We start from the raw sequence: 112455 nt of genomic DNA on the forward strand, positions 1-112455 counted from the left end.
AAGGCCGACGAGGTCGAGGCGCTGGTGCCCGCTGCGGAAGCGGCAATGGGCCAGGTCGACATCCTCGTCGCCAATGCCGGCATCACCCGCGACAATCTCTTCGTGCAGCTCCGTGACGAGGATTGGGAGGAGGTCATCAACGTCAATCTGACCGCGACCTTCCGCCTGGCTCGCGCCGCCACCAAATTGATGATGCGCAAGCGCTTCGGCCGCATCATCGCCATCACCTCGGTGGTCGGCGTCACCGGAAATCCCGGGCAGGGCAATTACACGGCGTCGAAAGCGGGCCTGATCGGCATGATCAAGACGCTTGGTGCCGAATACGCCAAGCGCGGCGTCACCGCCAACTGCATCGCGCCGGGCTTCATCAAGACGCCGATGACCGATGCGCTCAACGACAAGCAGCGCGAAACGATTCTGACCAAGGTTCCGGCCGCCCGCCTGGGGACGCCCGAGGATATCGCGGCGGCTGCCGTCTACCTGAGTTCGAACGAAGCAGCCTACGTCACCGGCCAGACCATTCACGTCAACGGCGGCATGGCCATGATCTGAAGCGCTCGTTCCGCACTGCCCACATGGGCTGTGCGGATGCGGCAAACGGCCGTTTCCGGAGAGAAATGAGGCTTATAGTCAAGGCAGTTGAAGTATGATAACCGGACGCTCAACGGATGGGCAAAGAACGCCATTGCAGGTTTTTGAAACCCTGTATATTGGCGATGCGGAGCCTTGGCCGTCGTTCGCCGGGCCCTGTATCGGTTAGGATGGGGCCAAATCAAAGTTCGTAAGCGAAGGCAAGTAACACGACCACGACGGCTCGTATCGTCCCGGGGGGTCGGGTCTACAGGGAACAACACGAGGTTATGCAATGAGTGACATTGGCGAACGGGTTAAGAAGATCGTGGTCGAACACCTTGGTGTTGAACCCGAGAAGGTTGTCGACGCCGCGAGCTTCATCGACGACCTCGGCGCCGACAGTCTGGACACCGTCGAGCTGGTGATGGCGTTCGAAGAAGAATTCGGTTGCGAGATTCCGGACGACGCTGCGGAAACGATTCTCACCGTCGGCGACGCCACGAAGTTTCTCGAGAAGAACGCGAAGAGCTAAGGCTCTTCATTTTCGCGGGGACAACATTGAAACCGGACGGGCCGCTTCCCAGCGGTCAGCCGGTTTCTTGTTATTGGCCGTGAATCTTTCGATGCGGAGTTTTCGGATATGAGGCGGGTTGTCGTCACTGGTCTCGGCATGGTGTCGCCACTCGGCTGCGGCGTCGAGCCAACCTGGAAGCGCATCCTCAACGGCGAGAGCGGTGCGCGCAGGATCGAGAGCTTCGATGTCTCCGATCTTCAGACCAAATACGCCTGCACGGTCGTGCGCGGCGACGGCAGCAACGATACCTTCAATCCCGACAAGTGGATGGAGCCGAAGGACCAGCGCAAGGTCGACGACTTCATCATCTTCGGCATGGCCGCCGCCGGCCAGGCGCTCGACGATGCCAACTGGCATCCCGAGACCGAAGAGGACAAATGCGCGACCGGCACCATGATCGGATCGGGCATCGGCGGCCTCAACGGCATTGCCGAGACCGCGATCCTGCTCAAGGAGCGCGGACCGCGCCGGGTGTCGCCGTTCTTCATTCCGGGCCGCCTGATCAACCTGGCTTCCGGCTACGTCTCGATCGCGCACGGGCTGAAGGGACCGAACCATTCGGTGGTCACGGCCTGCTCGACCGGTGCGCACGCCGTCGGCGATGCCGCCCGCCTGATCGCGCTGGGCGATGCCGACGTGATGGTCGCAGGCGGCGCCGAATCGCCGATCAGCCGCATCGGCATTGCCGGCTTCAACGCCGCGCGCGCGCTGTCGACCGGTTTCAACGAGACACCCGAAAAGGCCTCGCGTCCCTACGACAAGGACCGCGACGGTTTCGTGATGGGCGAGGGCGCCGGCGTCCTCGTGCTGGAAGAGCTCGAGCACGCCCGGCGCCGTGGCGCCAGGATCTACGCCGAGGTGATCGGTTACGGTCTTTCGGGTGATGCCTATCACATTACCTCGCCGTCGCCCGATGGCGATGGCGGCTTCCGCAGCATGTCGGCCGCGCTCAAGCGCGCTGGCCTCACCGCCTCCGATCTCGACTACATCAACGCGCACGGCACCTCGACGCCGCTCGGCGACGAGATCGAGCTCGGTGCCGTCGAACGTCTGCTCGGCAATGCTGCCTCCAAGGTTGCGATGTCCTCGACCAAATCGTCGACGGGCCATCTCCTGGGTGCGGCGGGTGCGATCGAGGCGATTTTCGCCATTCTCGCGATTCGCGATAATGTCGTGCCGCCGACGATCAACCTCGACAATCCGTCGGTGGAGACTGCGATCGATCTCGTGCCGCATACGGCGAAGAAGCGAGAGGTCAACGTCGCCTTGTCGAACTCGTTTGGTTTCGGCGGTACCAATGCGTCGGTGATCGTGCGGCGCCTCGCCAGTTAGTTTAAGTTTGAGACGAATCCACCGTTTTGCCGTATTCGGCGATAGTCATGGAAGTGGGCGCGTGCATTTGGCAGGGCAAGCGATTGTCGGGCCGCGATTGAACCGGCAGGATTCAGGTTGTTTCGATGAGTGAAAGGCCGCCCATTTCGCCCCGGAGTCCGCGGGCAGCGCTCGAGCCCGAGCAGGTCCCGCCGCCGCCGAAGCGATCGGACCGTGCGCGCAATCCCTTCGTGATCGTCGGCAACGCCATCATCACCCTCCTGCTGATCGCCATGCTCGGCGCCGGCGGCGTCTATTATTACGGCCGGCAGGTGCTCGAGGCGCCCGGGCCGCTCAAGGATGACAAGATCGTCAACATCCCCCAGCGTGCGGGCAAGCGCGACATCGCCGAGACGCTGAACCGGGAAGGCGTGACCGACATCAACCCGTGGGTGTTCATCGCCAGCGTTGCCGCGTTGAAGGCGAGCTCGGACCTCAAGCCGGGTGAATATTCGTTCCAGAAGAACGCCTCGCTCCGCGACGTCATCGCCACCATCGTCGAGGGCAAGGTGGTGCAGCACGCCGTCACGATTCCGGAAGGGCTCACCTCCGAGCAGATCGTGGCGCGCCTGTCCGACAACGACATCTTCACCGGCAGCGTGCGCGAGCTGCCGCGCGAGGGCACGTTGCTGCCCGAGACCTACAAATTCCCGCGCGGCACCCCGCGCGAGCAGGTGGTCCAGCGCATGCAGCAGGCGCACAAGCGCGTGCTCGCCGAGATCTGGGAACGCCGCAATCAGGACATTCCGGTCAAGTCGCCGGAGCAGCTGGTGACGCTCGCTTCCATTGTCGAGAAAGAAACCGGCAAGCCCGACGAGCGCAGCCGCGTCGCCGCCGTGTTCGTCAACCGCCTGAAGCAGCGGATCAAGCTGCAGTCCGATCCGACCATCATCTACGGCCTCGTCGGCGGCAAGGGCACGCTGGGCCGGCCGATCAAGCGCAGCGAGATCACGCAGCCATCGCCCTACAACACCTATGTGATCGAGGGCCTGCCGCCGGGCCCGATCTCCAACCCCGGCCGCGCCTCGCTGGAGGCCGCCGCCAATCCGGCCCGCACCCGCGACCTCTATTTCGTCGCCGACGGCACCGGCGGGCACGCCTTCACCGAGACTTACGACGCGCATCAGAAGAACGTCGCCAAGCTCCGCGCCATGGAAAAGCAGATCCAGAATGACACGGTGGAGCCGGCCGAGGATGCGCCGCCGCCCGCCGCCGTCGCGCCCGGAGCCGCCGATACGCCGACGGCGACCACGCCGGCCCGGCCCAACCAACAGAAAAAGCCGCCGGCGGCACGCCCCGCAGCTCCAGCACCGGCGCGGCAGGGCGCGGTGCAACCCTCGCCGCCGGTGGTCCAGCGCTAGGCGCGTTGCAGACCTGCTTGCCGGCTTTGCGGATTCCACTTTCCTGCAAAATAGTCTTAAGATTCGCGTGGCTTGATGCCTCGCGAATCCCGTGTTTCTGGAGAATTTGACCTGATGGCGCTGTCGTCCATGACCGGCTTTGCGAGATGCCACGGCGCAAGCGGGCCGTATACGTTCGAATGGGAATTGAAGTCGGTCAACGCCAAGGGCTTTGACCTCAGGGTGCGGCTGCCGCAGGGGTTTGACGAGCTCGAGGCCCACGCCAAGAAACGCGCCGGCGAGCTGCTGTCGCGCGGCACCGTCTATGCCAATCTCACCGTCAAGCGCGCCAACGCCGCGGCCACCGTTCGCGTCAACGAGGACGTGCTCAACGCCGTGCTCAAGGCCGCCGCCGTCATCGCCGGCAAGGTCGACGCGGTTGCGCCGAGCATCGACGGCCTGCTCGCCATCAAGGGCGTCGTCGAGGTCGCCGAGCCCGAGGGCGACGAGGAGGAGGACAAGGCCGCGCGCGCTGCCGCAGCCGAAGCCTTCGACAAGGCGCTCGCCGATCTCGTCGAGATGCGCAAGCGCGAGGGCACTTCGCTCGGGCAGATCCTGACCCAGCGGGTCGACGAGGTCGAGCAACTCGCGAAGAAAGCCGAAGTCGCACCGGGGCGCAAGCCGGAGGCGATCAAGGCGAGGCTCGCCGAGCAGATCGCGAGCCTGCTCGACACCTCCGACCGTTTCGATTCCGACCGCCTGATGCAGGAGGCGATCCTGATCGCCACCAGAGCCGACATCCGCGAGGAGCTCGACCGCATCGCTTCCCACATCGCGCAGGCGCGCGAGCTGATCGGCAAGGGCGGCCCGATCGGCCGCAAGCTCGACTTCCTGGCGCAGGAGTTTCACCGCGAGGTCAACACCTGCTGCTCGAAGTCGAACGACATCGAGCTGACCAATACGGGCCTCGCCATGAAGAACGTGGTCGAGCAGTTCCGCGAGCAGGTCCAGAATCTGGAGTGATCGATGACGAGCGGCGGTCACGGAACTGACGGTGTCGAGCGGCGCGGATTGATGTTCGTGCTGTCCTCGCCCTCGGGCGCGGGCAAGACGACGCTGTCGCGTCTTTTGATCGACCGGATGTCCGGCCTGAAAATGTCGGTATCCGCGACCACGCGCCCGATGCGGCCGGGCGAGGTCAACGGCAAGGATTATCTGTTCGTCGACAAGCCGCGCTTCGAGGCGATGGTGAAGGGTGACGAGTTGCTGGAATGGGCGACCGTATTCGATAACAGCTACGGCACGCCGCGCAGCCCCGTCGAAGCCGCCCTATCGTCCGGGCAGGACGTGCTGTTCGACATCGACTGGCAGGGCACGCAGCAGCTGCGCGAAAAAGCCCGCGCCGACGTCGTCAGCGTCTTCATCCTGCCGCCCTCGGCGGCGGATCTCGAAAAGCGTCTGCACTCGCGCGCGCAGGATTCCGACGAGGTGATCCGCAAGCGCATGAGCCGCGCCAGCCACGAGATGAGTCACTGGGCCGAGTACGACTACATCGTGATCAACCACGACGTCGACGAGGCCTTTGCCGAGGTGCAGTCGATCCTGAAAGCCGAGCGCCTCAAGCGCGAGCGGCGGATTGGCCTCGTTGGCTTCGTGCGAGGTTTGCAAGGGCAGCTGCAGGGCTAGGCTGCGGCAGCCGCGGCCCTTGCTTCGCCAGCCGTTCCAGCATCGCGGTGATCACGTCGACGTCGACGGCCTCTCCGGCCTGCGCATCTACCGGCGCATCTTCATGGTGATCGACGGCCTTTTCGTCGCCGATGTCCTTGGCCGCGAGCCGCGGGGGCGATGCCTCGATCTCGAACTTTCCGTTGAAGATGTCGGCCTTGTCGAGTTCGGCGGCCTTGTTGCGAATGGACGCGGATTGCGCCGCGATCCTGCCGATCTCCCTGGTGAAGGCTGCGATTTGCGCGGTCTGCGGCGGCCGAACTTCATCGAAGTCGACGGGGCCCTGCTGTGCGCGCGGCGTGACGGCGGGCTCCGCACCGAGCCAGGGTGCGCGGCTTCCGTCCTGGTCCTGAGGCGCCCAATCGTCCCAATGCCCGCGGCGGTCGGCGGCGGCCTGGACGCGTACGCGTCCGCCGGCGAAGCGGTAGATGACGCTGGCGAGGATACCGGCGAGCGCCAGCGCGCCGCCGATCACGAGCAGCAGCATCTGCACCGAGCCGGCCGGCTTGTCGGCGGTGCCGTCTGCCCCGGCCAGCGCCATCGGCGCGGGAGGCTTTGTCGGCTTCGCGCTTGGTGGCGCGGTGGCCGCAACGGGAGCTGGCCGCGGGGCGGGCGCGGCGGAGGCCGGGGAGGTCTCGGGCCAGCGCGCGGTCACGGCCGGCTGCTGCGCGTTGGTCTCGGGCGCGCCGCTTGGTGGTTGCTGGGCGACCGGCTGCGCATTGGTTGCGGCGGGCGCGGGCGCGCTCGTGTTGGGCATGCCAGGTGCGGCACTCGTCTGCGGAGCGATGTATTCGGCGCGCGCGTTCTGCATCGTTTGCGGCGCGGCTGAATCCGCCTCGGGTGCGTCGGTCGTCGCCTGCGCGGTCTGGGAGGATTTGCCGCCTGCGGCGCGCAGATACCAGCATTGCCGCTTGGTGGTGCGGTCGAGACGATAGTACCAGTGTTGCCCCTGCGGCGCGGCACCCTTCGGGGAGGCGAGGCAGTCGGCGGCCGCGTTGGCTGTGCTCGATGGCGCCGGCGCATTCTGCGACACGGCGGCCAGTGGCGCGCCGGCAATGATGCTGCCGACTAGCGCGGATACGAATTTTGCGGTGCGGTTGCCCATCCTGGTCTCCCGGTTACGCATGACGCAACTCTCAACCAGCCCTTTGTCATCAAAGACTTGGGTGGCAATGAGCCGCAAATCCGGAGAGGATGTGGCTTGAATTGGGCTTGCGGCGCGTTCGTTCCGCCGCGAGATCAGGCATTTTCCTGGGCGTTACTGCTTCGCCGAGCTCCAGGTTCCGCCGCAACCATCGGAGCGCCCCCAGGTTCCGGAGCCGCTGCGGGCACCGAGACAGCCGAGCCGGTGAAGGTCACATCGTCGCCTTCACCGACCGTGCAAGCCGCTCGGCTGACGGTTCCAGTGACGGGGCGAAAGGTGCGTGAGAGAGGGGCGGCGCAGACCGGGCGGTGGAGGGCACGAGAGCCGACTTCGGTAGGATGGGTAGAGCGAAGCGAAACCCATCGTGCTCTTGCTTGCGCCGATACAAGATGGGTTTCGCAAGTGCTCTACGCATCTTACGGCTCTTCCTCATCAGCACACACGCCTTCCCATTCTCGCGGCGCATTTCGCCCGAGGCTTGCTGTCGTTCGCGCCCCATGAAGACCAAAGGGCGCAGGGAAGGCCGGGCGCCGGCGGCACCCCAAGTCCGTGCGCGACGAAGATGCACACGGGGTGGACCACAGGTGATGCCGGTCGCCCGGCCTTCCCTGCGCGGCTGGTTTTAACGGTGTCCTTCGTGCTCTCCTCGGGGAGCGATGCACTATTGCCCCCGTCGCCTTGCGGGAATGATCGATGCACGTGCCCGGTCGGACCGCCGCATCACCGCAAGCCTTGACGCACAGACCCCGGGCGTCAGGACCACACGACTTCTCCGTCCGCGGACGATCCCGCCGGAATATCCGGAGGCTTGCGTGTGCTCGCCCCCAGGCATCGACGAAACCGCTGTGACCGCGCCGGGTCGTATCGCGTCGCCTGAGGACTCACGGTTGCCCGCCCTGTCATCAGGCTGATCGCGCCGGCGCTACCGCGTCCACCGCCACCCGGCCCGCATCTCGTGACGATCGCGAAGCGCCCCTTTGGCAGGGCCGGGATGAGGCGCTTATGCCACAAATCCGAAATTCGGGAAAGTGGAATATTTTTGCGCGGTGGGCTTGACCGGGTGTTTTGCCCGACGCCTCTCAAGGAACCGCCGTCAGCTCCGTTTGTCGTGTACATCGCGGAAACGCGCCCCATCACCGCAAATGACCCAAGCGGCCTAGCGGACCAGCGCTCCCTAGTTCCAAACCTTTACCTCTGCGACTGCCCAAGGGAAACCTGAATTTCAAGCCTTGCAGTCACCGACTGTTAGGAAGGCTAAGATAAACCGCAGGATGTGGGAATGGACCCCGGCAAGGCGTCAATCGTGATCGAGCGACTGACAGGGGAGTGTGATGGCTGTCGTCGATCAATGCGATTGCCCCGACAAGACAGGCAGGGCGTCGTCGGGACAATTGGGTACCGATACCTGGATTCAACCCTCAACTGCAGCCATACTCGCTTGGCTGGGATTGCTTGCGATGGAGCTCATCGCAGTCCTGGCGCTGTGCGACTTCAGGCTCTTCTTCACCCTGGACGATGCGTATATTCACCTTGCGGTCGCCGACCAGATCCTGTCCGGCGGATATGGGGTCAACGCCGGGGAATATTCATCGCCTAGCTCATCGATCATCTGGCCATATTGTCTGGCTCTGACGGAAGCGCTTCATCTCGGTGCGTTTGGTCCGTTGTTGATCAATGTTGCAGCCGCAGGTGCGACAATCTTGGCTATCATACGCCTCTTGGAGGCGAATGCCCTGTTCGATGGTGTGGGCGAGCTTCCGTTCGCTTGCGTGATCGCGCTGCTCCTCATCTTCAGTGTCAGCGCCCTCGCGCTGCCCATGACCGGCATGGAGCACAGTATTCACGTCTGGGCCTCAATCGTGACCTTTGCTGGTCTCGTGGCGGCTGCGCGCGGGTTCGCACCAACATCACTCCATTTCCTCGCCCTGGTGCTGCTTCCGCTCATCCGCTTCGAAGGGATCGCATTCGCCGGTGCCGCAATCGCGGCGTTCACGCTGCTGGACCAGCGCCGCTTCGCGGCCGGCGCAGCGCTAGTCATTGTCGTCACTCTATCGGGCTATGCCGTTCTCATGGCCTCGCGTGGCCTGCCGTTGCTGCCGAGCTCCGTCTTGTTGAAGGGCTATCTGACGACTCTTGATCAGCCCGCGAGCGAGCTACCCGCTATCGTCAGAAACATGCTGCGGAGCGTGATGACGTCGTATGGATTGCGGCTCATCGCACTCGGTCTCGCTGTTGCCTGGTGCGCCAGTCTGCTACGCGCCGATCGCAAGGTACTGATCGTTCTTCTGGCCGTTCTTGTTGCCGTCGGAGCCCATCTGGTGTGCGGTCAATACGGTTGGTTCAATCGGTATGAGGTATACATCATGGCTCTCGCGGCAGCCGCGCTGCTGTGGGGCATCGCACAACTCAAGCCACGGCTCTCTGCGCTGCAATGGTCTCGTGTGAAGGTCGGCGTGGTCTTCGGGCTCGGCACCGCGGCGATTCCCTACATGACAGCGGCAGTGGTCTCGCCGCTAGGCGCAAGCGATATCTACGAGCAGCAATACCAGATGGCTCGTTTCGCCCAATCGTTTTACAGAGATGCGGTTGGGGTCAACGATCTCGGCTTGGTTGCATATCGCAATATTAACTATACGCTCGATCTCTGGGGCCTTGGTTCGGAGCAGGTGCGCAAGGCGAGAATGGCGGGAGAGTATGGGCCGGCAGAGATGGCGGCCCTTGCCCACGATCACGACGTCGGTCTCGTCATGATTTACGAGGGCTGGTTCGAGAAAGGCGTGCCATCGAGCTGGACGAAGGTCGCCGTGCTCCAAACAAGAAGCGTAACCTTGTCGCGGCAGAACGTCGATTTCTACCGCACGCCGCTGGCCGATGCGGCGGCGGTTGACGCCGCGCTTCGGGCCTTCAAGGCAACGCTCCCGTCGCGGGACAGGCTGGATATCATCACGCCGTAGCGCGATCTCAGGAGGTGCAAGGCATCGCTAGCGAGATCATCCGCAGGACGGAGTGGCCTGCCGATCAAGCCCGTTCGCCTGAAACTTCTCACCTCCAGCGTCGTTGAACCGTGGCTGAGGACAGGCCATGCCGATCAAGGACCAGATCAAGAATCTCGCCAAGAAGCTCGTGGAGGAGCATCCGGATGCGGCAACGCTGCGGGCGCTGGTGCGGGCCCGGAAGCCGGCAGCCATCCGTTTTCGCGACGATGGCATCGTGCCGAACAATCCGCGTTTTCCGGTGTTGCTCTATCGCGGCGCGGTCAATCTGAAGTCCAGGCGCTATCCCCCTGAGGTCATCATCGACACGCTGTTCGATACAAACGGCTGGGGCCGGTCGTGGCGGGACACCGTGTATGACTTCGTCCATTATCATTCGCGGGTCCACGAAGTGATGGGCGTGGCGCGCGGCACGGCCAGGCTCGAGTGCGGCGGCGTCAAGGGACGCGTCCTCCGCGTGAAAGCCGGAGACGTTCTGGTGCTGCCCGCCGGCACTGGACACCGGCTGATCGAGTCCAGCCGGGACTTTTGCGTCGTCGGAGCGTATCCGCAGGACGGGACGTACGACGAGTGCACCGACACGCGCGAGCGTCCCGATGCCGTCAAGCGCATCGCCAAGGTCCGCAGGCCGAAAACGGATCCCATCCTCGGCCGCGGTGGTCCGCTGCTCACATCATGGCGGACCGCGCGGCCGCGATCGTGACGCGAGGGAGAGCGGTCCGCTCACCCATCCTCTGCGCTCGCCCTCCGCGCTCAGGTCAGATAGTCGGGCGTGAAATCGGCAAGCCTGCGCAATTCTTCAGGCTGCAGCAACTCGATCTCGCTGCCCTCCCATGCGATCAACCCGCGATGCCGTAGTTCCTGAATGGTGCGGTTGACGTGCACGATCGACAGGCCACAGGCATCGGCGACGTGCCGCTGCGTCATCGGCATCTGGAAGCAGGCGTCCTTGACAAGGCCAACGATCTCCAGCCGCGCCGCGAGCTCGCAGATCAGATGCGCGACCTTCGGCAGGGCCGCCTGCGCGCCGAGGCGGGCGATCCATTGCCGCGAGATCGCCGCATCGATCAGCGTCTCGCGCCAGAACGCGCGGGTCAGATGGATCGAGCCGTCGAGCAGCTGGCGGAGCTGGCTGTGTGCGACGTAGCCGACGATGGTTGGGCCGAGGCCGACGAGATCCGCATCCATCGGCGTGACCAGGAGCGTGTGCAGGCAGGGCATGTCGCCGGGAACGTGGAACGCGAGGATCTGGCTGCGGTCGCCGACGATGCGGGCCTGGTAGAGAAAGCCGCTGACGACGAAGACGCAGCGCGAGGCGGCCTCGCCCTGACGCAGCACGATCTCGCCGTCCGCGACCTGGCGTAGCGTGGACGGCAGGCCCGCGATCTGCTGGCGTTCGTCCTCGGACAGGCCTTCGATGGCCTGGAGACGCGCGATGAACTTCGGATGCGGCATGAGTCTCGTGGCGCGCTTCAGCCCTCTCGCGGCGCGTCGATGAAGCGCCGCGAAAGCTTTGCGATGGTCCAGTCGGAGACCTCAGTGCTGCGGAACTCGCGGATGGCGTGGGCGAGTTCCTGATCCGACATCGGATGCGCCGGCTCGCGCAGCGTGCCGTTCTTGAAAGCATCGCTGATGCAGTCGAGGTGTTCGCTGGTATCGGATGCGAACAGGCCGCGGATGCGCTCCAGGATCGTCGTAGGACTCATGAGAAGGGCGGGCTCGGTTGGTGGTCGAGGTGATGGTGTGGGTGCGACCCGAATGATCGCAAACGGATTAGCAACCAGTGCGTCCGTCTCGCGTTCTAGTCCGCTGAACCAGGGCCAGAAGTATCATTTGATAGATCCGGCGCGATTTTTGGTGGTCTCATGGAAAAAGCCCACGACGTGCTGATCCGGAACCTGAGCGAGCACACCGCGCTCACCGGGGAGGATCTCGACGAGATCCGCGCGCTCACCTTCACGCAGCGCGATGTCGCGCCCAACGAGGATTTCATCCGCCAGGGCGAGGAGCCTGAACATTCGGCGCTGGTCGTCTCCGGCATGGTGGCGCGTTACCATCTGCTCGGCAGCGGGGGACGGCAATATCTCGCGTTCCATATCTCCGGTGACCTCCCGGACTCCCAGGGCCTGTTCATCGACCAGATGGACCATGGGCTCTCGGCGCTCGGGCACGCCTCGGTTGCCTTCATCCCGCATCGCGAATTGTTCATAGCCTTCCGGCGCCGTCCCACTTTCGCGCTCTCGGTCTGGCGCGAGACGTTGCTCGATGCCTCGATCTTTCGCGAGGCCATCACCAACAACAGCGCCCGGCCGATGCAGGCGCGCATGGCGCACCTGTTCTGCGAGCTGTTCTACCGCGCCCGCGCCGCCCAGCTCGTCCGCGGCAATCGCTTCCGCCTGCCCATCAGCCTGGTGCAGCTCGGCGAGACGCTCGGCATGGCGATCGCGACCGTGAACCGGACGCTCGCTGACCTCAGGCGGGGCGGCACCATGGATCTGCGCGACGGGGAGCTCATCGTCCTGAAATGGCGCGAGCTGCAGCGGCTCGGCGATTTCAGCCCGGCCTATCTGCATCTGAAACGCCAGTCGCCACCGGAGGGGTGAGGCCGCAAAGATGCTAAAGCATGATCCGGAAAAGTGCGCAGCGGTTTTCCGAAAAGATCATGCTTGAACAACAAGCTAAAGCGGGATGACGATGCATCCTGATCGCATCGCGCTTTAGCCATCGGCAGGTGACGCTCCGCCCAGCACCTCGTCAAAGTGCTTCCTCACCCAATCATTGCAGCAGCAGGCTCTGGCTTCGAGCGCTGTCCCGTCGAGGATCAGGATGGCGCCGCGGCGGGTCGCGAGGATGCGCCTTGCCTTGAACATCTGGATGACGCGGCTGGCATAGCTGCGGGAGACGCCGAGCATGCCGGCGAGCTGCTCGTGGGTGAGGGGGATCTCGGCGCCGCCGATACTCTCCTTCGCGGAGATGATCCACTTGGCGGCGCGCTGCTCGATCGAATGCGCCGCGTTGCAGGCCGCCGTCTGCAGCAGCTGCGCGAATTGGCAGTCGGCGTAGCGCGAAAAGACCTCGTGGAGCGTGGCTGATCGCTGCTGTGCCTGCTCAAGCGCGCGCAGCGGCAGACGGACGAGGCTGCCGCCCAGCTTCACAACGATGCGCGAATAAGCCAGCGAAGGGTTGCGGCCTGCGGCAATGCCCACCGCACCCTCGCGGCCCACCAGCAGGCTTTCGACCTCGCGATCGTCCTCGACCGGCACGGCGAACGACACAAGTGCGGGACCGCAGGGAAAATGCACCGCCGCCACGTCGTCGCCGGCGTGATGCAGAACGTGGCTCGCCGCAAGTTCGACCGGCTGAAGGTGAGGCGCGAGCAGTTCGAAATCCTGGTGGGTGAGCTGCCGGAGCAGATCGTTCGGGGGCCGACCGGTCACAGTTGCGTCTCTGGGCTGGCCGGGAATCGGCGCCAGCCAGAACCCTACGTTTCCATGGCGGAACCGACGGTTCCAAAGTGCACACAAGCGGCCGTTGCATAGTTGAGATGCTGGCGCGTGGGCTTTGCGGACTTCCGGAAAGTTGGGAGCGAGGCTGCATGCGTGCGCTGCCCGGCAGCGTTGATCTGGCGAGGTCTGTTCAGGAGTGAACATAGCGGGCTTGTGGATTGGCGTAGCGTGTGGCGCCGAGCGCCGTACTCCGTGCGCTTTGCCCGAGGACCGCCGGCCTCAATCCGCCAGAACGCCGCTGGGCCGGTGGCCGGAGGGGCGGCGAAGATCATCAGCCGAAGCGTGCTTCGCGATCCCACGAGGATCGGCGCAGCGCCGCGTGCGCGCGATAGGCGTCGATCGCCTTGTTGGCGAGCATCAGCTGCCGGCGTTCGCCGGTTTTGAGCTGACCTTCGATGGCGTCGAGAATGACGTTGGCGCTCTCGTCCGGCGGGCCGAGCTCGCCGCTCTGCTCCAGGCAGCTCCAGGCGATGAAGAATGCGCTTTCGACGGTGCAGCGAATGGACATGCGCTGCCAACGCGGCGGGGCCGCAGGCGTTCCGTCACGCGGGCCCAACTTGGGGCCCGCGCGCGCGGCTCAGTTCTTCAGCACGATGCGGCCGACGACCTTGCCGGCGCGAAGCTCGTCGATCCATTTCTGGACGTCGCCCATCGGCTCCTCGCGCATCGGCGTCGGCTTGATCTTGCCGGCGCGCGCCAAGGCCATCAGCTCCTGCGCCTCGTTGAGCGTTCCGACCATGAAACCCTCGATGGTCATGCGCTTGTAGACCCATTGCACCATCGGCAATGTGAACTGGCCGCCCATCAGGCCGGAGACCACGATCTTGCCGCCGCGCGCGGCGACCGCGACCGCAAAGGCCATCGACTTCTCGTTGCCGGCGAAATCGACGATCTCGTCGAAGCCGCCTTCGGTCTCCTTCAGGATGCGCTTGATCACGTCGGGCTCGGACGGATCATAGGCATTGGCGGCGCCGTTGTTCAGCGCGGTCTCGCGCGCGGCTGGCGACAGGTCGGCGACCGTGATCGGCTGCTTGAACATCGCCTGCGCGAACGACAGGCCCATCATGCCGACGCCGCCGAGACCGATCAGCAGCAGGTTGCGCTGGCGCGGGCGGTCGACCAGGCGCTTGAGCGCGCCATAGGCGGTAACGCCGGAGCACATCAAGGTCGCGGCCTGGTTGACGGGCAGGGGATCGTAGTCGAGCAGATATTTCGCGTCGGGCACCAGCACGTGGGTGGCGAAGCCGCCGTCGATGGAGACGCCGAGGAAGCGCTGCTTGACGCAGAGATTCTCGTCGCCATTGGCGCAGTCGCGGCACTGGCCGCAGCCGATCCAGGGGAAGACGGCCTTCTTCGCGCCAATGAGGCCGGCCGGCACGTCGGGGCCGACTTCGTCGACGACACCTGCGATCTCGTGGCCGAGCGTGAAGGGCAGCGTCATGCCGCGCGTGGTGTCGAGCTTCTTGCCGCCGCCGAGATCGGCATAGCCGTCCTGGATGTGCAGGTCGGAATGGCAGAGGCCGCAGCGCTCGATGCGCACCAGGACTTCGCGTCCTTGCGGCTTGGGCGTGTCGACGATGGTCTCGCACAGCGGCGCATCGAACTTGACCAGGGACTGCCGACGCATCAACGCCATATTTCTTCCTCCGAAATTATCTCATTGTTTGAGCATGATCTCGTTCGGAAAACCGCTTCACACTTTTCCGGATCATGCTTCTTCGGTTCGTATATTGGCCAATTCACGGGCCATGGCAACAAAGCCGGATATCGGAACGGTCTCGGCGCGCCGCGTCGCATCGACGCCGGCGGCGGCGGCGAGCCGCGCGGGATCGACGCCGAGCGATTTCAGGCTCTGCCGCAACATTTTCCGGCGCTGACCGAAGGCGGCGGCGGCGACCTGTTCGAGCAGCCTGCGATCGCAAGGGAGAGGCTCGGCGCGCGGCGTGAGGCGCACGACGGAGGAGGTGACCTTCGGCGGCGGCACGAAGGCGGACGGCGCAATGTCGAACAGGATCTTGGTCTCGCAGCGCCAATTGGCGAGCACGCCGAGCCGGCCATAAGCCTCCTCGTCCTCGCGCGCGACGATGCGCTCACCGACCTCGCGCTGGAACATCAGCACCATCATGTCGTACCAGGGCGGCCAGGGCTCGGTGGTGAGCCAGCCGATCAGGAGCTGGGTCGCGATGTTGTAGGGCAGGTTGGCGACGATCTTCGCGCGTTCGCCATTGAGCAGCGGGCGGGGATCGAAGGTCATGGCATCGCCATGCACGATCTCGAGCCTGTCAGGATAGCGCGCGGAAATATCCTGCAAGGCCGGGATCGCCCGCTCGTCATGCTCGATGGCGATGACGCGCTTCGCGCCGAGCGCAAGCAGCGCGCGTGTCAGCCCGCCCGGGCCGGGGCCGATCTCGACGATCGTGGAATCGTCGAGCGGCGCTGCGGCGCGCGCGATGCGGGCGGTGAGATTGAGGTCGAGCAGGAAATTCTGGCCGAGCGATTTGCGCGCCGACAGCGCGTGCTGGCGAATGACCTCGCGGAGCGGCGGGAGGTCGTCGATCGCGCTCATCGGCTTTGCGAAGCCGCCATGCGGCTGGCCAGCTGAAGCGCCGCGATCAGGCTGGCCGGATTGGCCTTGCCGGTGCCGGCGATGTCGAAGGCGGTGCCGTGATCGGGTGAGGTGCGGATGAAGGGCAGGCCGAGCGTGACGTTGACGGCGTCGTCGAAGGCGACGGTCTTGATCGGGATCAGCGCCTGGTCGTGATACATGCAGATTGCGCAGTCATAGGTGCTGCGCGCGGCCTCGTGGAACATGGTGTCGGCGGGCAGCGGCCCCCTGGGCTCGATGCCGTCGCCACGCAACACCTTAAGCGCCGGGGCGATGATCGTCTGCTCCTCGTGGCCGAGCGAGCCGTCCTCGCCGGCATGCGGATTGAGGCCGGAGACCGCGATACGCGGCTGCGCGATGCCGAAGCGCGATTTCAGCTCGGCTGCGACGATGCGCACGGTCGAGACGATCAGCTCGCTGGTGAGCTCTGCCAGCGCATCGCGGATCGAGACGTGGATGGTCACGGGCACCACGGCAAGCCGGGGCGACCACAGCATCATCACCGGCTGCGGCACGAGGCCGCCTTCCGCGGCAAGCTCGGCGAGGAATTCGGTGTGGCCGGGATGACGGAAGCCTGAGCGGTAGAGCACGCTCTTGGCGATCGGGTTGGTGACGACCGCGCCGGCGCGGCCCTCGCGGACATCGGTGACCGCCTGCCGGATCGAGGCGAGCGCGGCCGGCGCGCTCGATGCGTCGGGCTTGCCGGGCTCGGCGGTCGCGCGCTCGCCGGTGGCGACCACGGGGAGGGCATCAGCGAAGGCCGAAGCGGCCTCGCCGGGGCTCACCGCCGCGGTCCTGACGTCGGCCCCCAGCACGGCGGCGAGCGCCTTGGCGCGCCGGGCGATCAGCGCCTCGTCGCCGAGCAGATAGAAGGCGGGCAGGTTCAGTTCACGGCGCCGGAGCCAGGCTGCGATCGTGATGTCGGGGCCGATGCCGGCGGGCTCTCCCAGGGTCAGGGCAAGGGGAAGGCTATGCGGTTTGGCTGCGCGATTGGCCATCAGCGGTTGCGATATTCGATCATCGCCGCCTTGCGGAGCTCGTCGAGATAGGCCTTCTGGGTCTTCTCGTACTTCTCCTGATACATCTTCTCGCGGACCTCGCGCTTCTTCGGCGTGTCGATCATGGTCGGCTTGCGCGAGCACAGCACCACCATCTCGATGCCGTTCTTGGTCATCTCGGGCGCGGTCAAATGGCCGATCGGGGTGTCGTCGAGCACCTTGCGCAGCGCTTCCGGCAGCTCCGCGGTGGTCTTGGTGACGCTGTCGCGGATGGTGGCGTTCGGCGTCGAGCGGAACAGCGAGTTGGCTTCCTCGCAGCTTCCGACGCGCGCGCGATAGCTCTCGGCTTCCTTCTTGCGTGTTTCCAGGAACGCCGCGGACGAGCCGCGCGGCACGATCAGCACGATCGGCTGCATCTTGTATTCGGTGCCCTCGATCTGGAGCTTGTCGCCGGTCTGGGCCTGCACGGCCTGCGCGACGTCGCGCTCGCCGACCAGCAGCTTCTCCTTGAAGCGGCCGCGCACCAGGCTGGTCCAGACCATCTCGGCCTTCATGCGGCCCTTCAGCGTCTCGGGGCGGACGCCTTTGGATTCGAGCGACTTGGTGAGCTGGTCCGGCGTGATGCGCATGCGCTGCGCCATGCCTTCGTAGGACTGGTTGATGTCGGAGATGCCGGGGTCGACCCCGTACTTCTTGCCCTCCTTCATCTTCACCTTGTCGTCGATCAGCTCGTTGATGACCTCCTGGCGGCTCGGGGTCTTCTGCGTCGTCAGCTGGTCGAGCTTGGAGCGCTGCTCGATGTCGAAATCGGTGATCGGGTCGCCGTTGACCATGACGACGATGTTCTGCGCGCGCGACGGCGAGGGCAGTCCGGTCAGGACCAGTCCGGCAGCGATGGCGAGGAGGAGGCGGAAGACGGGCAATGGGGTCGTCATGATTGTCGCTCGCATGTCAGCCGCGTCGAGCCTGTGATGGGGGCAAGCGCGGCCGGCACTTCAAACCGTTCACTGGAGGCCGGCGGAACTGCTGGTCGTCGACGAGGTCGCCAGCGTGCGCAGGCCGATCTGGAACATGAACGCATGGCTCAGCACGGGCGGCGCAGTGCCCGCCGAGTAGCTATACGAAGTTACGTAGTTCGCCGCCAGCACGAAGCAATCGTCGACATAGCCGGCGCCGAGCACATACTGGTTGATCTTGTTGGCTTCGAGGTCCCACCGCGCCGAGCCCGACACCACCCAGTTGGTCGCGACCTTTATGGAGCCCGAGGTCAGGATGCCCTCGCGGCGGGTCAGATAGCCAAGCTCCGGCTGCGCTGCGTAACTGCCGTACAGTACGCTGACCGCCCAGCGATTGAAGTTGGCGCGGCCTTCCGCCTCGAAGCGCTGCACGTTCCAGGTCTGCTCGTCCATGCGGGAGCGGACGCTGAACGTGTAGGTGCTGTTGGGCGAGTAGCTGGCGCTCGCGACGTAATCGGAACGCGGCTTGTCCAGGCCGGAATTGAGGCCGGTATTGATGGGGTCCTGGACCGCGAAGGAGTTCATGCCGAACAGCTGGTAGGACTGGCCGAACAGGGCCTTGACGGCGCCGCCCTTGTCGAACTGCGTGGTGGACTGCACGCCGACATTGGCGCGGCCGCCGCCCTCGACGCGGTCGTAGCCGGAGAACTTGTCGACGCTGAACAGGTTCGAGGCGTCGAACACCATGCTCTGGGCGTCCTCGTTCGGGAGCTTGCCGGCATAGGTCTCGTTCGGCCGGATGATGATCTGCGCGATCGGCTCGACGGTAGTCGAGCCCCAGGGCTGAACGTTGATGAAGGGGTAGCGGTATTCCAGGCCCACGGTCGGCATCAGGCGGAACGCCTGGGTGTCGCCGATGGGAAGATAGTTCGACACGCCCGGCTGGTTGGAGACCGAGGAGTTGATCGCGTCGGCGCGCAGGCTGGCGAACGGCGTCCAGATCTGGCCGAGCGGATCGGTAAAGGATTTGCGCCACTGCGCCTCGGCCGTGAGGCGGGTGTAGGTGCCGGGGAAGCCGCGCAGCAGGCACTGTGACGGCGTGCGGGCGAGCGGATCGGCCGACGCCGTCGTGCACAGGCTGTTGGTGTTCGCGATCGTGGTGATCGGATCGAACACCGCCTGGTCACGCGACAGGTTCACGAAATTGGTCTTGTAGCTGAACTCGCCGCCGAACACCGGATAGTTGAGCACGTTGGAGTAGTCGATCACCGGATAGACGATCGGCACCTGGCTCTGGTTACCCGAATAGCTCAGCCAGTACATCGTGCGCGCGTCGAAGAAGCTGCGGTTGCCGACGCCGGTCAGATAGAGCTGCGACAGCGCCTCCGTCGGCAGCAGCAGGAACGAGCCGAGCGGATCGCGGTACTGGTAGAGCCGGTAGTCCGAGAAGAAATAGTAGTCGGACATCAGGACGCCGTCCCAACCCCAGACCCATTTGTCGTTCAGCGCGAACTGACCCTTGGTGTCGACGGCGCCGCGGAACTGCTTGTCGCCGGGCTGCCCGGCGAACGCGCCGGGATCGAGCTGGTCGATGCCATAGGCGCGGATCTGGTAGGCGCCGTCGATCAGGCGCTGCCGGAATTCTCCCTGCAGCAGCACGCCTTGCCGCGACAAGAAGCGGGGGTTGATGGTCGCGTCCATGTCGGGCGCGATCGCCCAATAATAGGGAACCTCGACGCCATAACCCGTGTTCGACGTGCCGGAAACATAGCCCGGCATCAGGAAGCCGCTCTTGCGCTTCACGGTCGGGTCGGGCGTCGAGAAATAGGGCATGTAGGCGAGCGGCACACCGAAGAATTCGATCTGCGCCGTCTCGAAATACAGCATCTTCTCCTGCTGGTCGTGGATGATGCGGGCACCCTTGACCTGCCACAGCGGCGGTTTCTTCGGATCGTCCTTACACGGCGCGCAGGCCGTGTAGACGCCGTTCTCGAACACCGTGTAATTGCCGCTGGAGCGGTCGGCGCGGCTCGCGGCCATGCGGGTCTGGTCGGCGGTGTCCACACGCAGCGAATCGACGAAGCCGTCGCGGTAATCGTCGGAGAGATCCATGATCTCGGCATAGGTGATCTTGCCGTCGGCATCCGTCATGCGGATGTTGCCTTCGGCATGCAGCCGCTTGGTCTTCTGGTCGTAGATGACCTTGTCGGCCTCGACGCTGGTGCCGTTGTAGAACAGCTGGACGTTACCGACCGCGGAGACGCGCGAATTGTTGTAGTCGTAGTCGACCTCGGTCGCCTGAACCAGCATCTGGTTGTCGTTGGCGGCTTTCGGCGGCTTCGGACGTGGCGGCAGCGGATTATAGGTGAAGCTCTGGGCCGAGGCGGGGGCCACGGCGGCAACATCGATCAGCGCGCCGAGCGATGCCACGGCAGCGACAGCCATCATGAGCCTGCGAACAGACAAGCCGGACCCGTTCGCGCGCATCACGATGCGGCGCGTCAAACGAGACACGGGTCCTCGATGGACGGCAGTCACTAACCGTCCTCCTGGTACAACAAGGCCAAAAAGCCGGTGAGGCCGCCCACCACTACGGGCAACCACGCCGCAGCGATCGGATGCATCAACTCAGCCTTGCTCAAGTCTTCAGTCACTTTCGACAGAACGTAGAGCAGAAAGCCTGCGCCCACGCCACTCAAAACCATCTTCTGCACGCCGCCCATCCGGAAGAAGCGCAACGACACGGAGGCCGCGAGCATCACCATTGCCGCAAGCAAAAACGGCTGTGCCAGAAGCTTCTGATACTGGAGTCGGTATCCGGCTGTCGCGAAGCCTGAGCTTTCGGATGAGCGGATGTAGCTCGGTAGTTGCCAAAAGGACACAGTCTCGGGGGTGGAAAAGCTGTTGCGGACCTGCGCCTCGGTGAGCGTCGTTGGAATCTCCAAGGTGGCCTGGTCGATCGGCGGGGAGTCCAGCGAGAAGCGGCGAACGGATTTGAACAGCCAATGGCCGGACTCCAATGTCGCCTCGCGCGCCTCGATCCGCTCCTTGAAGTGGCTGTCTGTGTCAAAGCGGAACAGCGTCAGGCCGGTGAGTCGGACGCCCTGCTGCTCGCTGCGCGCGGCGTTGATGATGGTCTGGCCGTCGCTGGTCACCTGATTGAGCCAGAAGCCGGAGGCGTCCTGGATGCCGCCGCCGGGCGCCGAGCCGAACAGCTCGGCTTCCATGCGCTTGGAGAGCTCACGCAGATTCGCCGACATCGGATTGTAGGCGACGGTTGCGATCACCCCGATCAGGAGCGCGCTGCCGAGCGCCGGTGAGATGAACTGCCATGCGGAGATGCCGGCGGCGCGCGCAACCACGAGCTCGAGCCGGCGGGAGAGGGCGAGATAGCAGGTCATGGCGCCGATCAGCATGCAGAACGGCGTCAGCTTCTCCAGCAGTTGCGGCACCCTGAACAGCGAGGTCTCGGCCACCATGAGCGCCGAGGCGGACGCCAGCCCCGAGGTCTTGCGCACCATCTCGATGTAGTCGACCAGCACCAGCAGCAGGAAAATGCCCAAGAACACGCCGAGCGCCGCGACCACGAAGCGGCCGGCGAAATAGCGTCCGAGTGTGTTGGTGAGCATGCTCATGCGGTGGCCGGCCGTCCGAACAGCCGCGCGATGCGCGCGTTCGACCTGTTGATGGCCTCCATGAGGCCAGGGGGCGGCTCGACCACAACGCCGCGGATGATCATCCACAGCCCGATGCCGATGGCGCCCATGACCATCGCATATTGCACCAGCACCGGGCTCGGCGATTTCACCGCCATCACCGAGCAGGCAAAGCCGGCCATGCGCAGGCCGAACACCGCAACGACCGAAGTGCCGATCGAGAAATTACGGCTCTGGCGGGTGGTGCGGGGCGCACCGAGGAAGGCGAAGGTCAGCACGGCAAAGGCGAAGGGATAGATCGGGGCGAGCAGGCTGTCATGCAGGGCCGAGCGGAACTGGCCGGGAATCTGCTTGTAGACGGGGTCGTTATCGGACGGCGCAAGCAGCTCCCAGAGATAGCGCTCGCGGATGCCGAGGGTGACGTCGCGGCCCTGGTTGGAGAACTTCGACATGTCGAAGCCGTAGCGGCCGAAGGCCACCAGCGCGGGATCGCGCTTGCCCGCCTCGAAGCGCTGGAGATTGCCGGTCTCCAGCACCAGGAACGAGCCGGTCTCGTTCTTCACGACCTCGCCGTGCTCGGCGACGATCGAGACGCGCTCGTTCGGATCGCGGCGGTCGTCGATGAAGATGCCGGCAAGGATGCCGCCGGGCTGGCGTTCGCGAATCCGGATCGTGAGGTTCTTGTCGAGCTGGGCGAAGCGGCCGGGCTGCAGGATGTTGGTGAGCACGTCCGCGGTGATCTCGGCATCCCACTGCTTGATCCGCCGCATGCCGTCGGGGGCGAGATAGGCCGCGATGAAGGCAACCAGCAGCGCCACCACGCAGGTGGCGTAGAAGAACGGATAGAACAGCCGGAACGGCGACAGGCCGGCGGCATTCATCACGATGATCTCGGAATCGGTCGCGAGCTTGTTCAGCGTGTGCGAGATCGCGATCATCAGCGCGATCGGCGAGATGATCAGGACCAGGGCCGGCACGACGAGGCTGGTGATGCCCAGGAAAGTGAGGATGGTCTGACCCTGGCTCGTCATCAGGTCGATGCCGCGCAACGCCTGCGTAATCCAGATCACGCCAGTGAGGCTGACCAGGATCAGCGCAAACGACGCCAGCGTCGTGCGGAAGATATACCTATCGATCGACCCCATGCGCTACCGCACGAATCCCACCAAGTCCCCAATGTCGGCCGAAACTCCGCTGTCCAACCAATCCCCGATCAGGGGATCCCCAAGGTTGGCCAGCGCCTCTTCCGCCAGCTCACTCTCTCACTACCATCCCTTTGATCCGTCAACAAAATGGCTGCCCCGTGGCACCCTCAATATATGGTTAATATTTCGCTCGTTGTGACCTTGAGGCCACGGGGGGTGCTTGGCATCTGCCGGGGCGCTGGCCCATAGTGCAGATGGCTCAGTGAATCGCCGTTCATGTCCGGCCCTGGCCAGGGACCGTGAGCAGCAAAAAGACCAAGTTTTTTGAAGGAGTTACCCATGTCCGATGCCATCAAGGTCGGCTTTGTCCCGTTGTCTGCCGCCGCCCGTGGCATCATGGTCATGTTCTGCGACGATAGTCTGAAGGTTGGTCCGGCGACGGCCAAGGCGCTGGGCGGCGCTATCGAACTCGTGAAGCGAGCGGCCGCCGCCGCCGCCTTCAAGGGCAAGAGCGGGGCAGCGCTCGACATCCTGGCGCCGGAAGGGGTCAAGGCCACCCGTCTGCTCGTGATCGGCGCCGGCAAGGCGGCCGGCCTGAAGGCGAACGATTTCCTCAAATTCGGTGGTGTGGCGGCGGGCAAGCTTGCCGCCGGGGCGGCCGCCATGACGATCATGGCGGAACTGCCCAGTGGCGCGATGACGAGCGAGCAGGCGGTCGCGATCGCCTCGGGCCTGCGCCTGCGCGCCTACAAGTTCGACCGCTACAAGACGAAGAAGAAGGACGGCGAGGAGGGCGGCTCGCGCGCCGACATCTCGCTGGCGGTCGGCGATGCCGCTGCCGCGAAGAAGGCGTTTGCCTCGGCCGGCCACGTCGTCGACGGCGTGATCATCGCGCGCGACCTCGTCAACGAGCCGCCGAACGTGCTCTTCCCCGAGGAATTCGCTCGCCGCGCCGGTCAGCTCCGCAAGCTCGGCGTCAAGGTCGAGGTGCTCGACGTCAGGGCGATGCAGAAGCTCGGCATGGGCGCGCTGCTCGGCGTCGGCCAGGGCTCGGCGCGGCCGAGCCGCACCGTGATCATGCGCTGGGACGGCGGCAAGAAGGGCGAGGCGCCCGTGAGCTTCGTCGGCAAGGGCGTCTGCTTCGACACCGGCGGCATCTCGATCAAGCCAGCCGGCAGCATGGAGGACATGAAGGGCGACATGGGAGGCGCGGCCTGCGTCGTCGGCCTGATGCACGCGCTTGCCGCGCGCAAGGCCAAGGTCAATGTGGTCGGCGCCATCGGCCTCGTCGAGAACATGCCCGACGGCAATGCGCAGCGGCCGGGCGACATCGTCACCTCGATGTCGGGCCAGACCATCGAGATCATCAACACCGACGCGGAAGGCCGCCTCGTGCTGGCCGACGTGCTCTGGTACGTCGCCAAGAAGGTGAAGCCGAAATTCATGGTGGATCTGGCGACACTGACCGGCGCGATCGTGGTCGCGCTCGGCACCGAGCATGCCGGCATGTTCTCCAACAATGATGAGCTCGCCGAACGCCTGCTGGCGGCCGGCATCGAGAGCGGCGACAAGGTCTGGCGCATGCCGCTCGGTCCCGAATACGACAAGCTGATCGATTCCCAGTTCGCCGACATGAAGAACACCGGCGGTCGCCACGGCGGCTCGATCACCGCCGCGCAGTTCCTGCAGCGTTTCGTCGATGGCACGCCCTGGGCCCATCTCGACATCGCCGGCACCGCCATGGGCGCGCCGAAGACCGACATCAACCAGAGCTGGGCAAGCGGCTATGGCGTCCGCCTGCTCGACCGTCTCGTCGCCGACCATTACGAGCGCAAATGATCTGAGATGACCGAAGTCCTGTTCTATCATCTGCAAAACATGACGGTGGAGAACGTGTTGCCGCCGCTTCTCGAGAAATCGCTCGAGCGCGGATGGCGCGTCGTGGTGCAGTCGACCTCGGAAGAGCGCGCCGATGCGCTCGACGCGCATTTATGGACCTACCGCGACGATTCCTTCCTGCCGCATGCGACATGGCGCGTGAACGATGCCGCCGATCAGCCGATCGTGCTGGCGATCGAGGAGGGCAATCCCAACGGCGCCCATGTCCGATTCCTGGTCGACAATGCGGCCTTGCCGCAGGACGCGCAGGGTTATGCGCGCATGGTGCTGCTGTTCAACGGCGACGATCCGGATGCACTCGCGCTTGCCCGCAGCGCCTGGACGGATTGCAAGGAGCGGGGATTTGATGTCACCTATTGGCAGGCCGACGACCGGGGCCGGTGGCAGCGTCGGAATTAGGGGTCCTTCGCAATTAATGATAATTTGCACTTTTCGGGCGATGCTGGCTTTTGTCACCTTCGTGCCGCAAAGTGATGTTGGGACAATCGCTTAGGGCTGGTCCTTCACGCGGGGAATTTGGTTTATCGTGCGACATCAAAAGCTTCCCAGGTCGCTTCTTGTTGCTTTGGCTGCCGCGGCTCCGCTGCTCGCCGGCTGCTCGGGCGCGTCCGATCTGCTGTCGAAGGACGCACAATGGTTCAACACGCCGAGCCGGCTGTTCATCAAGAACATCTCGATCGAATCCCCGCCGCTGACCCCCGACAAGCCGGTCGGAGCTGAGGATCTCGTCAGCGCTGACGGCGCCTGTCCCGGCATGGCGCCGCCTCCCGGGCCGGCCGATGCCAACGCATCGACGACGGCTCCGGCGCCGATGGGCGGTACGGTCGCGCTGGGCCATACCGAATGCGACGTGGTGCGCGGCATCGGCGCGCCATCGAACATCAATCTCTCCAATGACGCCGCCGGTCGCCGCGTTGCCGTCGTCACTTGGGCCACGGGACCGCGCGCCGGCATCTACACCTTCACGGCTGGACGTCTGTCGTCAATCGAGGGCAATCCCGATCCGCAGCCAGCGCCGAGGGCGGTGAAGCCGAAGAAGAAGCACGCGTAGGCGGGACCGCCTGCGAGCGTGGCGGACCCGATCGAAAGCCGGGTTCGCGCGCGCCGTCAGAGCACCGGCAAGCGATCGGGCTGGCGAACGCGGAACCGGCTCTTCATCTTGAAGCCGTCGCGCATATTGAGGCCGAGAAGAGCGATGTTCATCGCGCCGGCCAACAATTCGAGAGTCTGTACCGCATAGAACGTGGTGTCGAACTCCGCGGCCTTCGCCTTGAACGCAAGAAACAACGCGGCAGGAATGAGAAGCAGGATGCCGTTGCCGGCGATGAACGGCATGCGCTTGATCTTCGCGCCGATCACGCCACCACGTCGTCCCTTTGCCAGGAAAAATCCTGAGCCTCCCGTCACCGCCAACGCCGGAACCAGCAACAGGAAGCCCCAGGGTATGGCCATTTTCACCGTGGCTATGCTCGCGTGCGACGCAAATAGCTCGGTGAGAGCCGTGGAGAGCCAGAAGGTCGCAATCGTCGTCAGCGCGACCGCGCCCGCGACTGGGTGGATGATCCTGGTCATCGGGGTCCTGCCGTTTCGAAGCGCGCTACGCCACACAGATGCCGGGCACGGCGACCTTTTCGAACAGGTGCGGAGAGGCGACGGCAGATGAGGGATAGGCTGCGATTTTCGATCTGAACTCAGGATGCGTGAATGCAGCCCGGAAGTGGGCCGTCGATTCCCAGACGGCATAGTTCAGATATGTCGGGCTATCGCCGATCGCGCGGTGAAGCTGGGTGGCAATGAAGCCCGGCTGCCGTTTCATGAAGGCTGCATCGTCCTGCCAAACCTGGAGGAAGCTCTGCTCGTCGGTCTTGTCGAGCGTGAACACATTCACCAGCACCGCAGGGCTGGTGTCGATGCCAAGCTGACGTTCGATGGGAAAGTTAGGGTCCAAAGGACGTAGGTGCGCCATGGCAGGCTCCATTCGATATGGCAATATGGTGTCAATGTGGTACTATACACACCTTAGATATTTGACATCATGATGTCAATAACAGTTTATGGTGACGGATGCCGAAATCCTTGCGAACGCCGGCCGGTGATGCGCTGTCGAACCTCGTGCTTGACCTGTTCCGGCTGAATAGCCTGCTCCTGACCGCAGGGGACCGCTTGGTCGCCCGGCTCGGGCTCACGAGCGCTCGCTGGCAGATTCTCGGCGCCATCGTGCACGCGGAGCGCCCCCAGCCGGTGGCTTGGCTTGCCCGCGATCTGGGGGCCAATCGCCAGAACGTGCAGCGGATCGTCAATGACCTGCACGCGGAAGGCCTCGTTGCTTTCGAGGCCAACCCGCATCACCGCCGAGCGCAGCTTGTCGTTCTGACCGACAAGGGACGGCATGCTTTCGATGCCGCCATGGCTTTGCAGGCGCCGTGGGTCAACGGCCTTTCGGAGGGGCTTCCGGTCAAGGACCTGCAAACCGTTCATCGCATTGTCGCGGCCGTGCGGACGAAGCTCGAAAACGAGACAGAGAGCCAGACCTAGCGCAGGGCGAGCGGGCGGAATTGACGGCAGCTCTTCGCGACATGTTCCCGGAACGCCGCTGCGGCCGAACAATTGCTGCACGCTTCTGATGAGCCGCTTTCCTGATGGTCTTGCGGCCAGGAATGCGCTCATATGGAGCCATAAAAATCTGGAGGAGACTATGCGGTTCTCGATTGCCCTCGTATCGGCTCTGCTTCTGCCGCTCGGCGCGGCCGTTGCCCAGGACTATCCGACGAGGCCCATCACCATGCTGGTTCCATTCGCGGCGGGCGGGCCGACCGACACCATCGCGCGCCTGACGGCCGCAGGCATGGGGAAGTCGCTGGGACAGCAAATCGTTGTCGAGAACGCGACCGGCGCCGGCGGCACCATCGGCACGACCCGCGCCGCGCGCGCCCAGCCCGACGGCTACACACTGCTGATCCATCACGTCGGCATCTCGACCGCCGCGACCCTGTACCGCAATCTCAGCTATGACACGAAGACGGCGTTTGCGCCGATCGGCCTCGTGACCAACGCGCCGATGACGATCATTGCGCGTCCGGATTTTCCGGCCAACACGCTCAAGGAGCTGGTCGCCTACGCCCAGCAGCAGGGCGACAAGCTGACCTACGCCAATGCCGGGTTAGGTGCGGCATCGCATCTCTGCGGCATGCTGTTCATGACCGCGATCCAGAAGCAGCTCACCACGGTGCCCTATAAGGGCAACGGCCCGATCATGAACGATCTGCTCGGCAAGCAGATCGATCTCACCTGCGACCAGGCGACCAACACCACCGGGCCGATCACGGCCAAGCAGGTCAAGGCCTATGCGATCACCACCAAGGAGCGGCTGAAGAGTCTGCCCGATCTGCCGACGGCCGATGAGGCGGGCCTCAAGGGGTTCGAGCTCGGCGTCTGGCACGGCCTCTATGCTCCCAAGGGCACTCCGCCCGCGGTCGTGCAGAAGCTGACGGCCGCGCTGCAGACGGCGCTCAAGGATCCGGCGCTGATCGCCCGATTCAACGACATCAACACCGAGCCGGTGCCGCAAGACAAGGCGACGCCCGAGGCGCTCGGCGCGATGCTGACGAGCGAAGTCGACCGCTGGGCTCCGATCATCAAGGCGGCCGGGCAGTTCGCGGACTGAGCGGACAATCCCATGAAGGGTAGCGTGGCCAGCTACTTGATGCAGGGTGATTTATTACCGCTACTGTGCATGGGGTTGTTTTCCCAGATTTGGATTCAGCCCGCAGCCTCGTCGAACTGCGTGCTCGCCTCGAGCCACTGCTCCTCCGCGCGCGCCAGCGCATCGGCGGCATTGGCGCGCGCCTTTGACAGCTGTGCGGCCTGCTTGGGATCGCGCGTAAAAATGTCGGGCAAGGCGAGGGCGGTGTCGATCTTGGTGATGATGTCGCTGACGCGGGCGATCTCGGCTTCGGCTTCGGTGATGCGTTTCTTCAGCGAGCCGCGATTGTCGGGCCGCGCGCGCTGCGGTTTCTCGCTCGCGACACTGCGCTCGCGCGGCGCGGGCTCGGCGTTGCGCGTGGACAGCACCAGGCGGCGATATTCGTCGAGGTCGCCGTCGTAATTGGTGACGGTGCGGTCGGCGACGATCCAAAGCCGGTCTGCGCAGGCCTCGATCAGATAGCGGTCGTGCGAGACCATGATGACGGCGCCGGGGAATTCGTTGATGGCTTCGGCCAGCGCGGCACGGCTGTCGATATCGAGATGGTTGGTCGGCTCGTCCAGGATGATCATGTTGGGGCCGAAGAAGGTCGCAAGGCCCAGCAGCAGCCGCGCCTTCTCGCCGCCGGACAATTTGCCGGCCTTGGTGTCGGCCGCCTTGCCCGAAAAACCGATCGCGCCGGCGCGGGCGCGCACCTTGGCTTCGGGCGCATCGCCCATCAGCTTGCGGACGTGGTCATAGGCCGAGGCGTCCTCGTTCAGCTCGTCGAGCTGATGCTGCGCGAAATAGGCGATCGAGAGCTTGTCCGCGCGCGTCACCTTGCCGGAGAACGGCGCGAGCCTTCCGGCGAGCAGCTTGACCAGCGTCGACTTGCCGTTGCCGTTGGCACCCAGCAGCGCGATGCGATCGTCATTGTCGATGCGCAGCGTGACGCGGCCGAGCACGGGCGCCGCGGGATCGTAGCCGACGGAAGCGTTGTCCACCGCGATGATCGGCGGCGACAGGATCTTCTCCGGCGCCGGAAAGCTGATCTCGCGCACGTCCTCGGTGACCAGCGCCGTGATCGGCTTCAGCCGCTCCAGCATTTTCACGCGAGACTGTGCCTGGCGGGCTTTCGAAGCCTTGGCCTTGAAGCGGTCGACGAAAGCTTGCAGCCGGGCGCGCTCGGCTTCCTGGCGCTTGACCTGCTTGGCATCGAGCAGCTCGCGCGCGGCGCGCTGCTCCTCGAACGAGGAATAGGTGCCCTTGTAGAGCGTGAGCTTGCCGCGCTCCAGATGCAGGATCTGGTCGACCGAGCTTTCGAGGAGGTCGCGGTCGTGGCTGATCACGATCACCGTGCGCGGATAATGCGCGAGATGATCCTCCAGCCACAACGTTCCCTCGAGGTCGAGATAGTTGGTGGGCTCGTCGAGCAGCAACAAATCGGGGGCTGCGAACAGCGTCGCGGCGAGCGCGACGCGCATGCGCCAGCCGCCGGAGAACTCGGCGCAGGGGCGGAGCTGATCGGCGGCGGAGAAGCCGAGGCCGGAGAGGATCGCGGCGGCGCGGCTCGGCGCCGAATGCGCGTCGATGTCGACCAGCCGGGTCTGGATCTCGGCGATCCGGTGCGGGTCGGTCGCGCTCTCGGCTTCGGCGAGCAGCGCGTCACGTTCGAGATCGGCCTTGAGCACGACGGAGATCAGGCTGTCGGGTCCGTTCGGGGCTTCCTGGGCGAGGCTGCCGACGCTCCAGCGCGGCGGCAGGGTCACCGAGCCGTGCTCGGCCGCGAGCTCACCGCGGATCACCTTGAACAGCGTCGACTTGCCGGTGCCGTTGCGTCCGACCAGGCCGACGCGCGATCCCGGCGTGATCTGCACGGAACTCTGGTCAATCAGAAGGCGTCCGGCGAGGCGGAGGGAGAGGTCGGTGATGACAAGCATGCGGCCTTGTCACCGCAAGGCGCGTCGAACGCAACCCGTTTTTCTTAGCCGCTCAATGCGAGTCGCGGTCGCGCTGCCTCAGCTCGTTCATGAGCTGCTCGAGGTGGGTCGGGAGCTGAGGCTCGGGACGCAGGCTCTGCTGAAGCCGTTCGCCCACCGCATCGCAAATCGAGCGGCTGGTCCGCCGATCGATCTGTTCGCTGTCATTGGCAAAAAGGCCAGCCATCGCGCAGGTTCCGTGTGCTCAAAGTAAGGACACGGTACCAAGTCATTGGCCCCCAAAATGGTTTCGCGGTTTTTGGGGGGAATGCCGGCATTCTCGTCAAAATTGTATGAATCCCGCAATATCCGCCCAAAATGCGAAGCCCCGGCGGGGGGGATCGCCGGGGCTTCTCTTGGAAGGCAACCGTGGGGGGCGGTAGCCTTTAAGTCAAGGTGCTGTCGGGCTCAGTAGCAGCGGTTGATCATCCGCCAGCGGGGTCCCCAGGGGGTCGGGACCAGCCGGCGCACATAGCAGCCGCCATAACCGTAGGAGACGGGGGCATAGAAGCGCGGTCCGCCCCAGCCGTGGCCGCGGTGCCAGCCTCCGCCGCCGCCGTGCCAGCCCGGGCCGCCACCGTGCCAGTGGGCGGAAGCCGAGGTCGGCGCCAGCGCGGCACCCAGCGCAACCGCAGCGACAGCGGCAAGCGAAAGTTTCCTCAACATGGTGATCTCCTCAAAACTGCCGGCGCGGGGGCATCCGCGTCGATGGAAAGGCCGCCGAAACGGTCCGCCCTGTGATCGGGCTCGGTTTCGATGGGGCCAACCCTACGCCGGCGAGGCTGAACCGAATCCTGACAGGGGCTTCAGATTGGGTTCATCTGGGTGAAATTGTCGTAATCCAGATTGAAACTGCGGGGTCCGGTCCTGCGGCGAAGCGTCTGTGACGTCATACCGGCGGTCGCTTGCCGGATGGCAAAGGCGCCGATATAAGCCCCGCAACTCGACAACCACCGCTTTTCTTCCAAGGACAAGATTATGGCCATCGAACGCACTTTCTCGATCATCAAACCCGACGCGACCGCGCGTAACCTGACCGGCGCCGTCAACGCCGTGATCGAAAAGGCGGGCCTGCGCATCGTCGCGCAGAAGCGCATCCGCATGACCAAGGAACAGGCCGAGACCTTCTATGCCGTCCACAAGGCGCGGCCGTTCTTCGGCGAGCTCGTCGAGTTCATGACCTCGGGCCCGGTCGTCGTCCAAGTGCTGGAAGCCGAGAACGCCATCGCCAAGTACCGCGACGCGATGGGCGCGACCGATCCGTCCAAGGCCGCCGACGGCACCATCCGCAAGCTCTACGCCAAGTCGATCGGCGAGAATTCCGCACACGGCTCGGATGCGCCGGAGACCGCCGCGATCGAGATCGCGCAGTTCTTCTCGGGCAACGAGATCGTCGGCTGATCAGCCGGCCGTAATTTAGAGACTGGGCGAGGGGACCTATTGTGAGCTGGCTCTGGCAGATCTTCGATCCCGCGACGATCGGGGCATTCTTCACCCAGTTTCGCAACGAGATGGCCGAACCGACCTTCTGGATTGCGGTCGGCAAGATCATCTGGATCAACATCCTTCTGTCCGGCGACAACGCGCTGGTGATCGCGCTGGCGTGCCGCGGCCTCTCGCCGCGACACCGGCTGTGGGGCATGATCTTCGGTGCCGGCGCAGCCGTGATGCTGCGGATCATCTTCACCGGCATCGTCGCGACACTGATGGAGTTGCCCTATCTCAAGCTGATCGGCGGTCTCGCCCTGATCGTGATCGCGGCCAAGCTCCTCGTGCCGGAGCATGACGAGGACGACGACGTCGACGCAGCCTCGCATCTGTGGCAGGCCATCCAGATCGTCGTGGTCGCCGACATCGTCATGTCGCTCGACAACGTCATTGCGGTCGCAGCCGCCGCCAATGGCAGCGTGCCGCTCCTGATCCTCGGCCTTGCCATCAGCGTGCCGCTGATCGTCGCCGGTGCGGCGCTGATCATGGCGCTGCTCGAAAAGCTGCCGGTGCTGGTCTGGGCCGGTGCTGCGCTGCTCGGCTGGATCGCGGGCGAGGTGATGGCGACCGATCCCGGTGTCGCGCCGAAGCTGCACACGCTGTTCGACGGTCCGTTCGGTGCCTCTCTCGACAGCATGCTCGGTGCCTTGCGCATCCCGCCGCAATTCGGCCATGGCGGAGCCGGCGGCGAATATTTCTGCGCCGCGCTCGGCGTCATCGTCGTGCTGGTGGTCGGCACCATCTGGCGCCGCCGCAAGCTGACCGCCGCGGCGCTGGAATCGTCCGAGCGCCACGCCCGGGCGTCGGCGGAGTAGGCCCGCTCAGTCGATCGTGCCGAGTTCCGTCACGGGTATCGTCCAGTAGACCAGCTTGGTTCCGGCGAACGAAACCCGCAGACGGTCGAGCAAGCGGCCGGCATCACTACTCGACAGAACCACTTGCACGACAGCCTGATCGGCGTGGCCCTTCACGCGTTCGGCGGCCGTATGCAAACGGATCTCAGTGCCGTGACCGGCTCCGTGCGATGCCGTGAATCCCGAAACCAGGTCGGTCTGCTCAGCGAGATAGTCGAGCACCTCCTCGCGCAGGAGATGCGGCACAATCAGCGTCAGACAGACCGGCTGCTCAATCATTTGGCCACCTTCGACGATCCGCCATAGCGGCGATACAGGATCGGCAGGAGAATCAGGGTGAGCAGGGTGGAGGACAGCAGTCCTCCAATTACGACGATTGCGAGCGGTCGCTGCACCTCGGATCCCGGGCCGGTGGCGAACAGCAGCGGGATCAAGCCGAGCGCCGTGATGCTCGCGGTCATCAGCACGGGGCGAAGCCTGCGCATGGCGCCTTCGACGACGATGCGATCCTCGGGAAGGCCGTGGGCGCGGAGCTGATTGAAGTAGGAGACCAGCACGACGCCGTTGAGCACAGCGATGCCGAGCAGCGCGATGAATCCGACCGAAGCCGGCACCGACAGGTACTCGCCCGTCACGACCAGGGCGAAGACGCCCCCGATCAGGGCGAAGGGAATGTTGACGAGCACCAGCAGGGCCTGGCGGATGGCACCGAATGTTGTGAAGAGCAGCACGAAGATCAGGCCGATCGCGACGGGGACCACGACGGATAGGCGCGCGGCGGCGCGTTGCTGGTTCTCGAACTGCCCGCCCCAGGTCAGCCGGTAACCGCTGGGCAGCGGGAGTTCGGTCGCGACCTTCTGGCGGGCCGCTTCGACGAAGCCGACCATGTCGCGACCGCGGACGTTGGCGCGCACCACGCTCATGCGGGCGCCGTCCTCGCGGTCGATCTTCACCGGGCCGTCCACGCGCTGGATGCGGGCGACCTGCGACAGCGCGACGTGCCGTCCGGAGGCGAGCGTGAGCGGCAGGCTCGCCAGCAGCGTCGGCGCTTCCCGCGTCGTCTCGCTGCCCCGGATGAGGATCGGCGTGCGGCGTCCGTCCTCGAGCGCGGTCCCGATGGTCCGGCCCTCGATCTGCGTCCGCAGCGAGTTGACGATGGAATCCACCGTCAGGCCGAGGCGGCCGGCCTCCATGCGGTTGACCGCAACCGTGTAGTATTGAGCGCCTTCGTTCAGCGTGGTGTAGACATCCTCGGCACCGTCGATGCTGGACAGGATCGCCGACAGCTTTGCCGCGGTTTCGTTCAGCTTGGCGATGTCGGGGCCGAAGATCTTGACGGCGACGTCACCGCGCACGCCGCTGATCATCTCCTGCACACGCATGTCGATGGGCTGGGTGAAGCTGAGCGAAATGCCGGGGAAGCCGGTGAGGACCTCGCGAAGCTTCTGCAGCAGGGCCTCGCGATTGTCGGTCGCGCGCTCGGCGGCCGGCTTGAGCACGAGGAACGTGTCGGTCTGGTTGGGGCCCATGGGGTCGAGGCCGAGCTCGTCCGACCCGGTTCGCGCGACGATGCCGGCAATATCAGGCACGGCCAGAAGCGCGGTCTGCAGCCTTGCATTCATCGCTAGCGACTCGTCGAGGTTGACGGACGGAAGCGTCTCCACGCTGACGATGACGTCGCCTTCGTCCATGGTCGGCATGAAGGTCTTGCCGAGCTTGGTATAGGCGAAGCCCGCCGCGACGAGGCCGATCAGTGCCACAGTCATCACCTTGCGCTCGTTGTTGAGCGCCCAGGTCAATGCCGGCGCGTAGACCCGTTGGGCCGCGCGTACCAGCAGGGGATCGCGATGCGATGCAGATTTGAGCACGAAGGAGGTCGCGACCGGGATCACTGTGAGCGCCAGAAGCAGCGACCCGCCCAGCGCGAAAATGATGGCCAGCGCGACGGGGATGAACAGCTTCCCCTCCAACCCCTGCAGCGTCAGCAGGGGGACGAACACGATGATGATGATGAGCACGCCCGAGGCGACCGGTTCCAGGACTCCGCAGACCGACCGGTAGATCAGGTGGATCAGCGGAGTGGCCTTGCCCGGCTCGTGCTTGCCGAGGTTCCCGACGATGTTCTCGACCACGACCACCAGCGCGTCGATCAGCATGCCGATCGCGATCGCAAGTCCGCCGAGGCTCATCAGGTTGGCCGACATTCCCACCACGCGCATGACGATCAAGGCGATGACGATGGCAAGCGGCAGGGTGAGAGCGATCACCAGCGAGGCCCGCCAGTTGCCGAGGAAGAGCAGCAGAAGGACGATGACGAGGGCGGTGGCCTCGCCGAGGGCCCGCACCACGGTGCCGACGGCGCGGTTGACCAGGCGGCTGCGGTCATAGAACACGTTGATCGACACGCTCTTCGGCAGCGAGGGTTGCAGTTCCGCGAGCCGGGCACGCACGTCACGGATGAGCTGACCCGCGTTGGCGCCGCGCAAGCCGAGGACCAGTCCCTCGACGGTTTCGCCGCGGCCGTCCGCCGTGACGGCGCCATAGCGGGTCAGCGTCCCGACTTTGACGCTCGCGACGTCGTTGACCAGGATCGGCACGCCCTCGCGGGTGTCGACGACGATCGCCTTGATGTCCTCGATCGAGCGGATGCTGCCTTCGATCCGGACCAGGGCGCTGTCCTCGCCTTGGTTCACCCGCCCGGCGCCGTCGTTGCGGCTGTTGGCTTCGATGGCCCGGCGAAACACATCGTAGGTGATGCCGCGCGCGGCCAGCGCATCGTTGCGCGGCACGATCTCGAAGGCGCGGACATAGCCGCCGAGCGCATTGACGTCCGCAACGCCGGGGACGGTCCGCAAGGCCGGGCGGATCACCCAATCGAGCAGGGTGCGGCGTTCCGCGAGCGACAGCTCGGGACTGTCGATCGTGAACATGAACATCTCGCCGAGAGGGCTCGTGATCGGCGCCAGACCGCCGCTCACCCCGTCGGGGAAATCGCGCGAGATGTTCGACAGCCGCTCCGAGACCTGGTTGCGCGCCCAGTAGATGTCGGTGCCGTCCTCGAAATCGACGGTGATGTCTGCCAGCGCGTATTTCGTGGTCGAACGAAGCACCTTCTTGTTCGGCAATCCGAGCAGTTCGAGCTCGACGGGAACGGTGATGCGCTGCTCGACCTCTTCGGGAGTGAGGCCCGCCGCCTTCATGATGACCTTGACCTGAACCGGCGAAACGTCAGGAAAGGCATCGATCGGTAAGCCGGGCAGGAGGACAGCGCCGGCGCCGATCATCAGCAGCACGCCGAGCATGACGAACAGTCGCTGCGACAGTGCAAACGCAACCAGGCGCCGGAGCATTTACTGCCCCAGTCCGGAGAGGATGCCGCGAAGCGCCGAGATGCCGCCGATCGCGATCTCATCCCGATCCGAGACGGCGCCCGCTACGACCACATGGTCCTGATCTTCCGCAAGCAGCTTGACCGGCACCAGCCGGAAGCCGCCGTCAAAGGCGACGAAGACCGACGTTTGCTCGCCCCGCCGGACCAGCCCACTGTAAGGGATCTCCCAGGCGCTTTCGCCGGTCGAGAGAAATCCGATGCGGGCCGCGGTGGTCTGGCCGGGATGCAGCTCGCCGTCGTTGGGGACTTCCGCGCGAACCAGAATAGTCTGGGTGGCAGGATCGATGGTCTCTGAGACCAACACGACCTTGCCCGGGGTGGAATAGCCCTCGATCTCGACTTTCGCGCCGGTACGGATCGCTCGAATATTGGCGGCAGGGACCGCGATTTCCGCCCATAGCGGCGAGAGCCGCGCCAACTTGACAAGCGGTGCGGATTGTTCGAGCCGCTGCCCTGGTGACACCGCGAGCTCGACCACGGACGCGGCTTGCGGGGCATTGACCGTGAGCGTCCCGCTGATCGCCGCTTGCTGGGCCAGCCGGGAGATTGCATCGTCGGACATCCCGCTCAGATGCAGCATCTGACGCCGTTCGGCGACGACGAGGGCGGCCTGGCGCGCTTCGGCCTGGCTGGCTTCGAGCACGCGTTGCGGCACGGCCTTGCCTTCGAACAGATCCACGTTGCGATTGAGCTGCTGGCTGGCGAGGTGCTCCTGCGCGATCGCGTGCAGATAGTCGCGCTGCTGGGAGACGAAGCTCGGACTCTCCAGCGTGACCAGCGGCTGACCGGCCGTGACGCGGTCACCGCGCCCCACCAGGAGCTTGGCGACCATGCCGGCCACCGGCGCGCTGACGACCCACAATTGCTGCGTCGGGATGACGATCTGGACGGGATAGGGCAGCGTCAGATCGGTCCGGCTCGCGACAGGATGGGTGACGCGGACGCCGAGATTGCGCGCCTGCGCATCGCTGAGCTTCACCTCGTCCTGTGCATTCGGCGCGGAGGGCCAGAGACTCAATACAAGCGCTAGGAGAGCACGGGCAGTCGCGCTCCGAGCGGGGCTCAGACGGAAAATCCCATAGGGCAGTTGCATGGCGGAAGTCGTCCGGAGCGCAGCATTGTATCTCGCTAACGCCGGCGCGACGGTGGTGGGTTGATGTGCATCAAGCGCGCTTGGCCTGCGCAGGATATTTTTGCACGAGGCGCGCCGGAGATGGCATCGATCCGGCTGTGGGCCGAGGTGGGCTCCGGGTGGTTTGCTTATCGCGGGGCGCAACAGCCAAGGCTGTTCTGAACTACGCAGGAGCAAAGTCGTGAAATTGAGCAGACTCTTGTGCACACTGCTGGGCAGTGTCATTGCGGCGCTTGCTCTCGTGCAGCCCGCGCTTTCCCACAGTGGAACGGCGCAGGATCCTTGGAGCCCCGCGCACATTGACATGCTCCCGGACGAAATCCGCGCAGACGTGCAGAAATGGAACGCTACGTGCGGGGGCTCGATAGCGGCCGCCCAACATTTTGCGCTCTATCTGACCGTGCCAGGCGCCGAGTTCGTGGCCCTTCACTTCGACGATTTTCAATGCCGCAGCAGAGCCGTTCTTTGCAATTCCGCGGGATGTCTTCACGAAGTGTATGTCGCGACGGCCGGCCGATACCGCCGCGTGCTCACGGTGCGCACCTATGACATCCGACTATCATCCGTCAACAACCAGGCCTTCGTCGAGCTCCTCGACCGCAACGGAACCAGCCGGAAGCTGCGCTGGAATGGCAGCCGATTCGTCGCGAAGTAGATGTCGGTGCAGATGCCTGTCGCTTGCACCTGTCTCGTTGCGCTTTAGTTTATTGTTAGAGCATGATCTTTTCGGAGAACCGCTACGCACTTTTCCGGATCATGCGCTAGCGCCGCACGATCGAGCCGGCGCGGCTGACCAGGCGGGCGAGTGCGCGGAAGCGGCTGCCGACGCGGTCGGCGACGAGGTCGCCGAGGCGATGCTCGAACACCAGCATCAGCTTGCGGCCCTGGCTGCGGAAATGCGTGGCCGGCAGCACGCCAGGGCGCGCCGCCGAGATCAGATGCGCGACGCGGAACGCAGCGCCCAAGAGGCGCGCGCGCTCGAGCTGCGCCGGCGTCAGCAGCTCCTGCATGGTAACCGGTGGCTGGTTTTCCTCGCTCAGGCCCGCATAGCGATAGAACACCGACAGGCCGACGAAGGCGCGCTCGGTGTGGGTGATCGCGCCGAAATTGCCGTTGACGACGAGGCTCAGAGTCTGCTCGCCGCGGTGATCGGGATGCACGCGCCAGCCGATATCGGACAGCAGGCACGCGGTGTGGCGCAAGCGGCGGTCCTCCTCGGTCTCGCGCAGCTTCACCACGCGCGCGAGGCGGTCGGTCCAGGCGATCAGCTCGTGGGCGTGCTTGGCCGAGCGCGACAGCAGCTGGTTCAGCTCTTCCGCGGCGCAGATCAGGCCGTCCTTGTTGCGTTCCGGTTCCGACAGCTTCTCGTGCAGAAGGCCCTCGCGCACGCCGAAGGTCGAGAACACGATCGTCTTCGGCTTTGCCACCCGGATGATGTGCTCGAGCACCAACGCCGCATAGGTGAGGAGCGGGCGCCGCGCATCGGCGACGATCTCGATGTCGGCGAGCATGTCCGCGGCCGCAAGCCGACGCAGACGGCGCGAAAAGTCGAGCGCTTCAGCCGCGGACAGCGAATAGCCGTGCATCACCTGGAGCGGATAGCCGCTCTGGATGATGTGGATGCGCGCCAGCGCACGCCAGGTGCCGCCGACCGCATAGAAAGTCCGGCCGCGGCCCGCGGTGAGCTGTGGCACCTCGTCGATCGCCTCGCGCACGATGCGGTCGGCGCGCTTGAGCGATTTGTGCGCGAGGTCCTGGAGCGCGAGCCCGCCGAGCGGCAGCGTCACGCCGCTACGCACGCTGTTCCTGCGCACGTCGATCAGTTCGAGCGAGCCGCCGCCGAGATCGCCGACGATGCCGTCGGGATGATGGATGCCGGAGATCACGCCGAGCGCCGACAGCCGCGCCTCGCGCGGACCCGACAGGATCTCGATCTTCACCGCGCAAATGCGCTCGGCCTTCGCGATGAAGTCGGGGCCGTTGGAGGCATCGCGGCAGGCCGCGGTCGCGATCGCGAACACGCGCCCAACCTGCATCACGCGGCACAACGCGCGAAAGCGCCTCAACGAGGTCAGCGCCTTGTCGACGGCGTCGGGCGCGAGCAGGCCGGTGCTCTGCACCTCGCGTCCGAGGCCGCACAGCGTCTTCTCGTTGAAGATCGGAATGAGGCTCCGTGTCAGCCCCTCGTAGACGACGAGACGGACCGAGTTGGAACCAATATCGATGACCGCGACGCTCGAGCCGCGCTTGCGCGGCCGCTTCACGCCGAACATCCCCGATCAGGATTGATGGCGTTCGTTCCGGCGCGTAAGACGACGCGGCGAGGATTCCTTGAGCGACTTTCCACGGCCAGACAGACTCGGATTTGTCATGAAGTAGTTGTGGACGTTGAAAGGCTCTTCGCCCTTCGCGGTCTTCATACGCGTTGAGGACCCGTCCGGCAACAATTGCCAGCTCTGCTCATTGTCCTTGAGATTCGCGACCATGATCTGTTCGAGAACCTGCTGATGCACCGTGGGATTTTGCAGCGGACACAGCACCTCGACGCGGCGGTCGAGGTTGCGCGGCATCATGTCGGCGGAGGAGATATACACAGCCGCTTTGGCGCTCGGCAGACCCTGGCCCATGCCGAAGCAGTAGATTCGGCCGTGTTCCAGGAAGCGTCCGATGATCGACTTGACGCGGATGTTCTCGGACAGGCCGGGAATGCCGGGGCGCAGGCAACAGATACCGCGCACCACGAGCTCGACCTGCACGCCGGCCTGGGAGGCCTCGTAGAGCGCGTCGATGATGTCGGGGTCGACCAGCGCATTCATCTTCATCCAGACCGCGCCGTGGCGGCCGTGGCGCGCATGCGCGGTCTCGCCCTGGATGTGCTCGATGATGCGCTTGCGCAAGGTCAGCGGTGACACCGCCATTTTTTCCAGATCGCTCGGCGCGGCGTAGCCGGTGATGAAATTGAACACGCGCGCGGCATCGCGGCCGATGGTCGGATCGGAGGTGAAGTAGGAGAGGTCGGTGTAGATGCGCGCGGTGACCGGATGATAATTGCCGGTGCCGGTATGGACGTAAGTCGTGAGGCTGCCGCCCTCGCGACGCACCACCATCGAGAGTTTTGCGTGCGTCTTCAGTTCGAGGAAGCCGTAGACAACCTGCACGCCGGCGCGTTCGAGATCGCGTGCCCAGCGGATGTTGGCTTCCTCGTCGAAGCGCGCCTTCAGCTCGATCAACGCGGTGACGGATTTGCCGGCCTCGGCGGCTTCCGCCAGCGCGCGCACGATCGGCGAGTTGTTGGAGGTGCGGTAGAGCGTCTGCTTGATCGCGACGACATCGGGGTCGCGCGTCGCCTGCTGCAGGAACTGCACCACCACGTCGAAGGATTCGTAGGGGTGATGGACCACGAGGTCCTTCTGCCGGATCGCGGCGAAGATGTCGCCGCCATGCTCACGTACGCGCTCGGGATGGCGCGGTACGTAAGGGGTGAATTCGAGGTCGGGCCGGTCGAGGCGCGTGAGTTGCGAGAGCTCGTTCATCGCCTGCACGCCGTCGACCAGGAACACCTCGTCGTCGGCGGCCGACAGCGCGTGCTGCACGAAGCTGCGCAGCTCCTCCGGCATCTTGGCATCGATCTCGAGCCGGATCACCGACCCGCGGCGGCGGCGCTTCAGCGCGGTCTCGAACAGGCGGACGAGGTCTTCGGCCTCTTCCTCGATTTCGAGCTCGGAGTCGCGGATGATGCGGAAGGCGCCTTGGCCGTGCAGATTGTAGCCGGGGAACAGGCGGTTGATGAACAGGGCGGTCGCCTGCTCCAGCGAGATCAGCCGGACCACCTTGCCGTCGGCCGGCAGGCGGATGAAGCGGTCGATCTTGCCGGGCATGCGGATCAACGCGTTCATCTGCTTGCCGTCGGCGGCGCGCGTGAGCTGGAGCGCGATGGTGAAGCCGAGGCTCGGGATGAACGGGAAGGGGTGGGCCGGGTCGATCGCCAGCGGCGTCAGCAGCGGAAACACGTTGCTGAGGAAATAGTCCTCGATCCAGGTCCGTTCCGCCTTGGTGACGTCCTTGCCGTCGACCAGGACGATGCCGACATCGGCCAGAGTGCCGCGCAAATCGCGCCAGATCGCCTGCTGGTCGGAGGCGAGTTCGGAGACGGTGCGGTTGATCAGGGCGAGCTGCTCGGATGGCGTCAGGCCGTCGGGGCTGCGTTCGGCAATGCCCTCGCGCACCTGCGCCTTGATTCCGGCGACGCGAACCATGAAGAACTCGTCGAGGTTATTTGCGGAAATCGACAGGAATCGCACCCGCTCCAGCATGGGATGGCTGGGATTGACCGATTCCTCCAGGACGCGTCGGTTGAAATGCAGCCAGGAAAGCTCGCGGTTGATGAATCGCTCGGGACTCGATGCGATCGCCGGCAGGCTCTCGGGCTCTGGGGCTTTTTCTTTAGTTTCAATAGCTTGCGCAGAGTCCATCAGAAGTCGGTCCATCCAGTTCGCCCCAATTTGCGACTTATGCGCAAAACCGGCCGGAGCATGTGTTAGAGCGATGACGTCTCGATGACATTGATGTTCCGCCGCTTCGCCGCGTCAAGCGGGCTCGCGTAGGCCTTGGGCGCGGCCGCGCGACCGATCAAGCGTCCCGCAGCAGCTCGGCGGCCAGCGCCCGGGTGACCGGGCGGCCAAGTCGCAGGGCTTCGCTGTCGAGCAATTCCACGGCTTGGCGGGCGGCGGCCGAGGACCGCTCCAGGCGCGTGGCGAGGTAGCCGACCACGCTCTCGTCCACGGTGAGCTGGCGGTCGGCGCAGAATTTGACGATCAGGCCGCGGAAGAGCTGGTCGTCGGGCGGCAGCAACGCGACCACCGGAACGGCGCGCAGACGCGAGCGCAGGTCGCGAAGCTCGATCTCCAGCGAGGCCGGCACCTCGCGTCCGGTGAACAGAATGTAGGCGCCATCCTCGCGGGCGAGGTTCATCAGGTGGAAAAGGGCGCGTTCGTCAAATTCCCTGGCCTTGAGATCCTCGACCACCAGCGCACCGGTGGCGAGCGTGCCCGGAACGCCCGCAGCGGTCAGCGCATTGGCCGTGGTGGAGCGGGCGCCGGCCTCCTCGGCCCAGATCGCGGCGAGATGGCTCTTGCCGCTTCCTTCCGGGCCGGCCAGCCACATGATCCGGTTCGGCCATTCCGGCCAGCTGTCGATCAGGCCGAGGCCGGCTGCATTGGCCGGTCCCTCGAGGAAATTGTCCCGGCTGAGGCTCTCCGCATGCGGAAGCGAAAACGCCAATTGTCGGGGGTGAACGCGGCCTGGCACGCTTGCTTTGCTCCATGCCGGCGCGCCGGCGTCATTTGAAGAGATCGGACGTATCGAGCGGGAGTTGGCCTTTTACGGGGCCGCATCCCCTCTCATTTGGCCTCGATCGTACTCATGTGCCGCAGCCATTCGACCAGATAGAGCGACACGGAGGAGAGCGTGAAGACCGTGACGAGGCCCATCAGGATGATATCATAAGGGGCCGGCTTGAAGCCGAAGGCAAGCGCCGCCAGCACGAGCGCCGCGAACGCCACTTGTGCCACCGTATTGAGCTTGGACACTTTCGACGGCTTCATCTCGACGGGCCGGTCGAACAGCCAGGACACGATCACGGCGGCGACGATCATGATGTCGCGCGAGACCACCAGGATCACGATCCAGCGCGGAATTGCGCCCCAGATGCCGAGCGCCATGTAGATCGAGACGAGCAGCGCCTTGTCCGCGAGCGGGTCGAGCAGGGCGCCGAGCTCGCTCGTCATGTTGAAGCGCTTGGCCAGGAAGCCGTCCACGGCGTCGCTGATACCGGCGATCAGGAAGACGGCGAACGCGACCTCCATTTGGCTCGACACGATGGCCCAGACGATGATCGGGACCAGCATGATGCGGCCCAGGGTAATGATGTTCGGAATACTCACGAAAGCGCTTCCCGGCACCCGGTCTGACCTCGAATCCGGCCTCTCGGGAGGCTGAACCGGTTGATATCTCTACATAGTATACGGCGGTGCGCCATGCGAGCCATTGCGCGTCCCCGGAATTCGACGTAACCAGCCGCGAACCCACTGGAAATCGGGCATGACCGACCGCAAAAACGGCCTCACTTACGCCGATTCAGGCGTCGATATCGATGCGGGCAACCGCCTGGTCGACCTGATCAAGCCGATGGTGCGCGCCACCGCACGGCCGGGCGCCGACGCCGAGATCGGCGGTTTCGGCGGCCTATTCGACCTCAAGGCGGCCGGTTTCAAGGATCCGGTCCTCGTGGCGGCGACCGACGGCGTCGGCACCAAGGTCAAGATCGCGATCGAGACCGGCCTGCATGGCGGGATCGGCATCGACCTCGTCGCCATGAGCGTCAACGACCTCGTGGTGCAGGGCGCCGAGCCGCTGTTCTTCCTGGATTATTTCGCTTGCGGCAAGCTCGATCCGGAGGCAACGGCCTCGATCGTCGCGGGCGTCGCGGAGGGCTGCCGCGAATCCGGCTGCGCCCTGATCGGCGGCGAGACCGCCGAGATGCCCGGCCTCTACAAGGACGGCGATTACGACCTCGGCGGGTTTGCCGTCGGTGCCGCGGAGCGAGGGACGTTGCTGCCGCGCAAGGACATCGCGGCCGGCGACGCCGTCATTGGCCTCGCCTCATCGGGGGTGCATTCGAACGGCTTCTCGCTGGTGCGCAAGATCGTGGAACAATCGGGCCTCGGCTTCGAGGCGCCGGCGCCGTTCGCCCCGGTCATGACCCTTGGCGGCGCGCTGCTGACGCCGACGAAGCTCTACGTCAAATCCTGCCTGCGCGCGATCCGCGAGACCGGCGCGGTGAAGGGCCTTGCCCACATCACCGGCGGCGGCTTCACCGACAACATTCCGCGCGTGCTGCCGAGCAACCTCGGCGTCGGCATCGATCTGGCGCGCCTGCCGGTGCTGCCGGTGTTCAAATGGCTGGCGGCGCAGGCCGGCATCGCGGAGCTGGAGATGCTGCGCACCTTCAACTGCGGCATCGGCATGATCGCGATCGTCGAGCCCGACAAGGTCGACGAGGTCGTGCAGGTCTTCACCGACGCCGGCGAGACCGTGGCGCAGCTCGGCACCGTGATCCCGGCCGAGGGCGAGCACCGCGTCGTCTATAACGGCCATCTCGACATGGCGCTGTGATGACCGGCGCTGTGATGAAGCGCCGCGTCGCCATCCTGATCTCCGGCCGCGGCTCCAACATGTCCGCGCTGATCAGGGCCGCCACTGCTGCGGATTTCCCGGCGGAGATCTCGCTCGTCATTTCGAACAAAGCCGATGCGCTCGGGCTCGAGCGGGCCAAGGCGGCCGGCGTGAACACGCTGGTGATCGAGAGCAAGCCGTTCGGCAAGGACCGCGCCGGCTTCGAAAAGGTGCTGCAGGCGGCGCTCGACCAGCATGGGATCGAGCTGATTTGCCTCGGCGGCTTCATGCGCCTGTTCACGGCCGAGTTCACCAGGGCCTGGTACGGGCGGATGCTCAACATCCATCCCTCGCTGCTGCCGTCCTTCCCCGGCCTCGACCCGCACGGCCAGGCCTTGCGCGCCGGCGTCAAGCTATCGGGCGCGACGGTGCACTTCGTCATCCCCGAGACCGATGCCGGTCCGATCGTGATGCAGGGCGCGGTTCCCGTCAGCGATCACGACACGGGGGATACGCTGTCGGAGCGCATCCTCGAAGTCGAGCACCGCATCTATCCCGAAGCGCTGCGGCTGCTCGCGACCGGCAAGGTCCGGATCGAGGGCGATGTGTGCAAGACGGACGGAAGCTCCGCGTCGGAGAATTTTCTGGTTGCGCCGGTGGTGAGCTGAGTCGATCCGGCTTACTCGATATAGTCTGCCGCCTCGCCATTGCGGACATATCCGTAGATGCGAAAACCCGCAGTGGTCTTCTCTCCGACAAACCGGATCCGTTTCAGGATCGCGCGGACACGCTCGCGCTGAGGCGTCGTTTCGACGGACAGTTCAGCCCATTCCATCCAATTCCATCCTGCGCTCATCCAGTGATAGAACCATTCACCATCCCAATGGCTCAGGTTTCCGGTTTCCAGGTTTCGGCAGCGGAATCGAGGTCGACAGGGCGGGGGAAGATCGAGCACGGCCTTCCACAGTTCGCGCCATTTGGCGTCATTAGCGACCGCGTAATATTCCGACGGTTGGATCTTCGGTCTATCGCTCACGGCGCGGCGAACGGATCGAGCGTCGCTACGCCGGTCGATTCAATGTCGGCAATGTTGCGCGTCACCAGTGTCAGGCCGTGGACCTTGGCAGTGGCGGCGAGCAGGCTGTCAATAAGCGGCAGTGGATTGGGAATTCCAAGGAGGGCCCAAGTCTCGGCGATGGTCTCATCGATGGGTAGAACCCGATCAGCGAGTCGGGTTCTCATCTGAGAGAACCATCGGTCGAGGGATTTCGCCTGGAGAGGATCATTTCGCCTTTTCAGCTCGATGCCCCGGCGAATTTCAGCCAGAACTAAGACACTGGTACCGATCTCCCCCGCTGGCGTCTGATTAACCCAACGAATGACATTTGGGTCGGCGCGCTCGCGCTTGCGTATTTCGGAGATGACGTTGGTATCGACCAGAAACCTCACAAGTCAAGCTCTCGCCAGCCGTCGCGCCTTGGCCGATCGAAGACACCGTCGAATGCTTCATCGGGAAGCTCGGAGCCGAAGACGTCGAAGGCTGTCTTGACGCCGGGATTTTGGAGGGCGCTAGCAAGCGTTGATCGAAGTGCTGCGGCTCGCTCCGGTTCGTCGCGCAGGGTTTCGGCCAATGCACGTATGAGGCCCGCGTCTTTCTTAGCAGCTTGGACTTCGACCCTAACCAGACCCCGCGCCGCAGCGCGGCGCCGATGGGTCCGGGTTGCCTTTCGCTGGGACTTTGTTGCCACGTCATGCTCCGCAATTTCCGGTAATATAACCGGAAATTGTCGGAAGGTCCAATGGATAAGCAGGGAGCCCAAAACAAAATCCCCCGGCAGAGCCGGGGGCAACGTCATGGTCTCTCGCGTGTAGCCTTGAGAGAATTCAGGAGACCTTGAGGTTCTCCGCGGATGCCTTGCCGCGGTTCTCCACGAGGTCGTATTCAACCACCTGGTTCTCGTTGAGGGTCGAAAGTCCGGCACGCTCGACGGCGGAGATGTGGACGAACACGTCCTTGTCGCTGCCGTTCGGCTTGATGAACCCATAGCCCTTGGTCGGGTTGAACCATTTGACGGTGCCCTTTTGCGGCATCCTCAGTCTCCTCCACTAGATATAAAAAAGACGCGGCCGCTTTTCGCGTGCCACGCCACAAACGGGCTTCCGGGAGTCTGTTCGAGTCTTGAATCTCAATGTCGCGAAACGCACAGCAGAGCGGCCAATTCCGATTGTGTCCAACATTGCAACATGAAAATCGCCCGTTAGCAAGCTGCGGTTAAATTTCAAGGGCAGACGGATTGTGCCGTTCTCCAATTTCCGACCTGTGGCCGCGGAACCACAATCGAGGGCAATAGCCTCGGTGACCGCGGGCTAAGCGGTTGACCCTCCGTGGCAGTTCGGCACAAATCGCGACATGCGTGCGCCGCGCGTGTTGCATTTTTGCGCGCCGCCATTTGCTTCGGGATTTGTCGTCATGTGCTGCACATCGCAGCCGTCCGGGACACGGCAGACGATCGGGCTGGACCGCGTCCGCAGGGTCGCGGCAGCGATCGCGGCGGCGTTTGCGATCGTCGTGATGATGTCGGCCACGTCGCCGGTCTTCGCGCAAAGCCCGACGCCTACGCCGACCCCGACACCGACACCGACGCCCACGCCGTCACCCACCCCGATCCCGTCCCCGTCGGCCGGCAACGCTGCGCTCGATCTCGGCTCGAACTTCCTGGAGCGGCTCGGCAACCAGGCGTCGAACGGTTTCAACCGGACATTCCGCACCAATCCCGGCGGCGGCGGCGCGTCCGCCAGCACTGAAGATCCGCGCTACCGCACCTGGTTCGAGGGCTACGGCATCTCGGTCCGGACCGATGCGCAAGGCGACTTCGTCGGCGACCGGCGCAAGACGGTTGGCGGCGTCGCCGGCTTCGGCGCGCGCGTGGCCCCGGGCGTCAATCTCGGCTTTTCCGTCGACCAGAGCCATACCGACATCGACGTGCCGCTGGCGCTGCAATCGGCCACGCTCGACCTGACGCAAATCGGCTTCAACGGCTCGGTCGACAAGGGGCCATGGACGTGGGCTTTTGCCGTGGTGCACGGTTTCGGCAAGGTCCGTTCCAGCCGCGACACCGGCCTTGGCCTTGCGACCGCGGGCTATCGCGCCGCGGTCGACGGCGCGCTGACCGAGATCAGCTATCACTGGACCAAGGACCAGATGCGCATCGTGCCCAAAGGCGCACTGGAATATGTGCGCGCCACCAGTGCGGCGTTCCAGGAGGCCGGCGGCCTCGATCCGCTCAAGGTCGGCTCGACGGCGCTCTCACGCGCACGCATCATGATCGGGGCCGAGATCGGCCGCTACTTCATCATCGACCAGAAGATCCTGGACCTGTCCGGCTACGGCAAGTTCGTCGACAATTTCCACCAGGATCTGGGCTCAGTCGAGGTCAGCCTCGGCGCTCAGAACATCGTCGTTCCCGGCATCGGCGAGAGCCGTTACGGCGTGGATGCCGGTGCCTCGGCTTCGCTCAGCTTGACCAGCGTGGCGCGGCTTTATGTCAATTACGACGGCAAGTTCCGCAACGAGCTGACCTCGCACCAGGGCACGGTCGGCTTCGAATATCGCTGGTAGGCGCAGCCTCCTAAAGCGCGATGCGATTAGGATGAATCGCCATCGCGCTTTAGGTTGTTGTTTGAGCATGATCTTTTCGGAAAACCGCTGCGCACTTTTCCGGATCATGCTTTAGGTCGGCGTCGCCGCGACGTATCCCGTCAATCCAAAACCCTCGCGCGCCGCCGTCATCATCGGCACCAGCGCGTTCGGATGGATGAACTCGTCGCGGAAGCAGGGATAGGTCTTGGGATCGAAGATCTTCTTCAGCCAGTCGACCACGATCTTGTGGCGCTCGGAGGTGCGGAATTCCCGGTGATAGGTGAGCCAGAGATCGGCGTGGTGGCTGACGCCGAGATCGACGGCGATCAGCGGCGCGCCGAGCGCGGTCGAGACCGTCGGCAGGAAGCCGATGCCGGCGCCGCGCTCGACTGCATAGAGCACGCCGACCGAGGAATTGGTCTTGATCCCAACGATGCCCTCGAGCGACTTCAGTCCGAGCACGCGCGCGTAGGCGCCGTCGTCGACCTGCGGCGCGCTCTGCTTGATGATGCGGTGGTTCTTCAGGTCGGCTAGGGTCGCCGGCACGCCGTAGAGGTTTTCGTACTCCTTGGAGACGAAGGGATAGATGTGCAGACGGCCTAGCTTGGCGACGATCAGATCCGGATTGGTCGGTGGTTCGAGCTGGATCGCGATGTCCGATTCAAGCCGTGCGACGTCGGCCTGCTCCATCGCGCAGCGCAGATCGACGGTGATCCTGCGGTAGGTCTTCTGGAAGTCGATCAGTCGCGGCAGGATCCAGAAATTGCCCGGGCCTTCCGTCACCGCGACGCGCACGGTGCCTGAGGTGTCGTTCGACGACCGCGCGGCGCGCCGGAAGACGTTGAAGGCATGACGCTCCATATGTGCAACGTCGGCGATCATCGCGGTGCCTTCATCGCTGAGCGTGAGCCCGCTCTGGTCGCGCAGGAACAGCTTGCAGCCGATGCTCTCTTCGAGCCGGTCGACGCGGCGCATCAGCGTGGTCGAGGTGAGCCCGAGCTCCTCGGCGGCATTGCGAAAACTTTTATACTTTGCGCACGCTAAAAACAGTTTCAAATCGTCCCAGGACGCGCCCAGGACTTCTTCACGGTGCTGCGTCATCGCAGCACCCCGGTGCAATAACTGCTGCATACTCCTGATCCCCAGCCGCTAAGCTCGTCGGCGTAGCGGGGCACGAAAGTCTCGAACGATAGAGGCGTGACATGGGTATGGAAAGGGGCTCGTTTGCCGCAAGGCATGATTTCGACGCCTTGCCGCTGAGCCCGGATGTGGATGTCCGCTGCGCGCAATTGTCCGAAATTGCGCCGCTTTCGCAGATGGCGCACCGGCTGGTGCCGGGCGTGCGGATCGGGACAGCCGAGCTTGCGCATTACTTCACGTTCGATCCCCAGAGCATCCTGACGTTCAGCCGGAAGGGCGATCTCGTCGGCGGCATGGCCTTCCTGTTTCTCAATGACCGCGGGCACGATGCGCTGCTGCTCGACGAGATCTGCCTCACCGCGCCCGAGACGCGCTATCTCGCTTCCGCGAACGAAGAGGTCGCTGCCATCTACATCTGGGCGATCGCGGCGACGGGACGCGGTATCGCCGGTCTCGGCAAGGCTGCAGCACATCTACGACAGCTAAGGTTCCGCAGCGCCGATTGCTATGCGCAGCCGTCAACGGTGGCCGGACGCGACATCATGAAGGCGACCGGCTTTGCGCCGGTCCCGAGCTTCCAGCCCGACCTCTGGTGCTACGAGCGGCCCTGGCATCGCCAGCCGCTGCGCATGCCGGGCGCGATCATCCAAGCAAGGAGTTTTGCAGATGCACGGTACTAGGATCCCTGTCGCCCAGCCCTGTTCCCGCGCCATCACCATCCGCCTTGCGCGCGATCCAAGCGATCTCATGCTGGTCACCGCCATTCGCTCGGCGGTCTATCTCGCCGAGCAGGATTGTCCGTTCGAGGAGGAGTTCGACGGCAACGACATGGTCGCGGCCCATTTCATCGGCTTCGTCGGCAACGAGCCCGCAGGCTGCCTGCGGGTGCGCTTCTTCGGCGATTTCGCCAAGGTGGAGCGGCTCGCGGTCCGTCACCAATACCGGCGCTCGCGCGTCTCGTTCAAGCTGGTGCAGGCCAGCGTCGACTATGTGAAGCGCAAGGGCTTTCGCAAGATCTACGGCCAGGCACAGGACAGGCTGGTCGATTTCTGGGCCCATTTCGGCGCCAAGCCGCTCGGCCACAATCGCAAGATCACATTCTCGGATTTTTCCTACACGGAAATGCTGCTGGAGATCGAGCCGGGCCCCGACGCGATCACGCTGGACAGCGATCCCTACGTGATCATCCGCCCCGAAGGCGATTGGGACCGGCCGGGCGTGCTCGACGCCTCGGCGGGGCGGGCGGTGACTTCACCGCTGCGGGATCTCGCGCTCGCCGACCGTTGAAACTGGTGCAGCTCTGCGCAAGACAATGCTGGCTTCCATCCACGATGATCCGCCGATCCTGATTTGCGCGGATCTCCAGGTCGAGTATCTGACCCCTGGGCGCCGCCACGTCGTCCTCGACGGCGACGCCGTCACGACGCGCTGCCTGGAACTGCTGACCTTGTGGCGGGGCAATCTCTGGCCGGTGATGCATCTGAAGCGCATCGCGCAGGCGGCGTGGTTCAATCCGGCATCGAGGCTGACCGATTGGATCGCGGAGACCAAGCCGCGGCCGGGAGAGATGACGTTCGACCATCCGCTGCCGTCGGCCTACAGCTCGTCGCGGTTTGTGGACTACATGTCCAATATCCGGACCGTGCGCTGCATTCTGATCGGTTTTTCCCTGGACGAGACCATCCTGGCCACCGCAGCCGAAGGGTTTCACCGCAGCCATCGCTACCAGGTCGTCGCTGACGCCGTGGCTTGCCGGCAGCCGGGTACGGGCGATTCCGCCGCCTATAAGCATGCGGTAGTGAATGTCATCGGGAATTTTGCTACAATCCAGTCCAGCGCCGAACTGATCAGAACCAGCGGCGCCGTTGCGGTGTAGGCGGCCGCGGCCGGCGGATGGGGTGAGAGATTGTCACGGGGAGACGAGCTCAAGGAGCTGGCGAGCGATCTGTCGCGTGCGGCCGAGAGGGCGCGCGGGCTTGGTTTGCCGACGACGGTCTATCTGCTCTCGATGGCGCTGGTGGAGGTGAGGGAGGCCGCTGCCGGCACTGACGACGGGCATGACGACGACGCGGCATGAGAGATGCTCCACATGTTGCTTCGTCATGAGCGGATTTGTCACGTGCGGCAATGTCACGTGCAGCCTTGTCGCGTGCATTTTTGTGCATCGCTGCTGAGCGCTTGCTGCCGACGAATTGGCGTTGCAAGTTCTGCGCTGTCGCAATAGCCAAGGTACTTGATCATCGAGTGATGACGCCGGCTATGCCTGCGACGTGACGCTTTCAAGGATCTCCGCAAATGTCCATGCTGCCCAATTCGCAAGAGGCCCGGGATGTAGCCTATCAGCTCCATCCCTACACCAACGCGCGCACCCATCAGCAGGCAGGTCCCCTGGTGATCGAGCGCGGCGAGGGTCCTTACGTCTTCGATGCGTCGGGCAAGCGCTATTTCGAGGCGATGGCCGGCCTGTGGAGCGTTGGGCTGGGCTTCAACGAGAAGCGGCTGGTCGAGGCCGCGCACAAGCAGATGCAGGCGCTGCCGTTCTATCACACGTTCTCCGCCAAATCGCACGGGCCCTCGATCGACCTCGCCGAGAAGCTGGTCGCGCTCGCGCCTGTGCCGATGAGCAAGGTGTTCTTCACCAATTCCGGCTCGGAAGCCAACGACACCGTCCTCAAGCTGATCGCCTATCGCTCCAACGCGCTCGGTCAGCCGCAGCGCAAGAAGGTGATCAGCCGGATGCGCGCCTATCACGGCGTCACCATTGCCTCGGCGAGCCTCACCGGCCTGCCGAACAACCACCGCTCGTTCGACCTGCCGCTGCCGAACATCCTGCACACGGGCTCGCCGCATTTCTACAAGGACGGCGCGCCCGGCGAGAGCGAGGAAGCCTTTGCGACGCGCCGGGCCGAGGAGCTCGACGCGCTGATCCAGAAGGAAGGGCCCGATACGATCGCGGCGTTCTTCGGCGAGCCGGTGATGGGCGCGGGCGGCGTCATCGTGCCGCCGGCGACCTATTGGGACAAGATCCAGGCGGTCCTGAACAAGTACGACATCCTGCTGGTCGCCGACGAAGTGATCTGCGGCTTCGGCCGCACCGGCAAGATGTTCGGCTGCGAGACCTACGGCATCAAGCCCGACGTGCTCGTGGTCTCCAAGCAGATCACCTCGAGCTATTTCCCGTTCTCGGCGATCATCATGAACGACCGCATGTTCGAGCCGATCGCGGACGAGAGCAACAAGATCGGCGTGCTCGGCCACGGCTTCACTGCGGGCGGTCATCCGGTCGGTTCGGCGGTTGCGCTGGAAAACCTCAAGATCATCGAGGAGCGCGGCCTGGTCGCACATGCCGCCGAGCTCGGCGCTTACATGCAGGGCAGACTGCGCGAGCTCACCAGCCATCCGCTGGTCGGCGAGGTTCGCGGCGTCGGCATGATCGCGGCGATCGAGCTCGTGCTCGACAAGGGCCGCAAGACCGCAGCGGCGACGCCGGGCGCCGTCGGCGGCATCGCCAGCCGCATGCTCCAGGAGCGCGGCGTGATCTCGCGCAACATGCTGGACGCCATCGCCATCTGCCCGCCGCTGATCGTCACCAAGGCGGACATCGACGGGCTGGTGGACGCGATCTCCGGCGTGTTGAACGACATGAAGGCGGAAGTGGCCAAGCTGACGCCGGCGTAACTGCTGGGCCCAACTCTATCACCGTCACCCCTGCGCAACGGCGTAGCCGTTGTCGCTGGAGGTGCTCGCCTCTTTGGCGAGCCTCGAAGGGCGACGGCCCGGCTGCTACTGCGCGGGCGTTCATCCTTCGTGCGGTGCGTTGCACCGCCCGCCTCGCACCTCAGGATGACGAGCTAACAGTTGATCCGCTCAGCTGAACATTACGCCCGCTGAACCCCGATCACGCGGCCTTTCTCGACCGCCAGTGCCAGCTCGCCGCGCTTGAGCTTCAAGGCAGCGTCGCCGAACAGCTCGCGACGCCAGCCGCGCAGTGCCGGCACGTCGGCTTCGTCGTCGGCCGCGATCTCCTCGAGATCGTCGACGGTCGCGATCACCTTGCTGGCGACCGCATGCTTCTCGGCGGTCATGCGCAGCAACACCTTCAAGAGCTCGACGATGGCGGCGCCGTTGTTGTTGTTGCGCGGCTTCTCCAGCTTCGGGAGCGTCGAAAAATCCCGCGCCAGCCCGCGCTCGACCGCGGCGACGATGTCCGCGCCCCATTTGGATTTCTCAAAACCCTTCGGCACCGAGCGCAGATGGGCGAGCTTTTCCAGAGTGTTCGGCGCGTGGGTCGCGATATCGCTGATGGCCTCGTCGCGCAGCACGCGGCCGCGCGGCACGTCGCGGCTCTGCGCCTCCTGCTCGCGCCAGGCGGCGACCTCCATCAGGACCGCGAGATCCTTCGGCTTGCGCACGCGCGTCTTGAGCCGCTCCCAGGCCCGCTCGGGGTGGAAGTCGTAGGTCCGGGGGGAGGTCAGGACCTCCATCTCGATGGAGACCCATTCGCTGCGGCGGCGCTTCTTGAGGTCGGCATCGAGCGCTGCGAACACGTCGCGCAAATGCGTGACGTCGGACACGGCGTAGTGCATCTGCTCCTTGGTCAGCGGCCGGCGCGACCAGTCGGTGAAGCGGTGGGTCTTGTCCGGGCGGTGGCCGGTGACTTTCTCGACCAGCGCGTCGTAGGCGATGCTGTCGCCGTATCCGAGCACCATCGCAGCAACCTGGGTGTCGAACACCGGATGCGGGATGATGTTGGCCTGGTGCCAGATGATCTCGATGTCCTGACGGGCGGCGTGGAAGACCTTCAGCACGCTCTCATTGGCCATCAGCTCGAAGAACGGCTTGAGGTCGATCCCCTCGGCCAGGGTATCGACGACGACGGCTTCCTCGGCGCTGGCCATCTGCACCACGCATAGCAGCGGGTAGTAGGTGGTCTCGCGCAGGAACTCGGTATCGACGGTAATGACGGGGTGCTTGGCCAGCCGGCTGCAGGCAGCCGCGAGGTCAGCGGTGGTGGTAATCAAATCCATGAACGGCCCATGACACTTGATATCAGCCGTTCTGCCGAAAGCGCTGTGATGTCAAGGGGCTCGATGCGAATTCGAGCCTTGTATTTGAACGGAAATCGCTTTTTCCGACGAAATTCCTATTCGTAGCGGACCCGGTGCGAGGATTTGCGGGCGCAGGGCAACGCCACCACGACCACGCACATGGCGACCAGCGCCAGCCCCAGGAACTCGAAAACCAACAGATCCACGGCGAAATCTCCAGAAACATTGATAGATTTGTCGGGGGTGCGTTGAGGGTCTGTTAATTGCGATGGTTACCGGCGGCCGGGGCGGGCTGGATGGTGGACGGCGGGTTAACGTGGCAGGTGAACGGTGGCTCGACTGTTGAACTGCGCGGCCGCATGTTCGCCTTCTATCTGCCCGAAGGTTGCTCCGACAAAACTGGTACTGGAGCAATTGAACAACCTCGCCCTCTTTGGGACCAAGGATAAACAGTGAAACTGGGCGCCAACAAACCCGGCAACTCGGCTGCTCCCATATGCTGGAGCGATGCATCAGCGTCATCTAATGAATTCGGCGGCGTAGTCGACGATCGCGCCCGACTTGGTCGATCTGCCGCCGTCGAAACCGTCGCCGCGGCTGTGCCGATCAAGGACGAGATGGATGCGCCGGGGCTCGTCGACAGAGTATGTCCCGCCGAGAAAACGCGGCCATCCGCAATGCTCAAGAGTAAACCGGCAATGCCGCGCGTGACCGTGGTGCCCGATTCGGAGCTGCACCGATTACCGAGACCGGTGCAGCTAGGGATTTTAGAAAAGATCGGAATTGTCTCGCTCGGACTTGAAAGCTGCGCCGTCGAGTCCATCAGGCTTTTTCAATCCTGGCCCCAGATTAGGAGGCGATCCGGCTGACCCACCTGAGCCTGATCCACCTCCGTTCACGCACTCGAAAGGCTTCGAGCCGCCGCCTCCACCTGGCCCGCCGCCTCCCGGAGAGCCCGGCATTCCAACTGCACCACTCTTGCCCCCAGTTTGGGATATCTCGATCCTAGGCGTCTTGTTCAGCTCAGCTAGTGGCCCAAGAAAGAAAATCGATCCACCTGCGCCGCCTCTTCCGCTGTCTCCGCCTTTACCTCCCGAACCGCCATCTCCGCCGTTGCCGCCATTTCCAGGTCCAGCAGTGCAATAGCAAACGCCCGGCAGCGGGCAATTTCGATCTCCCGGCGTACCGCGACTGCCCGGGCCTCCCGGTCCCCCGTCTCCGCCTCGACCGCCGGCACCGCCCGCTAGACCTACTGATTCAATTCGGAGGGCCGAGGTAATGGCTGGGTTGGCCGTGTTGATCTCCAAGCTTTGGAAAACGATATAGATCGCGGGAAAGGTATACGCTCCCCCGTTACCTCCGGTAGGACCATTTCCTCCTCGGCCGCCGTTGGCTCCATCGTCGGTCCCAGAAGTCCAGCCTTGCGGACCGGGACGGCTGTCGGACCCTTTTAGGTCCGCAGACGAAAGATGAGGGTTTACGACCAAGCGTGCAAGCTCAGAGAGCTGTGCTGGTGTATTGAGAACAAGCTTCTTGGCCGCTAGCACCACGTAGTTTCCGTCGTTGCTCCGGTCCGGTATACTCCAGGTGAGTACACCCTTAGGATTAAAGACGACTTCGTTGAAGCGAAGGATGGGTTCTGTGACCGATCTATTGCCAGTTACCGTGAGCAAATCTCGGAGCGGGGTTGCTAGCACCTCTGTTACGATCTGCGATGGCATTGCCGCTTTGCCGATCACATAAAATGTTTGGTTGTCTTGCCGCTGCTGGCGAACATCGAAGCCGAATTCTTTCAGAAATTCCGGCAACGCCTTAGTTGTGGGCGCTTGTTGTGCTGCAATCTGATCTTCCGCGCGAGCTGATGTTGCGAAGGCCGCAGCAGCGAGAAAAATGGCGAAGAGCCTAATCACAAAATACCTCCTCTGTTGAAAATGGTCATAGGAGGCCAACAACTTTTGAGCGAGTCAATACCAAAGGTTGTGTGACGTCAAAATTGCACCACGCCAAAGTGTCGCATGTTAGGTCGGCGAAGAAGCAGGCGGAGATGCATAAGCGCGTCCGACGCACCTCACCTCTGAAGACAAGTCCATATAGTCGAAATCAGCATTGCGCGGGTGCTGGTCGAGGGCGAGGCGCCTAGAACAGGCCGCCTATAGAGTTGCTAGGCGCCAGAGTCAGTTGCAACGGTGAGGATTCCTTCGCCTTCGTCAAAGCCAGATCGGCTACCTAGATGCGTATGTTGCCTCGCTGCGATCCAAATCGCTGGCCTGTCCGGAAACCGATCTATTTCAAGTTCTGAAGGCAGAGATAAGGATGTCCGCGAAGGCCGAAATCGATGACCTAACTCGCGACCTCGTCCACAGAACAACAGGGCGAGCCGGCATCCGTTCCAGATGTCGCGCGGCGTTTAGGCGAGTTTGACGCTATCATCGCGTACACCGACGACCTCGCGCACAATAACGGTATCACTGCGGTACTGAGCTAACCTATGCTGACGACGTCATCGCCTGCTGCTGTCCAGCAGATGCTTGGCCGCCACTACACTCTGCGCGGCCGGCATCGTTCGATTGCTAGCGCACAGTCCTTCCGGCGCCCCATATGGCGGAGCGCCGAGGGCCGTTTGCAACCGTTCTTACGGCAGCTTCAGCGACGTCTCTGCATTGTACGGCTTCAGCGTCTCATCCGCGGCCTTCTGCGCGGCGACCAGGGCTTCCTTCGGCTGCTTCTTGCCGTTGAGGACCAGCATCACCTCGTCCTCGAGGTTCTTGCGCACCGGCACGGTCTTGTAGGTCGCGAACCAGGGCTTTGCGACGTCGAGTTGCTCGACTGCAGTCTTGGCGTCGGGGTTCTTGTTGAGGAAGTCGACCATCTCGGGCGTTTTGTAGGCGGCCATGTTCGGCGCGAAATAGCCGGTGGCGCGGCTCCACCAGCCGCTCTTCTCGGGCGAGGTCATCCACTTGATCAGCGTCCATGCAGCCTTCTGCTTGTCGGCCTCGAGGCCGGCCGGAACGATCAGCGAGGCGCCGCCGATCGGCACGGCGTTGCGGACGTTGCGCGGGATGAAGGCGACCTTGTAGGCGAACTTGGCGTTGTCGCGCACGTAAGTGAGCGAGCCCGTCGACAGCATCATCATCGCGGCGTTGCCGGAGATGAAGGAAGTGCTGACGGCAGGGCCAGGCGTGGCGCCGGGGGCGTGGACCTTGTGCTTGTAGACGAGGTCATTCCACCAGCTCAGTGCGCCGAGCATCGAAGGCGTGTCGTAATAGACCTCGCCGCCGAACTCCTCGTTGTAGTAGCGCCCGCCATTGCTCATGGTGAGCGTTTCCATCATCCAGCCGCAATAGTCGTAGGCGCAGGGGATCGCGATGCCCCATTGGGTCACCTTGTCGCCCTCGCGCTTGGTGAGCTTCTTGGCCCAGTCGGTGAGCTCGGCCCAGGTCTGCGGCGGCTTGCTCGGATCGAGGCCGGCTTCCTTGGCCTTGTCGGCGTTGATGTAGAGCAGCGGCGTCGAATTATGGAAGGGCACGCCGTAGACCGAGCGGTTGATCACCGCGTTGCCCTGCAGCGCCGGGAAGAACTGGCCGAGGAACTGCTCCTTGGTGGTGCCGTCGGCCTTGATCAGGGCATCGAGATTGGTGAGCTCGTTCTCGATCTGCATGTCGAGCAGGAAGTTCGCCGACATGATCACGGAGGACGGCGGCTTGCCGGCCTTGATTGCGGCGCGCGTCTTGATCAGCGTGTCGTCATAGGAGCCGGTGTAGACCGCGGTCGCCTTGACGTCCGGATGGGTCTCGTTGAACTCCTTGATCAAGGTGCCCATGTCGCGGGCGAGCTTGCCGTCGACGGGGACGGGGAAAAACAGATCGATCTCGGTCGGGCCTTCGCCGGCGAGCGCCGGAAGGGCGAGGGCACTTGCCATGGAGCCTGCCATGGCAAGGCCGAGCATGAGCCTGCGGGAAAACAGCATCGAAGAATCTCCTATTTGATGCCTGAGGTGACGAAAGAGCTGATGAAACGCTTCTGGAAGATCAGGAAGGTGATGAGCAGCGGGCCGATCACCATCAGCGTGCCGGCGGCGATGGTGCCCCAGGCCTGCGTGCCTTCGGCGGTCTTGGTGAAGACGGAGAGCCCGACCGTGAGCGGCCGCTTGTCCGGCGAGTTGATCACCATCAGCGGCCACAGGAAGTCGTTCCAGTGGCTGGTTACGGAGATGATGGCGAAGGCGGAGAAGCTCGGCATCGACAGCGGCACGTAGATGTGGCGGATGCGCTGGATCAGGCTGGCGCCGTCGATCAGGGCTGCGTCTTCCAGCTCGGTCGGAATCGCCTCGAACGCCTGGCGCATCAGGAAGGTGCCGAAGGCGGAGGCGAAGAACGGCATCATCACGCCGGTGAGCGTGTCGTAGAGGCCGAGTTGCGCCACCAGCGACAGGTTCGGCACGATCAGCAGCACCGGCACCAGCATCAGCTGCATCAGGAACAGATAGAAGATCGGCGTCTTGCCGACGAAGTCGAGGCGCGCAAAGGCAAAGCCCGCCAGCGTGATCGTGACGAACTGCACCAGCAAAATGCCGGCACAGATGATCGTGGTGTTGAGCGTGTAGCGCGGGAAATCGCCGATCTCCCAGGCATCCCTGACATTGTCGAGCGTCGGCTTCAGGCTCGGCATCAGCTCGGCCATGGCATTGATGCCGTCGGAGGCCGGGCGCAGCGTCGCCACGACCATCCACAGGAACGGAATGAGCCAGACGATCGCGAGCAGCACGGTCAGCAGGAAGCCGAGCTTGGGCGTGATCTCGCCCCGTGTGGCGAGCGGGGCGTCCTTGTAGAGGGCGTCGATCAGCTTCATGGCCCGCCCTCGCGGTTGGCCATGGTGCGGAAGGAAAGCGCGGTGAGGCCCATCAGCGCGGCGAGCGTCAGCAGCGTCGCGGCCGAGGCCTTGCCGACGTCGTAATGCTCGACCGCCTGCTGGTAGATGTAGAACAGCACGAGGTTGGTCGAATTGGACGGCCCGCCCTGGGTCATGACGAAGACGTGGTCGACCTGCGTCACCGCGTTGAGCGTGGCGATCACGATGACGAACAGGAAGGTGGGCTTGAGCTCGGGCAAGATGATGTGGCGGAAGCGCATGTAAGGCCCGGCGCCGTCGAGATGCGCGGCCTCCATGACGTCCTCAGGCACGGCCTGAAGGCCGGCGAGGAAGAACAGCATGTAATAGCCGGCGTTCTTCCAGATCGTGATGATCATGATCGCATACAGCGCGATGTCGGGATCGCCGAGCCAGTTCGGCAGCACCGGAAGCAGGCGGCCGATATAGAAGTCGAGCAGGCCGACATTGGGCAGGAAGATGAACATGAACAGCGCCGAGGCCGCGACCATCGGGATCAGCACCGGCAGGAACAGCGCCGCCCGCAGCGCGCTGCTGACGGCGTTGGTGCGCGACAGCGCGAGCGCAAACAGCAGCGCGAGGCCGATGCTCGGGATCGTCGTGCCGATGGCATAGACGAGATTGTTGACGACGGCGCCGGTGAAGGCGGGGTCGGCCAGCACCGCGCTGATATTGTCGAGGCCGACGAAGCGGACCGGCGCCTTCGGCGTGGCGCGCTGGTAGAGCGCATCGATGAACACGCGGCCCATCGCGCCATAGGTGAACAGCGCGAGAAAGACCAGCGAGGGCAGCAATAGGAGATAGGCGGGCAGCGAAGCTTTGAAACGCGTGCCGAGGCGCTTCAGGACGTCCAGGCGCGGCGCTGCCGAGGTCGCGACCGGAAGAGCCGCGGGTTCGGCGAGGCTCATCTCACCGCGCCGGGAAATTGAGCGCATAGTCGCGGCCGTCCGTTCCCACGGGTGGTTCGAAGGGAAAGCGCAGACTGGTGTCGAGGAAGTCGTGGCTGTGCACGACGAGGTTCTCGTCGTCGATCAGCACGACGCCATAGGCGGGCGGCTCGTGGCTTGCGAGGTGCGGCGCGTCAGCGTCGAGCTCGAACCAGACCTGGTGGTTGGTGCCGCGCAAGGTGGAGAACGGGATCTTGCCGTAGCTGCCGAAGATCGGGCGGTGGACGTGGCCGAAGAAGAGGTGACGGATGCGCGCGCGATAGGGCGCGATCACCTCGGCGAACTCCGCGCTCTGTTTCAGCGCGATCTCGTCCATCGCATGGACGCCGATCGGGAAGGGCGGGTGATGCATGAACACGACGAACTGCTGGTCGGCGGGTGCAGCCGCGAGCGTCTTCGCGAGCCAGTCGAAGCGCTTGGCGCACATCTCGCCGGCGTGGCTGGTCTCGTCCAGCGTGTCGAGGAAGACGAACAGGCCATGGTCGGTGGTGCGCGTGCCCTGCACGAAGCCGTTTGAATCGCGCGGCGCGGCCTTCAGCGCGTCGAGGCAGGTGACGCGGCGGTCGTGATTGCCGACCATGGCTATGTAGGGAATCTTCAGCGCGGCCATCGCGTCGGCGAAATTGGCGTAGGATTCAGCCTCGCCCCAATGGGTGAGGTCGCCGGTCACGACAGCGAAGGCGGCGTCGGACTGGTGCGTGTTGATGTCGGCGATCGCCGCATCCAGCCGCGCGCGCGGATCGAGGCCATAGAGCGTCAAGCCGGGGTTCGCCAGATGCGTGTCGGTGAGGTGGATGAATTTGAAGGGCATGGCGCGCTTTGTCGGGACGGTTGGAGGATGGGTGCCTCCGGCAGGACGACCCTGACAGGCGGTTAGAGCGCGTGTGTTTCAGTTTGATGACAGTGGTTCCCGTGTCCACAGCAGCGCGCTGCGCACGGTGGATTAGCCGAAGGGGTAATTCAAAGTTCCGGCTTACCTTGAGTTGCGGTGCTGCGCGGAGCAGAGCTAATCTAAGCGCGCAAACTTGGTTCTTGTCCCGCGGATCTAGCTAACGGTCGATCGCGCGCAGGCGCTTGATCTCGGCGATCAATCTCGGAATGTCCTGTCGCGCGTTGGCGATGAATTCCTGATCGGCGAGCGTCGCGCCAGTGAGGTAGATGTCTTCGCCTCCGGTCTGGACGAAGTCCGATCCGCTTAGTTCATCGCGCTTCTCGATGAACGATTTCCAAGGACCCGCGGTCGCCTGCTCGCAGCGCGCCTTGATCGCTTCGATCTCGTCATCTTTCAGGGCCGAGAGCTGCGTCATCTTGCAATCCAGAACAGGTTTACGTCCCACAAAACGTCCGCAACACCCGCTGGTCCGGCAGCGGCGGATCGGCGTAGGCGGCAAACTCCGGCTGGTCCTCGAACGGCTTGGCCAACACTTGCACCAGCTCCTCGAACGGGGCGTAGTCGTCGTCGTTGACCGCAGCCTGGATCACAGCCTCGACGCGGTGGTTGCGCGGGATGAAGGCCGGATTGACGGCGTGCATCGCGGCTTGCCGCTCGGCTGCGCTCTGCGGCTCCAGCGCGATGCGTGCGCGCCAGCGGCCGGACCACTCGTCGAAGGCTGCGGGCTCCATGAACTGCGCACGCGCATCCGCGCTGTCATCAACGGCGGAATCGCCGAGCTTGCGGAAGGTGAGGGTGAAGTCGGCCTGGTTCTTGGCCATGGCTTCGAGCAGGTCCTGGATCAGGGCGTCGTCGCCTTCACGCCCCGTGAACAGGCCGACCTTTTTGCGCAAGCCGGCTTGATAAGCCGTGCTGAAAATCTCGGAGAAGGCGCCGAGAATGTCCTGGGCTTCGGCCACCGCCTTCTCCTGCTCGTCGGAGAACAACGGCAGCAGGCACTCGGCGAGGCGGGTCAAATTCCACAGCGCGATGCGCGGCTGATTGGCATAGGCATAGCGGCCCATCTCGTCGATCGAGGAGAACACCTGTGCGGGGTTGTAGGCGTCCATGAAGGCGCAGGGGCCGTAGTCGATGGTCTCGCCCGAGATAGAGCTGTTGTCGGTGTTCATCACGCCGTGGATGAAGCCGACCAGCAGCCAGCGCGCGATGAGCTCGGCCTGGCGGGCGACGACGCCGGCGAGCAGTTCGTGATAGGGCCGCTCTGCATCGCGCAGCTCCGGATAGTGCCTGGCGATGACGTGGTCGGCGAGCCGGCGGATCGCCTCGGTGTCACGCCGCACGGCGAAGAACTGGAAGGTGCCGACGCGGATATGGCTGGAGGCGATACGCGTCAGCACCGCGCCCGGCAGCGCGGTCTCGCGGATGACGTGCTCGCCGGTGACGACGGCGGCAAGCGAGCGGGTGGTCGGGATGCCCAGTGCATACATCGCTTCGCTGACGATGTATTCGCGCAAGACCGGTCCGAGTGCGGCGCGGCCGTCGCCGCGGCGGGAGAACGGGGTGGGGCCGCTGCCCTTGAGCTGGATGTCCCGGCGGACGCCGTCTTTGTCGATGACCTCGCCGAGCAGGATGGCGCGGCCGTCGCCGAGCTGCGGGACGAACTGCCCGAACTGGTGGCCGGCATAGGCCATGGCGATCGGATCGGCGCCGTCGGGAACCGTCTTCCCCGCCAGGATCGCCGCGCCTTCCGCCGTCTCCAGCAGGTCAGGATCGAGCCCGAGCTGGACCGCCAGCGGCCGGTTCAGCTTGATCAGCCGGGGGGCGGCGACAGGGGTCGGCGCGACGCGGGCAAAGAAGCTGTCGGGCAGCGCCGAATAGGAGTTCTGGAAGGGGAAATGCACCGTCATGCCCTCAAGATAGGGCTGGAACGGCTGATGGCAAAGGGATGGGCCCAGATCGGGCAAAAATGGGCGCTTCCGGCCCAAAACAGGCCGTTCCCTTGGTTGCCGCCCCCGGCCTCGTCGGGTAAACCCTGCCGCAATCTCGGACCGGCCGTGACAGGCGGTCCGATTCGCTTCCACCGACATCATTTTTGGGACGACCATGCATCGCTACCGGTCACATACATGCGGCGCGCTCCGCGAGAGCAACATCGGCGAGACGGTCCGCCTGTCAGGCTGGGTCCATCGCGTCCGCGACCATGGCGGCGTGCTGTTCATCGACCTGCGCGACCATTACGGCCTGACCCAGTGCGTGGTCGACCCGGACTCGCCGGCGTTCTCGCTGGCCGAAAAGCTGCGCTCGGAATTCGTGGTGCGGATGGACGGCAAGGCCCGCCGCCGCCCCGAAGGCACCGACAATGACGATCTGCCGACCGGCAAGATCGAGATCTATGTCACCGAGATCGAGGTGCTGGGCCCGGCCGGTGATTTGCCGCTGCCTGTGTTCGGCGACCAGGAATATCCTGAAGACATCCGCCTGAAGTACCGCTTCCTCGACCTGCGTCGCGAAAAGCTGCACCAGAACATCATGACGCGCGTCGAGATCATCAAGTCGATGCGCCGGCGCATGGAGGGGCAGGGCTTCTTCGAGTTCAACACCCCGATCCTGACCGCGTCCTCGCCGGAAGGCGCGCGCGACTTCCTGGTGCCCTCGCGCATCCATCCCGGCAAGTTCTACGCGTTGCCGCAGGCGCCGCAGCAGTACAAGCAGCTGCTGATGATGTCGGGCTTCGACCGCTACTTCCAGATCGCGCCGTGCTTCCGCGACGAGGACCCGCGTGCCGACCGTCTGCCGGGCGAGTTCTACCAGCTCGACGTCGAGATGAGCTTTGTGACGCAGGAAGACGTCTTTGCGGCGATGGAGCCCGTGATCACGGGCGTGTTCGAGGAGTTCGCCAAGGGCAAGCCGGTCACCAAAGGCTGGCGCCGGATTCCGTTCGCCGAGGCGCTGCGCAAATACGGCAGCGACAAGCCGGATCTGCGCAATCCCATCGAGATGCAGGACGTCTCCGAGCATTTCCGCGGCTCCGGCTTCAAGGTCTTTGCGCGCATGCTCGAAGACCCCAAGAACCAGGTCTGGGCGATCCCCGCGCCGGGCGGCGGCAGCCGCGCCTTCTGCGATCGCATGAATTCGTGGGCGCAGGGCGAAGGCCAGCCCGGACTCGGCTACATCATGTGGCGCGAGGGCGGCGAGGGGGCAGGTCCCCTTGCGAACAACATCGGTCCCGAGCGCACCGCGGCGATCCGTGCGCAGATCGGCGTGAAGGAAGGCGATGCCGCCTTCTTCGTCGCCGGCGATCCCGACAAGTTCTGGAAGTTCTCAGGGCTCGCCCGCAACAAGGTCGGCGAGGAATTGAACCTCACCGATAAGGAGCGGTTCGAGCTCGCCTGGATCGTCGACTTCCCGATGTACGAGTACAATGAGGACGACAAGAAGGTCGACTTCTCGCACAACCCGTTCTCGATGCCGCAGGGCGGCCTCGATGCGCTGAAGGGCCAGGACCCGCTCACCATCAAGGCGTTCCAGTACGACATCACCTGCAACGGCTACGAGATCGCCTCGGGCGGCATCCGCAACCACGTGCCGGAAGCGATGGTGAAGGCGTTCGAGATCGCAGGCTACGGCGAGCAGGAAGTGGTCGACCGCTTCGGCGGCATGTACCGCGCGTTCCAGTACGGCGCGCCGCCGCACGGCGGCATGGCCGCCGGCGTCGACCGCATCGTGATGCTGCTGTGTGGCACCACGAATCTGCGCGAGATCTCGCTGTTCCCGATGAACCAGCAGGCCATGGACCTCCTGATGGGCGCCCCGTCGGAAGCGACGACCAAGCAGCTTCGCGAGCTGCATGTGCGGGTGAACCTGCCGCAGAAGTGAGTGTGCTTTGCCTCTCCCCGCATGCGGGGAGAGGCCGCCTTGCATCGAAGATGCGAGGCGGGTGAGGGGGACTCTCCGCGAGTCTAACTCTCACCGTGATTGCGGAGGCGGCCCCTTACCCCAACCCTCTCTCCGTAAGAACGGGGCGAGGGAGCGCGCACCGCCGCCGTCACCTACAGCCCCGTCGACGCCTCGATCCTGAACTGCGCCAGCGCGATGATCGGCTCGTTGTCGAGGACGTCCATGAGCTGAAGTACCGGCAGCTTGCCGAGCGGCGTCAGCTTGATGGTCAGCGTCTGGCCTGATGCCTCGACGAAGCCGGCCAGCGCATCGACCGCGGCCTTGGCATCGAGATTTGAGGCGGCGATCTTCTCGCCCTGCGCCCGGATCATCGCAACGAGGGCGCTGCGCGCGGCATCACGGCTGACATTCTGCACGCGCGCAAACTGGGCCACGACAAGATCGACAACGCCGCGATCGCGCAACGACAGCTCGATTGCGCCGGTCTCGACCTGCGCCAACTGGCCCATGGCCTCGAGCGGGTCCGTCGTGGTGAAGAGGTCGCGCGGCACCTTGGCGAGCGCCACGCTTACCTGCGCTTTGGCGAGGTTGCCGAGATCGAGCGTGGCCGGCGCCAGCGCGAATGCGCCTGACGCTTCCGTCCAGGCCGCGCCGAGATCGAGGTCGATCGCGAGCTTGTCCACGCCTGCCACGATCAGCGGCTGCAGCGCCGGATTGGCGGGATCGGTCGGCGTGACCATCTTCACGACCAGACTGGCCTTGCTCGGGATCGATCCCACCAGCTGGCCCCAGTTCAGGCTGATCGTGTCGACGGTGATCGGCTGCCGCGAGTTGTTATGCGGCGCAACCACGCCCTTGATCTCGGCGCCTTCGAGCACGCGGAACAGTCCGAGCATCTGATCGGGCGAGGGCGGTTGCCCGGGATTGGTGAGACCCGAAGCCCAGCGCATCAGGTTCGGCATGCTGAAGGATTTGAGCGCGAAGCGCTCCATCTTGAACTGACCCTGCGGCGAAGGTGCATCGACGCCCTCGATCGCGAATTCGCCCTGCCGGTAGCGGATCGCGTTGATCTTCCCTGTTCCCTGCGGTGTGCCAATCGAGGTCTGGCCGATCTCGGCCTTGCCGATGCGAATAGCGTCGTAGAATCCGGCGACCTTCTCCATCAGCTCGCGCGTTTGCGTCGGCGTTGGCGAGGCCGACTTATCCTGCGGCAGCATGGCAAACATCTCGAACAAATGGAGCTTCGACGGCTGCACGTCGATGTCTTCCATGGCGATGCCGTCGATATCCATACGCAGGCCCAGCGCGGACTTGAGTACAGAAGGGCCGGCGGAGATTTGTCGGTAGACCCGGCGGTAGCTGTCGTCACCGCTCGTCTGCGGATCGAGTGCGGCGAGGATCGGGGTCGAGTCGAAATCATTGACGATCATGCCGGAGATCTCGCCAGTCAGCTTGTCCGCCTTGCCCGGCTGCGTAACGTTGATCGTGAAGGTGGCGCGGTCCATCTTCATTGCATCGACTTTGCCGCGGCCGAGGTTTTGGAGCGCGAGGCCCGAATAGACCACTTCACCGCTGCCGCCGCTGCTGCCGGCGTCGAAACTGATGTTGATGGACGGGATCATCACGGACGTTGCCGTCAGGCTCGCGAACTGGTCGAGCACGAACCGGTACATGTCGCTCAAGGAGCTCGATGCCGGCACGTTTTCAACGCGCAGGGGGCCCGCATAGTCGCGCAGCGTCACCTGCGGGATCTTGTAGGCCACTTTCAGCTTGCCGGGGCCGACTTCATCCAACGCAATCTCGACACCCGAGATGTCGATGCCGTCAGCGGCAAAGCGAGTCTCGCCGATCTGGCGGACGCCCGAGCTCTTGAAGGCGCCGATCTTGACGTGCCCCTGCAACGGGTTGCCGGGATCGATTGCAATGTCCTCGATCGTCAGCGTCCGGCTCGACCGCTCGAAGGCGATCTTGCCGTGGCTGGCTTTGCTGCCGCCGGTGCGAAGCCGCTCGAACGCCGCCTCGACCTCGCTGGTCATCCGATGCTGGACATAGAGGTTGAAGCCGAACCATCCGCCCGCGCCGAGTACGGCTGCCACGATCAGACCGATCAGGATTCGCTTCATTCCCAGCTCCAGTTGCTCGTTTTGCGCCGCGCAACCTGCCATATTCGCGAAACGCCGCGCGGTCCAGGGAAAGCTATGGTTTTCAAATATTTGACCGCGCGCCCTGTTGATGGGCGCGCAATCGGATGTTGCCACCGGGGCGCCCGGCGTGCTTCATCCCGTTTCCATGACCCGGAAATACGGTCCGCTTGGACCGCGGCTTCGGATCGTGCATTTTTGAGGCCGGTAACGCGAGGCGAGACACCGCATGTCGTCCTATTCTGATGATCTCCACCAGGCGGCGCTCGCCTACCATCGTCTGCCGCGCCCTGGGAAGCTCGAGATCCAGGCAAGCAAGCCGCTTGCCAACCAGCGTGACCTCGCGCTGGCCTATTCGCCGGGCGTCGCCGCGGCCTGCACCGAGATCGCCAAGAACCCGGCGGAAGCCGCCACGCTGACCACCCGCGCCAATCTGGTCGCCGTGGTCTCCAACGGTACCGCCGTGCTCGGCCTCGGCAATATCGGACCGCTGGCCTCCAAGCCGGTGATGGAGGGCAAGGCCGTCCTGTTCAAGAAATTCGCCGGCATCGACGTGTTCGACATCGAGATCGCCGCCGACACCATCGACCGCGTGGTCGAGACCGTGGCGGCGCTCGAACCGACCTTCGGCGGCATCAATCTGGAGGACATCCGTGGACCGGAGTGCTTCGAGATCGAGGCGCAGCTCAAGGAGCGCATGAAGATCCCGGTCTTCCATGATGACCAGCACGGCACCGCGATCATCGTCGCCGCCGCCATCACCAACGGGCTCCGGCTGAACGGCAAGAAGCTGTCGGACGTCAAGATCGTCGCCTCCGGCGCAGGGGCCGCGGCCATCGCCACGCTGAACCTGCTGGTCTCGATGGGCGCGCAGCGCAAGAACATCTGGGTCTGCGACATCGACGGCCTCGTGCATGAGGGCCGCAACACCACGATGGACCGCTGGAAGGCGGTCTATGCGCAGAAGACCGACAAGCGCACGCTCGGCGACGTCATCGGCGGCGCCGACATCTTCATCGGTCTCTCGGCGCCGGGCGTGCTCAAGCCCGAGATGGCCAAGGCGATGGCCGACAAGCCGCTGATCATGGCGCTCGCCAACCCGACCCCTGAGATCATGCCGGAGGAAGCGCGCAAGGTACGCCCTGACGCCATGATCTGCACCGGCCGCTCCGACTATCCGAACCAGGTCAACAACGTCCTGTGCTTTCCGTTCATCTTCCGCGGCGCGCTCGATGTCGGCGCCAGCGCCATCAACGAGGAGATGAAGCACGCTGCCGTCGAGGCCATCGCGCAGCTCGCGCGCGAGGCGCCCTCGGATGCGGTCGCGCAGGGTTTTGACACTGGCGAGACGCAGGGGTTCGGCCCGGGCTCGCTGATCCCGAGTCCCTTTGATCCCCGGTTGATTCTACGCATCGCGCCGGCGGTGGCGAAGGCGGCGATGGAGTCGGGCGTGGCGACGCGGCCCATCACCAATTTCGACGAATACACCGCGCTGCTCGAGCGCTTCGCCTTCCGCTCCGGCCTCGTCATGAAGCCGATGTTCGCCAAGGCCAAGACCCAGCCGGTGCGCGTGATCTATGCCGAAGGCGAGGACGAGCGCGTGCTGCGCGCCACGCAGGTGGTGCTGGAGGAGAATTTGGCGCGGCCGATCCTGGTCGGCCGTCCTTCGGTCGTCGAGGCGCGCATCAAGCGCTTCGGTCTTTCGATCCGCGCCGGCAAGGATTTCGACCTGGTCAATCCCGAGGACGATCCGCGCTATCGCTCCTATGTGCAGTCCTATGTCGAGGTCGCCGGTCGCCGCGGCGTGACGCCGGATGCGGCGCGCACGGTGGTGCGCACCAACAACACGGTGATCGCTGCGCTCGCGGTGACGCGCGGGGAGGCGGATGCCATGCTCTGCGGCGTCGAGGGCCGCTACATGAGCCATCTGCGCCATGTCCGCGAGATCGTCGGTTTTTGTCCGGGCATTAGCGACTACGCGGCGCTGGCGCTGCTGATCACCAGCAAGGGCGCCTTCTTCATCGCCGACACGCAGGTTCGCCCCAATCCGAGCGCGGAGGAGCTGGCCGAGATCGCATCGCTCGCCGCGGTCCACGTCCAGCGCTTCAACATCAAGCCGAAGATCGCCTTCGTCTCGCACTCGGATTTCGGCAGCTACGACACCGATTCCTCGCGCAAGATGCGCCGGGCGACCCAGCTGTTGAAGGATAAGCATCCGGAGATCGAGGCCGACGGCGAGATGCAGGGTGACACGGCACTTTCGGCTGCGGCGCGAAAAATGGTGCTGCCGCACTCCAATCTCGAGGGCGAGGCCAACATCCTGATCATGCCGACGCTGGACACCGCCAACGTCGCCTATCAGATGATCAAGTCGCTTGCGGACGCGCTGCCCGTCGGCCCGATCCTGGTCGGCCCGGCGCGCCCGGCGCATATCCTCACCCCCTCGGTGACGGCGCGCGGCATCCTCAACATGACGGCCGTCGCGGTCGTCGAAGCGCAGGAGCGCGCCGCACGGCAGCCGACGTTGTTCACGTAGGCTTCTAGCGTCATCGGCGCTGCCATCTCTTCTCCCCCTGTGGGAGAAGGTGGCGCGAAGCGCCGGATGAGGGGTTGTTTCCGCGCCTCGGGATCTCGCGAGTTTCCGCGCCGATAGATACCCCTCATCCGTCTCGCCGCTTTGCGGCGAGCCACCTTCTCCCACGAGGGGAGAAGGGAAGAGGCCGCAAATCTTGAATTACTTTCAGTTCGCCATTTCCCCGTTTGTAAAGCGGCGCGCGACTCTTCATAATCCTCACGCGTTCCGTGCTTAGCGCTTTGCCAAGAGGCCGATCATGCCAGCGTTCGTGACTTTCGGGCGAATCCTGTTCGCCGTTCTGTTCATCTACACGGGCGCGACCAAGCTCTTTGCCATTCAGGCGACCGCCGACTTCATCGCCACCAAGGTCGTGGTGCCCGACATCGTCGCGCCCTACACCAAGCAGGTGGAGACGGCCACCGCCATGACCACGCCGCAGCTGCTGGCGATCGCCGTCGGCGCGCTCGAGATCATCGCGGGGCTGATGATCGCACTGAATTTCGGCGCGCGGTTCTTCGCGATGCTGCTGATCATCTACGTCGCGGTCGCGACCGTGCTGTTCGACGATTTCTGGAACCAGGCGCCGCCCGACAACGCGAAGATGGTGGTCGACGCGCTGAAGAACCTCTCGATCATCGGCGCCTTGTTCATGATCATGGGATACGGCCGCACCACGCGTCCGGCCGAAGCGGCGTACGGGGACGTCTGAGGGCCTACGTTCGGCGCCAGGGTGTCACGGTCACCTCATGCGCCGCATCGAGCAGATACGGTGTGCCCGGCTTCAGGCCGTGCGACGCCAGCACCTGCTGCGGCGACCGTGCCGGCACGCCGACGAAACAGCCTTCGCCGCCGGGCAGGCGCACATGCGGGGCTTCCGACAGCCAGAACGTATCGTAGCGGCCCATGAACATCTCGAACACGGCTGGGCCGCCGATGATGGCGACCATGCCGGAGGCGACATCGGCAAAGGCACAGGCCTCCTCGAAGCTCGCCTGTTCCGGATTCCACAGCGTCGCGTTCGGCATCTCCGGATCGACGGTGAGCGCCTTGATCTTGCGGGTCAGGATCAGCCGCTTGCGCTTCGGCGAGTTCGGCTGCTGCTCGTGCGAGTGGCGGCCATGCACGGTCAGCGCGGCGCGATCGAGCGCCTGCTCGAAGAACAGCTTGTCGCCGTCGAACTTCAGGCTGTCGGGCATGACGTGGCCGGCGTCGGCGAGCATGCCGTCCGCTGAGACGATGACGTAGCCTTCGATACGGAAAGACAATGGCCGTCTATTCGGAAACGGTCGTCACCACGGAATTGACCGGGCGCTGGCTCACGGTCGGCAGCTTGGCGTCCTTGAGCAGCTCCTGGTCGTATTCGGGCAGCGACGAGGCCGGGAATTTGGCGCGCATCGCCACCACCTTGTAGCCGCCGGCCTTCAGGCGCTTGAGCAGCTCGGGCAGGGCTTCCGCAGTATGCTTCTGGAAGTCGTGCATGAGGATGATGCCCTTGCCCTTGGTGTCGAGCTTCTTCATCACGGTCTCGACCACCTTCTCGGGCTTTGAAGCCTTGAAGTCGAAGGAGTCGATATCGCAGGAGAAGATCGCGGTGTTGCGGTTGCCGAGATAGGTGACCATCTCCGGCGGATGCTGAAGCGCCGGGAAGCGGAAGAACGGCGAGGGCGAGATGCCGCCGAGCGCCCACTTCACCGCGGACAGGCCCTTCTCGATCTCTTCCTTGCGCTGCGCTTCGGTGAGCTTCTTGTTGTTGAGATTGGCGTGCGACCAGGTGTGAGTGCCGACGGTGTGGCCGGCGTTGTAGACCTGCTTCAGGATCTCCGGCTCATAGGTCGCGTGCTTGCCGATCGAGAAGAAGATGCCGGTGGTGCATTCGTCGGCGAGCGCCTTCAGCACGGCGGGCGTGTTCTTCGGCCAGGGGCCATCGTCGAAGGTCAGCACCACCTCCTTGTCGCGCAGGAAGTCGAGGTCCTTAAAGTGCTCGAAGCCGAAGCCGGGACCGCCCGTGGTGTCGATCTCGACGGTGCGGGCGACACCGAGCGCGCCCGGCGTGTTGCAGGCCGCGCGGGCCGGCTGCGGCGCCTGCTTGGGCGGAGGCGGATTGACGAAGCCTGCCGGCGCGGCGGCTGCCGCGGGAGCTGCTGGCGGAGCCGCAGCAGGCGCGGCCGCGGCCGGCGTCGCCGCGGGTGCGGCTTGCGTCGCAGCCGCGGGCTTTGCGGCCGGGGTCTGCGACCATGCTGCGCCGGTCATCGCAACCGACATTGCGCTTGCCAAAATCAGTCCTGCCGCCACACGCATGGTGTTGTCCTCGAGATTGATCCCGTTGTTCCGCCGCGGCTTTTTCGCCGCGAGCAAAACCCATCCTGCCCCAAACGATCCTAGCCTAGATGGTGGGCCATCGCCATTGCAACGGCTGTTTGGCATCCCGCCACAATTGTGCCCAGCCGGATTGGGGCGTCGCGCGTCAACTGTCGGCCAGCGTCCTGGCAATGGCGGTCTTGATCCGCGTGTCAGCGGGTTCGACCGCGGACGGAAAGACCTCGGCGATATAACCGTCGCGGCCGATCAGGTATTTGTGGAAGTTCCAGCGCGGAACTTCCCGCGGCCGCGCGTCGGCGGCCCATTTGTAGAAGGGATGCGCCTTCGCGCCGACGACGTTCGCCTTGGCCGCGACCGGGAAGGTAACACCATATTGGTGGTGCGCGGTCTCCGTGATCTCGCTAGTGCCGCCCGGCTCCTGGCCGCCGAAATCGTTGGAGGGCACGCCGATCACGGTGAGCCCGCGCGCGCGAAACTCGTTCCAGATCTCCTGCAGGCCGGCATATTGCGGCGTGTAGCCACAGAGCGAGGCGGTGTTGACCACCAGCAGTGGCTTGCCGGTGAAAGCGGCAAGGCGGATGTCGTCACCGGACAAAGCGGGGAAGGAGAAGGCATAGGCCGAGATCCGGCTCATGCCGCCATCGGCGAGCGCGCGTGTTGCCGGCGCGAGCATGCCTGCAAGCGCCGCGGTGAGCATGGTTCTGCGATTCATCATGACGGCGTCCCCCGAAATGATCCGGGCCGCATGTTACTCTGCCGGTGCGACCTGCCTCGTCAACACCGCGTTATCGGGGCGCCGTGAAACAGGTCAGTACAGGCGGACGATGAAATCGGTGCCTTCGCCGGTCTCGCCCTGGTTGATGCCCTGGTCCGAGATGATGATCGAGCCGCCTGATGTCAGCATCTCGTTGATCTTCGCCATGGTGTCGGCGGGGATCGAGATGCGGTCGAGGGCCGCGGCCGGGCTGTCCGGCGTGACCACGGGCTTGGCAGGCACAGGCTTGGCGGCGACGGGGATCACCGCAGCGCCACCCTTGCGGCGCGTGAGGCGGCTGTCGTCCTCGCGGGCCGCGGAACGGGCGGAGACCGGCAGCGACACCACCGACCAACGCAGCGCATTGGAATCGGTCTTGTCGAGCTCGGCGGTGAATATGTGCGTGCCGAGCGGACGGTCGCTCGTGGCGATCGTGACCGGGACCTCGAACAGCGGCGCAAAATTCTGCCGCACGTAGAGCTTGGAATCCTTGCGGCTGATGAAGACGGCGATCTGGCCGGCCCGCTTGGGCGCTTCCGGCTTGACGGCCGGCGCCGGTTCGGCAACGCGGCCGTCATCCTTCTTCGCGTCGGGCGAGGCGGCGAGCGCAGCTGCAGTGGCCGGCGCATCGGGTGTCTTCGCGGAGTCCGCGGCTTCCGTCTTGACCGGCTCGGTCTTGATAGCTTCGACCTTGTCGGCAGCCGGCTTGTCGTCGCTAGCCGGCTTGGCGGCTTCCTCCGATTGAGGCTTGGCCGCGTCGGATGCCTCGGCCGTCTTGGTCTTGTCGGCCGGTACGGCGGCTTCCTCGCGGGCTGACGCATTGCCCGTGGTCACATCCGACATCACGACGTGTCCGACGGACGTGCGCAGCTCGAGCACGCTGTCGGCGCTGGCAGTTTTGGTTTCGGCTTTGGTCAGCGCGGCGCCCTTGTCGGCCTTGTCGCCGACATTGGTCTGCGGCTCGAGGCTGGCCGCAGGCTGCGGCGGCACGCGCACGGAGGCGAGCAGGGGATGGGAGAAGCTGTGCGGCGTCATCTCGCCGGGCGCGACGATGACGCGCGCGCCCATCCTGGTCCAGTTCCACATCTTCACCGCGAACGCCATCGGCATCCGGATGCAGCCATGCGAAGCCGGATAGCCCGGCAGCACGCCGGCGTGCATGGCGACACCGGACCAGGTGATCCGCTGCATGTACGGCATCGGCGCGCCGCTATAGATGTTGGAGTGGTGGAATTTGTGCTTCTGGATGACGCTGAACACACCCATCGGCGTCGAATGGCCCTTCATGCCTGTCGACACCGGAGATTCCGCGAACACGCCGTTGGTGTCGTAGACCGTGACCTTCTGCCGGTCGATCGAGACGACGATGACCAGCGGCCCTTGTGGCTTGGTCCCGGCTTCCTTCCCGGCGACAGCTTCCTTCTTGACCGCAGCGCCGCGCTTCTGCGGCTTCTGGCGCGGTATTTCGGGATGCCGGTCGGGCCGGGCGTAATAGGACCCGTCGGAATAATCCGTCCAATAATAATACGCTGCGTCTGCCTGGCTGGTCGCGCCGATCACACCCGCCGCCGTCAAAATGGCGACCTGCCACAGTCGCGCCGGCTTGGCAGAAAAACCCGACCCGTTCACGCTGTTCATCCTCGAATCCATAATCCAAATCAGACGTTAGTCTCGCAGAGGGGATACGCGTTCACCAGCAAGGCGGTTCTGCCATCAGCTACATTTGTCCAAGCCGTAGCAAAAAAGCCTCACGGAGCGGTAAACGGCGGCCGCGCCCGTATGTCCGTCGTCTTCCTGAGCGGCTGCCACATGCCTACATTGTGGCGACTTGTTACCGGAGAACTTCATGTCAACTCGTTTCCTCGGTCTTTCCAGCATCCACTTGAAAGGCTTTGCTTTCTTCCTCCTGGCCCTGGTCGTGCCGGCGGCGTCCGTTTCGGCCGCCGACGAGCCCGATCTGATCTTTCGCCGGTCCACCGTGTTCAAATGGATGAGCCCGAACGACAAGCTTGCGACCTATGGTCTCGACGATCCCGAAGTCGAGGGCGTCGCCTGTCATTTCACCGTGCCGGAAAAGGGCGGCTTCAAGGGCTGGCTGGGCCTTGCCGAGGAGGTCTCGGATATCTCACTGGCGTGCCGCCAGGTCGGCCCGATCAAGTTCAAGAGCAAGATGGAGCAGGGCGACGACATGTTCCGCCAGCGCCGCTCGCTGTTCTTCAAGAAGATGCAGATCGTGCGCGGCTGTGACACCAAGCGCAACGTGCTGGTCTACATGGTCTATTCGGACAGGCTGATCGAGGGCTCGCCGAAGAACTCGACATCGACCGTGCCGATCATGCCGTGGGGACCGGCGGACGCAACTGTCCAGAAGTGCGGCGAGTTCTTCACTCAGTGACGCGCTTGCGTTCACGCAGTGACGCGTCAGCGTTTCACTCAGCGCGACTGGCCCGCGGTTTGACAAGGTGCGAGCCGGTCAGCCGCACGAACGCTTGTGGCGCGGCTTCAAAGCCGCGGCCAGACTGCAACGACATTGCGCCGGCTGCGGCGACGCGATTCGACTGTTGATCTCCGCGGTCCGTCCGTTGGTCCGCCTCGCGCGGCATTGCGCGATCTTGCGCCGCCATAATGGCCATCCCTCAAGTGAACGCGCCCGGTGATCCGGGCGTCCTGGCTTCGATGGCTTGGGTCGCAGCCGATGTGACCTCGGTTCGACCCAGCCCTCGTTTGCCGCTCCATTCAGCAGAAAAACGTAAAATGCGTGTGAAGCAGGTGAGGCGGGAGCATGACGGCGGCAGCGTCCGGTGTGTTCGCGCACTGCAAACGGAACTTGGCAGGCGACTTTGAGCTGCGGCGAGACCTACCTGAAATGATTGGTCTTTTCGGAGAATTGTGTCGTCGTCTCGGGCCGGACGAAACAATTCTCACGCAAGATGAAACCATTTTGCGCTTTTGGCGCATCACGCGCGAAACCGCCCATGGTTATCAGCTTCACAACGACGAACGGCGCACCGCCGGCCACGAATTCGGAGACAAGACCATGCGCGCGCTGAGCTTCATCCTTGCCTTCGGTTTCGTGATCGCCGGCTCTTCGTTCGCGGGCGCGCCGGACGGCAATCTCCCCGGTGTCGGCACCTTCCAGTACAGCGGTTCGCCGATCACCCCCACGACGTCGCAGTCGATCGTGGTTGCCGCGCGCTTCTAATCGATAACAAGAAAATCAGCCGATAAAGGCCATCATGATCGTTCGATTTTGCGCCGCTGCCTTCGTGTCCGTTCTGACGATCGATGCCGCCCAGGCGCAGGTGCGTGCGCCCTCAAGGTTACCGGATCCCCGCACTGAGTTCGTGCGCCAATGCGCGCCGCGGATGCTCGGGCGGTGGGAACATCCCGAGGAAGTCTGCGGCTGCCTGCACGATCACGCCGCAGCCGCCGTCGAGGACCGCGATCTGCGCGAAGCGCTGTTGCGCGGCATCAGCGAGACCGGCGTGCCCACCATCGAGACCGACTGGGTGCCGGCGTCCAAGCAGGGCGAGATCGGCCCGACCTTCACCAAGATCGCCAAGCCGACCTTGCAGTGCATGTTCGATCCGGCCAAGCAGTAACTATTTCGTCTTCGGACCGTAGCGCGGCACGCAGGCGGCGGTGCGCGCGACGCCCTTGTCGGTCATCTTTGTTCCGCGGACTTCCTTGACCTGTCCGGCGGGACAGGTTCCGTCATCCACCTGCACGCGCTGGCCCAGCTTGAGATCGGTAATGTCCTGCTCGCGTCCGACCGTGACGGCGTGCGCCGTCGTCACGAGCGCGGCGGAGATCAGGAGCGAGAGGCAAGCTGCACGGCGGAAAAGCATGGTGAAAGATCCCGGCATTGATACCGCAATGTAAGGACGGGCCCGCGATTCTGATAGTGAACCTTTGTCAGGGCCGCCGGGCCGATCTCTTCCTCGTGCGCAGCGCGGCGCGCGATTCCCGCGCGAGCCGTTCGGCGGAGGCGACGAGCTGTGGAACCGCATGGCCGGAAAATCCCAGCACGAAGCCGGGCAGAGGGCGCGCGCGCGAATAGGTGTCGGCCAATAACCAGCCTTCCGCGCCGGCCGCCTGCTTGGCCCGCGCTGCCACCGACAGGTCGACCGAGGGATCGAACCGGGCGACGAGATGCAGGCCTTGCGATGGCACCGGTACTGATAGCGCGCCATCGGATGCGGCTTCCAGCGTTTCGGCCAGCACGTCGCGGGCCTCGCGATAGAGTTTTCGTACGCGCTTGAGGTTTGCGGCGAACGCGCCCGAGTTGAGCATGTCGGCCACCGCGCCTTCCATCAGCGTGCCGGGGAATCGGTCGAGCGCCGCGCGCGCAGCCGTCACGTCCTCGATCAGGCGTTCGGGCAGGGCGCAATAGCCGATGCGCAGGCCGGGAAACAGCGTCTTGGCGAACGTGCCGAGGTAGATCACGCGCTGGAGGCGATCGATGCCGGCGAGCGACATCAGCGGTGCGCCGTCATAACGAAACTCGCTGTCGTAATCGTCCTCCAGCACGAAAGCGCCGGCCTGCTTGGCCCAGTCAAGAAGCTCGAGCCGCCGCGGCATCGACATCTGCACGCCCAGCGGAAACTGGTGCGACGGCGTGACATAGGCCGCGCGCGCGTTGGGGCCGGCAGAGCGTCCCTTGGCGACCTGCATCCCTTGCTCGTCGACCGGAACAGGCACGGCGCGATAGCCGCAATGCGCGATGGTTTTTCGCGCGGCGGGGTAGCCAGGGTCCTCGCACCAGACCTGGTCGTTCGGCTTCAGGATCGCGCTCAGCACGATGCGCAGCGCATGCAGCGTGCCTGATGTGAGCATGATCTGATCGGGGTCGCAGCGCAGGCCTCGCGCCGACAACAGGTGATCGGCGATTGCCGCGCGCAGCTCGCGGCTGCCGCGGGGGTCGCCATAATGCAAATGCTCAGGCCCGAAGGCGCGCATGCGCCGGCCGACGAAGGCGCGGAAGCGCTGCACCGCGCGCTCGTCAATATGGGTGCAGCCGAGCGCGAACGCGCCTTGCCCCGGCGTTTCGACAATGACCTTCGGCTTGTTCGGCTCGGCCGTGCGCGCAGGAATGCGCGCGGCGACGAACGTTCCGGAGCCGACGGTCGCCTCGGCGAAGCCGTCGGTGATCAGGCGCTCATAGGCGATGACGACAGCGTTGCGCCGAAAGCCGGTCTGCTTGGCCAGCGTGCGCGACGGCGGCAGCGGCTCGCCGGGCTTGACGAGGCCGGAGACGATCATCTCGCACAGCGCCTGGTAGAGCCGGTGCGCGGCGGAGGCGCCTGGCGTGACATGCGGTCCGGTGAGGTCGAGCGGCAGCTCGGCCTTTGTCGGCAAAGAAGGCTTGGCCGGTGCGGGGAGAGAATTGGTCGGAATATTTCGCATGGAATTGGAACTATCGCAGACCAAATGCGCCGCTACAACTGCTTCCAGATTTCTTCCAATCCGAGCAGGAGCGGCCGTGAGCCAGACCGAGACCTCGAATTCCTATCCGACCTCAGTGCGCAACCAGGTGAAGCGCCGGCACGACCGCGGCTTCTACGACCACGCCACGGTTCATCGCATCCTGGATTCCTCGATGCTGTGCCACGTCTCCTACGTGATCGACGGCCAGCCCTATTGCACACCGACGTTCTTCTGGCGCGAGGGCACCAAGCTGTACTGGCACGGATCGAGCGCGAGCCGGATGCTGCGCAGCCAGACCAAAGGCGAGCGCGTGTGTCTCACGGTCGCCCATCTCGACAGCCTCGTGCTGGCGCGCTGTGGCTTCAATCACTCCGCCGATTACCGTGCGGTGATGGCGTTCGGCACCGCCTATCTCGTCACCGACCCCGAGGAGAAAGAGCGTGCGGTGATCGCGATGGTCGACCGCTTCTTTCCGGACCGCACGGCGAGCCTGCGGGCCAGTAATACGCAGGAGATCAAGGCGACGTCTTTCATTGCGATGGAGATCGAGGAAGCCTCGGCCAAGGTCCGCGCCAAGGGTGTTGCTGACGACGACGAGGACTATGCGTTGCCGATCTATGCCGAGCGCATCCCGGTGCGCACCGTGCTCGGCGCGCCGGAGCCATGCCCGCGCCTGCTCGACGGCGTCAGCCGGCCTGCGACGCTGAATGGCTATTCGGAAGGCCGCCTGCTCGAAGATGCATTGCGGGATGCTTATTTTGTGGAGTACCCGAACGGCTGAAATCGGCTAGCTTGCGCGCTCCTTGGGAACCATTGGAATGCCGGGAGTTGCCTGATGAATGCCGAAACGCAGCAGAGGATTCTTGACGCCGTCGATGCCGGCTTCGAGGCCCAGCTCGCCACCACACGCGATTTTGTCGCAATCCCTTCGACCCGCGGGGCGGAGGGGCCGTGCCAGGACATGATCGGCGACCTCCTGCGCGCGCGCGGCTACGAGGTCGACGACTGGCACATCGATGTCGACGACCTCAAGGATCTGCGCGGCTTCGGTCCGATCGAGCATGACTTCTCCAAGGCGCGTTCGGTGGTGGGCACCTACCGTCCGCAAACGAATGGCGGCAAATCGCTGATCCTGCAGGGCCACTGCGACGTGGTGCCCGCCGGCCCCCTGGAACTGTGGGACACGCCGCCGTTCTCGCCCGTCATCAAGGACGGCAAGATGTTCGGCCGCGGAGCCTGCGACATGAAGTCGGGCACCATCGGCGCGCTCTATGCGCTCGATGCGATCAAGGCCGCGGGCTTCAAGCCGACGGCACGGATCCACTTCCAGTCAGTGATCGAGGAGGAGAGCACGGGGGTCGGTGCGCTGTCGACGCTGCAGCGCGGCTATCGCGCGGACGCCTGCTTCATTCCGGAGCCGACCGGCGGCAAGATGGTGCGCTCGCAGGTCGGCGTGATCTGGTTTCGCCTGCGGGTGAAGGGGCACCCGACCCATGTCGCCTTTGCCGGCTCCGGCGCGAACGCGATCATGGCCGCCTATCATTTGATCCAGGCGCTGCAAAAGCTCGAGATCGAGTGGAACGAGCGGGCCAAGGCTGACAGGCACTTCAAGACGCTGAACCATCCCATCAACTTCAACCCCGGCATCATCAAGGGTGGTGATTGGGCCTCCAGCGTGCCGGCCTGGTGCGATGTCGATTGCCGGATCGCGGTGCTGCCGGGCTGGTCGATTGCCGATCACCAGAAGGAGATCACGGCCTGCGTCGCCGCTGCCGCGCGCAACCACCGCTTCCTCGCCAACAATCCGCCGGAGATTGAATGGTCGGGCTTCCTGTCGGAGGGCTATGAGCTGACCGACGCGGCGGCACCGGAAGCCGCGTTCGGCAGGGCGTTCGGCAAAGTCTACGGCGGCACGCCTGAGGATCTGGTCTTCACCGCGCTCACCGACACCCGATTTTATGGCCTCAACCACGGCATCCCCAGCCTGTGCTTTGGCGCCAGCGGCGGCGAGATGCACGGCTTCAACGAATATGTCGAGCTGGAGTCGCTGAAGAAGACCACCAAGGCGATGGCGTTGTTCATCGCGGAATGGTGCGGGGTGGAGAAGGGGTAGTCGTCGCCCCATCGCTGCTTTCGTAGGGTGGGCAAAGGCGCCCTTGCGCCGTGCCCACCAGTTTTCCCCGACATGATAAAGATCGTGGGCACGCTCCGCTTTGCCCACCCTACGGCGTCTCGGCTGGAGCGCGATCTGCCCGAAACACTGACTCTCAAATCCTTTAAGCTTAAAAGAAAGACTAGGCTGCCGGGCCTCCCGGTGGCAGACTGGCGTCCGGTTCGGTGGACGAGTCCGTGGGAGCGACAATGCGCGATTGGGATGATGCCTACGCCAATTCGGCCCATATCCCCGGCTCGGAAAAGATGCCTGGACGATGGGCGGAGCGGGCGGCGGCTTACCGCGCCGGGCTGAAGGACTTTCGCGCCGACATCGCCTATGGGGCCGGCGTGCGTCAGCGCCTCGACCTGATCCTGCCCGACGGCGACAGCAAGGGCCTCGTCGTCTTCGTCCACGGCGGCTACTGGATGCGCTTCGACAAATCGACCTGGACCGATCTCGCCGCAGGCGCCCGCCACCATGGCTGGGCGGTGGCGTTGCCGAGCTACACGCTGACGCCGGCCGCACGGATCTGCGACATCACCGCCGAGATCGCTGCGGCGATCGCCAAGGCGGCCTCGCTCGTCCCCGGGCCGATCCGGCTCGCCGGCCACTCCGCTGGCGGCCATCTCGTCACGCGCATGCTGTGCGACGACAGCCGGCTGGAGCCCGTTGTCTATAACCGCATCGCCGGCACGCTCTCGATCAGCGGCCTGCATGATTTGCGTCCGCTGCTCAAGACGAAGATGAACGAGACGCTGCGCATGACGATGGAGGAGGCGACGCTCGAAAGCGCGGCCCTGCATCTGCCACGCGGGCATTCACCCGTCACCGCCTGGGTCGGCGGCAGCGAGCGGCCGGAATTCATCCGCCAGTCCGATCTGATGGCCAATGTCTGGACCGGCTTCGACGTGCCGACCCGCCTCGTCGTCGATCCCGGACTGAACCATTTTACCGTGATCGACGGACTGAAGGATCCGTCATCGCCGATCACCGCGCGCCTGATCGGGCTCGATTGAGCAAAGCCGGGAAAGATCGATCGAAAGGGCCTGTCCATGACGTCCAGCGATTACGATCCCACGAGAGAAGGCGCCGAGACCGATTTCGCCCGGCGGATGTCGTACGGCGACTACCTGGCGCTGGATGCGATCCTGGGCGCGCAGCATCCGTTGTCGGAAGCGCATGACGAGATGCTGTTCATCATCCAGCATCAGACCACGGAGCTGTGGATGCGCCTGGCCATCCACGAGCTGAGCGCCGCACGCCGTGCCATCGCCGGGGACGAGGTGCAGCCCGCCATGAAGATGCTGGCGCGGATGTCGCGGATCTTCGAGCAGCTCAACAACGCCTGGGACGTTCTGCGCACGATGACGCCGAGCGAGTATACGCGCTTCCGCTCGCAGCTCGGACAGTCCTCCGGTTTCCAGTCGCGCCAATACCGGCTGATCGAATTCCTGCTCGGCAACCGCAACCACGCCATGCTCAAGCCGCACGCGCACGACGTGGAGACGACGAAACTGCTGGAAGCCGAGCTTGCGACCCCAAGCCTCTATGACGAAGTGCTCAGGCTCGCCGACCGCAACGGGCTGAAGATGCCGGCGGCGGTGCTCGCGCGCGATGTTCGCGAGACCCACAGCTTCAACGAAGGCGTACTGCAGGCGTGGCGCGTCGTCTACGAGGCGCCGGAGACGCATTGGATGCTCTACGAGCTCGCCGAGAAGCTGGTCGATTTCGAGGATTACTTCCGCCGCTGGCGCTTCAACCACGTGACGACGGTCGAGCGCGTCATCGGCTTCAAGCGCGGCACTGGCGGCACTGGGGGCGTCAGCTATCTCAAGCGCATGCTGGAGGTCGAGCTATTCCCCGAACTCTGGCGCGTCCGCACCATTCTGTAGGAACGCCCAAAGAAATGTCTATGACCAGATATCGCGTCTATGACGACACCAAAGCGCTGTTCCATCTGCCTGACGGCGTGATCTATCTCGACGGCAATTCGCTCGGCGCGCTGCCGGCGGGCGTGGCCGAGCGCGTCAACCGCGTCATCACGACCGAGTGGGGCAATGAGTTGATCCGGGCCTGGAACACCGCCGGCTGGTACGCCCAGCCGCGCCACGTCGGCGATCGCATCGCGCGGCTGATCGGCGCGGAAGCCGGCTCGGTGATGGTGGGTGATACGTTGTCACTCAAGGTCTATCAGGCCCTTGCCGCCGCGCTCGACATGAACGCGTCCCGCAAGGTCGTCCTGTCCGACACCGGCAATTTCCCGACCGACCTCTACATGGCCGAAGGCCTGATCGCCACGCTCGGGCGCGGCCATCAATTGCGTCTGGTGGCGCCGGAGGAGATCGACGCCGCACTCTCGGAGGAGGTCGCGGTGCTCTACATCACAGAGGTCGATTACCGCACCGGCCGGCGTCACGACATGGCGAAGCTCACCGCAAAGGCGCATGCGCTCGGCATCGTCACGGTCTGGGATCTCGCGCATTCCGCCGGCGCGCTGCCGGTCGATCTTGCCGGCTGCGGCGCCGATTTCGCGGCGGGGTGCACCTACAAATATCTCAACGCCGGCCCAGGCGCGCCAGCGTTCCTCTACGTCGCCCCGCGCCATGCCGACAGCGCGCGCGCCGCGCTGTCGGGTTGGATGGGCCACGCAAAGCCGTTCGCATTCGAGCTTGGCTATGCGGCCGCAGGTGGCGTCGAACGCATGCGCGTCGGGACACCGCCGGTGCTGGCAATGGCGGCGCTGGAGGCCTCGCTCGACATCTGGGATCGCGTCGAAATGGCAGAGGTCCGTGCGCGTTCGTTGGCGCTCGGTGATCGCCTCATTGCGGAGGTCGAACGCCGTTGTCCGCAGCTCAAGCTCGTTACCCCGCTCGCCCATGAGCGCCGCGGCTCGCAAGTTTCCTTCGCCTTCGATGGCGGCTACGCAGCGATGCAAGCCCTGATCGCTCGCGGCGTCATCGGCGACTTCCGCGCGCCTGACATCATGCGGTTCGGGATTACGCCGCTGTACATTGGCGAGAGCGAGATCGTCCGGGCGGCCGCGATCATCGAGGAGGTGATCGCGGGCGAGATCTGGCGGCAGCCGGAATATCAGGTGGTGAATGCGGTGACGTGAAAATCCATGCCGCCTTCTATCACCGTCACCCTGAGGCGCGAGCCTGGCGGCGCGAAGCGTCTCTGGGCGAGCCTCGAAGGGCGACGGCCCGGCTCCATCGGGGCCGTTCATCCTTCGAGGCTCCCCATGGAACGCGTTGCGTCCCATGCCTCGCACCTCAAGATGACGGGGTAGGCAGTTTCGAGTCCTTTCCCCACAACGTCGTCACGATCGCTTCAAGCCCATCCGTAAGTGCGGCCGGTCCAGGCTGGAGGATGATCGGCGACTTGATCTCGACGATGCGGTTGTTGCGGACGGCCGGAATTTCACTCCAACCCTCACGCTGCTTGATGCGGGCCGGCACGACCTTCTTGCCGCACCATGATGCGAGAATGACATCGGGCGCGGTCTTGCATACTGCCTCCGCCGAGACGATGCGATCCTTCGCGGCCTGCCGATGGCGCAGCTCCGCAAACACATCCTCACCACCGGCGATCTCGATCAACTCGGACACCCAGCCGATCCCGGAGATCAGCGGGTCATCCCATTCCTCGAAATAAACTCTCGGCCGCGGCGAGGGGCGGGGTGTCGCGGCAATCGCGGCCAACCGCCGCTCAAAACCTTGCGCAAGTTCCGCTGCGCGTTCCGTCGCGCCGACCAGCGCACCGAGCGTGCGGATCATCGCCAAGATCCCGGCGACGTCGCGCTGGTTGAAGACGTGGACGTCGATGCCTGCGCGGACCAGATCGGCGACGATGCCGGCCTGGAGATCGGAGAAGGCCAGCATGAGGTCCGGTTCCAGCGTCAGAATTTTCGGGATGTCCGCGGAGACAAAGGCTGACACCCGTGGCTTCTCGCGCCGCACCTGCGGCGGACGAACCGCGTAGCCGGAGACGCCGACGATGCGGTCCTGCTCGCCAAGCAGGTAGAGCGTTTCGACCGTCTCTTCGGTCAGACAGACGATGCGGCGGGGCGGGAAGTGGCGCATGGCGTTTCATATGCGCAAATGCGGGGGCGATGTCACGGCCGCCATTACCTCCGACGTCATTGCTTTGCCGCCCGAAGCAATTCACGCTGGGACAACAATCGATTGGGAGGACTTTTGATGACGCCGCTCGAGAAACTTAAAGCGATGAAGATGCCGTTCGCCGAGCTCAAGGGCGTCGAGTTCGTCGAGGCCGGGAAGGACCGCGTGGTGGCGCGGATGATGGTCCGCCCCGATCTCTGCACGCTGCACCACACTATCCATGGCGGCGCGGTGATGGCACTGGCCGATTCCGTCGGTGCGGCCGCGACCGTGATCAATCTGCCTGAAGACGCCAAGGGCACGACCACGCTGGAGAGCAAGACCAATTTCATCGGCGGGGCCAAGGAGGGAACCACGGTGATTGCCACGGCGACCCCAGTCCATCGGGGCCGAAAGACCCAGGTCTGGACCACGCGGCTGGAAACCGAGGATGGCAAGCTAGTGGCGGTGGTGACCCAGACTCAGCTGGTTCTGTAAGACTACGGCGCCTTGAGTTTGTTAACGAATTAGTTGTTCCCGGTGCCGCTAAGTTAGGCAGGTTCCCTCCTTGAAAAGAATGGTGCGATGCACAATATAGGGGGCCTAGGGATTCGAACGCCTCCTCGAGGGACACCAAGAGGAGTTTTGACGTGGTACTTGAAGACACCGTTCGCGCGCCGTCCGTTCCGGGCTATGTGCGGACCTTGAGCCAGCAGGAAGAATTGCCGCTCCTGCGCGATCATCTGCTCAGACTCGATGCCGGAAGCCGGCACGACCGTTTCAACGGCTTTCTCGACGACTCATTTATCGAGCGTTACGCCGCCCGCTGCGCCGAGGACGGCACCGTGATCGTCGCCTATATCGTCGACGGCGTGGTCCGTGGTGCTGCCGAGCTGCATCCGCCGGAAGATGGTTCGCTGCCTGAAGTTGCCTTCAGTGTGGAAGCCTCCGCGCGCCGCCAGGGCGTCGGCACGGTCTTGTTCAGCCGCCTGATCGCTGAAGCGCGCTGGAAAGGCTATAAGAGCCTGCGCATCACCACGGGCGCCGAGAATCACGCCATGCGGGCGCTCGCCAGGAAGTTCGGCGCGCATCTGGCTTTCCGTCACGGCGAATCGACTGGCACTATCGACCTCGCCAAGACGCCTGAGGCCGAACTTGCCGATCTCGCGGCCTCGCCGTTCAGGGCCGGCCGCGCTTTGCTCAGCCTCAACTCGACCTGCTGGAAGATCATCTCCAGCATGTACGACAACCGCGCCGCCTGACCTCAAATAGCGGATTGAATCAAAAAGCGGACCGGCGTGGCCGGTCCGCTTTCGTATTCTGGGGGCGCGAAATGAACGCTCAGGTGCCGGTGCGCTTGTCGTTGCCGAAACGGCGGACGACGCGGCGCTCGACCACCACGGAGCGCTGTGCGCCCTGTTCGCCGGCGATCACGCGGGTGGCGGTGATGCGGCTATTGGTGCGCGCCTGCTTCTTCACTTCGGCCTGCACGACATCGAGCGGCATCCCCATCAAGGCTGCGGCGATCTCGGCCTGCTGCTCATGATCGTCGGTAATGCCGATGGCGGCGAAGATCGCCTCGTCCAGGGTGGGCGGATCGTGGCGGACGCGCCGCGTGCCATATTTGGTATTCCAGTCTGCGCTCATAACGGCCTCGTTTTGATGCCGGGATACCTAGTGCCCCAAATGTTGCATTGCAATATGAAATTGGTATGGCATCTCAGCTATGCACCGGTCGGGGTGTCAGGGCGGTGACGCGACACCGGCATCGGTCTCGATCCGTTGTTGCGGCCAGCGCTTCAGGGCGGCATGCCCGGCCTCGGTGAGCCCGTAGATTCCCCGGTCGGCCCGTTCGAACCAGCCATACACATTGTTAAGCAAGATCTTGCCGGCGTCAGGGCAGCGCTCGCGCAATTCGCGCACGGGCCGCGGCCCGTCGGCGAGCGCTGAGGCGCAGGCCAGAGCCTGCTGCCGATAGGCCGTCATGATCGGGGCGCGCGTGCTGCCGCCGAGCACGGGATCGCCCTGGCGGCGCTGGTGTTCGGCAACGAGGCGCGACCGCACCTTCGGCTCGCGGCGGGGCGCTGCGGTCGGCGGCTTCACCAGCACCTCGACCTGGCCGCGGTCGGTCACGCCGAGCATGCCGAAGCCGAGACGGCGGCAGAGATTGCGATAGCGCGCGTCGCTCTCGCGCCCCTTGCCCCGGATCGACATCTTGGCCGCGATCCAGACCTCGTCGCCGGCCGGCGCGCGGTCGACCGCCTGTAGGATCAGCTCGAGATTGAAGGCGAGCTTGAGCTCGCCGATCACCACCACGGGCGGATCGCCGGCGCTGAGGCCCACGAGATCGCAGCCGCCGATCTCGCCCTTCACGGTGAAGCCGAGCTCTTCGAGGAAGCGTTTGACGGGCAGGTAGAGCGTAGTTTCCAAGGGGACGTCCGGTCGGAGAATCAGTTGCGGGCAGTCTAGAGCGTTCTGGGGTCCGATTGAATCAGAGCTCCCGCGCAGGAGGATTCGAACGCAACGCGTTTACACCCGTCCTCCGACCGGGATCAGCGCGCCGGTGATGCCGCTGGCCGCGTCGCCGGCCAGGAACAGGATGACCTCGGCGAGTTCCCGCGGCGTCACCCATTTGGAGAAATCCGCCTTCGGCATATCGGCGCGGTTGGCGGCGGTGTCGATGATCGACGGCAGCACGGCATTCACCGTGACCTTGCCTTTCCACTCGCTGGCCAGCGACTCGGTAAGCCGATGCACACCCGCTTTCGAGGCCGCGTAGGGCCCCATGCCGGAGCCTGCCTGGAGCGCGCCCATGGCGCCGATATTGACGATGCGGCCGGCCTTGGACGCTGCGAAATGCGGCAGCGCCGCGCGCGAGGTGTTGAGCGCGGTGAGGACATTCAGTGCGTACATGCGCTGCCAGGTCTTGACGTCGCCATCGCCCACGGTTTCGAAGGCGAAGCCGCCGGCGATGTTGATCAGCGCATCGAGCCGGCCGAAATGCTTGGCCGCCGCGTCAACCGCCGTCTTCGCCTGGGCCGCGTCGGAGAGGTCGACGCCGCCGATCTCGATGCTCTCGGGCGTTGCGGGAATCTGCGATGGAGCGTGATCGATGCCGGCCACGCGCGCGCCGCGCGATCGTGCGATCTCCGCAACCACCTTGCCGAGCGCGCCGAGTGCGCCTGTCACGATCAGGATCCTGTCTTGCATCATCACTCTCCGGGCGCTGCGGCCTATGCTTGCAGATAGCGCGCCTGCAGCGCGGCTCGCTCCGCCGTGCCAAGCTTGAGGGCGTCGCGCAGATAGGTTTCGAGATCGCCATATTCACTGCCGATGGCTTCGAATGCAGCGGCAAGGTACGAGGCTTCGACGCTGCCGATGGCGTTGCGTACGTCCTCCGGCAGGTCGAAGGCGGCCGTCGCATCGCGCTTGTAATGCTGGTTGGTGAGCAGGTAGTCCTCGGCGATGATTTCATCGGGTACGCCGAGCGCATGCAGGATCAGCGCGCTGGCAAAGCCGGTGCGGTCCTTGCCCGCCGTGCAATGGATCACCAGCGGCGCGCGATCTTCGAGGAGATGGCCGAACAGGTTGCGAAAGCTGTTCGTGTGGTAGCGAACGTAGTTGCGATAGGATTCGCGCATGAGCTCCAGCGCGACCGGTGCCGTCAGCGTGCCGCTTGCGAGTTCGGTACGCAGCGCAGCCACGACGCTCGGCTCGATCGGCAGCGAATGCACCGTGATCTCGCTGACGACGCAGACGCCGGCCGCGCGCTCCTCAACCCCACGGAAATCGAAAGCGCTTCGCACCCCCAGCGCCCTGACGATCTCGATATCGGCAGCGGTGAGCTGGCCGAGATGGTTGGAGCGGAAGATGTGCCGCCAGCGCGTGGTGCGGCCATCGATGGTCGGGTAGCCGCCGAGATCGCGAAAATTGCTGGCGCCTTGCAAGGCGAGGTGACGGGCAGGGGAATCTGACATGGGATCGGCTTCGGTTATGGTTCCATTGGACGCACGAGGGGCGTCCTTGAAAGCTATTACAGGGGGCGATCATGGGCCGGTACAAGGCCATTCTTTTGACGACCGCCATGCTGGCAGCTGGAATGACCAGTGCGCGACAGACTGAAGCGCAGACGTTCCAGACCTATCGCTGCGCCGATGGTACGCAGTTCATCGTTGCATTTTATGACGCCGACAAGCGGGCCTTTCTCCAGATCGACGGCGAGCCGGTCACGCTCGCCAGGCGGCTGTCGGTCGCCGGAAAACGCTATTCGGGCGCGGGTATCACGCTGACCATCGGCAAGACCGGGGCCACCACGGTCAAGCATCTGAAGCGGCCGGTGACGGCCTGCGCGGTGATCTGAACGGCGTGGTTCATCCGAGAATCAAAAAGGGCCGAAACATCGCTGTTTCGACCCTTTTCGAACGGCCGCCGGGCGCCTGCGAGCGCGCGGCGGTTTCAAACCAACCATAGGCATCAGCGATCCCATTTCGGCTTGGCGTCGTCGACCGCCTCCTGGTGGTACCAGCTGTCGCTGCAGATCGAGACATTCGCCGGAAGCGAAGCGTGATCGGCAGGAAGGCGGGTCTCGCCATAGCGGCGTCCCGCGAGAGCCGCGCGGCCCCCGACCGGGAATTGGTAGATCGTTGCCGATCCGTGACTCAGACCATTGTTCATCATTGCGATTTCTCCTTGGTCGAAGCGCCTTGGCCTCCATGGTGCGCCCGACTCGTTCGATTGTGGTTACTGGAATCCCCATATCGGCCGCGCGTCCCGAATTGCAAAGTGCTGAAAACGAAATCAGTTTCCGCCCAATTTGTAGGCATGTGGCCTACTGCATCCCCTAAGGCATGGTGTCGGTGGCTAACGGCTAGGCCATTCCAAAGGTTGCTAGGCAGGGGCGTGAAGCTTTGCGAAAATTGCTGGACGTTGATGCGCGTTTCATCGGCAACCTCGGGCGCGGGCCGGCCTGCTTCAGAATCGGGCGTTTTTCGCGGGATTTTTGCGGTGCAGCTACACGCAATGGTGCGCCGCTATGACGCACGACGCCGTCGACATCGCGTGGACCCCGGGCAGGGGACAGGCGCGGTGGAGAACCTCCCGCGCTGCGGCCTTTTGGCACGTTAAATGCTTGTAAGGGGCCGGCCGATGATGGCCGGGTACAAAACGTTCGGGGGCCGCCAGGCCCCCAACCTTTCGCATCATCTACAGAGAGGCTCAATGACCAAGTATAAGCTCGAGTACATCTGGCTCGACGGATATACGCCGACTCCGAACCTGCGCGGCAAAACTCAGATCAAGGAATTCGCGTCGTTCCCGACGCTCGAGCAGCTTCCGCTCTGGGGCTTCGATGGCTCCTCCACCCAGCAGGCCGAAGGCCACAGCTCCGATTGCGTGCTGAAGCCGGTCGCCGTCTTCCCGGACGCTGCGCGCACCAACGGCGTGCTCGTGATGTGCGAAGTCATGATGCCCGATGGCAAGACCCCGCACGCCTCCAACAAGCGCGCCACCATTCTCGACGATGCCGGCGCCTGGTTCGGCTTCGAGCAGGAATACTTCTTCTACAAGGACGGCCGTCCGCTCGGCTTCCCGACCTCGGGTTATCCGGCGCCGCAGGGCCCGTACTACACCGGCGTCGGCTTCTCGAACGTCGGCGACGTCGCCCGCAAGATCGTCGAAGAGCATCTCGACCTTTGCCTCGCTGCCGGCATCAACCATGAAGGCATCAACGCGGAAGTCGCCAAGGGCCAGTGGGAATTCCAGATCTTCGGCAAGGGCTCCAAGACCGCCGCTGACCAGATGTGGATGGCCCGCTATCTGATGCTGCGCCTCACCGAGAAGTACGGCATCGACATCGAATTCCACTGCAAGCCGCTCGGCGACACCGACTGGAACGGCTCCGGCATGCACGCCAACTTCTCGACCGAGTACATGCGCACGGTCGGCGGCAAGGAGTATTTCGAGGCCCTGATGGCCGCCTTCGACAAGAACCTGATGGACCACATCGCCGTCTACGGCCCGGACAACGACAAGCGTCTGACCGGCAAGCACGAGACCGCGCCGTGGAACAAGTTCAGCTACGGCGTTGCCGACCGCGGCGCTTCGATCCGCGTGCCGCACTCCTTCGTCAACAACGGCTACAAGGGCTATCTGGAAGACCGTCGTCCGAATTCGCAAGGCGACCCATACCAGATCGCTTCGCAGATCCTGAAGACGATCGCCTCCGTGCCGGCCGACAAGAAGGCCGCAGCCTAAGATCCTCCCGGCCCGGGCTGGGGGGCTGGCCCGGGTTGGCTTTCAATCCGCCGGAGCTGAAAGGCGCCGGCGGATTTTTAGCATCTTGATGACAGCCATTCCCGCGATGCAGCAGGGTTGCGTTGCGTGAAGCCTGTCCATGTCGGCCCAAAGCGAGATAGAGTGCCCACAGGATGCGCGCAGGGCCGGGGACGGCTGGTGTTTGAAGGCTTCTACAAGGTGAAATTTCAGCTCGGCGACGCCGTCGGCCGGAGCGTGATGCATGCCGGCAACGGCAAGATGCTCGGCGGCAATTCGGCCTTCGCCCATATCGGCACCTACGAGAAGACCGACAGCGGCGTCGACGTCGTGATCAGCACCGTCCGCCATAACCCCGATCCGAACTATCGCGCCATGGCGGGCACCGATGATGCGACCTTGCTCGCCAAGGGCTGGGCGGATGGCGATCTCTATCGCTTCAAGGGCGAACTGAAGGAGTTGCCCGGCATTCCCTTCCAGTCGGTGATGACGCCGATCACGGAAGACGAGGTGCCGATCGCCGGCGGCATCGGCGAAGCCGGCATCGCCGACGGCCTCTACTCCATCCATCTGCGGATGCTCGACGGTCTCGATGGCGGCCTCACCGGCGTGATGCTGCTGAACCGGGGCTGCATCCTCGGCGGCGATGCGGCATTCTACTATCTCGGCAGCTACACCGCCGCGAACGGGCGCTGGAAGGGCCAGATTCTCAACCAGGAGCACACGCCGGCCAAGGACGACCCGATCTTCGGCGGCCACGAGGTCGGTATCGGCTTCTCGGGCCGCTACGACGCGGAAGAGGCGGTACTGGAGGCGACCGCGCTTGCCGGCAAGCGCAGCCTGCGCCTGACTGCGGCGCTCAAGCTGATGCATCGCGCCTGATCGCGACGGAAATCGCTCATGAAAAACCTTCGCATGCTCTCGACGCTCGGCCTGATGGGCGCGATGCGCAGCCTGTCGTCCGCGTATGAGGCCGCAACCGGCGTCCGTATCGACGCCGACTTCGCGCCGACCCTCGCTTTGCTGAAGCGCCTGCGCGACGGCGAGGCCGCCGATCTCGTGATCCTCACGCGCGAAGGGCTGGACGAGGTGATCGCGGAGGGCCACGTGCTCGCCGGGAGCGCGGCCGATTTGGCGCGCTCCTATGTCGGCATTGCCGTGCGGGCAGGGCAGGCGCATCCCGATATCGGAAGCGAAGCGGCGCTGCGCAGGACGCTGCTCGCAGCGCGGTCCATCGCCTATTCGCGGCTGGGCGCGAGCGGTGTCTACTTCGCCCAGCTGATCGTGCGGATGGGGATCGCAGCCGAGATCAACGCCAAGGCGACCATCGTCGAGCAGGGGTTTACGGCAGAGCGTCTCGTCAGCGGCGAGGCCGACCTCGCTGTGCAGCAGATCAGCGAGCTGAAGCAGGTTAGCGGCATCGAGGTGGTTGGTCCGATCCCGCACGAGCTGCAGACACCGGCGGTGTTCTCCGCCGGCCGCATGGCAGGGGCGAAGCATGCCGAGGCCGCGGACCGGCTGCTGCGCTATCTGGCATCGCCCGAGGTCGTACCCGTCCTGAGCCAATCGGGACTCGAGCCTTGAATTTGCCGAGGCGGGGACGCAACGTGACGACCATGCGGACTTGTCTCCTTGCCATCGTCCTGATGCTCGCTGCGCCCTTGGCAGCGCGCGCGCAATCGGCCGATCTCGTGTTGTGCGACCGGGTCGCGGCCGATCCCAGCGACCCCGACAAGCCGGCTGACGTGAGGGGCGTCGCGGAGGTCGCTGCCTCCGACGTCGCGACGGCGATCAGGTTCTGCAAGCAGGCCGCGCCGTCCTCGCGCCGTGCGATGTTCGCGCTCGGCCGCGCCTACGCCGCCAACCGGCAGACGGCGGAGGCGATCGCCGCCTGGCGCAAGGCCGCCGACAAGGGATCAAGCGCGGCCATGGTCGAGCTCGGTGTTGCCTATGGCACCGGCTCCGGCATCGCCAAGGACGAGGCGCAGGCGCGAAAACTGTTCGAGAAGGCGGCGCAATCAGGCAATCCCCGCGGCGTCAGCAACCTCGCTGCGCTCGGCGGCGCAGGTGGCGCCGCGCCGGCCGATCCCGCGCAGGCGCGCGCGCTGCTCGGCAAGGCTGCCGAGACCAATGCGGAGGCGCAGTACCAGCTCGGCCTGATGCTCTCCGAAGGCACGGGCGGCGCGAAGGACGACGTCGCGGCGCGTGGGCTGTTCGAGAAGGCGGCGGCGCAAAACCATCCCGGCGCGCTGGAGCGGATGGGGGCCTTCGCGGAAGGCGGCCGCGGCGGCGCAAAGGACAAGGACGCCGCCAAGGCCTATTACGAGCGCGCCACCGCGCTCGGCGACGAGGACGCCAAGAAGGCGCTGGAGCGGCTGCGCTGCCCCTATGCGATCAAGGACAAGCAGGGCAAGCTCGTCACCACGCTGTGCTTCTGAGCAGAGCCGCACGCGACGGAACCTCAACCGCGTGGACGCCGTTGATCTCAAGACACAACGGAGCGCGATCATGATCCGCAAACTGGCATCCGGCGAATACCGCCTCTATTCACGCAAGGTGAATCCGAAGACCGGCAAGCGTCGTAACCTCGGGACCTTCCGGAGCCGCGCGGCCGCCGAGAAACACGAGCGCGAGGTGCAGTATTTCAAGCGTCACTGACGCCTGATGAGCCCAGCGGCAACCAAGAAACGCGAAAACAACCCCATGCACAGTAGCCAAGCCTTTGAAATAACAGATCAATGAAATCGTTCGCTTGCGGATTAAGCGAAATGATGATTGACCCGTCGGGCAAATCGGGGGCATGGTGGCATCGCGGTCGCGGAGGTTCCGCAAGGCCCTGCGCGGAAAAGCCGGATGGCCGAGCGGCGGCGGCAATGCTAGGTAGCCCGCGATTCTTTTCCGATTTTACGGGTTCATTGCGTTGCTGGACGGACTCTACAAGGTTGAATACGGCGTCAACGATGCGTTCGGGCGCAGCATCATGTGCCTGCATGACGGCAAGATGCTGGGCGGCAATTCGGCGTTCGCGCATCTCGGCACCTATGCCGAGCGCGATGGCGAGATCATCGCCGAGGTGATCACCGAACGGCATAACGACGATCCCCATTACAAGCCGCTGATGGGCGCCGACGTCGCCAGGATCGGCGCACGCGGCCGGCTGCACGGCAACCAGATCCGTCTTACGGGCGGCGCGGACACCATGCCGGGCGCCGGCTTCTGGGCCAACCTGACGCGGCTCGATGACGGGGCGCTGCCGCCACGCGGCACGATCGGGCAGGGCGGCATCGCCAACGGGCTTTACGGGATGGGTCTGCGCGCGCTCGACGGCGTCGATGCTGGGCTCTCCGGCGTGATGCTGCTGATCGACGGCCGCATCCTCGGCGGCGATGCGTTCTTCTACTATCTCGGCTCTTACTCTTCGGCAGACGGCCGCTGGAAGGGAGAGATGCTCAACCAGGAGCACACGCCGGCCAAAGGCGAGAACCCCGTGTTCGGCGGCTATGAGGTCGGGATCGGCTTCTCCGGGACCTGCAACGAGGACAGCGGTGAGCTCGAAGGCATCGCACTCGCCGGCAAGCGCAGTCTGCGCCTTGCGGCCTCGCTGAGGCTGATGAGAAGGGCTTAAGGACTAGTGCTCGCAAGGGCGGAGTCCGGTTGCTGCGCTGAAGCAGCCCTCACGCGTCGGCCCGGCGAGCTCAGCAAGTCACCCGGACCGGAAGCTGACCGAGTTCGTGTATGAACCATTTGAATTGTGATCCCGACCAAGGGTCGGAAGAGGGTTCGGGGAACTAGCGAGAGGCTATCCCCGGCCGCTTCCGACGCCCCAGAAGCGATCAGGCGAATGAAGAAAGCTCTGAGCACAAAATGATGAGCAATCGAGCTATGGAGAAGCGCTCAACCTCCAATGTAAGGCAATTCGGAGTTGATGGTCGAAAGACGCTTCTCTTGCTGCTTCTCCTTTTCGCGATCCCCGCGAACGACTGCTCCGCGCAGACACCGCCGCCGCCGTTCGACGAACATGCGTTCGAGCGCGTGCCGCCGACGGTCGTGAAGAGATTGGCGACCCGCTTTTCGCTAGGCGCATTCGCCGGCCGCTTCGAGGAGACGCGGCTCGGCGCGGTTCGCGAAGCCGTGGGCGAAGGGACCATCCAACACCAGGGAGACGCTGGAGGTAGCATCTATTGGCTGTGTTATAGGCGCGCGCAGCATCGATTATGGGTCGTATCCAGCGGAGAGATAGGCGGCCCGGACCATCTCGTCACAGAGATCGTTGAAGAGCACACCGAGAAAGACGCCGAAACCTCGACCGATTGCGCCATCATCCCGGAAAGGTTCGCGCCCCTCGTCTTCGACGGCAAGCTGCATTTAGGCATGTCGCGTTCGGAGGTAGTCACGGCGCTGGGACCGCCGTCGAAGTCGAAAGCTGCTCAGATGGTGTATTCTCACCACGGAAAGCTCGCAGACGGTTTCGATGAGACCGCATGGCTCATTCTCCGATTTCGTGAGGAAAAGCTCGTGTCCATGCGCGGCGGCAAGACCACGACGAATTGAAGTGGCCGCTAGCAGCGTTCATGCTTCACAGCGTGATGCGAGCGAGTCACGCCCGCTCGCGCAGGATCCCCATCACATAACCCAGCTTCACCACCACCTTTCGGCGAAAGCAAGGTCATCATCCACTTTGGCTACGATGCCCCCGAAGCTGCGCCCGAACTGACCCAAGGTGATGGGCAGCCGGGGCCAATAGTTCGACGTTTGCGGATGCGACTGAATCCGCCTGTCGCCTCATGTCGCCTTTGAAGGGTAGATCGGACTTGCCTAGAGCGGTCCAAATCGACGTGATTGGCCCGTGGGCGACCTCAGCCCAGAGCGCGGCGATGTCCGCTTCCCAGAGATGACCTGACCAAGGTCATGCTGACTGCCGAGCGCAGCTTTTGACCCGTTGCGGACTCGGGGAGTTAAGGAGCGGATTTGATCGGCAGCGTTGAAGGGAGCCGATGAACTACCGGCCATGGAAGCCGGCAGGAACCCATTCAATCCGTATTTTGTTGAACAGATAGATCTCGACGCTTTTTGTAAGTCGGTGGAATCCGACAAAATGAGCTCCGTAGACGTCGTTGTTCCCTGCTTCCGGTACGGGCACTTCCTGCGAGAGTGCGTCGAGAGCGTTTTGACGCAATCCGGTCCCGAATTGCGCGTGCTCATCATCGATGATGCGTCGCCCGACAATACTGCGGAAGTTGCGAAAGAGTTGGTTGGCTCCGATCTCCGCGTCAATTACCGCAGGCACACCTCGAATCAAGGTCTCATCGCTACCGCCAACGAAGGCATCGCCTGGGTGAAGGCCAACTACATGCTTTTGTTGTCTGCGGACGATTACCTGCTGCCCGGTGCCCTCAACAGATCGGCGGATCTGATGGACGATCATCCTTCTGTCGCTTTCACCTTCGGAGGCGCGGTTGTCGTGGATCAACGGGGGGAGCGTTCGCGCCATAGAACAGGAGTGGGATCCAGAACCCACGTTTTGTCCGGACTTGATTTCATTGCGCTTAGCGGCGCAAGAAATATCGTGCTGTCACCCACCGTAGTGGTCCGCACGAGCCTGCAGAAAAGAGTAGGCGGGTATTTGGCTGACTTGCCCTACGCCTCTGACATGGAGATGTGGTTACGGCTCGCCGCACATGGCGACGTGGGGGTCATTGCTGCTGATCAAGCTGTGTATCGATCGCACTCGGCCAATATGTCAAGCGAGCCTTCGCGGGAGCTAGACCTGCTCCAACGCAAGGCGGCGATAGATCACTTCCTGAATAGTTGCGCCGCCAGGTTGACGAACGCTGATGATCTTCGTGCCTGGTTGATCCACATGTCGGCTCTTGAAGCGATCGGCTGCGCAAGCGCCGCCTTCAATGAAGGAGCGATGGAAAGCTCAGCACGCCTTTCTAAGCTTGCGGTGAGTATCGATCCGAGCGTTCAACGAACGCGGCGGTGGTGGTTTCTCGCCTGCAAGAAGGCTCTTGGGTTGCGAGGATGGCTGCTGGTGCGGCCTTCAGTTGAGTGGTTTAGGTCAATCTTCCAGATTCAGCGCCGCTGAGGCTGCTAAAGCGATTGGGCCGTCATATTCGCTTTTGACACCAAAGCTGACCTGTCGAGACATCCGCCGCTCTTAGTCAATCGCGACAACCCAATGCACAGGCTGCTGTTAGCTGAGGAGGTACCAAGCACAGCCCGGAAGCGCGGGGTCGCTCTGTCTATAGTCGAGGCGACTAAGACCGAGGAACTCGACACCGCCTTTGCTTCAGCAGCTGCCCAGCGCGCCGATGCAATGATTGTTTTTGGCGACATTCTGACCATTCGCCAAGCCACACGAGTTGTCGGGCTCGCGGCGGAGTACCATTTGCCCGCGATTTACTTCTTCCGACAATTCGCCGATGGCGGATTGGTCGTCTACGGCCCCGATATAGCCGATCTATTCCGCCGTGCAGGCGGCTACGTCGATAAGATCCTCAAGGGCACCAAGCCTGCCGATCTGCCGGTAGAGCAGCCGACCAAGTTCGAGCTAGTCATCAACATGAAAACGGCCAAAGCGCTCGACCTCACTGTGCCGCCCCTCGTTACTCGTTCGTGCCGATGAGGTGATCGAATAGAGATGGTATTTGCTGCGATGCATGAGTCCGATTTTAGCCCGTAGCTGACCTTCACGACGACGCCTGCTTAGGCCGCTTCTGACCCATATCGGACTTACTGGCGTTCTCAATTTGTATATCCGATGGACTAGGCTTACCCGGTAGGGGAACCGATCTTACCTTTTCCAGTTTGGAGTGGTCGGAAACTTTTCGAGGAGCCGCGCCATGGGAGATCGCCGCAAAAGAGTGAAGCAAACCCGCTCCCTTGAAGAACGAATGGCCGAACAGGCCATTAAGCTCAAAGAGCGGGCCAGCCACTTGCCCGCTGGTGCGGAACGTGAGGGCTTGCTTAAGCGAGTCAGGATTGCTGAGACCGGCGCGCATCTAAGCGATTGGTTGACCTCGCCGGGCTTGCAGCCACCCAAGTAAAGGTTTCGGGAAAACCGTCCAATTTGATACTTAGCGGCATTGACAGAGCACGCGGTGTTTCGATGCTCCAAATGATTTTGATAATGTTCGGGGTCGGGACCGTGCTGGTCGGCAGCATAGTCCTCATATTCGAGTGGCGCGCGCTGGTAGGTTATTGGCGCTAACCCGCAAATCTCCCAATGGACGTGAAGTAAGACCGGACAGAGGCCGCCGAGCTAAGCTTGACCTGTGCGCGCGAGGGCGGCAGAGCGCGCAGGCAGAGCGCTTTCATACATTTCCTTTCCAGATCAGCCATCGGTAGACGCCGAACACGTTGATAAGTGTCACCACCACGTTTTGCACCATCAGCGCATATTCCGCCGTTAGATAGCCGACGACGATCCAGATCACCGATGCACCGCTCAGTACGACGAAGGCCCAGCCGGTAATGAGTGGCCGCGCCCGGGCAGCTAGGATCAGCCCGGCGCCGATCGTGCCGACTGTCGCCACCCAACGCAGGATTTCATCCATGACGCGTGTGCTCCCCGAAAGCCGACGTCGGAGCGTCGCTCCGCGATTTGCCTATACGGACGCAGTCACAGGCAGGCCGCCGGAGTGGACCTTTCCGTCTCGTGCGCCGACCACCGTGCGACCCCCGCCCGAGCGACTTGGCCCCACAGTGGCGGCGGAAGGTCAGGGTACCACTGTGGTGATCCCGTGCGGTATCAACTCCGCTGCGCCGAGTTTCCATCAACCGGCGTGCTGGCACATTGCCCCGGGCTGCCGAAATGAAATCTGAGCCAAGGACTTATCTGCGCAACGAGATGATCGAATGAGCGCGACTTCCGCTGTTGGCCCTTAGCTGACCAATCTCGGCATGTTGCGTGATGGCAGCTTCTGACCCAAAACGGGCATTAATTTGCGCTAGCCACCCGCCTGCAAGTCTTTGGTTGCGCTTCGGCTGAACATCCAGTGTAGTTTGCACACCAAGGCCCTAAGGATAGGCCTGCGGGCCGAAACGCCCAAAGGAGCAGCGATGACGAAGATCAACAGAAGATCAGCGCTATCACTGGGTTTTGCAACCGCTGCGGTGCTCGCGGCGGGAACATCAGCCTCCGCACAAACTAAGCCACCACAAGGCGTAAGCATCCAACCTTGGGGTAAACGCGGGTCGATGATCCCGGGCTACAAAACAGTCTCAATGCGCGATGTCGTTTATCAGCCAGGTGCGAAGACTTCCAACCCGTCCATGCCCAATGACATGGTTTGCCACGTACCCGAGGGCGAACTCCGGGTGAAACAAACCGACGGCATGGAATTTGTTGCGAAGAAGGGTGATGTTTGGACTTGCAAGAAAGGCATCGGCGAAGATCTCGAGAATGTCGGCTCAACTGTCGCGATCATGCGCATTATCGACCTGATACCGGCATGATCATCCGCGCTTCCAGAGTCGGGGATTGATATTCGCCGATACGGAGGATTGCGGAAATTTGGGCTGCCCGAAAGATCGTCGCAGCCAGCGCTCGCGGGGCTGCGACGACCGAGCAGTGGCGACTTCCGCTTTGACCCTCAGCGGACCAATCGCAACATGGTGCGCCACGGCAGCTTTTGACCCTCAGCAGACTTCGTGCGCATCGCGCCCAGTTAGGGAACCAATATCGCAATCGATAAACTTCGATCTGCTCGGCAAGCCCTTCTCTAGGACCTAGCCAGCACAAACTAGGGAGCAAAGGATTGTGGCCATGTACTTCCTCACTGCTTGCCTGATGGTGGTCGTCTTGAGTGCCGCAGTGGCGTACCGTCGAGCTGGATCTCTACCACGAAACCTTCAGGGACGGCTCGACCGTCAGCAGCGGCGTGCGGCGATGTGGCCCGCTATGTGCGCAGGAACTTGCGCACTGGGGCTGCTCGGACTTCACCATGTTCGAGGCTGGCAAGAATCCGGTCCCCTCGAAACGGACTATCTCCTCATGCTTCTCCTGCTTATCACCTCTTTCTTTGGTGGTTGGTTTCTTGGCATCATTGGCTGGATTGATTGACCGCCGACAAGCTGCCATGACCTTGGCATCGTCCTGTTGATGTCCGGTTTTGGCCCGTGGCTGACCTCGGTCGCCGTCTGTCGGATGTCGGCAAGCGACCCTAAGCGGACTAAATTTCCGTCAGGTGCTCCGCGGAAATCCGACCACGCCCGTCAGGGCCGCCTTCTCCTGCCTACACACGACGTCACGACTTATTCTGCTTTGCCTCCACATATCGCGCGAAGCTGTCGAGGATCGCCTGCCAACCGCTTTGCTGCTGCTCGACCGAGTGCGTCGGTTCGCTGTCGAAGACGACGCGGACGACAACGGCTTTTGGGCCGGGCACGAACTCGACTTCGGCCTTTCGATCGCCGAACGCGTATTCGATCCGCTTGTGTTCAACGATCTTCGTGTAGGTGCCGGCGAAGTCGAAACCCATGCTGCCGTCCTTGGCTTCCATGCGCGACGAGAAGGCGCCGCCGTCACGCAGGTCAACCGTAGCCCTGGTCGTATGCCAGTCGTCGGAGGCGGCGTTCCACTTCACGATGTCGGCAGGTGTCGTATAGGCACGCCAGACCTGATCGACGGGGGCGGCTACGTTGGTCTCGACGGTAATTCTCATGGGCATTGCTCCAGGTTCGTTTTGACGGCTTGAGGTGATGACATCACTTCACGTGCACGGGTCCATACACGGCCCTTCCGAGCAGTGTCCACCGGAGGACGATCGAGACTGGCCCATGCCGACATGGTGGCGCCGTTGATGCGTAAAAAATACGAAAGGGGAGTCACCAGAACGCCTTTGGGCCATCCGCGACCGATGCCTGAAACGGTAATTGCTCTCGACGGTCGAGGAACGGCCTCCGGCGCAGCTTGTTGGTCCGCCAAGCACCAGGAGGCGTGACTATGGAACGCATCAGCAAGGGCCAGATCCTCCTGCTCGCCGTTTTGGCCATGATCCTGATCTTGACCGGTGTCTGGGCCGTTTCGGTATGGAATGCCAGCAGCGGGGTCGAGATCGGCAGGCACGGCTGGATCGCGCTAGGCCTTGGCACATTTTTCTCCTTGCTGATCGGATGCGGACTGATGGCGCTGATGTTCTTCAGCAGCCGCAGCGGTCACGATGACAGCGCCGATCCCTTCCGGCACAAGCAAGACAAATCGGCCGAGTGATGTTCGAGGCCGCTTCTGGCCGCACGCGGCGCTGGCGGCCTCGGATTGAGCCGAGAGATGATGGACCGAGACGCCGGCAAGCTCTCGCCGATGGACGATGCGCGCGCACCGTCGCCTTGAAATCGCGGCGCGGATGGCCTAGGTCTTTGCCGTGCAGCACGGTGTTGTCCAACGACTTCGTCAACTCGCCAGAACGGCCATGTTCGTGGCGATATGGGCCTTTGTGATTCAGGTGACCCTGATCTCGGTTTCGCAGGTGCAGGCGGCCGTTGGCGCGATGCCTGCACCTTCGGTCACGTTAAGTGGTTCCCTGCATTTTCACGATCAGCTGGCGGGCCATGTGCATTCCCATGGCGGTGACGACGCCGAAGGCCACGTTCATGATGGGCCCGATCACGACGACGAGGGCGCTCCAGGCGTGGTTTGGGACATGTTTGGCACCTCCATCGCCTCACCGCAGTTCATCGACCTGCTCGGTTCCTTTGAAGTGCTCGGCGCTGTCGAACTGCCGGTTGCGCGGGTCATTATCGGGGTAAGTCCCGAGGCACTCATCCGGCCACCAAGTACCTTCAGCATCGCGTGATCCCGGCGGCCCTCGGCCGCCGCCTTTTGCATGTCTGAAGGATCTTTCCATGTTCATGAATCAGCGCTGCCCGAAAGGGCGGCCAACAACTCTTTGGCTGGCTGGTCTTGGCTGGTTGGCAAGCCTGTTCTTTGGTCTATCAGGCGCCTTTGCCCATGAGGGGCACGATCACGGCGATGCTGACAAACCGGCGGCTGTCTCATCAGCCTATCCGAGGGTTGTCGCGCGCTCCGAGCTTTATGAGATCGTCGGCATCGTGAAAGACGGCAAGCTTTCCGTTTTCATTGACGATGCAGTTACGAACGAACCGGTTTCGGATGCTGGCTTGCAAGTCACGATCGGCGATTCCGCCCCAATCGAGGCTCCAAGCAACGGAGAGGGTATCTACACGGCGACGATCCCGAATGGCACACCGCCTGGATCGGTTGATGTCATCTTCTCGGTTAGCGCCAGGAAGGGGAATGATCTGCTGGTCGACTCCTTCATACGGACGCGTGCCGGCGATGCCCGACTCCCGCAACAGAAGCATGAGCGTGGCTGGCTTTTCTCAAGCCGAACTGCCATCGCTGCCTCCGCGCTAGCTGCCTTGGGTCTCGGCCTTCTCTTCGCCTATTGGAGGCGACGTGGCCGCAGCATGGCCGCTTCCATTTCCGCCGCGATGGCAGGGGCTTTCGTCGTTCTGGCTGCCATCATGTTCGGCGAGGGCCGGACGAACCCAACGCCACCGAATCCGCCGGATGCTCCCGCACTGAGCGATGCGCCGCGGCGCCTGCAAGACGGCACCGTCTTCGCGGCCAAGCCGACGCAGCGGTTACTCGATGTACGGACCGCCGCAGCCGAGCCGCAGACGATTCATCCCGCGGTCACGCTGATCGGCCGCGTCATGGCCGACCCCAACCGGAGCAGCATCGTGCAGAGCGTCTACGGGGGCCGCGTCGTTCCGAGCAATGGAGGCATACCTCGCATTGGACAGACCGTTCGCAAGGGCGATCTGCTCATCCAGATCGAGCCGCATCTGCCGGTCGCAGACCGCACGACGATCCTCGAGAAGGTGGGTGAGATCGAACAGTTGATGGCGGTCACGGAAAACAAGCTGCGACGGCTGAGGCCGTTGGCCGAACGCGGCGCGGTACCGCAAGGGCAGGTCAACGACCTCGAAAGTGAATTGGAGGGTCTGCGGGCGCGCCGCGAAACGGTCCGAAATTCCCGCACCGGCTTCGAGGAGCTGCGGGCATCAACCGACGGCATCATCACCTCCGCCAAGGTCGTGCCGGGCCAGGTCATTCAGCCGCAAGACATCCTGTTTCAGATCGCGGACCCAAGGAGCCTTTGGGTCGAGGCATTGGCCTATGACGATATCGGTTTGAAGCAGCCGGAAGCTGCAACGGCGATGGCCCCGAATGGGCAGCAGATTGCGCTGACCTTCGTTGGAACGAGCCGGGCCCTGCGCCAACACGCATCCGTCGTTCAGTTTGCGATGCCCGAGCCGCCAACGGGCCTCAATATCGGTCAGCCGCTCAATGTGATGGTCCAGACCGGCGCACCCGTAACGGGCCTGCTCTTTCCGCGCAATGCCGTCGTTCGGAGCGGTAACGGCGAGAATATCGTCTGGCAGCACTCCGGACCCGAGCGCTTCGAGCCGAAGCCCGTTCGCGTGCTGCCGGTCGACGCGGCCCACGTGATTGTGGCGGTCGGCCTCAACGAGGGCGAACGCATCGTCGTTCGCGGCACCGACCTCATCAACCAGATCCGGTAGACCGCTCATGTTCAAGCTCATCGTGCAAGCAAGTCTGCGCAATCGCCTGTTCGTGCTGGCAGTAGCCGCCGTGCTGGTCGGCTACGGCCTGTTTGTCCTGCCGAGCGTTTCTGTTGACGTCCTGCCGGATATCAATCGCCCGACCGTCAACATTCTGACCGAGGCAGAGGGACTGGCGCCCCAGGAGGTCGAACAGCTGGTGACGTTTCCGATCGAGACGTCGATGAACGGCATGCCCGGCGTGATCCGGGTGCGCTCGGTCTCGGGCGTTGGGCTATCAGTCGTCTATGTCGAATTCGACTGGGGTATCGACGTTTACCGCGCCCGGCAATTCGTCTCGGAGCGGCTGGCGCTGATCCGCGAACAATTGCCCTCTTCGGTCAATCCCCAGATGGGGCCGGTGACGTCGATCATGGGCGAGATCATGCTCATCGCGCTGACGAGCGATGGCACAGCTTCGCCCATGGAAGTGCGCGAGATCGCCGACTTCGTCGTCAGGCCGCAGCTCCTTGCCATTCCCGGTGTCGCCCAGGTGATACCCATCGGCGGCGAGGTCCGGCAATACCGGGTGACGCCGAACGTTGCGACGATGCAGGCGCTCGGCGTCACTCACGACCAAATCGAGCAGGCGGTCGCAAAGTTCGGCACCAACAGCGGCGGCGGCTTTGTTGACCAGCATGGCCGCGAATATTTGATCCGCAATGTCGGACTCACCAGGAAAATCGAGGACCTCGGCAACACCGTCGTTGCCACCCGCGACCGGCAACCGATCCTGCTGAAGCAGGTCTCCGCCGTTGATTTCGCCGCGCGCACCAAGCGGGGCGACGCCGGCTACAATGGCAAGCCCGCCGTCATCGTCAGCGTCATGAAGCAGCCAGCCGCGGATACCGTGGCATTGACGCGCAACATTGAAGCCGTGCTCAGGGACCTGCAACGCACCATGCGCAGTGGGATTAACGTCACCAACGTGCAATTCCGCCAGGCCACCTTCATCGAGACATCGATAAGCAACGTTGAGCGCGTTCTGGTCGAGGCCGCCATCGTGGTCGCCATGGTCCTGTTCGTCTTCCTGATGAACGGACGCGCCGCGCTCGTTTCGCTGACGGCTATTCCAATCTCGATCCTCGTGACGATCCTGGTGTTCCGCGCCTTCGGGCTCACGATCAACACGATGACGCTGGGTGGCCTTGCCATCGCCATCGGCGAACTGGTCGACGATGCCGTGGTGGATGTTGAAAACATCCTGCGGCGCTTGCGGGAGAACGCCGCGTCGAGCACGCCGCGTCATGTTCTGGACGTGATCTCCGGGGCGAGCCAGGAGGTTCGTTCCAGCATCGTCTATGCAACGATGATCATCGTTCTCGTCTTTGTGCCGCTATTCGCCCTGCCGGGCATCGAAGGACGGCTGTTCACGCCGCTTGGTGTGGCCTATGTGGTCTCGATCCTCGCTTCGCTGCTGACGTCGATCACGGTGACGCCGGTTCTGTCCTACTATCTGCTTTCGGGGCGGACCCATTCAGGCGACCGCGAAAGCCTTGTTGTCACCAGGCTGAAGCAGGCCAATCGGCTGGTGCTCGGATGGGCTTTCGAGCGGCCGGGTCTCGTGCTGAGCTCAGTCGCGGCGGCGGTCGTCGTGGCAGGCTACGCCGCGAGCCAGATGCCCCGCAGTTTTCTTCCCCCCTTCAATGAAGGGACGCTGGTGCTGTCGCTGCAATTCAATCCGGGAATCTCGCTCGCGGAGTCGAACCGTCTTGGACTCCTGGCTGAGCAGTTGCTCGCAAAGGTGCCCGAGGTGAAATCGGTCGGGCGCCGCACCGGCCGCGCGGAGCTCGATGAGCACGCCGAAGGCGTGCACTACAGCGAGATCGATGTCGATCTCGTTTCGTCCGGCCGGCAGAAGGTGGACATTTATGCGAGCATCCGAGAGGCCCTGTCCGCGCTGCCGGCGGCGGTCACCATCGGACAGCCGATCAGCCACCGCCTGGATCATCTCCAGTCGGGTATTCGTGCCCAGATCGTGCTCAAGATCTTTGGACAGGACATCGAGATGTTGCGCCGCCTGTCCGAAACCGTGCGGCAACGTCTATCGGCGATCCCCGGTCTGGTCGATCTCCAGGTCGAAAAGCAGGTGCTCATTCCGCAGGTGCGGGTTCAGGTCGACCATGCTCGCGCCGCACTTCATGGCCTGACGCCGGCCGCGATCATCCAGGCACTCGACACGCTTTCCAATGGCCGGAAGGTCTCCCAGATCGTCGACGGTAACCGCCGCTTCGACGTCGTCATGCGCCTGTCGGAGCAAGACCGTTCGACAACCGGGCTGCAAAACCTGCTCATTCCGACGGGCCTGGAATTCGTTCCGCTGAGCGCTTTAGCTGAAGTCGTCGAGACAGATGGACCGAACCAGATTCAGCGGGAGGGAACCCAGCGCAGGATCGTCGTCTACGGCAATGGGGACGGGCGCCGCGACATCGCCGATATCGCTGCCGACATCCAGAAGGCGGTTCGGGAGCTCGATTTTCCGCAAGGCTACACCACCAACCTCGAAGGTGCCTTTCAAGCCCAGCAGCAGGCCTCGTGGCGCATCGGCATTCTGTCGCTGGCATCCCTGACCCTGATCTTCATCGTCCTCTACAGTCGTTACCGATCAACCGCTCTGTCGCTGATCATCATGGGCGGCATACCGCTCGCCCTGATCGGCAGCGTTGCGGCGCTGAAGATCTCCGGCCAACCCTTGTCGGTTGCGTCGATGATCGGCTTCATCACGCTTGCCGGCATTTCGGCGCGTAATGGGATCCTGAAGATCTCGCACTACATCAATCTCGCCATTCATGAGGGGGAGCGTTTTGGAACCGGGCTTGTCGTTCGCGGCAGCATGGAGCGCCTCAGCCCCGTTCTGATGACGGCGCTCTGCGCAGGACTTGCCCTGACGCCGCTTTTGATCGGCGCGGATCAACCGGGCAGGGAAATCCTGCACCCCGTGGCCGTGACGATCTTCGGCGGCCTGCTCAGCGCCACGATCCTCGACACCATCGTGACCCCAATTTTGTTTCTGATGTTCGGCCAGCCGCCGTTGGACCGCCTGGCGGCCGGACATGCCGCAACCTTCACCCCCGCGGAAGCCTATTGAACTCCGCACAAGCCCCGAGGAGCTACCGATGAGAAAATATGCGTTCCTTGCCTTGATCGCTGTGATCGCCGCTGCCCCGAGTTCTGCCACGGCGCAGGCTAAAGGCAGCAACGGCGGTCCCGTCGTCAAGTCGCAAGGACATCCGATCGAGTTTGTCCGCAAGGGCACGGAAATTGTCTTTTATGTGGGCGACGACGATGGTTCTCCGCTGTCGACCAAGGACATGCGGGGGCGCGCAACGATTCAGGACGGCGGCAAGACCGTCACCGTTCCGCTCGCGCCGGCCAACCCCAACCTGATGGCGGGAAAGCTGCAGGCCGAGCTGTCGCCAAAGGCCATTGTGGTGTTTTCCGCGAGTTTGCACGGTCATTCGCTGACGGCGAGATACACCGTGGAATAGTTGGCGCGCAATAGGTGGCCATGATGCAGGCCGATGGCCTGCAAGCGCCTGGATTTCTGGTGAATCGATGGAGACGCGGCGGTCTTGCCAGCCCGGCAGTCAGCGAAGCCCGCCGTTCGTCCGCAGGGATCGCACGAAATCGATCACTGCCAGAATCATGACGCTGACAACAATGATGATGAGCGGGATGGCCTTGATCCAAACCACCAGGATTCCAAGAAATGTCACCACGAGCGCGAGGCCGATGAGTCCGGTGATCGCATTGGTCATCGCACGTTCCTTTTCTCCGCACCGGGAGCCGATTTCGCCCCGGCGCTCGCGAGTTTGCGCCGAGTGCCACGACCGGTGCGTCCGATGGTCCTGACAAGCCAGTGCGCCGTGCGCAGGAGGCGGGCATCGTTGTCGCGGCGGCCGACGAGCTGAACGCCGAGCGGAAGGCCGGTTTCGGAGCTCATCAACGGCAGGCTGATGGCGGGCACGCCGAGATAGGTCCAAAGCGTGCAGAAAATCGGGTTGCCCGTCGTCTCAATTCCGGGCGCCGGGCCCGGCGCTGCGGGCGTCAGGATCGCGTCATATTCGTCAAAGATATGGTCCAGCGCCTGATTGAGCGGCGCAATGCCGGACAGTGCGTTGCGATAATCCAGCGCGAGATGCGTGCGGCCGCGCTCGATCGCCTGACGCAGCGGTGTGCTCAGCCTGTCGGCGCCCCGCTGGTAGTCGCGCCGCAGATTGTGCGCCATATCGACTTCCATGATGATGCGGTGCATATCGACGGCCATGTCGAAGCTGGGCCCAAGCTCGACTTCGCTCGAGGCGTCACCCAAAACCTCGACGAGCTCGGCAAAGGCATCATGCGTCACCGGCTCGGCCTGATCCCAGACCGGAGAGCGTACGAAGGCAAATCGCGGCGGTAACGGCGGCTCGCTCGCCGCGACCGTGGAGAATGGCGGACACGCAACAGACCGGGTGTCCGGATCCTCCTGGTCGAAGCCGGCGAGGGCCTCGGCGAGCAGGGCCACGTCCTCGACGCTGCGCCCAAACACGCCGACATGATCGAGCGTGCGCGACAATTCAAGCGCGCCGGTGCGCGGAATGATGCCGTGCGTGGGCTTGAAACCGACCACGCCGCAGAAGGCGGCAGGACGGATTACCGAGCCGTTGGTCTGCGAGCCGATGGCACCTGGCACCATCAGCGCCGCAACGGCCGCGGCGGAGCCCGAGGACGATCCGCCGGGCGTGTGAGCCGTGTCGTGCGGATTTCGGGTCTTGCCGGGATTGTAGTACGCGTACTCGGTGGTCACCGTCTTGCCGAGGATCACAGCGCCAGCCGCCCGCAGACGCGCCACGGCCGCCGCATCGCGGCGCGGCGTGCGTCCGGTCCACAGATCTGAGCCGAATTCCGTCGGCATGTCGCCGGTGTCGAAGATATCCTTGATGCCGACGGGCACGCCATGCAGCGGGCCTAAAGCCTTGCCGTGCTTGCGATGATCGTCGGCTGCCTCTGCCTGCCGCATCGCGTGGTCGGGATCGAGGAATGCCCACGCATGGATATCGCGATCGACCTCATCGATGCGCCTGAGGCAGTCGCCGACAAGCTCGGTCGAACTGAGGCGGCCATCGCGGATGCCGGTCGCAGCTTCCGTGAGACCGAGCGCGTTGAGACTCATGCGCCGACTTTCTGCGGTTTACCGGGTCCGCTCATCGGGATCCATAGAGATAGGTGGGCAGCCACAATGCGATCTCCGGGAAGATGTAAACCAACGCCATGGTGAGGAAGACGAGGCCGACAAAGGGAAGCGCGCCGGAGAAGATGTCGGTTAGCTTCACCTGAGGCGGCGCCACGCCCTTCAGATAGAAGGCGGCCATCGCGACCGGCGGCGTGTTGAACGCCGTCTGCGTGTTCAGTGCCACCAGGATGCCGAAGAAGATCGGATCGATGCCGTACTGGGGAAGCAGCGGCAGGAAAATCGGCACGAAGATGATGATGATCTCGGTCCATTCCAGTGGCCAACCGAGCAGAAAGATGATCAGCTGGGTCAGCAGCAGGAACTGGATCGGCGAAAGGTCCATCGAGGTGAAGAACTGCTCCACCACCGACTGTCCGCCAAGGACGGCAAACACCGCGGAAAACGTCCACGACCCGATGAACAGGTAGCAAACCATCGCGGTGGCGCGCACGGTCAGATACACGGATTCGCGCAGCATCTCGTAGTTGAGCGAACGATAGGCGGCCGCCAGAACCATGCTCATGAGGGCACCCACCGCGGCCGCCTCGGATGGCGTTGCCAAGCCAAACAGAATCGCGCCGAGCACCGAAACGATAAGCAACGCAAGTGGCAGGAATGACGTGGCAAGTGCCCAGACGACCTTGGACGTCGGCACGTCGGTCTGCTCGCGCGGCAGCTTCGGCGCGAGCGCGGGATTGATGATCGCGCGGGTCATCGCATAGAGGACGTAGAAGCCAGCGAGCAAGAATCCCGGAAAGAACGCGGCCGCATAAAGCTTGACCGCTGAAACGCCGGCGGTCGCCGCATAGACAATCAGGAGAATGCTCGGCGGAATCAGGATGCCGAGGCAGCCACCGGCGCAGACCACGCCTGCCGACAGCTTGGTGTCGTAGCCCGCTCGCAACATCGCGGGCAGGGCCAGCAGGCCCATCAGCGTGACAACGGCGCCGACAATGCCGGTGGCGGTCGCGAACATCGCGCAGGTGATCAGCGTGGCCACCGCAAGCGCGCCCGGCACGTTCTTCATCGACAATTGCAGCGAGTAGAACAGGCGGTCGAGAATGTTTGCGCGCTCGACCAGATAGCCCATGAACAGGAAGAGCGGAACCGCAACCAGAACGTCGCTGGACGTGACCTCGAACGTCTTCTGCACCAGCAGCGTGAAGATGCGATTCTGGAAGAAGTCCTGACCGGGGGTGTAGTAGGCATAGTAGCCGAACGAGACGCCCATCGCCATCAGCGTGAAGGCTATCGGGAATCCGAGCATGATGATGAAGATGAAGAGGCCCAACATCAGCATGCCGAGTTGAGGATCGGTCATGCGCCTGGTCCCTTCTCGCGCTGCGGCTCAACCGCCTGCTGCTGATGCTCGCGGATGACGAGGCTCTCGGTTTCTTCCACGTCGTGCAGGCGTTGCGGCCATCGGCCGGTGCGGATGCAAAGCACACAGCGAATGATTTCGGCGATCCCTTGCAGGAACAGAAGGAAGCCGGTGAGCGGGATCAGCGCCTTCAGCGGAAACACCGGCACGCCGGCCGGACTGAAGATGCTGACCTCGCGGAACCGCACCGACATATGGGCGTAATTCCAGCCCGCATACATCAGCGCCCCGATCGCCGGCAGGAAGAACAGGATATACAGGACGAGGTCCATCGTTGCCTGGGTGCGCGGCGACCAGAGGCGGTAGACCACGTCGGCGCGGACATGGCCGTTGCGCGAGAGCGTATATGCGCCGGCCATCAGAAACATCGCGCCATAGGTGATGTAGCTGATGTCGAAAGCCCAAGTGGTCGGCGCACGCAGCACGTAGCGCACGAACACCTCGTAGCTGACACCCAGCGTAAGGACGAGAATCAGCCATGCAAACGCCTTGCCGACCCACGTGCTCAGCTCGTCGATGAAGAACAGAAATTTCGTCATGCGAGCCGAACTCGCTGCGAGCAATACATCCGGACGTCCCCCTAATTCGTGGGCGGCGCTTCGATCGCGCCGCCCCTCTATACGGCCTCACGCCAATCGCGCCGCGACAGCCCTCAGACCTTGAGCACGCCAGGAAAGTGATGCTCGAAGGCGCCGCGGTAGTCCGTCGCGTTATTCGTGTTGTAGTAGACCACGCGGCGCACCCATTCCTTCTGCGAGTCCATGACTTTCTTCATGAACGGATCCGAGCCGAGCTGGGCGATCAGACCGTCCCACGCCTTGATCTGCGCGTCGAACACCGACTTCGGCGTCCGCGCGACGTTGACCTTGTCCTTGTTAATCAGCTCCTGCAGGTCCTTCGAATAATAATCCATGGCTTTCCATTCGTTGGCGGAGGACACAGCTTCGGCTGCGTATTGCAGGATCGCCTGCTGTTCCTTCGGCAGCGCGTTGAATTTCGTCCGGTTGAACATGATCTCGAAATATTCCGTCGCCTGATGATGGCTGCCCATCATGTAGTTCTTGGCGACATCCTGCGCGCCGAAGCGCCGGTCCGAGGTCGGATTGTTGAATTCGAACCCGTCGATCACGCCGCGCTCCATCGCGGGCACGATCTCGCCACCGGGTAGCTGCGCGACGGATGCACCCATCGCCTGGAAGAGATCGGCGGCCAGGCCCACCGTGCGATACTTCAAGCCCTTGAGGTCATCCGCGCTGGTGATGGGCTTCTTGAACCAACCGAGCGGCTGGGTCGGCATCGGCATGGCGAAGAAGCTCTTGATGTTGACGTTCATGATCTTGGTCTGGAGCTCCTCAAACAGCTCCTTGCCGCCGCCGTTGTGGATCCAGCCGAGGCCTTCGTTGGCGTTGAAGCCGAACACGGGGCCTGTACCGAACAGCGAGGCGGCCTTGTGCTTGCCGTACCAGTAGACAGTGACCGTGTGTGCGGCGTCGATCTGGCCGCCATGAACGCCATCGAATACCTGGAACGGATGCACGACCGAGCCGCCGACCAGATAGTCGATGCGCAGTCGACCTCCGGCCATCTCGTTGACGCGCTTCACATAGTCTTCGGCCATTTCGTTGAAGACATCGGCCTTGCCCCACGAGCCCTGCATCTTCAGGGTCGCCGTTTGCGCGCGGCTGACTTGCGGCATGGCGATGGTGGCAGCGCCGGCGGCGCCGGCCGTCAGCAAGAATCTGCGACGAGTGGTTCTGGTCTTTTCAGACTTTACAGTCATGGACGTCCTCCCTGGCGGCTTCGTTGTTCGAACGCGTTTCGGTGCGCGTCGATAACCGCTGGAGGTAGGCCGCATTCCAGCGACTTTGATCGAAGTTTGGACGTATTGCCGGCATCCGACAAGCTACCCGATGTCGCATTCCTTAGTCTTAGGCGATCCCATTCGAGCGTTCAGTAGTGAGATACTCACGGGCCTGTCGCGGCGCAGCAAAGATGAAGGCGAACGTCTGCATCGCGGCGTTCGCATGTTGAGTCTCGACAGGAATGTTGTGGCCGAGCCGGCTGACCGTCACGAGACCATGCCAACTCCAGTCGCCGGATGTGTGGAAGTCATCTAGACCACGGCATAGGCCAATGACCTTCCAAAGATCGGAGGAGGCGGAAACGATCGGCGCAAGCTCCCGCATGATGTGGAGCACAAGCCGCGAGTGACAGCGGGGCTGGCCGCCAGCAGCCCGCTCCTGGGCTGTCGGTCGCGGTTTAGTTGCCGTGAGCGGTCGGGCCCCTGACATGAGGCGGTATCGGCCTAGTCCGATTTCGTACCCCGCCGGGCTTCCCCTCCGCGCCGGCATGCCCTATGACGCTGCAACGCAAAAATCCCCCAAAAGACAGTCATGATCCGCCTCGACAACGTCAGCAAGCAAGCCGGCCACCAGATCCTTTTCATTGAAGCCTCCGCGGCCCTCAACAAGGGGGAGAAGATCGGCCTGGTCGGGCCGAACGGCGCCGGCAAGACCACGCTGTTCCGGATGATCGCCGGTGAGGAACTGCCCGACGAGGGGCAGGTTTCGACCGATCGCGGTATCACCATCGGCTATTTCAACCAGGACGTCGGCGAGATGTCGGGCCGCAGCGCCGTGGCCGAGGTAATGGACGGGGCCGGCCCCGTCAGCGAGGTCGCGGCCGAGCTGCGCGAGCTCGAGGCCGCCATGGCCGATCCTGACAAAGCCGACCAGATGGACGAGATCATCACCCGCTACGGCGAGGTGCAGCACCGTTTCGAGGAGCTCGACGGCTACGCGCTCGACGGCCGCGCGCGCGAAGCGCTGTCCGGCCTCGGCTTCAGCCAGGAGATGATGGACGGCGACGTCGGAAAACTCTCCGGCGGCT

The 112455-nt window shown here is 64.0% G+C and carries 114 protein-coding genes (2 of these 114 only partly in view); 58 read left to right on the top strand and 56 right to left on the bottom strand.

Annotation, left to right across the window (positions count from 1 at the left end; genetic code table 11):
- The 6 genes from fabG to gmk all read left to right on the top strand — a co-directional run.
- A protein-coding gene (gene fabG / locus GGD62_RS01100; RefSeq protein ID WP_183237167.1) for a 3-oxoacyl-[acyl-carrier-protein] reductase crosses the window boundary here: on the top strand, positions 1 to 552 show its 3' portion. 186 nt of this gene lie to the left of the window's left edge; only the last 552 of its 738 coding nucleotides appear in the window; the start codon falls outside the window, past its left edge; it ends in the stop codon at positions 550 to 552.
- A gap of 313 nt (positions 553 to 865) precedes the next feature.
- A complete protein-coding gene (locus GGD62_RS01105; RefSeq protein ID WP_008130699.1) occupies positions 866 to 1105 on the top strand; it encodes an acyl carrier protein in 240 nt (79 codons plus the stop codon).
- A gap of 108 nt (positions 1106 to 1213) precedes the next feature.
- A complete protein-coding gene (gene fabF, locus GGD62_RS01110) occupies positions 1214 to 2479 on the top strand; it encodes a beta-ketoacyl-ACP synthase II (RefSeq protein WP_092252899.1) in 1266 nt (421 codons plus the stop codon).
- 125 nt (positions 2480 to 2604) lie between these two features.
- The gene (mltG, locus tag GGD62_RS01115) at positions 2605 to 3879 is read left to right on the top strand and encodes an endolytic transglycosylase MltG (protein ID WP_018317569.1); all 1275 of its coding nucleotides are present in this window, start codon (positions 2605 to 2607) and stop codon (positions 3877 to 3879) included.
- A gap of 114 nt (positions 3880 to 3993) precedes the next feature.
- Positions 3994 to 4881 (top strand): YicC/YloC family endoribonuclease, encoded by an 888-nt coding sequence (locus GGD62_RS01120; RefSeq protein ID WP_018317568.1) that lies wholly within the window; start codon positions 3994 to 3996, stop codon positions 4879 to 4881.
- Between the two features lie 3 nt (positions 4882 to 4884).
- On the top strand, positions 4885 to 5544 hold the full coding sequence (gene gmk / locus GGD62_RS01125) for a guanylate kinase (protein ID WP_179730703.1): 660 nt from the start codon (positions 4885 to 4887) through the stop codon (positions 5542 to 5544).
- Here the strand turns inward: gmk and GGD62_RS01130 are convergent.
- Positions 5477 to 6688, bottom strand: coding sequence for a hypothetical protein (locus GGD62_RS01130; protein WP_246799968.1), 1212 nt, complete (start codon positions 6686 to 6688; stop codon positions 5477 to 5479). The two genes, gmk and GGD62_RS01130, sit on opposite strands and share 68 nt — an antisense overlap.
- Before the next feature lie 1370 nt (positions 6689 to 8058).
- On the opposite strand from GGD62_RS01130, the gene GGD62_RS01135 reads away from it, so the two are divergent.
- Both GGD62_RS01135 and GGD62_RS01140 read left to right on the top strand, forming a co-directional pair.
- Positions 8059 to 9681 carry a hypothetical protein gene (locus GGD62_RS01135; protein ID WP_246799969.1) on the top strand — a complete coding sequence of 541 codons (1623 nt, stop codon included), beginning with the start codon at positions 8059 to 8061 and terminating at the stop codon, positions 9679 to 9681.
- 127 nt (positions 9682 to 9808) lie between these two features.
- Complete coding sequence (locus GGD62_RS01140; RefSeq protein WP_183706850.1) at positions 9809 to 10423, top strand: cupin; 615 nt, start codon at positions 9809 to 9811, stop codon at positions 10421 to 10423.
- A gap of 50 nt (positions 10424 to 10473) precedes the next feature.
- Here GGD62_RS01140 and GGD62_RS01145 read toward each other — a convergent pair whose 3' ends face one another.
- Both GGD62_RS01145 and GGD62_RS01150 read right to left on the bottom strand, forming a co-directional pair.
- Positions 10474 to 11175 carry a Crp/Fnr family transcriptional regulator gene (locus GGD62_RS01145; protein WP_183706851.1) on the bottom strand — a complete coding sequence of 234 codons (702 nt, stop codon included), beginning with the start codon at positions 11173 to 11175 and terminating at the stop codon, positions 10474 to 10476.
- A gap of 17 nt (positions 11176 to 11192) precedes the next feature.
- The gene (locus GGD62_RS01150; protein WP_092252911.1) at positions 11193 to 11426 is read right to left on the bottom strand and encodes a hypothetical protein; all 234 of its coding nucleotides are present in this window, start codon (positions 11424 to 11426) and stop codon (positions 11193 to 11195) included.
- 159 nt (positions 11427 to 11585) lie between these two features.
- Here GGD62_RS01150 and GGD62_RS01155 point away from each other — a divergent pair, with 159 nt between their 5' ends.
- On the top strand, positions 11586 to 12323 hold the full coding sequence (locus GGD62_RS01155; RefSeq protein ID WP_018317561.1) for a Crp/Fnr family transcriptional regulator: 738 nt from the start codon (positions 11586 to 11588) through the stop codon (positions 12321 to 12323).
- 114 nt (positions 12324 to 12437) lie between these two features.
- Here GGD62_RS01155 and GGD62_RS01160 read toward each other — a convergent pair whose 3' ends face one another.
- From GGD62_RS01160 to lptF, 9 genes are all read right to left on the bottom strand, one after another.
- The gene (locus tag GGD62_RS01160) at positions 12438 to 13157 is read right to left on the bottom strand and encodes a Crp/Fnr family transcriptional regulator (RefSeq protein WP_092252913.1); all 720 of its coding nucleotides are present in this window, start codon (positions 13155 to 13157) and stop codon (positions 12438 to 12440) included.
- Between the two features lie 340 nt (positions 13158 to 13497).
- On the bottom strand, positions 13498 to 13734 hold the full coding sequence (locus GGD62_RS01165; protein WP_018317559.1) for a hypothetical protein: 237 nt from the start codon (positions 13732 to 13734) through the stop codon (positions 13498 to 13500).
- 69 nt (positions 13735 to 13803) lie between these two features.
- Positions 13804 to 14862 (bottom strand): alcohol dehydrogenase, encoded by a 1059-nt coding sequence (locus GGD62_RS01170; protein ID WP_183237163.1) that lies wholly within the window; start codon positions 14860 to 14862, stop codon positions 13804 to 13806.
- A gap of 72 nt (positions 14863 to 14934) precedes the next feature.
- Complete coding sequence (rsmA, locus tag GGD62_RS01175; RefSeq protein WP_018317557.1) at positions 14935 to 15792, bottom strand: 16S rRNA (adenine(1518)-N(6)/adenine(1519)-N(6))-dimethyltransferase RsmA; 858 nt, start codon at positions 15790 to 15792, stop codon at positions 14935 to 14937.
- Complete coding sequence (pdxA, locus tag GGD62_RS01180) at positions 15789 to 16829, bottom strand: 4-hydroxythreonine-4-phosphate dehydrogenase PdxA (RefSeq protein WP_183706852.1); 1041 nt, start codon at positions 16827 to 16829, stop codon at positions 15789 to 15791. The genes rsmA and pdxA overlap by 4 nt, the downstream gene beginning before the upstream one ends.
- Complete coding sequence (locus GGD62_RS01185; RefSeq protein WP_177236934.1) at positions 16829 to 17764, bottom strand: SurA N-terminal domain-containing protein; 936 nt, start codon at positions 17762 to 17764, stop codon at positions 16829 to 16831. Before GGD62_RS01185 ends, pdxA begins: the two co-directional genes overlap by 1 nt.
- 69 nt (positions 17765 to 17833) lie before the next feature.
- Positions 17834 to 20323 carry an LPS-assembly protein LptD gene (locus GGD62_RS01190; RefSeq protein WP_183706853.1) on the bottom strand — a complete coding sequence of 830 codons (2490 nt, stop codon included), beginning with the start codon at positions 20321 to 20323 and terminating at the stop codon, positions 17834 to 17836.
- Complete coding sequence (gene lptG / locus GGD62_RS01195; RefSeq protein ID WP_018317553.1) at positions 20323 to 21420, bottom strand: LPS export ABC transporter permease LptG; 1098 nt, start codon at positions 21418 to 21420, stop codon at positions 20323 to 20325. The genes GGD62_RS01190 and lptG overlap by 1 nt, the downstream gene beginning before the upstream one ends.
- On the bottom strand, positions 21417 to 22586 hold the full coding sequence (lptF, locus tag GGD62_RS01200; protein WP_018317552.1) for an LPS export ABC transporter permease LptF: 1170 nt from the start codon (positions 22584 to 22586) through the stop codon (positions 21417 to 21419). The genes lptG and lptF overlap by 4 nt, the downstream gene beginning before the upstream one ends.
- 339 nt (positions 22587 to 22925) lie before the next feature.
- Between lptF and GGD62_RS01205 the strand changes: the two genes are divergently transcribed.
- From GGD62_RS01205 to GGD62_RS01215, 3 genes are all read left to right on the top strand, one after another.
- Positions 22926 to 24425: a leucyl aminopeptidase gene (locus GGD62_RS01205; protein WP_183706854.1), complete on the top strand. Its 1500-nt coding sequence runs from the start codon at positions 22926 to 22928 to the stop codon at positions 24423 to 24425.
- Between the two features lie 6 nt (positions 24426 to 24431).
- The gene (locus GGD62_RS01210; protein ID WP_183706855.1) at positions 24432 to 24884 is read left to right on the top strand and encodes a DNA polymerase III subunit chi; all 453 of its coding nucleotides are present in this window, start codon (positions 24432 to 24434) and stop codon (positions 24882 to 24884) included.
- A gap of 166 nt (positions 24885 to 25050) precedes the next feature.
- Positions 25051 to 25536, top strand: coding sequence for a hypothetical protein (locus GGD62_RS01215; protein ID WP_018317549.1), 486 nt, complete (start codon positions 25051 to 25053; stop codon positions 25534 to 25536).
- Between the two features lie 56 nt (positions 25537 to 25592).
- Here GGD62_RS01215 and GGD62_RS01220 read toward each other — a convergent pair whose 3' ends face one another.
- Positions 25593 to 26057 carry a hypothetical protein gene (locus GGD62_RS01220; RefSeq protein ID WP_092252932.1) on the bottom strand — a complete coding sequence of 155 codons (465 nt, stop codon included), beginning with the start codon at positions 26055 to 26057 and terminating at the stop codon, positions 25593 to 25595.
- A gap of 25 nt (positions 26058 to 26082) precedes the next feature.
- On the bottom strand, positions 26083 to 26451 hold the full coding sequence (locus GGD62_RS01225) for an antibiotic biosynthesis monooxygenase (protein ID WP_026201869.1): 369 nt from the start codon (positions 26449 to 26451) through the stop codon (positions 26083 to 26085).
- A 98-nt stretch (positions 26452 to 26549) separates the two neighbouring features.
- On the opposite strand from GGD62_RS01225, the gene GGD62_RS01230 reads away from it, so the two are divergent.
- Together GGD62_RS01230 and GGD62_RS01235 are read left to right on the top strand one after the other, a co-directional pair.
- Entirely contained in the window at positions 26550 to 27020 is a 471-nt protein-coding gene (locus GGD62_RS01230; RefSeq protein ID WP_183706856.1) for a MarR family winged helix-turn-helix transcriptional regulator, read from the top strand.
- A 160-nt stretch (positions 27021 to 27180) separates the two neighbouring features.
- Positions 27181 to 28149, top strand: a complete 969-nt coding sequence (locus tag GGD62_RS01235) for a tripartite tricarboxylate transporter substrate-binding protein (protein ID WP_018317545.1) — start codon at positions 27181 to 27183, stop codon at positions 28147 to 28149.
- 95 nt (positions 28150 to 28244) lie between these two features.
- On the opposite strand, the gene GGD62_RS01240 is transcribed toward GGD62_RS01235, so the two are convergent.
- From GGD62_RS01240 to GGD62_RS01250, 3 genes are all read right to left on the bottom strand, one after another.
- Entirely contained in the window at positions 28245 to 30107 is a 1863-nt protein-coding gene (locus tag GGD62_RS01240; protein WP_018317544.1) for an ABC-F family ATP-binding cassette domain-containing protein, read from the bottom strand.
- Between the two features lie 52 nt (positions 30108 to 30159).
- Positions 30160 to 30333 (bottom strand): hypothetical protein, encoded by a 174-nt coding sequence (locus GGD62_RS01245; protein ID WP_018317543.1) that lies wholly within the window; start codon positions 30331 to 30333, stop codon positions 30160 to 30162.
- A gap of 221 nt (positions 30334 to 30554) precedes the next feature.
- Positions 30555 to 30812, bottom strand: coding sequence for a hypothetical protein (locus GGD62_RS01250; protein WP_018317542.1), 258 nt, complete (start codon positions 30810 to 30812; stop codon positions 30555 to 30557).
- Between the two features lie 312 nt (positions 30813 to 31124).
- Here GGD62_RS01250 and ndk point away from each other — a divergent pair, with 312 nt between their 5' ends.
- A complete protein-coding gene (gene ndk, locus GGD62_RS01255) occupies positions 31125 to 31547 on the top strand; it encodes a nucleoside-diphosphate kinase (protein WP_018317541.1) in 423 nt (140 codons plus the stop codon).
- 41 nt (positions 31548 to 31588) lie between these two features.
- Positions 31589 to 32449 (top strand): TerC family protein, encoded by an 861-nt coding sequence (locus GGD62_RS01260; RefSeq protein ID WP_018317540.1) that lies wholly within the window; start codon positions 31589 to 31591, stop codon positions 32447 to 32449.
- Positions 32450 to 32455: 6 nt separating this feature from the next.
- Here GGD62_RS01260 and GGD62_RS01265 read toward each other — a convergent pair whose 3' ends face one another.
- Genes GGD62_RS01265 through GGD62_RS01275 form a run of 3 tightly spaced genes read right to left on the bottom strand, consistent with a single transcriptional unit; the run spans position 32456 to position 36972 of the window.
- Positions 32456 to 32767 carry a DUF3240 family protein gene (locus GGD62_RS01265; protein ID WP_092252942.1) on the bottom strand — a complete coding sequence of 104 codons (312 nt, stop codon included), beginning with the start codon at positions 32765 to 32767 and terminating at the stop codon, positions 32456 to 32458.
- Complete coding sequence (locus GGD62_RS01270; protein WP_183706857.1) at positions 32764 to 35838, bottom strand: efflux RND transporter permease subunit; 3075 nt, start codon at positions 35836 to 35838, stop codon at positions 32764 to 32766. The genes GGD62_RS01265 and GGD62_RS01270 overlap by 4 nt, the downstream gene beginning before the upstream one ends.
- Positions 35839 to 36972, bottom strand: a complete 1134-nt coding sequence (locus GGD62_RS01275; RefSeq protein ID WP_409333926.1) for an efflux RND transporter periplasmic adaptor subunit — start codon at positions 36970 to 36972, stop codon at positions 35839 to 35841.
- Positions 36973 to 37192: 220 nt separating this feature from the next.
- Between GGD62_RS01275 and GGD62_RS01280 the strand changes: the two genes are divergently transcribed.
- Positions 37193 to 37666: a hypothetical protein gene (locus GGD62_RS01280; RefSeq protein WP_179730691.1), complete on the top strand. Its 474-nt coding sequence runs from the start codon at positions 37193 to 37195 to the stop codon at positions 37664 to 37666.
- Positions 37667 to 37772: 106 nt separating this feature from the next.
- On the opposite strand, the gene ppx is transcribed toward GGD62_RS01280, so the two are convergent.
- The 4 genes from ppx to GGD62_RS01300 all read right to left on the bottom strand — a co-directional run bounded on the left by ppx (position 37773) and on the right by GGD62_RS01300 (position 42953).
- Positions 37773 to 39275, bottom strand: a complete 1503-nt coding sequence (ppx, locus tag GGD62_RS01285) for an exopolyphosphatase (protein WP_179730690.1) — start codon at positions 39273 to 39275, stop codon at positions 37773 to 37775.
- Between the two features lie 15 nt (positions 39276 to 39290).
- Positions 39291 to 41483 (bottom strand): RNA degradosome polyphosphate kinase, encoded by a 2193-nt coding sequence (locus tag GGD62_RS01290; RefSeq protein WP_183707565.1) that lies wholly within the window; start codon positions 41481 to 41483, stop codon positions 39291 to 39293.
- A gap of 157 nt (positions 41484 to 41640) precedes the next feature.
- Entirely contained in the window at positions 41641 to 42318 is a 678-nt protein-coding gene (locus tag GGD62_RS01295; RefSeq protein ID WP_179730689.1) for a DnaA ATPase domain-containing protein, read from the bottom strand.
- Positions 42319 to 42410: 92 nt separating this feature from the next.
- Positions 42411 to 42953, bottom strand: a complete 543-nt coding sequence (locus GGD62_RS01300) for a CDP-alcohol phosphatidyltransferase family protein (protein ID WP_025035876.1) — start codon at positions 42951 to 42953, stop codon at positions 42411 to 42413.
- Positions 42954 to 43110: 157 nt separating this feature from the next.
- On the opposite strand from GGD62_RS01300, the gene purM reads away from it, so the two are divergent.
- The gene (purM, locus tag GGD62_RS01305) at positions 43111 to 44184 is read left to right on the top strand and encodes a phosphoribosylformylglycinamidine cyclo-ligase (protein ID WP_183237155.1); all 1074 of its coding nucleotides are present in this window, start codon (positions 43111 to 43113) and stop codon (positions 44182 to 44184) included.
- 14 nt (positions 44185 to 44198) lie between these two features.
- Positions 44199 to 44852, top strand: coding sequence for a phosphoribosylglycinamide formyltransferase (gene purN / locus GGD62_RS01310; protein ID WP_177236945.1), 654 nt, complete (start codon positions 44199 to 44201; stop codon positions 44850 to 44852).
- A gap of 11 nt (positions 44853 to 44863) precedes the next feature.
- Here the strand turns inward: purN and GGD62_RS01315 are convergent, their stop codons facing one another.
- From GGD62_RS01315 to GGD62_RS01325, 3 genes are all read right to left on the bottom strand, one after another.
- Positions 44864 to 45220, bottom strand: coding sequence for a DUF6678 family protein (locus GGD62_RS01315; RefSeq protein WP_183706858.1), 357 nt, complete (start codon positions 45218 to 45220; stop codon positions 44864 to 44866).
- Complete coding sequence (locus GGD62_RS01320) at positions 45217 to 45633, bottom strand: type II toxin-antitoxin system VapC family toxin (RefSeq protein ID WP_018317527.1); 417 nt, start codon at positions 45631 to 45633, stop codon at positions 45217 to 45219. Before GGD62_RS01320 ends, GGD62_RS01315 begins: the two co-directional genes overlap by 4 nt.
- A gap of 435 nt (positions 45634 to 46068) precedes the next feature.
- A complete protein-coding gene (locus GGD62_RS01325) occupies positions 46069 to 46275 on the bottom strand; it encodes a cold-shock protein (RefSeq protein ID WP_007591938.1) in 207 nt (68 codons plus the stop codon).
- Between the two features lie 379 nt (positions 46276 to 46654).
- Here GGD62_RS01325 and GGD62_RS01330 point away from each other — a divergent pair, with 379 nt between their 5' ends.
- On the top strand, positions 46655 to 47803 hold the full coding sequence (locus tag GGD62_RS01330) for an autotransporter outer membrane beta-barrel domain-containing protein (RefSeq protein WP_183706859.1): 1149 nt from the start codon (positions 46655 to 46657) through the stop codon (positions 47801 to 47803).
- Positions 47804 to 47914: 111 nt separating this feature from the next.
- Here the strand turns inward: GGD62_RS01330 and GGD62_RS01335 are convergent, their stop codons facing one another.
- On the bottom strand, positions 47915 to 48955 hold the full coding sequence (locus GGD62_RS01335) for a LysR family transcriptional regulator (RefSeq protein ID WP_179730686.1): 1041 nt from the start codon (positions 48953 to 48955) through the stop codon (positions 47915 to 47917).
- A 71-nt stretch (positions 48956 to 49026) separates the two neighbouring features.
- Between GGD62_RS01335 and GGD62_RS01340 the strand changes: the two genes are divergently transcribed.
- The 5 genes from GGD62_RS01340 to GGD62_RS01360 all read left to right on the top strand — a co-directional run bounded on the left by GGD62_RS01340 (position 49027) and on the right by GGD62_RS01360 (position 52642).
- Complete coding sequence (locus tag GGD62_RS01340; RefSeq protein WP_018317523.1) at positions 49027 to 49644, top strand: hypothetical protein; 618 nt, start codon at positions 49027 to 49029, stop codon at positions 49642 to 49644.
- The gene (locus GGD62_RS01345; protein ID WP_018317522.1) at positions 49631 to 50251 is read left to right on the top strand and encodes a GNAT family N-acetyltransferase; all 621 of its coding nucleotides are present in this window, start codon (positions 49631 to 49633) and stop codon (positions 50249 to 50251) included. The genes GGD62_RS01340 and GGD62_RS01345 overlap by 14 nt, the downstream gene beginning before the upstream one ends.
- Positions 50252 to 50276: 25 nt before the next feature.
- Positions 50277 to 50840, top strand: coding sequence for an isochorismatase family protein (locus tag GGD62_RS01350; protein ID WP_018317521.1), 564 nt, complete (start codon positions 50277 to 50279; stop codon positions 50838 to 50840).
- 30 nt (positions 50841 to 50870) lie between these two features.
- Positions 50871 to 51041 (top strand): hypothetical protein, encoded by a 171-nt coding sequence (locus GGD62_RS01355; protein ID WP_162832232.1) that lies wholly within the window; start codon positions 50871 to 50873, stop codon positions 51039 to 51041.
- A 218-nt stretch (positions 51042 to 51259) separates the two neighbouring features.
- Positions 51260 to 52642: an aspartate aminotransferase family protein gene (locus GGD62_RS01360; protein WP_183706860.1), complete on the top strand. Its 1383-nt coding sequence runs from the start codon at positions 51260 to 51262 to the stop codon at positions 52640 to 52642.
- A gap of 200 nt (positions 52643 to 52842) precedes the next feature.
- Here the strand turns inward: GGD62_RS01360 and rnd are convergent, their stop codons facing one another.
- Positions 52843 to 53991 carry a ribonuclease D gene (gene rnd, locus GGD62_RS01365; protein ID WP_183706861.1) on the bottom strand — a complete coding sequence of 383 codons (1149 nt, stop codon included), beginning with the start codon at positions 53989 to 53991 and terminating at the stop codon, positions 52843 to 52845.
- Positions 53992 to 54464: 473 nt separating this feature from the next.
- On the opposite strand from rnd, the gene GGD62_RS01370 reads away from it, so the two are divergent.
- The gene (locus GGD62_RS01370) at positions 54465 to 54881 is read left to right on the top strand and encodes a hypothetical protein (RefSeq protein WP_183256740.1); all 417 of its coding nucleotides are present in this window, start codon (positions 54465 to 54467) and stop codon (positions 54879 to 54881) included.
- 1763 nt (positions 54882 to 56644) lie between these two features.
- Here the strand turns inward: GGD62_RS01370 and GGD62_RS01375 are convergent.
- From GGD62_RS01375 to GGD62_RS01400, 6 genes are all read right to left on the bottom strand, one after another.
- Entirely contained in the window at positions 56645 to 57979 is a 1335-nt protein-coding gene (locus GGD62_RS01375) for an ABC transporter substrate-binding protein (protein WP_183706862.1), read from the bottom strand.
- An 11-nt stretch (positions 57980 to 57990) separates the two neighbouring features.
- Positions 57991 to 58860, bottom strand: coding sequence for a carbohydrate ABC transporter permease (locus GGD62_RS01380; RefSeq protein ID WP_183706863.1), 870 nt, complete (start codon positions 58858 to 58860; stop codon positions 57991 to 57993).
- Positions 58857 to 59807 (bottom strand): carbohydrate ABC transporter permease, encoded by a 951-nt coding sequence (locus tag GGD62_RS01385; protein WP_183237148.1) that lies wholly within the window; start codon positions 59805 to 59807, stop codon positions 58857 to 58859. The genes GGD62_RS01380 and GGD62_RS01385 overlap by 4 nt, the downstream gene beginning before the upstream one ends.
- 1 nt (position 59808) lies before the next feature.
- Positions 59809 to 60657: a phosphodiesterase gene (locus GGD62_RS01390; RefSeq protein WP_183706864.1), complete on the bottom strand. Its 849-nt coding sequence runs from the start codon at positions 60655 to 60657 to the stop codon at positions 59809 to 59811.
- Positions 60658 to 60895: 238 nt separating this feature from the next.
- Positions 60896 to 61153: a hypothetical protein gene (locus GGD62_RS01395; protein ID WP_018317510.1), complete on the bottom strand. Its 258-nt coding sequence runs from the start codon at positions 61151 to 61153 to the stop codon at positions 60896 to 60898.
- Positions 61154 to 61172: 19 nt separating this feature from the next.
- On the bottom strand, positions 61173 to 62645 hold the full coding sequence (locus tag GGD62_RS01400) for a YdiU family protein (protein ID WP_183706865.1): 1473 nt from the start codon (positions 62643 to 62645) through the stop codon (positions 61173 to 61175).
- A 196-nt stretch (positions 62646 to 62841) separates the two neighbouring features.
- On the opposite strand from GGD62_RS01400, the gene aspS reads away from it, so the two are divergent.
- On the top strand, positions 62842 to 64614 hold the full coding sequence (aspS, locus tag GGD62_RS01405; RefSeq protein WP_183706866.1) for an aspartate--tRNA ligase: 1773 nt from the start codon (positions 62842 to 62844) through the stop codon (positions 64612 to 64614).
- Positions 64615 to 64787: 173 nt separating this feature from the next.
- On the opposite strand, the gene GGD62_RS01410 is transcribed toward aspS, so the two are convergent.
- A complete protein-coding gene (locus GGD62_RS01410; protein WP_183706867.1) occupies positions 64788 to 66758 on the bottom strand; it encodes a hypothetical protein in 1971 nt (656 codons plus the stop codon).
- A 247-nt stretch (positions 66759 to 67005) separates the two neighbouring features.
- Here GGD62_RS01410 and GGD62_RS01415 point away from each other — a divergent pair, with 247 nt between their 5' ends.
- Both GGD62_RS01415 and GGD62_RS01420 read left to right on the top strand, forming a co-directional pair.
- On the top strand, positions 67006 to 69312 hold the full coding sequence (locus GGD62_RS01415; RefSeq protein ID WP_018317506.1) for an NADP-dependent malic enzyme: 2307 nt from the start codon (positions 67006 to 67008) through the stop codon (positions 69310 to 69312).
- 295 nt (positions 69313 to 69607) lie between these two features.
- On the top strand, positions 69608 to 70060 hold the full coding sequence (locus GGD62_RS01420; RefSeq protein WP_183706868.1) for a DoxX family protein: 453 nt from the start codon (positions 69608 to 69610) through the stop codon (positions 70058 to 70060).
- Positions 70061 to 70064: 4 nt separating this feature from the next.
- On the opposite strand, the gene GGD62_RS01425 is transcribed toward GGD62_RS01420, so the two are convergent.
- The 4 genes from GGD62_RS01425 to GGD62_RS01440 form a co-directional block, all read right to left on the bottom strand.
- Positions 70065 to 70616, bottom strand: coding sequence for a dihydrofolate reductase (locus GGD62_RS01425; protein WP_183256745.1), 552 nt, complete (start codon positions 70614 to 70616; stop codon positions 70065 to 70067).
- A 7-nt stretch (positions 70617 to 70623) separates the two neighbouring features.
- Complete coding sequence (locus GGD62_RS01430; protein ID WP_183234079.1) at positions 70624 to 71649, bottom strand: polysaccharide deacetylase family protein; 1026 nt, start codon at positions 71647 to 71649, stop codon at positions 70624 to 70626.
- Between the two features lie 166 nt (positions 71650 to 71815).
- Positions 71816 to 72385, bottom strand: coding sequence for a glutathione peroxidase (locus GGD62_RS01435; protein ID WP_179730674.1), 570 nt, complete (start codon positions 72383 to 72385; stop codon positions 71816 to 71818).
- A 93-nt stretch (positions 72386 to 72478) separates the two neighbouring features.
- On the bottom strand, positions 72479 to 74062 hold the full coding sequence (locus tag GGD62_RS01440; RefSeq protein WP_183706869.1) for a L,D-transpeptidase family protein: 1584 nt from the start codon (positions 74060 to 74062) through the stop codon (positions 72479 to 72481).
- Between the two features lie 208 nt (positions 74063 to 74270).
- On the opposite strand from GGD62_RS01440, the gene GGD62_RS01445 reads away from it, so the two are divergent.
- From GGD62_RS01445 to GGD62_RS01455, 3 genes are all read left to right on the top strand, one after another.
- Positions 74271 to 74819 carry a CreA family protein gene (locus GGD62_RS01445; protein WP_183706870.1) on the top strand — a complete coding sequence of 183 codons (549 nt, stop codon included), beginning with the start codon at positions 74271 to 74273 and terminating at the stop codon, positions 74817 to 74819.
- A 387-nt stretch (positions 74820 to 75206) separates the two neighbouring features.
- Positions 75207 to 75626: a hypothetical protein gene (locus tag GGD62_RS01450; RefSeq protein ID WP_183707628.1), complete on the top strand. Its 420-nt coding sequence runs from the start codon at positions 75207 to 75209 to the stop codon at positions 75624 to 75626.
- A gap of 34 nt (positions 75627 to 75660) precedes the next feature.
- Positions 75661 to 76026: a hypothetical protein gene (locus GGD62_RS01455; RefSeq protein WP_183706871.1), complete on the top strand. Its 366-nt coding sequence runs from the start codon at positions 75661 to 75663 to the stop codon at positions 76024 to 76026.
- Here the strand turns inward: GGD62_RS01455 and GGD62_RS01460 are convergent, their stop codons facing one another.
- Both GGD62_RS01460 and GGD62_RS01465 read right to left on the bottom strand, forming a co-directional pair.
- The gene (locus tag GGD62_RS01460) at positions 76027 to 76272 is read right to left on the bottom strand and encodes a DUF6719 family protein (protein ID WP_018317497.1); all 246 of its coding nucleotides are present in this window, start codon (positions 76270 to 76272) and stop codon (positions 76027 to 76029) included.
- A 67-nt stretch (positions 76273 to 76339) separates the two neighbouring features.
- Positions 76340 to 77830, bottom strand: a complete 1491-nt coding sequence (locus GGD62_RS01465; protein WP_183706872.1) for a PLP-dependent aminotransferase family protein — start codon at positions 77828 to 77830, stop codon at positions 76340 to 76342.
- A gap of 76 nt (positions 77831 to 77906) precedes the next feature.
- On the opposite strand from GGD62_RS01465, the gene GGD62_RS01470 reads away from it, so the two are divergent.
- From GGD62_RS01470 to kynU, 5 genes are all read left to right on the top strand, one after another.
- Positions 77907 to 78632 (top strand): pyridoxamine 5'-phosphate oxidase family protein, encoded by a 726-nt coding sequence (locus GGD62_RS01470; RefSeq protein ID WP_028144959.1) that lies wholly within the window; start codon positions 77907 to 77909, stop codon positions 78630 to 78632.
- A gap of 54 nt (positions 78633 to 78686) precedes the next feature.
- Positions 78687 to 79964: an ArgE/DapE family deacylase gene (locus tag GGD62_RS01475; protein WP_183706873.1), complete on the top strand. Its 1278-nt coding sequence runs from the start codon at positions 78687 to 78689 to the stop codon at positions 79962 to 79964.
- 248 nt (positions 79965 to 80212) lie between these two features.
- On the top strand, positions 80213 to 81022 hold the full coding sequence (locus tag GGD62_RS01480; protein WP_183706874.1) for an alpha/beta hydrolase: 810 nt from the start codon (positions 80213 to 80215) through the stop codon (positions 81020 to 81022).
- Positions 81023 to 81058: 36 nt separating this feature from the next.
- Positions 81059 to 81898: a tryptophan 2,3-dioxygenase gene (gene kynA / locus GGD62_RS01485; protein WP_018317492.1), complete on the top strand. Its 840-nt coding sequence runs from the start codon at positions 81059 to 81061 to the stop codon at positions 81896 to 81898.
- A gap of 20 nt (positions 81899 to 81918) precedes the next feature.
- Complete coding sequence (gene kynU / locus GGD62_RS01490) at positions 81919 to 83121, top strand: kynureninase (protein ID WP_183706875.1); 1203 nt, start codon at positions 81919 to 81921, stop codon at positions 83119 to 83121.
- A 157-nt stretch (positions 83122 to 83278) separates the two neighbouring features.
- On the opposite strand, the gene GGD62_RS01495 is transcribed toward kynU, so the two are convergent.
- On the bottom strand, positions 83279 to 84088 hold the full coding sequence (locus tag GGD62_RS01495) for a cobalamin-binding protein (RefSeq protein WP_183706876.1): 810 nt from the start codon (positions 84086 to 84088) through the stop codon (positions 83279 to 83281).
- Positions 84089 to 84205: 117 nt separating this feature from the next.
- Here GGD62_RS01495 and GGD62_RS01500 point away from each other — a divergent pair, with 117 nt between their 5' ends.
- Complete coding sequence (locus tag GGD62_RS01500) at positions 84206 to 84604, top strand: PaaI family thioesterase (RefSeq protein WP_026201860.1); 399 nt, start codon at positions 84206 to 84208, stop codon at positions 84602 to 84604.
- A 152-nt stretch (positions 84605 to 84756) separates the two neighbouring features.
- Positions 84757 to 85368: a GNAT family N-acetyltransferase gene (locus tag GGD62_RS01505; RefSeq protein WP_018317489.1), complete on the top strand. Its 612-nt coding sequence runs from the start codon at positions 84757 to 84759 to the stop codon at positions 85366 to 85368.
- 79 nt (positions 85369 to 85447) lie between these two features.
- Here the strand turns inward: GGD62_RS01505 and GGD62_RS01510 are convergent, their stop codons facing one another.
- The 4 genes from GGD62_RS01510 to GGD62_RS01525 form a co-directional block, all read right to left on the bottom strand.
- Positions 85448 to 85753, bottom strand: a complete 306-nt coding sequence (locus GGD62_RS01510) for a hypothetical protein (RefSeq protein ID WP_018317488.1) — start codon at positions 85751 to 85753, stop codon at positions 85448 to 85450.
- Positions 85754 to 85849: 96 nt separating this feature from the next.
- Positions 85850 to 86536, bottom strand: a complete 687-nt coding sequence (locus GGD62_RS01515; protein ID WP_183706877.1) for a DUF2161 domain-containing phosphodiesterase — start codon at positions 86534 to 86536, stop codon at positions 85850 to 85852.
- Positions 86537 to 86635: 99 nt separating this feature from the next.
- Positions 86636 to 87316: an SDR family oxidoreductase gene (locus GGD62_RS01520; protein WP_183707567.1), complete on the bottom strand. Its 681-nt coding sequence runs from the start codon at positions 87314 to 87316 to the stop codon at positions 86636 to 86638.
- A gap of 23 nt (positions 87317 to 87339) precedes the next feature.
- Positions 87340 to 88083, bottom strand: a complete 744-nt coding sequence (locus GGD62_RS01525) for a tyrosine-protein phosphatase (RefSeq protein ID WP_183232325.1) — start codon at positions 88081 to 88083, stop codon at positions 87340 to 87342.
- Between the two features lie 71 nt (positions 88084 to 88154).
- Here GGD62_RS01525 and GGD62_RS01530 point away from each other — a divergent pair, with 71 nt between their 5' ends.
- A complete protein-coding gene (locus tag GGD62_RS01530; protein WP_183706878.1) occupies positions 88155 to 88466 on the top strand; it encodes an MliC family protein in 312 nt (103 codons plus the stop codon).
- 113 nt (positions 88467 to 88579) lie between these two features.
- Here GGD62_RS01530 and GGD62_RS01535 read toward each other — a convergent pair whose 3' ends face one another.
- A complete protein-coding gene (locus GGD62_RS01535) occupies positions 88580 to 88783 on the bottom strand; it encodes a DUF2735 domain-containing protein (protein ID WP_018317483.1) in 204 nt (67 codons plus the stop codon).
- Positions 88784 to 89323: 540 nt separating this feature from the next.
- Here GGD62_RS01535 and GGD62_RS01540 point away from each other — a divergent pair.
- From GGD62_RS01540 to GGD62_RS01585, 10 genes are all read left to right on the top strand, one after another.
- Entirely contained in the window at positions 89324 to 90358 is a 1035-nt protein-coding gene (locus GGD62_RS01540) for a glutamine synthetase beta-grasp domain-containing protein (protein WP_018317482.1), read from the top strand.
- A 198-nt stretch (positions 90359 to 90556) separates the two neighbouring features.
- Complete coding sequence (locus GGD62_RS01545) at positions 90557 to 91258, top strand: GrlR family regulatory protein (protein WP_183707569.1); 702 nt, start codon at positions 90557 to 90559, stop codon at positions 91256 to 91258.
- Positions 91259 to 91276: 18 nt separating this feature from the next.
- A complete protein-coding gene (locus GGD62_RS01550) occupies positions 91277 to 91960 on the top strand; it encodes a substrate-binding domain-containing protein (RefSeq protein ID WP_183706879.1) in 684 nt (227 codons plus the stop codon).
- Between the two features lie 32 nt (positions 91961 to 91992).
- Positions 91993 to 92814: a tetratricopeptide repeat protein gene (locus GGD62_RS01555; protein ID WP_183706880.1), complete on the top strand. Its 822-nt coding sequence runs from the start codon at positions 91993 to 91995 to the stop codon at positions 92812 to 92814.
- 70 nt (positions 92815 to 92884) lie between these two features.
- A complete protein-coding gene (locus GGD62_RS01560; RefSeq protein WP_007591825.1) occupies positions 92885 to 93034 on the top strand; it encodes a hypothetical protein in 150 nt (49 codons plus the stop codon).
- A 262-nt stretch (positions 93035 to 93296) separates the two neighbouring features.
- Positions 93297 to 94001: a hypothetical protein gene (locus GGD62_RS01565; RefSeq protein WP_018317477.1), complete on the top strand. Its 705-nt coding sequence runs from the start codon at positions 93297 to 93299 to the stop codon at positions 93999 to 94001.
- A 320-nt stretch (positions 94002 to 94321) separates the two neighbouring features.
- A complete protein-coding gene (locus GGD62_RS01570; RefSeq protein ID WP_183706881.1) occupies positions 94322 to 94927 on the top strand; it encodes a hypothetical protein in 606 nt (201 codons plus the stop codon).
- 430 nt (positions 94928 to 95357) lie between these two features.
- Positions 95358 to 96464 carry a glycosyltransferase gene (locus GGD62_RS01575; RefSeq protein WP_409333927.1) on the top strand — a complete coding sequence of 369 codons (1107 nt, stop codon included), beginning with the start codon at positions 95358 to 95360 and terminating at the stop codon, positions 96462 to 96464.
- Positions 96465 to 96557: 93 nt separating this feature from the next.
- Positions 96558 to 97004 carry an ABC transporter substrate binding protein gene (locus tag GGD62_RS01580; protein WP_246799970.1) on the top strand — a complete coding sequence of 149 codons (447 nt, stop codon included), beginning with the start codon at positions 96558 to 96560 and terminating at the stop codon, positions 97002 to 97004.
- Positions 97005 to 97221: 217 nt separating this feature from the next.
- Positions 97222 to 97425 carry a hypothetical protein gene (locus GGD62_RS01585; RefSeq protein ID WP_183706882.1) on the top strand — a complete coding sequence of 68 codons (204 nt, stop codon included), beginning with the start codon at positions 97222 to 97224 and terminating at the stop codon, positions 97423 to 97425.
- Between the two features lie 267 nt (positions 97426 to 97692).
- Here GGD62_RS01585 and GGD62_RS01590 read toward each other — a convergent pair whose 3' ends face one another.
- Positions 97693 to 97935, bottom strand: coding sequence for a hypothetical protein (locus GGD62_RS01590; protein ID WP_051056887.1), 243 nt, complete (start codon positions 97933 to 97935; stop codon positions 97693 to 97695).
- Between the two features lie 505 nt (positions 97936 to 98440).
- Between GGD62_RS01590 and GGD62_RS01595 the strand changes: the two genes are divergently transcribed.
- Both GGD62_RS01595 and GGD62_RS01600 read left to right on the top strand, forming a co-directional pair.
- Positions 98441 to 98836, top strand: a complete 396-nt coding sequence (locus GGD62_RS01595) for a cupin domain-containing protein (protein ID WP_183706883.1) — start codon at positions 98441 to 98443, stop codon at positions 98834 to 98836.
- Positions 98837 to 99146: 310 nt separating this feature from the next.
- Complete coding sequence (locus tag GGD62_RS01600) at positions 99147 to 99443, top strand: hypothetical protein (protein WP_183706884.1); 297 nt, start codon at positions 99147 to 99149, stop codon at positions 99441 to 99443.
- Positions 99444 to 99627: 184 nt separating this feature from the next.
- On the opposite strand, the gene GGD62_RS01605 is transcribed toward GGD62_RS01600, so the two are convergent.
- Positions 99628 to 100044, bottom strand: coding sequence for an SRPBCC family protein (locus GGD62_RS01605; protein ID WP_183706885.1), 417 nt, complete (start codon positions 100042 to 100044; stop codon positions 99628 to 99630).
- A gap of 281 nt (positions 100045 to 100325) precedes the next feature.
- On the opposite strand from GGD62_RS01605, the gene GGD62_RS01610 reads away from it, so the two are divergent.
- The 5 genes from GGD62_RS01610 to GGD62_RS01630 all read left to right on the top strand — a co-directional run bounded on the left by GGD62_RS01610 (position 100326) and on the right by GGD62_RS01630 (position 106458).
- Positions 100326 to 100592 (top strand): hypothetical protein, encoded by a 267-nt coding sequence (locus tag GGD62_RS01610; protein ID WP_018317469.1) that lies wholly within the window; start codon positions 100326 to 100328, stop codon positions 100590 to 100592.
- 199 nt (positions 100593 to 100791) lie between these two features.
- Positions 100792 to 101175, top strand: a complete 384-nt coding sequence (locus GGD62_RS01615) for a hypothetical protein (RefSeq protein WP_183234094.1) — start codon at positions 100792 to 100794, stop codon at positions 101173 to 101175.
- Between the two features lie 49 nt (positions 101176 to 101224).
- On the top strand, positions 101225 to 102931 hold the full coding sequence (locus GGD62_RS01620) for an HlyD family efflux transporter periplasmic adaptor subunit (RefSeq protein WP_246799971.1): 1707 nt from the start codon (positions 101225 to 101227) through the stop codon (positions 102929 to 102931).
- A 7-nt stretch (positions 102932 to 102938) separates the two neighbouring features.
- The gene (locus GGD62_RS01625) at positions 102939 to 106058 is read left to right on the top strand and encodes an efflux RND transporter permease subunit (RefSeq protein ID WP_183234095.1); all 3120 of its coding nucleotides are present in this window, start codon (positions 102939 to 102941) and stop codon (positions 106056 to 106058) included.
- 28 nt (positions 106059 to 106086) lie between these two features.
- A complete protein-coding gene (locus GGD62_RS01630) occupies positions 106087 to 106458 on the top strand; it encodes a hypothetical protein (protein ID WP_246799972.1) in 372 nt (123 codons plus the stop codon).
- Between the two features lie 99 nt (positions 106459 to 106557).
- Here GGD62_RS01630 and GGD62_RS01635 read toward each other — a convergent pair whose 3' ends face one another.
- The 6 genes from GGD62_RS01635 to GGD62_RS01660 all read right to left on the bottom strand — a co-directional run bounded on the left by GGD62_RS01635 (position 106558) and on the right by GGD62_RS01660 (position 111752).
- On the bottom strand, positions 106558 to 106728 hold the full coding sequence (locus GGD62_RS01635) for a hypothetical protein (RefSeq protein WP_018322909.1): 171 nt from the start codon (positions 106726 to 106728) through the stop codon (positions 106558 to 106560).
- Positions 106725 to 108125: an amidase gene (locus GGD62_RS01640; RefSeq protein ID WP_183706886.1), complete on the bottom strand. Its 1401-nt coding sequence runs from the start codon at positions 108123 to 108125 to the stop codon at positions 106725 to 106727. Before GGD62_RS01640 ends, GGD62_RS01635 begins: the two co-directional genes overlap by 4 nt.
- Positions 108126 to 108156: 31 nt before the next feature.
- Positions 108157 to 109506 (bottom strand): TRAP transporter large permease subunit, encoded by a 1350-nt coding sequence (locus tag GGD62_RS01645; protein ID WP_018322911.1) that lies wholly within the window; start codon positions 109504 to 109506, stop codon positions 108157 to 108159.
- Positions 109503 to 110105: a TRAP transporter small permease subunit gene (locus tag GGD62_RS01650; protein ID WP_183706887.1), complete on the bottom strand. Its 603-nt coding sequence runs from the start codon at positions 110103 to 110105 to the stop codon at positions 109503 to 109505. Before GGD62_RS01650 ends, GGD62_RS01645 begins: the two co-directional genes overlap by 4 nt.
- Positions 110106 to 110218: 113 nt before the next feature.
- Complete coding sequence (locus GGD62_RS01655; RefSeq protein WP_183706888.1) at positions 110219 to 111346, bottom strand: TRAP transporter substrate-binding protein; 1128 nt, start codon at positions 111344 to 111346, stop codon at positions 110219 to 110221.
- Between the two features lie 148 nt (positions 111347 to 111494).
- Positions 111495 to 111752: a hypothetical protein gene (locus GGD62_RS01660; RefSeq protein WP_183706889.1), complete on the bottom strand. Its 258-nt coding sequence runs from the start codon at positions 111750 to 111752 to the stop codon at positions 111495 to 111497.
- Positions 111753 to 111959: 207 nt separating this feature from the next.
- Between GGD62_RS01660 and GGD62_RS01665 the strand changes: the two genes are divergently transcribed.
- On the top strand, positions 111960 to 112455 hold the 5' portion of the coding sequence (locus tag GGD62_RS01665; protein WP_183706890.1) for an ABC-F family ATP-binding cassette domain-containing protein. 1127 nt of this gene lie beyond the right edge of the window; the window shows 496 of its 1623 coding nt (coding positions 1-496); the start codon lies at positions 111960 to 111962; the stop codon falls past the right edge of the window.

Source organism: Bradyrhizobium sp. ERR14, assembly GCF_014198235.1.
Taxonomy (GTDB): domain Bacteria; phylum Pseudomonadota; class Alphaproteobacteria; order Rhizobiales; family Xanthobacteraceae; genus Bradyrhizobium.

Bases quoted from the DNA above. Each gene is read 5' to 3' on its own strand.
- GGD62_RS01155 (WP_018317561.1), top strand. From the start codon at position 11,586: ATGGAAAAAGCCCACGACGTGCTGATCCGGAACCTGAGCGAGCACACC.
- GGD62_RS01410 (WP_183706867.1), bottom strand. From the start codon at position 66,758: ATGAAGCGAATCCTGATCGGTCTGATCGTGGCAGCCGTACTCGGCGCG.
- GGD62_RS01245 (WP_018317543.1), bottom strand. From the start codon at position 30,333: ATGGCTGGCCTTTTTGCCAATGACAGCGAACAGATCGATCGGCGGACC.
- GGD62_RS01375 (WP_183706862.1), bottom strand. From the start codon at position 57,979: ATGCTGTTTTCCCGCAGGCTCATGCTCGGCCTTGCCATGGCAGGCTCC.
- GGD62_RS01250 (WP_018317542.1), bottom strand. From the start codon at position 30,812: ATGTTGAGGAAACTTTCGCTTGCCGCTGTCGCTGCGGTTGCGCTGGGT.
- purM (WP_183237155.1), top strand. From the start codon at position 43,111: ATGACCGACCGCAAAAACGGCCTCACTTACGCCGATTCAGGCGTCGAT.
- kynA (WP_018317492.1), top strand. From the start codon at position 81,059: ATGACGTCCAGCGATTACGATCCCACGAGAGAAGGCGCCGAGACCGAT.
- GGD62_RS01400 (WP_183706865.1), bottom strand. From the start codon at position 62,645: ATGACGGTGCATTTCCCCTTCCAGAACTCCTATTCGGCGCTGCCCGAC.
- GGD62_RS01130 (WP_246799968.1), bottom strand. From the start codon at position 6,688: ATGGGCAACCGCACCGCAAAATTCGTATCCGCGCTAGTCGGCAGCATC.
- GGD62_RS01360 (WP_183706860.1), top strand. From the start codon at position 51,260: ATGTCCATGCTGCCCAATTCGCAAGAGGCCCGGGATGTAGCCTATCAG.
- GGD62_RS01650 (WP_183706887.1), bottom strand. From the start codon at position 110,105: ATGACGAAATTTCTGTTCTTCATCGACGAGCTGAGCACGTGGGTCGGC.
- GGD62_RS01590 (WP_051056887.1), bottom strand. From the start codon at position 97,935: ATGGATGAAATCCTGCGTTGGGTGGCGACAGTCGGCACGATCGGCGCC.
- GGD62_RS01625 (WP_183234095.1), top strand. From the start codon at position 102,939: ATGTTCAAGCTCATCGTGCAAGCAAGTCTGCGCAATCGCCTGTTCGTG.
- mltG (WP_018317569.1), top strand. From the start codon at position 2,605: ATGAGTGAAAGGCCGCCCATTTCGCCCCGGAGTCCGCGGGCAGCGCTC.
- GGD62_RS01275 (WP_409333926.1), bottom strand. From the start codon at position 36,972: ATGCAACTGCCCTATGGGATTTTCCGTCTGAGCCCCGCTCGGAGCGCG.
- GGD62_RS01380 (WP_183706863.1), bottom strand. From the start codon at position 58,860: ATGAAGCTGATCGACGCCCTCTACAAGGACGCCCCGCTCGCCACACGG.
- GGD62_RS01210 (WP_183706855.1), top strand. From the start codon at position 24,432: ATGACCGAAGTCCTGTTCTATCATCTGCAAAACATGACGGTGGAGAAC.
- GGD62_RS01165 (WP_018317559.1), bottom strand. From the start codon at position 13,734: ATGTCCATTCGCTGCACCGTCGAAAGCGCATTCTTCATCGCCTGGAGC.
- lptG (WP_018317553.1), bottom strand. From the start codon at position 21,420: ATGAGCATGCTCACCAACACACTCGGACGCTATTTCGCCGGCCGCTTC.
- GGD62_RS01140 (WP_183706850.1), top strand. From the start codon at position 9,809: ATGCCGATCAAGGACCAGATCAAGAATCTCGCCAAGAAGCTCGTGGAG.
- GGD62_RS01495 (WP_183706876.1), bottom strand. From the start codon at position 84,088: ATGCGCCACTTCCCGCCCCGCCGCATCGTCTGTCTGACCGAAGAGACG.
- pdxA (WP_183706852.1), bottom strand. From the start codon at position 16,829: ATGGCCAATCGCGCAGCCAAACCGCATAGCCTTCCCCTTGCCCTGACC.
- GGD62_RS01610 (WP_018317469.1), top strand. From the start codon at position 100,326: ATGGAACGCATCAGCAAGGGCCAGATCCTCCTGCTCGCCGTTTTGGCC.
- purN (WP_177236945.1), top strand. From the start codon at position 44,199: ATGAAGCGCCGCGTCGCCATCCTGATCTCCGGCCGCGGCTCCAACATG.
- GGD62_RS01600 (WP_183706884.1), top strand. From the start codon at position 99,147: ATGTACTTCCTCACTGCTTGCCTGATGGTGGTCGTCTTGAGTGCCGCA.
- GGD62_RS01395 (WP_018317510.1), bottom strand. From the start codon at position 61,153: ATGACGCAGCTCTCGGCCCTGAAAGATGACGAGATCGAAGCGATCAAG.
- GGD62_RS01560 (WP_007591825.1), top strand. From the start codon at position 92,885: ATGATCCGCAAACTGGCATCCGGCGAATACCGCCTCTATTCACGCAAG.
- GGD62_RS01120 (WP_018317568.1), top strand. From the start codon at position 3,994: ATGGCGCTGTCGTCCATGACCGGCTTTGCGAGATGCCACGGCGCAAGC.
- GGD62_RS01555 (WP_183706880.1), top strand. From the start codon at position 91,993: ATGCGGACTTGTCTCCTTGCCATCGTCCTGATGCTCGCTGCGCCCTTG.
- GGD62_RS01645 (WP_018322911.1), bottom strand. From the start codon at position 109,506: ATGACCGATCCTCAACTCGGCATGCTGATGTTGGGCCTCTTCATCTTC.
- GGD62_RS01525 (WP_183232325.1), bottom strand. From the start codon at position 88,083: ATGTCAGATTCCCCTGCCCGTCACCTCGCCTTGCAAGGCGCCAGCAAT.
- GGD62_RS01235 (WP_018317545.1), top strand. From the start codon at position 27,181: ATGCGGTTCTCGATTGCCCTCGTATCGGCTCTGCTTCTGCCGCTCGGC.
- GGD62_RS01330 (WP_183706859.1), top strand. From the start codon at position 46,655: ATGTGCTGCACATCGCAGCCGTCCGGGACACGGCAGACGATCGGGCTG.
- GGD62_RS01440 (WP_183706869.1), bottom strand. From the start codon at position 74,062: ATGAACAGCGTGAACGGGTCGGGTTTTTCTGCCAAGCCGGCGCGACTG.
- GGD62_RS01345 (WP_018317522.1), top strand. From the start codon at position 49,631: ATGCACGGTACTAGGATCCCTGTCGCCCAGCCCTGTTCCCGCGCCATC.
- GGD62_RS01135 (WP_246799969.1), top strand. From the start codon at position 8,059: ATGGCTGTCGTCGATCAATGCGATTGCCCCGACAAGACAGGCAGGGCG.
- GGD62_RS01510 (WP_018317488.1), bottom strand. From the start codon at position 85,753: ATGAGCGCAGACTGGAATACCAAATATGGCACGCGGCGCGTCCGCCAC.
- GGD62_RS01430 (WP_183234079.1), bottom strand. From the start codon at position 71,649: ATGCGTGTGGCGGCAGGACTGATTTTGGCAAGCGCAATGTCGGTTGCG.
- GGD62_RS01635 (WP_018322909.1), bottom strand. From the start codon at position 106,728: ATGACCAATGCGATCACCGGACTCATCGGCCTCGCGCTCGTGGTGACA.
- GGD62_RS01420 (WP_183706868.1), top strand. From the start codon at position 69,608: ATGCCAGCGTTCGTGACTTTCGGGCGAATCCTGTTCGCCGTTCTGTTC.
- GGD62_RS01595 (WP_183706883.1), top strand. From the start codon at position 98,441: ATGACGAAGATCAACAGAAGATCAGCGCTATCACTGGGTTTTGCAACC.
- rnd (WP_183706861.1), bottom strand. From the start codon at position 53,991: ATGGATTTGATTACCACCACCGCTGACCTCGCGGCTGCCTGCAGCCGG.
- GGD62_RS01240 (WP_018317544.1), bottom strand. From the start codon at position 30,107: ATGCTTGTCATCACCGACCTCTCCCTCCGCCTCGCCGGACGCCTTCTG.
- GGD62_RS01550 (WP_183706879.1), top strand. From the start codon at position 91,277: ATGAAAAACCTTCGCATGCTCTCGACGCTCGGCCTGATGGGCGCGATG.
- GGD62_RS01350 (WP_018317521.1), top strand. From the start codon at position 50,277: ATGCTGGCTTCCATCCACGATGATCCGCCGATCCTGATTTGCGCGGAT.
- gmk (WP_179730703.1), top strand. From the start codon at position 4,885: ATGACGAGCGGCGGTCACGGAACTGACGGTGTCGAGCGGCGCGGATTG.
- GGD62_RS01530 (WP_183706878.1), top strand. From the start codon at position 88,155: ATGGGCCGGTACAAGGCCATTCTTTTGACGACCGCCATGCTGGCAGCT.
- GGD62_RS01630 (WP_246799972.1), top strand. From the start codon at position 106,087: ATGAGAAAATATGCGTTCCTTGCCTTGATCGCTGTGATCGCCGCTGCC.
- kynU (WP_183706875.1), top strand. From the start codon at position 81,919: ATGACCAGATATCGCGTCTATGACGACACCAAAGCGCTGTTCCATCTG.
- GGD62_RS01445 (WP_183706870.1), top strand. From the start codon at position 74,271: ATGTCAACTCGTTTCCTCGGTCTTTCCAGCATCCACTTGAAAGGCTTT.
- GGD62_RS01105 (WP_008130699.1), top strand. From the start codon at position 866: ATGAGTGACATTGGCGAACGGGTTAAGAAGATCGTGGTCGAACACCTT.
- GGD62_RS01340 (WP_018317523.1), top strand. From the start codon at position 49,027: ATGGGTATGGAAAGGGGCTCGTTTGCCGCAAGGCATGATTTCGACGCC.
- GGD62_RS01475 (WP_183706873.1), top strand. From the start codon at position 78,687: ATGAATGCCGAAACGCAGCAGAGGATTCTTGACGCCGTCGATGCCGGC.
- GGD62_RS01605 (WP_183706885.1), bottom strand. From the start codon at position 100,044: ATGAGAATTACCGTCGAGACCAACGTAGCCGCCCCCGTCGATCAGGTC.
- GGD62_RS01290 (WP_183707565.1), bottom strand. From the start codon at position 41,483: ATGGACTCTGCGCAAGCTATTGAAACTAAAGAAAAAGCCCCAGAGCCC.
- rsmA (WP_018317557.1), bottom strand. From the start codon at position 15,792: ATGAGCGCGATCGACGACCTCCCGCCGCTCCGCGAGGTCATTCGCCAG.
- GGD62_RS01415 (WP_018317506.1), top strand. From the start codon at position 67,006: ATGTCGTCCTATTCTGATGATCTCCACCAGGCGGCGCTCGCCTACCAT.
- GGD62_RS01205 (WP_183706854.1), top strand. From the start codon at position 22,926: ATGTCCGATGCCATCAAGGTCGGCTTTGTCCCGTTGTCTGCCGCCGCC.
- GGD62_RS01620 (WP_246799971.1), top strand. From the start codon at position 101,225: ATGTTCATGAATCAGCGCTGCCCGAAAGGGCGGCCAACAACTCTTTGG.
- GGD62_RS01460 (WP_018317497.1), bottom strand. From the start codon at position 76,272: ATGCTTTTCCGCCGTGCAGCTTGCCTCTCGCTCCTGATCTCCGCCGCG.
- GGD62_RS01520 (WP_183707567.1), bottom strand. From the start codon at position 87,316: ATGCAAGACAGGATCCTGATCGTGACAGGCGCACTCGGCGCGCTCGGC.
- GGD62_RS01150 (WP_092252911.1), bottom strand. From the start codon at position 11,426: ATGAGTCCTACGACGATCCTGGAGCGCATCCGCGGCCTGTTCGCATCC.
- lptF (WP_018317552.1), bottom strand. From the start codon at position 22,586: ATGGGGTCGATCGATAGGTATATCTTCCGCACGACGCTGGCGTCGTTT.
- GGD62_RS01500 (WP_026201860.1), top strand. From the start codon at position 84,206: ATGACGCCGCTCGAGAAACTTAAAGCGATGAAGATGCCGTTCGCCGAG.
- GGD62_RS01660 (WP_183706889.1), bottom strand. From the start codon at position 111,752: ATGCGGGAGCTTGCGCCGATCGTTTCCGCCTCCTCCGATCTTTGGAAG.
- GGD62_RS01185 (WP_177236934.1), bottom strand. From the start codon at position 17,764: ATGACGACCCCATTGCCCGTCTTCCGCCTCCTCCTCGCCATCGCTGCC.
- fabF (WP_092252899.1), top strand. From the start codon at position 1,214: ATGAGGCGGGTTGTCGTCACTGGTCTCGGCATGGTGTCGCCACTCGGC.
- ndk (WP_018317541.1), top strand. From the start codon at position 31,125: ATGGCCATCGAACGCACTTTCTCGATCATCAAACCCGACGCGACCGCG.
- GGD62_RS01220 (WP_092252932.1), bottom strand. From the start codon at position 26,057: ATGACCAGGATCATCCACCCAGTCGCGGGCGCGGTCGCGCTGACGACG.
- GGD62_RS01265 (WP_092252942.1), bottom strand. From the start codon at position 32,767: ATGATTGAGCAGCCGGTCTGTCTGACGCTGATTGTGCCGCATCTCCTG.
- GGD62_RS01535 (WP_018317483.1), bottom strand. From the start codon at position 88,783: ATGATGAACAATGGTCTGAGTCACGGATCGGCAACGATCTACCAATTC.
- GGD62_RS01170 (WP_183237163.1), bottom strand. From the start codon at position 14,862: ATGGCGTTGATGCGTCGGCAGTCCCTGGTCAAGTTCGATGCGCCGCTG.
- GGD62_RS01145 (WP_183706851.1), bottom strand. From the start codon at position 11,175: ATGCCGCATCCGAAGTTCATCGCGCGTCTCCAGGCCATCGAAGGCCTG.
- GGD62_RS01325 (WP_007591938.1), bottom strand. From the start codon at position 46,275: ATGCCGCAAAAGGGCACCGTCAAATGGTTCAACCCGACCAAGGGCTAT.
- GGD62_RS01585 (WP_183706882.1), top strand. From the start codon at position 97,222: ATGGGAGATCGCCGCAAAAGAGTGAAGCAAACCCGCTCCCTTGAAGAA.
- GGD62_RS01465 (WP_183706872.1), bottom strand. From the start codon at position 77,830: ATGCGAAATATTCCGACCAATTCTCTCCCCGCACCGGCCAAGCCTTCT.
- GGD62_RS01230 (WP_183706856.1), top strand. From the start codon at position 26,550: ATGCCGAAATCCTTGCGAACGCCGGCCGGTGATGCGCTGTCGAACCTC.
- GGD62_RS01640 (WP_183706886.1), bottom strand. From the start codon at position 108,125: ATGAGTCTCAACGCGCTCGGTCTCACGGAAGCTGCGACCGGCATCCGC.
- GGD62_RS01455 (WP_183706871.1), top strand. From the start codon at position 75,661: ATGATCGTTCGATTTTGCGCCGCTGCCTTCGTGTCCGTTCTGACGATC.
- GGD62_RS01480 (WP_183706874.1), top strand. From the start codon at position 80,213: ATGCGCGATTGGGATGATGCCTACGCCAATTCGGCCCATATCCCCGGC.
- GGD62_RS01655 (WP_183706888.1), bottom strand. From the start codon at position 111,346: ATGACTGTAAAGTCTGAAAAGACCAGAACCACTCGTCGCAGATTCTTG.
- GGD62_RS01615 (WP_183234094.1), top strand. From the start codon at position 100,792: ATGTTCGTGGCGATATGGGCCTTTGTGATTCAGGTGACCCTGATCTCG.
- GGD62_RS01335 (WP_179730686.1), bottom strand. From the start codon at position 48,955: ATGCAGCAGTTATTGCACCGGGGTGCTGCGATGACGCAGCACCGTGAA.
- GGD62_RS01225 (WP_026201869.1), bottom strand. From the start codon at position 26,451: ATGGCGCACCTACGTCCTTTGGACCCTAACTTTCCCATCGAACGTCAG.
- GGD62_RS01385 (WP_183237148.1), bottom strand. From the start codon at position 59,807: ATGAGCCTCGCCGAACCCGCGGCTCTTCCGGTCGCGACCTCGGCAGCG.
- GGD62_RS01580 (WP_246799970.1), top strand. From the start codon at position 96,558: ATGCACAGGCTGCTGTTAGCTGAGGAGGTACCAAGCACAGCCCGGAAG.
- GGD62_RS01270 (WP_183706857.1), bottom strand. From the start codon at position 35,838: ATGCTCCGGCGCCTGGTTGCGTTTGCACTGTCGCAGCGACTGTTCGTC.
- GGD62_RS01390 (WP_183706864.1), bottom strand. From the start codon at position 60,657: ATGCCCTTCAAATTCATCCACCTCACCGACACGCATCTGGCGAACCCC.
- aspS (WP_183706866.1), top strand. From the start codon at position 62,842: ATGCATCGCTACCGGTCACATACATGCGGCGCGCTCCGCGAGAGCAAC.
- GGD62_RS01540 (WP_018317482.1), top strand. From the start codon at position 89,324: ATGACCAAGTATAAGCTCGAGTACATCTGGCTCGACGGATATACGCCG.
- GGD62_RS01450 (WP_183707628.1), top strand. From the start codon at position 75,207: ATGACGGCGGCAGCGTCCGGTGTGTTCGCGCACTGCAAACGGAACTTG.
- GGD62_RS01435 (WP_179730674.1), bottom strand. From the start codon at position 72,385: ATGATGAATCGCAGAACCATGCTCACCGCGGCGCTTGCAGGCATGCTC.